General features: G+C 51.1%; 100 protein-coding genes and 3 tRNA genes (1 of these 103 running past the window's edge). 55 read left to right on the top strand and 48 right to left on the bottom strand.

Going from position 1 to position 115,343, the window contains the following annotated elements; all coding sequences use genetic code 11:
• Nucleotides 1-279: the 3' portion of a nucleoside triphosphate pyrophosphohydrolase family protein gene (locus C7T94_RS07810; RefSeq protein WP_107214823.1), read on the top strand. Its footprint begins 84 nt before the window's first position; only the last 279 of its 363 coding nucleotides appear in the window; its start codon lies beyond the left edge, outside the window; the stop codon is at nucleotides 277-279.
• A gap of 187 nt (nucleotides 280-466) precedes the next feature.
• Here the strand turns inward: C7T94_RS07810 and C7T94_RS07805 are convergent.
• The 3 genes from C7T94_RS07805 to C7T94_RS07795 all read right to left on the bottom strand — a co-directional run bounded on the left by C7T94_RS07805 (nucleotide 467) and on the right by C7T94_RS07795 (nucleotide 1,259).
• Nucleotides 467-552, bottom strand: a tRNA-Leu gene (locus C7T94_RS07805).
• 73 nt (nucleotides 553-625) lie between these two features.
• A tRNA-Gly gene (locus C7T94_RS07800) sits at nucleotides 626-698 on the bottom strand.
• A gap of 75 nt (nucleotides 699-773) precedes the next feature.
• A complete protein-coding gene (locus C7T94_RS07795; RefSeq protein ID WP_107214822.1) occupies nucleotides 774-1,259 on the bottom strand; it encodes a regulatory protein RecX in 486 nt (161 codons plus the stop codon).
• A gap of 170 nt (nucleotides 1,260-1,429) precedes the next feature.
• Between C7T94_RS07795 and C7T94_RS07790 the strand changes: the two genes are divergently transcribed.
• Together C7T94_RS07790 and C7T94_RS07785 are read left to right on the top strand one after the other, a co-directional pair.
• Nucleotides 1,430-4,333: a heavy metal-binding domain-containing protein gene (locus tag C7T94_RS07790; protein WP_239494957.1), complete on the top strand. Its 2,904-nt coding sequence runs from the start codon at nucleotides 1,430-1,432 to the stop codon at nucleotides 4,331-4,333.
• Nucleotides 4,334-4,662: 329 nt separating this feature from the next.
• The gene (locus C7T94_RS07785) at nucleotides 4,663-5,127 is read left to right on the top strand and encodes a GNAT family N-acetyltransferase (protein WP_107214821.1); all 465 of its coding nucleotides are present in this window, start codon (nucleotides 4,663-4,665) and stop codon (nucleotides 5,125-5,127) included.
• A gap of 10 nt (nucleotides 5,128-5,137) precedes the next feature.
• On the opposite strand, the gene C7T94_RS07780 is transcribed toward C7T94_RS07785, so the two are convergent.
• Nucleotides 5,138-6,298, bottom strand: a complete 1,161-nt coding sequence (locus tag C7T94_RS07780; protein WP_107214820.1) for an oxidoreductase — start codon at nucleotides 6,296-6,298, stop codon at nucleotides 5,138-5,140.
• A 417-nt stretch (nucleotides 6,299-6,715) separates the two neighbouring features.
• On the opposite strand from C7T94_RS07780, the gene C7T94_RS07775 reads away from it, so the two are divergent.
• Both C7T94_RS07775 and C7T94_RS07770 read left to right on the top strand, forming a co-directional pair.
• Nucleotides 6,716-7,108 carry a hypothetical protein gene (locus C7T94_RS07775; protein WP_162618598.1) on the top strand — a complete coding sequence of 131 codons (393 nt, stop codon included), beginning with the start codon at nucleotides 6,716-6,718 and terminating at the stop codon, nucleotides 7,106-7,108.
• 64 nt (nucleotides 7,109-7,172) lie between these two features.
• Entirely contained in the window at nucleotides 7,173-7,823 is a 651-nt protein-coding gene (locus C7T94_RS07770; protein ID WP_107214818.1) for a hypothetical protein, read from the top strand.
• 54 nt (nucleotides 7,824-7,877) lie between these two features.
• On the opposite strand, the gene C7T94_RS07765 is transcribed toward C7T94_RS07770, so the two are convergent.
• Nucleotides 7,878-8,090: a hypothetical protein gene (locus C7T94_RS07765; protein WP_107214817.1), complete on the bottom strand. Its 213-nt coding sequence runs from the start codon at nucleotides 8,088-8,090 to the stop codon at nucleotides 7,878-7,880.
• A gap of 591 nt (nucleotides 8,091-8,681) precedes the next feature.
• Between C7T94_RS07765 and C7T94_RS07760 the strand changes: the two genes are divergently transcribed.
• From C7T94_RS07760 to C7T94_RS07740, 5 genes are all read left to right on the top strand, one after another.
• Nucleotides 8,682-9,572 carry an NAD(P)-dependent oxidoreductase gene (locus C7T94_RS07760; protein ID WP_107214816.1) on the top strand — a complete coding sequence of 297 codons (891 nt, stop codon included), beginning with the start codon at nucleotides 8,682-8,684 and terminating at the stop codon, nucleotides 9,570-9,572.
• A gap of 256 nt (nucleotides 9,573-9,828) precedes the next feature.
• Entirely contained in the window at nucleotides 9,829-10,521 is a 693-nt protein-coding gene (locus C7T94_RS07755; protein ID WP_107214815.1) for a response regulator transcription factor, read from the top strand.
• Nucleotides 10,511-11,872 carry a HAMP domain-containing sensor histidine kinase gene (locus tag C7T94_RS07750; RefSeq protein WP_107214814.1) on the top strand — a complete coding sequence of 454 codons (1,362 nt, stop codon included), beginning with the start codon at nucleotides 10,511-10,513 and terminating at the stop codon, nucleotides 11,870-11,872. Before C7T94_RS07755 ends, C7T94_RS07750 begins: the two co-directional genes overlap by 11 nt.
• Nucleotides 11,873-12,087: 215 nt before the next feature.
• Nucleotides 12,088-12,570 (top strand): hypothetical protein, encoded by a 483-nt coding sequence (locus C7T94_RS07745; protein ID WP_107214813.1) that lies wholly within the window; start codon nucleotides 12,088-12,090, stop codon nucleotides 12,568-12,570.
• 11 nt (nucleotides 12,571-12,581) lie between these two features.
• Complete coding sequence (locus C7T94_RS07740) at nucleotides 12,582-13,511, top strand: bestrophin family protein (RefSeq protein ID WP_107214812.1); 930 nt, start codon at nucleotides 12,582-12,584, stop codon at nucleotides 13,509-13,511.
• Between the two features lie 79 nt (nucleotides 13,512-13,590).
• Here C7T94_RS07740 and C7T94_RS07735 read toward each other — a convergent pair whose 3' ends face one another.
• Entirely contained in the window at nucleotides 13,591-14,910 is a 1,320-nt protein-coding gene (locus tag C7T94_RS07735; protein WP_107216000.1) for an alpha/beta hydrolase, read from the bottom strand.
• Nucleotides 14,911-15,155: 245 nt separating this feature from the next.
• On the opposite strand from C7T94_RS07735, the gene C7T94_RS07730 reads away from it, so the two are divergent.
• The 6 genes from C7T94_RS07730 (at nucleotide 15,156) to C7T94_RS07705 (ending at nucleotide 20,875) form a co-directional block, all read left to right on the top strand.
• Complete coding sequence (locus C7T94_RS07730; RefSeq protein ID WP_107214811.1) at nucleotides 15,156-15,359, top strand: hypothetical protein; 204 nt, start codon at nucleotides 15,156-15,158, stop codon at nucleotides 15,357-15,359.
• 148 nt (nucleotides 15,360-15,507) lie between these two features.
• Entirely contained in the window at nucleotides 15,508-15,840 is a 333-nt protein-coding gene (locus C7T94_RS07725; RefSeq protein ID WP_107214810.1) for a hypothetical protein, read from the top strand.
• 70 nt (nucleotides 15,841-15,910) lie between these two features.
• A complete protein-coding gene (locus tag C7T94_RS07720; RefSeq protein ID WP_204353238.1) occupies nucleotides 15,911-18,298 on the top strand; it encodes a TonB-dependent receptor in 2,388 nt (795 codons plus the stop codon).
• A 1-nt stretch (nucleotide 18,299) separates the two neighbouring features.
• Nucleotides 18,300-19,142: a DUF4625 domain-containing protein gene (locus C7T94_RS07715; RefSeq protein WP_107214808.1), complete on the top strand. Its 843-nt coding sequence runs from the start codon at nucleotides 18,300-18,302 to the stop codon at nucleotides 19,140-19,142.
• Between the two features lie 10 nt (nucleotides 19,143-19,152).
• Nucleotides 19,153-19,623: a DUF4625 domain-containing protein gene (locus tag C7T94_RS07710; protein ID WP_107214807.1), complete on the top strand. Its 471-nt coding sequence runs from the start codon at nucleotides 19,153-19,155 to the stop codon at nucleotides 19,621-19,623.
• 10 nt (nucleotides 19,624-19,633) lie between these two features.
• A complete protein-coding gene (locus C7T94_RS07705) occupies nucleotides 19,634-20,875 on the top strand; it encodes a hypothetical protein (RefSeq protein ID WP_107214806.1) in 1,242 nt (413 codons plus the stop codon).
• Between the two features lie 276 nt (nucleotides 20,876-21,151).
• Here C7T94_RS07705 and C7T94_RS07700 read toward each other — a convergent pair whose 3' ends face one another.
• The 4 genes from C7T94_RS07700 to C7T94_RS07685 form a co-directional block, all read right to left on the bottom strand.
• A complete protein-coding gene (locus tag C7T94_RS07700; RefSeq protein ID WP_107214805.1) occupies nucleotides 21,152-21,880 on the bottom strand; it encodes a hypothetical protein in 729 nt (242 codons plus the stop codon).
• 141 nt (nucleotides 21,881-22,021) lie between these two features.
• Nucleotides 22,022-24,835 carry a PAS domain-containing protein gene (locus C7T94_RS07695; RefSeq protein ID WP_107214804.1) on the bottom strand — a complete coding sequence of 938 codons (2,814 nt, stop codon included), beginning with the start codon at nucleotides 24,833-24,835 and terminating at the stop codon, nucleotides 22,022-22,024.
• A gap of 386 nt (nucleotides 24,836-25,221) precedes the next feature.
• Nucleotides 25,222-26,094 carry a polysaccharide lyase gene (locus C7T94_RS07690; RefSeq protein ID WP_107214803.1) on the bottom strand — a complete coding sequence of 291 codons (873 nt, stop codon included), beginning with the start codon at nucleotides 26,092-26,094 and terminating at the stop codon, nucleotides 25,222-25,224.
• A gap of 461 nt (nucleotides 26,095-26,555) precedes the next feature.
• Nucleotides 26,556-27,734: a glycoside hydrolase family 172 protein gene (locus tag C7T94_RS07685; protein WP_107214802.1), complete on the bottom strand. Its 1,179-nt coding sequence runs from the start codon at nucleotides 27,732-27,734 to the stop codon at nucleotides 26,556-26,558.
• A gap of 156 nt (nucleotides 27,735-27,890) precedes the next feature.
• Here C7T94_RS07685 and map point away from each other — a divergent pair, with 156 nt between their 5' ends.
• The 13 genes from map to C7T94_RS07620 all read left to right on the top strand — a co-directional run bounded on the left by map (nucleotide 27,891) and on the right by C7T94_RS07620 (nucleotide 39,497).
• Nucleotides 27,891-28,658 carry a type I methionyl aminopeptidase gene (map, locus tag C7T94_RS07680; RefSeq protein WP_107215999.1) on the top strand — a complete coding sequence of 256 codons (768 nt, stop codon included), beginning with the start codon at nucleotides 27,891-27,893 and terminating at the stop codon, nucleotides 28,656-28,658.
• A gap of 511 nt (nucleotides 28,659-29,169) precedes the next feature.
• Nucleotides 29,170-29,697, top strand: coding sequence for a sigma-70 family RNA polymerase sigma factor (locus C7T94_RS07675; protein WP_107214801.1), 528 nt, complete (start codon nucleotides 29,170-29,172; stop codon nucleotides 29,695-29,697).
• A 116-nt stretch (nucleotides 29,698-29,813) separates the two neighbouring features.
• Complete coding sequence (locus C7T94_RS07670) at nucleotides 29,814-30,506, top strand: DUF6134 family protein (RefSeq protein ID WP_107214800.1); 693 nt, start codon at nucleotides 29,814-29,816, stop codon at nucleotides 30,504-30,506.
• Nucleotide 30,507: 1 nt separating this feature from the next.
• Nucleotides 30,508-31,509 (top strand): SDR family oxidoreductase, encoded by a 1,002-nt coding sequence (locus C7T94_RS07665; RefSeq protein WP_162618597.1) that lies wholly within the window; start codon nucleotides 30,508-30,510, stop codon nucleotides 31,507-31,509.
• Nucleotides 31,506-32,303, top strand: a complete 798-nt coding sequence (locus tag C7T94_RS07660; protein WP_107214798.1) for an SDR family NAD(P)-dependent oxidoreductase — start codon at nucleotides 31,506-31,508, stop codon at nucleotides 32,301-32,303. Before C7T94_RS07665 ends, C7T94_RS07660 begins: the two co-directional genes overlap by 4 nt.
• On the top strand, nucleotides 32,303-32,587 hold the full coding sequence (locus C7T94_RS07655) for a hypothetical protein (RefSeq protein WP_107214797.1): 285 nt from the start codon (nucleotides 32,303-32,305) through the stop codon (nucleotides 32,585-32,587). Before C7T94_RS07660 ends, C7T94_RS07655 begins: the two co-directional genes overlap by 1 nt.
• 10 nt (nucleotides 32,588-32,597) lie before the next feature.
• A complete protein-coding gene (locus tag C7T94_RS07650) occupies nucleotides 32,598-33,254 on the top strand; it encodes an RNA polymerase sigma-70 factor (protein WP_107214796.1) in 657 nt (218 codons plus the stop codon).
• Nucleotides 33,255-33,256: 2 nt separating this feature from the next.
• Nucleotides 33,257-34,219, top strand: a complete 963-nt coding sequence (locus C7T94_RS07645; protein ID WP_162618596.1) for a FecR domain-containing protein — start codon at nucleotides 33,257-33,259, stop codon at nucleotides 34,217-34,219.
• Entirely contained in the window at nucleotides 34,219-36,087 is a 1,869-nt protein-coding gene (locus tag C7T94_RS07640) for a carboxypeptidase-like regulatory domain-containing protein (protein ID WP_107214794.1), read from the top strand. Before C7T94_RS07645 ends, C7T94_RS07640 begins: the two co-directional genes overlap by 1 nt.
• Before the next feature lie 142 nt (nucleotides 36,088-36,229).
• Nucleotides 36,230-36,565, top strand: a complete 336-nt coding sequence (locus tag C7T94_RS07635; RefSeq protein WP_204353237.1) for an ArsR/SmtB family transcription factor — start codon at nucleotides 36,230-36,232, stop codon at nucleotides 36,563-36,565.
• 19 nt (nucleotides 36,566-36,584) lie between these two features.
• Entirely contained in the window at nucleotides 36,585-37,427 is an 843-nt protein-coding gene (locus C7T94_RS07630) for an SRPBCC family protein (protein WP_107214793.1), read from the top strand.
• Nucleotides 37,428-37,476: 49 nt separating this feature from the next.
• Nucleotides 37,477-37,887: a DUF6157 family protein gene (locus C7T94_RS07625; protein WP_107215997.1), complete on the top strand. Its 411-nt coding sequence runs from the start codon at nucleotides 37,477-37,479 to the stop codon at nucleotides 37,885-37,887.
• 155 nt (nucleotides 37,888-38,042) lie between these two features.
• Nucleotides 38,043-39,497 carry an RtcB family protein gene (locus C7T94_RS07620; protein WP_107214792.1) on the top strand — a complete coding sequence of 485 codons (1,455 nt, stop codon included), beginning with the start codon at nucleotides 38,043-38,045 and terminating at the stop codon, nucleotides 39,495-39,497.
• A gap of 355 nt (nucleotides 39,498-39,852) precedes the next feature.
• Here the strand turns inward: C7T94_RS07620 and C7T94_RS07615 are convergent, their stop codons facing one another.
• The 6 genes from C7T94_RS07615 to C7T94_RS07590 form a co-directional block, all read right to left on the bottom strand.
• Nucleotides 39,853-40,614, bottom strand: a complete 762-nt coding sequence (locus tag C7T94_RS07615; protein ID WP_107214791.1) for a DUF6515 family protein — start codon at nucleotides 40,612-40,614, stop codon at nucleotides 39,853-39,855.
• A gap of 179 nt (nucleotides 40,615-40,793) precedes the next feature.
• Entirely contained in the window at nucleotides 40,794-42,119 is a 1,326-nt protein-coding gene (locus C7T94_RS07610) for a sigma-54-dependent transcriptional regulator (RefSeq protein ID WP_107214790.1), read from the bottom strand.
• Nucleotides 42,120-42,218: 99 nt separating this feature from the next.
• On the bottom strand, nucleotides 42,219-43,109 hold the full coding sequence (locus C7T94_RS07605; RefSeq protein ID WP_107214789.1) for a glucose 1-dehydrogenase: 891 nt from the start codon (nucleotides 43,107-43,109) through the stop codon (nucleotides 42,219-42,221).
• A 54-nt stretch (nucleotides 43,110-43,163) separates the two neighbouring features.
• Nucleotides 43,164-43,364 carry a hypothetical protein gene (locus tag C7T94_RS07600; RefSeq protein WP_107214788.1) on the bottom strand — a complete coding sequence of 67 codons (201 nt, stop codon included), beginning with the start codon at nucleotides 43,362-43,364 and terminating at the stop codon, nucleotides 43,164-43,166.
• 9 nt (nucleotides 43,365-43,373) lie between these two features.
• Nucleotides 43,374-43,889, bottom strand: a complete 516-nt coding sequence (locus C7T94_RS07595) for a ferritin-like domain-containing protein (RefSeq protein ID WP_239494956.1) — start codon at nucleotides 43,887-43,889, stop codon at nucleotides 43,374-43,376.
• A gap of 115 nt (nucleotides 43,890-44,004) precedes the next feature.
• Nucleotides 44,005-44,649, bottom strand: coding sequence for a response regulator (locus C7T94_RS07590; protein ID WP_107215995.1), 645 nt, complete (start codon nucleotides 44,647-44,649; stop codon nucleotides 44,005-44,007).
• 451 nt (nucleotides 44,650-45,100) lie between these two features.
• Between C7T94_RS07590 and C7T94_RS07585 the strand changes: the two genes are divergently transcribed.
• On the top strand, nucleotides 45,101-45,646 hold the full coding sequence (locus C7T94_RS07585) for an RNA polymerase sigma factor (protein WP_107214787.1): 546 nt from the start codon (nucleotides 45,101-45,103) through the stop codon (nucleotides 45,644-45,646).
• Between the two features lie 188 nt (nucleotides 45,647-45,834).
• Here C7T94_RS07585 and C7T94_RS07580 read toward each other — a convergent pair whose 3' ends face one another.
• Together C7T94_RS07580 and C7T94_RS07570 are read right to left on the bottom strand one after the other, a co-directional pair.
• Nucleotides 45,835-46,896, bottom strand: a complete 1,062-nt coding sequence (locus C7T94_RS07580) for a PAS domain-containing sensor histidine kinase (RefSeq protein WP_162618595.1) — start codon at nucleotides 46,894-46,896, stop codon at nucleotides 45,835-45,837.
• A gap of 680 nt (nucleotides 46,897-47,576) precedes the next feature.
• A complete protein-coding gene (locus tag C7T94_RS07570; RefSeq protein ID WP_162618594.1) occupies nucleotides 47,577-48,008 on the bottom strand; it encodes an SRPBCC family protein in 432 nt (143 codons plus the stop codon).
• Nucleotides 48,009-48,173: 165 nt separating this feature from the next.
• Here C7T94_RS07570 and C7T94_RS07565 point away from each other — a divergent pair, with 165 nt between their 5' ends.
• Nucleotides 48,174-48,353, top strand: coding sequence for a DUF3606 domain-containing protein (locus C7T94_RS07565; RefSeq protein WP_107215994.1), 180 nt, complete (start codon nucleotides 48,174-48,176; stop codon nucleotides 48,351-48,353).
• A gap of 226 nt (nucleotides 48,354-48,579) precedes the next feature.
• Here C7T94_RS07565 and C7T94_RS07560 read toward each other — a convergent pair whose 3' ends face one another.
• Nucleotides 48,580-50,280, bottom strand: a complete 1,701-nt coding sequence (locus C7T94_RS07560) for a S41 family peptidase (RefSeq protein ID WP_162618593.1) — start codon at nucleotides 50,278-50,280, stop codon at nucleotides 48,580-48,582.
• Between the two features lie 257 nt (nucleotides 50,281-50,537).
• On the opposite strand from C7T94_RS07560, the gene C7T94_RS07555 reads away from it, so the two are divergent.
• The 7 genes from C7T94_RS07555 (at nucleotide 50,538) to C7T94_RS07525 (ending at nucleotide 60,105) form a co-directional block, all read left to right on the top strand.
• The gene (locus C7T94_RS07555; protein ID WP_107214782.1) at nucleotides 50,538-51,107 is read left to right on the top strand and encodes an RNA polymerase sigma factor; all 570 of its coding nucleotides are present in this window, start codon (nucleotides 50,538-50,540) and stop codon (nucleotides 51,105-51,107) included.
• A gap of 69 nt (nucleotides 51,108-51,176) precedes the next feature.
• Nucleotides 51,177-52,328 carry a FecR family protein gene (locus C7T94_RS07550; protein WP_107214781.1) on the top strand — a complete coding sequence of 384 codons (1,152 nt, stop codon included), beginning with the start codon at nucleotides 51,177-51,179 and terminating at the stop codon, nucleotides 52,326-52,328.
• A 153-nt stretch (nucleotides 52,329-52,481) separates the two neighbouring features.
• On the top strand, nucleotides 52,482-55,814 hold the full coding sequence (locus tag C7T94_RS07545; protein ID WP_107215993.1) for a TonB-dependent receptor: 3,333 nt from the start codon (nucleotides 52,482-52,484) through the stop codon (nucleotides 55,812-55,814).
• 18 nt (nucleotides 55,815-55,832) lie between these two features.
• Nucleotides 55,833-57,461, top strand: a complete 1,629-nt coding sequence (locus C7T94_RS07540; RefSeq protein ID WP_107214780.1) for a RagB/SusD family nutrient uptake outer membrane protein — start codon at nucleotides 55,833-55,835, stop codon at nucleotides 57,459-57,461.
• 17 nt (nucleotides 57,462-57,478) lie between these two features.
• Complete coding sequence (locus C7T94_RS07535; RefSeq protein ID WP_107214779.1) at nucleotides 57,479-58,600, top strand: SusE domain-containing protein; 1,122 nt, start codon at nucleotides 57,479-57,481, stop codon at nucleotides 58,598-58,600.
• 7 nt (nucleotides 58,601-58,607) lie between these two features.
• Nucleotides 58,608-59,765 (top strand): glycoside hydrolase family 76 protein, encoded by a 1,158-nt coding sequence (locus C7T94_RS07530; protein ID WP_107214778.1) that lies wholly within the window; start codon nucleotides 58,608-58,610, stop codon nucleotides 59,763-59,765.
• 160 nt (nucleotides 59,766-59,925) lie between these two features.
• Nucleotides 59,926-60,105, top strand: coding sequence for a hypothetical protein (locus C7T94_RS07525; protein ID WP_107214777.1), 180 nt, complete (start codon nucleotides 59,926-59,928; stop codon nucleotides 60,103-60,105).
• A gap of 118 nt (nucleotides 60,106-60,223) precedes the next feature.
• On the opposite strand, the gene C7T94_RS07520 is transcribed toward C7T94_RS07525, so the two are convergent.
• The 13 genes from C7T94_RS07520 to C7T94_RS07455 all read right to left on the bottom strand — a co-directional run bounded on the left by C7T94_RS07520 (nucleotide 60,224) and on the right by C7T94_RS07455 (nucleotide 79,568).
• Nucleotides 60,224-61,885, bottom strand: a complete 1,662-nt coding sequence (locus C7T94_RS07520) for an FAD-dependent oxidoreductase (RefSeq protein WP_107214776.1) — start codon at nucleotides 61,883-61,885, stop codon at nucleotides 60,224-60,226.
• 4 nt (nucleotides 61,886-61,889) lie between these two features.
• Nucleotides 61,890-62,636, bottom strand: coding sequence for an SGNH/GDSL hydrolase family protein (locus tag C7T94_RS07515; protein ID WP_107214775.1), 747 nt, complete (start codon nucleotides 62,634-62,636; stop codon nucleotides 61,890-61,892).
• 12 nt (nucleotides 62,637-62,648) lie between these two features.
• Nucleotides 62,649-63,134, bottom strand: a complete 486-nt coding sequence (locus tag C7T94_RS07510; RefSeq protein WP_107214774.1) for a hypothetical protein — start codon at nucleotides 63,132-63,134, stop codon at nucleotides 62,649-62,651.
• A 10-nt stretch (nucleotides 63,135-63,144) separates the two neighbouring features.
• Entirely contained in the window at nucleotides 63,145-64,548 is a 1,404-nt protein-coding gene (locus C7T94_RS07505; protein ID WP_162618592.1) for a RagB/SusD family nutrient uptake outer membrane protein, read from the bottom strand.
• Nucleotides 64,549-64,558: 10 nt separating this feature from the next.
• Nucleotides 64,559-67,894, bottom strand: a complete 3,336-nt coding sequence (locus C7T94_RS07500) for a TonB-dependent receptor (protein ID WP_162618591.1) — start codon at nucleotides 67,892-67,894, stop codon at nucleotides 64,559-64,561.
• Between the two features lie 183 nt (nucleotides 67,895-68,077).
• Entirely contained in the window at nucleotides 68,078-69,250 is a 1,173-nt protein-coding gene (locus tag C7T94_RS07495; RefSeq protein ID WP_107214771.1) for a FecR family protein, read from the bottom strand.
• A 63-nt stretch (nucleotides 69,251-69,313) separates the two neighbouring features.
• Entirely contained in the window at nucleotides 69,314-69,895 is a 582-nt protein-coding gene (locus C7T94_RS07490; protein WP_107214770.1) for an RNA polymerase sigma-70 factor, read from the bottom strand.
• Between the two features lie 212 nt (nucleotides 69,896-70,107).
• Entirely contained in the window at nucleotides 70,108-70,494 is a 387-nt protein-coding gene (locus tag C7T94_RS07485) for a GreA/GreB family elongation factor (protein ID WP_107214769.1), read from the bottom strand.
• A gap of 489 nt (nucleotides 70,495-70,983) precedes the next feature.
• Nucleotides 70,984-72,507, bottom strand: a complete 1,524-nt coding sequence (locus tag C7T94_RS07475) for a sulfatase family protein (protein WP_107214767.1) — start codon at nucleotides 72,505-72,507, stop codon at nucleotides 70,984-70,986.
• Nucleotides 72,508-72,559: 52 nt separating this feature from the next.
• The gene (locus C7T94_RS07470) at nucleotides 72,560-74,215 is read right to left on the bottom strand and encodes a RagB/SusD family nutrient uptake outer membrane protein (protein ID WP_204353236.1); all 1,656 of its coding nucleotides are present in this window, start codon (nucleotides 74,213-74,215) and stop codon (nucleotides 72,560-72,562) included.
• A 10-nt stretch (nucleotides 74,216-74,225) separates the two neighbouring features.
• Entirely contained in the window at nucleotides 74,226-77,543 is a 3,318-nt protein-coding gene (locus C7T94_RS07465) for a TonB-dependent receptor (protein ID WP_162618590.1), read from the bottom strand.
• A gap of 218 nt (nucleotides 77,544-77,761) precedes the next feature.
• On the bottom strand, nucleotides 77,762-78,931 hold the full coding sequence (locus C7T94_RS07460) for a FecR family protein (protein WP_107214765.1): 1,170 nt from the start codon (nucleotides 78,929-78,931) through the stop codon (nucleotides 77,762-77,764).
• 49 nt (nucleotides 78,932-78,980) lie between these two features.
• A complete protein-coding gene (locus C7T94_RS07455; RefSeq protein WP_107214764.1) occupies nucleotides 78,981-79,568 on the bottom strand; it encodes an RNA polymerase sigma-70 factor in 588 nt (195 codons plus the stop codon).
• A 281-nt stretch (nucleotides 79,569-79,849) separates the two neighbouring features.
• Here C7T94_RS07455 and C7T94_RS07450 point away from each other — a divergent pair, with 281 nt between their 5' ends.
• The 3 genes from C7T94_RS07450 (at nucleotide 79,850) to C7T94_RS07435 (ending at nucleotide 84,002) form a co-directional block, all read left to right on the top strand.
• Entirely contained in the window at nucleotides 79,850-80,533 is a 684-nt protein-coding gene (locus tag C7T94_RS07450) for a DUF421 domain-containing protein (protein WP_107214763.1), read from the top strand.
• Nucleotides 80,534-81,429: 896 nt separating this feature from the next.
• The gene (locus C7T94_RS07440; protein WP_107214762.1) at nucleotides 81,430-82,431 is read left to right on the top strand and encodes a Gfo/Idh/MocA family protein; all 1,002 of its coding nucleotides are present in this window, start codon (nucleotides 81,430-81,432) and stop codon (nucleotides 82,429-82,431) included.
• A gap of 5 nt (nucleotides 82,432-82,436) precedes the next feature.
• A complete protein-coding gene (locus C7T94_RS07435; RefSeq protein WP_107214761.1) occupies nucleotides 82,437-84,002 on the top strand; it encodes a TPM domain-containing protein in 1,566 nt (521 codons plus the stop codon).
• A gap of 36 nt (nucleotides 84,003-84,038) precedes the next feature.
• Here the strand turns inward: C7T94_RS07435 and C7T94_RS07430 are convergent, their stop codons facing one another.
• The 3 genes from C7T94_RS07430 to C7T94_RS07415 all read right to left on the bottom strand — a co-directional run bounded on the left by C7T94_RS07430 (nucleotide 84,039) and on the right by C7T94_RS07415 (nucleotide 87,232).
• On the bottom strand, nucleotides 84,039-84,968 hold the full coding sequence (locus C7T94_RS07430) for a sugar phosphate isomerase/epimerase family protein (RefSeq protein WP_107214760.1): 930 nt from the start codon (nucleotides 84,966-84,968) through the stop codon (nucleotides 84,039-84,041).
• Nucleotides 84,969-85,057: 89 nt separating this feature from the next.
• On the bottom strand, nucleotides 85,058-85,912 hold the full coding sequence (locus tag C7T94_RS07420) for an HD domain-containing protein (RefSeq protein ID WP_107214759.1): 855 nt from the start codon (nucleotides 85,910-85,912) through the stop codon (nucleotides 85,058-85,060).
• 75 nt (nucleotides 85,913-85,987) lie between these two features.
• Nucleotides 85,988-87,232, bottom strand: a complete 1,245-nt coding sequence (locus tag C7T94_RS07415) for a cation:proton antiporter (RefSeq protein WP_107214758.1) — start codon at nucleotides 87,230-87,232, stop codon at nucleotides 85,988-85,990.
• Between the two features lie 132 nt (nucleotides 87,233-87,364).
• On the opposite strand from C7T94_RS07415, the gene rnr reads away from it, so the two are divergent.
• Both rnr and C7T94_RS07405 read left to right on the top strand, forming a co-directional pair.
• Nucleotides 87,365-89,500: a ribonuclease R gene (gene rnr / locus C7T94_RS07410; protein WP_107214757.1), complete on the top strand. Its 2,136-nt coding sequence runs from the start codon at nucleotides 87,365-87,367 to the stop codon at nucleotides 89,498-89,500.
• 2 nt (nucleotides 89,501-89,502) lie between these two features.
• Nucleotides 89,503-90,462 (top strand): polyprenyl synthetase family protein, encoded by a 960-nt coding sequence (locus C7T94_RS07405; protein ID WP_107214756.1) that lies wholly within the window; start codon nucleotides 89,503-89,505, stop codon nucleotides 90,460-90,462.
• 197 nt (nucleotides 90,463-90,659) lie between these two features.
• On the opposite strand, the gene rpmA is transcribed toward C7T94_RS07405, so the two are convergent.
• Both rpmA and rplU read right to left on the bottom strand, forming a co-directional pair.
• On the bottom strand, nucleotides 90,660-91,046 hold the full coding sequence (gene rpmA / locus C7T94_RS07400; RefSeq protein ID WP_107214755.1) for a 50S ribosomal protein L27: 387 nt from the start codon (nucleotides 91,044-91,046) through the stop codon (nucleotides 90,660-90,662).
• Nucleotides 91,047-91,094: 48 nt separating this feature from the next.
• The gene (rplU, locus tag C7T94_RS07395; protein WP_107214754.1) at nucleotides 91,095-91,406 is read right to left on the bottom strand and encodes a 50S ribosomal protein L21; all 312 of its coding nucleotides are present in this window, start codon (nucleotides 91,404-91,406) and stop codon (nucleotides 91,095-91,097) included.
• Nucleotides 91,407-91,798: 392 nt separating this feature from the next.
• On the opposite strand from rplU, the gene C7T94_RS07385 reads away from it, so the two are divergent.
• On the top strand, nucleotides 91,799-92,725 hold the full coding sequence (locus C7T94_RS07385; protein ID WP_107214752.1) for a GLPGLI family protein: 927 nt from the start codon (nucleotides 91,799-91,801) through the stop codon (nucleotides 92,723-92,725).
• On the top strand, nucleotides 92,722-95,379 hold the full coding sequence (locus C7T94_RS07380; protein WP_107214751.1) for a TonB-dependent receptor: 2,658 nt from the start codon (nucleotides 92,722-92,724) through the stop codon (nucleotides 95,377-95,379). Before C7T94_RS07385 ends, C7T94_RS07380 begins: the two co-directional genes overlap by 4 nt.
• Nucleotides 95,380-95,411: 32 nt before the next feature.
• Here C7T94_RS07380 and C7T94_RS07375 read toward each other — a convergent pair whose 3' ends face one another.
• From C7T94_RS07375 to C7T94_RS07360, 4 genes are all read right to left on the bottom strand, one after another.
• Complete coding sequence (locus C7T94_RS07375) at nucleotides 95,412-96,872, bottom strand: M56 family metallopeptidase (protein ID WP_107214750.1); 1,461 nt, start codon at nucleotides 96,870-96,872, stop codon at nucleotides 95,412-95,414.
• Between the two features lie 18 nt (nucleotides 96,873-96,890).
• Nucleotides 96,891-97,256 (bottom strand): BlaI/MecI/CopY family transcriptional regulator, encoded by a 366-nt coding sequence (locus tag C7T94_RS07370; RefSeq protein ID WP_107214749.1) that lies wholly within the window; start codon nucleotides 97,254-97,256, stop codon nucleotides 96,891-96,893.
• 213 nt (nucleotides 97,257-97,469) lie between these two features.
• A complete protein-coding gene (locus C7T94_RS07365; protein WP_107214748.1) occupies nucleotides 97,470-97,976 on the bottom strand; it encodes a hypothetical protein in 507 nt (168 codons plus the stop codon).
• Nucleotides 97,977-97,978: 2 nt separating this feature from the next.
• The gene (locus C7T94_RS07360; RefSeq protein WP_107215990.1) at nucleotides 97,979-99,406 is read right to left on the bottom strand and encodes a dicarboxylate/amino acid:cation symporter; all 1,428 of its coding nucleotides are present in this window, start codon (nucleotides 99,404-99,406) and stop codon (nucleotides 97,979-97,981) included.
• Between the two features lie 269 nt (nucleotides 99,407-99,675).
• On the opposite strand from C7T94_RS07360, the gene C7T94_RS07355 reads away from it, so the two are divergent.
• The 3 genes from C7T94_RS07355 to C7T94_RS07345 are packed head-to-tail and all read left to right on the top strand — an operon-like array spanning nucleotide 99,676 to nucleotide 101,362.
• Complete coding sequence (locus C7T94_RS07355) at nucleotides 99,676-100,173, top strand: RNA polymerase sigma factor (protein WP_107214747.1); 498 nt, start codon at nucleotides 99,676-99,678, stop codon at nucleotides 100,171-100,173.
• Nucleotides 100,160-100,756 carry a hypothetical protein gene (locus C7T94_RS07350; protein ID WP_107214746.1) on the top strand — a complete coding sequence of 199 codons (597 nt, stop codon included), beginning with the start codon at nucleotides 100,160-100,162 and terminating at the stop codon, nucleotides 100,754-100,756. The genes C7T94_RS07355 and C7T94_RS07350 overlap by 14 nt, the downstream gene beginning before the upstream one ends.
• 57 nt (nucleotides 100,757-100,813) lie before the next feature.
• Nucleotides 100,814-101,362 (top strand): DUF922 domain-containing protein, encoded by a 549-nt coding sequence (locus tag C7T94_RS07345; protein ID WP_162618589.1) that lies wholly within the window; start codon nucleotides 100,814-100,816, stop codon nucleotides 101,360-101,362.
• On the opposite strand, the gene C7T94_RS07340 is transcribed toward C7T94_RS07345, so the two are convergent.
• The 6 genes from C7T94_RS07340 to rpsO form a co-directional block, all read right to left on the bottom strand.
• Nucleotides 101,349-101,732 carry a diacylglycerol kinase family protein gene (locus C7T94_RS07340; protein WP_107214744.1) on the bottom strand — a complete coding sequence of 128 codons (384 nt, stop codon included), beginning with the start codon at nucleotides 101,730-101,732 and terminating at the stop codon, nucleotides 101,349-101,351. The two genes, C7T94_RS07345 and C7T94_RS07340, sit on opposite strands and share 14 nt — an antisense overlap.
• 2 nt (nucleotides 101,733-101,734) lie before the next feature.
• Nucleotides 101,735-102,358: a hypothetical protein gene (locus C7T94_RS07335; protein WP_107214743.1), complete on the bottom strand. Its 624-nt coding sequence runs from the start codon at nucleotides 102,356-102,358 to the stop codon at nucleotides 101,735-101,737.
• A gap of 65 nt (nucleotides 102,359-102,423) precedes the next feature.
• Entirely contained in the window at nucleotides 102,424-104,325 is a 1,902-nt protein-coding gene (locus tag C7T94_RS07330; protein WP_107214742.1) for a beta-N-acetylhexosaminidase, read from the bottom strand.
• Between the two features lie 109 nt (nucleotides 104,326-104,434).
• Nucleotides 104,435-105,109 (bottom strand): ribulose-phosphate 3-epimerase, encoded by a 675-nt coding sequence (gene rpe, locus C7T94_RS07325; RefSeq protein ID WP_107214741.1) that lies wholly within the window; start codon nucleotides 105,107-105,109, stop codon nucleotides 104,435-104,437.
• Between the two features lie 147 nt (nucleotides 105,110-105,256).
• The gene (pnp, locus tag C7T94_RS07320) at nucleotides 105,257-107,398 is read right to left on the bottom strand and encodes a polyribonucleotide nucleotidyltransferase (protein WP_107214740.1); all 2,142 of its coding nucleotides are present in this window, start codon (nucleotides 107,396-107,398) and stop codon (nucleotides 105,257-105,259) included.
• A 116-nt stretch (nucleotides 107,399-107,514) separates the two neighbouring features.
• Nucleotides 107,515-107,793, bottom strand: a complete 279-nt coding sequence (gene rpsO, locus C7T94_RS07315; RefSeq protein ID WP_107214739.1) for a 30S ribosomal protein S15 — start codon at nucleotides 107,791-107,793, stop codon at nucleotides 107,515-107,517.
• A 398-nt stretch (nucleotides 107,794-108,191) separates the two neighbouring features.
• Between rpsO and C7T94_RS07305 the strand changes: the two genes are divergently transcribed.
• Both C7T94_RS07305 and C7T94_RS07300 read left to right on the top strand, forming a co-directional pair.
• Nucleotides 108,192-108,611 (top strand): acyl-CoA thioesterase, encoded by a 420-nt coding sequence (locus C7T94_RS07305; protein WP_107214737.1) that lies wholly within the window; start codon nucleotides 108,192-108,194, stop codon nucleotides 108,609-108,611.
• 242 nt (nucleotides 108,612-108,853) lie between these two features.
• Nucleotides 108,854-110,278, top strand: a complete 1,425-nt coding sequence (locus tag C7T94_RS07300) for an MATE family efflux transporter (protein ID WP_107214736.1) — start codon at nucleotides 108,854-108,856, stop codon at nucleotides 110,276-110,278.
• A gap of 95 nt (nucleotides 110,279-110,373) precedes the next feature.
• On the opposite strand, the gene C7T94_RS07295 is transcribed toward C7T94_RS07300, so the two are convergent.
• The gene (locus C7T94_RS07295; RefSeq protein ID WP_107214735.1) at nucleotides 110,374-111,360 is read right to left on the bottom strand and encodes a D-alanine--D-alanine ligase; all 987 of its coding nucleotides are present in this window, start codon (nucleotides 111,358-111,360) and stop codon (nucleotides 110,374-110,376) included.
• A gap of 203 nt (nucleotides 111,361-111,563) precedes the next feature.
• Here C7T94_RS07295 and C7T94_RS07290 point away from each other — a divergent pair, with 203 nt between their 5' ends.
• The 5 genes from C7T94_RS07290 (at nucleotide 111,564) to C7T94_RS07270 (ending at nucleotide 114,984) form a co-directional block, all read left to right on the top strand.
• Entirely contained in the window at nucleotides 111,564-112,328 is a 765-nt protein-coding gene (locus C7T94_RS07290; RefSeq protein ID WP_107214734.1) for a PASTA domain-containing protein, read from the top strand.
• An 8-nt stretch (nucleotides 112,329-112,336) separates the two neighbouring features.
• Nucleotides 112,337-113,395 (top strand): endolytic transglycosylase MltG, encoded by a 1,059-nt coding sequence (mltG, locus tag C7T94_RS07285; RefSeq protein WP_107214733.1) that lies wholly within the window; start codon nucleotides 112,337-112,339, stop codon nucleotides 113,393-113,395.
• 1 nt (nucleotide 113,396) lies between these two features.
• On the top strand, nucleotides 113,397-113,804 hold the full coding sequence (locus C7T94_RS07280) for an acyl-CoA thioesterase (RefSeq protein WP_107214732.1): 408 nt from the start codon (nucleotides 113,397-113,399) through the stop codon (nucleotides 113,802-113,804).
• 8 nt (nucleotides 113,805-113,812) lie between these two features.
• On the top strand, nucleotides 113,813-114,796 hold the full coding sequence (locus C7T94_RS07275; protein WP_107214731.1) for a YihY/virulence factor BrkB family protein: 984 nt from the start codon (nucleotides 113,813-113,815) through the stop codon (nucleotides 114,794-114,796).
• 100 nt (nucleotides 114,797-114,896) lie between these two features.
• A tRNA-Ser gene (locus C7T94_RS07270) sits at nucleotides 114,897-114,984 on the top strand.
• Nucleotides 114,985-115,343 lie beyond the last annotated feature (359 nt).

Raw genomic sequence — 115,343 nt, 5'->3', positions numbered from 1 at the left:
GCGGCTGCATCATTACATGACATCATGTTGAAATTCGATCAATGGCACTGGATCGAGCAGGCGCTTGATGAACTTAAAAGAGCAGAAGAAAAACACCCAAATTGGCCCGAAGACGCAATTTATGCGTTGGCTATCGTTGGCGAAGAATACGGCGAAGCACTGAGAGAGGCCGTTAAAATAGAAATGACCGAACCTGACAGAAGCGTTGACAATCTAAAAAAAGAATTAATACAGGTGATGGTGACTTGTCTTCGAACCCTGAAAAACCTGCAGTCATGATTTACCAGTCAGTCCCGTTTCGTAATTAATCACCCGTCAATCCGGGCTGCGAAGTTTTTTGTAAACGCTGTGCTGAACGATCTGCCTATTGAAGACGTTAAGAGGCGGCTTAGTTGTTAGGGATTCAGCGCAAAAAAATTAAAGCCTTGTAACCTACTAGTTTACAAGGCTTTACGATTTATTTATGTACTCGGAGCGGGAATCGAACCCGCACTCGCTTTAGGGCGAACAGGATTTTAAGTCCTGCGTGTCTACCAGTTCCACCATCCGAGCAGGTTTGGTAACCTGTTAAATTGGTAACCTGTTAAATTGTAAATCCCTTCCTTTTTGAGGGGAAGGGATTTCGAGCGAAAGACGAGATTCGAACTCGCGACCCCGACCTTGGCAAGGTCGTGCTCTACCAACTGAGCTACTTTCGCAATAGTGTTGTTGTTTTTGGTGATGCAAATATAGCGACTATCTCATTTCTGTCAAGCTTTTTGTCATAAAAAAAATCACTTTTCCAGTAAACCACTGTTTTTCAGTGCATCTAAAATTACATCACTTTCGAAGCCTCTTCCCTGTAGGTAAGTCAGCAGCTTATATTTTCGCTTAAAAGGGTCGGCAGTGCCCAACAGGGGCAGTTTCTTCTCCGCAAGCGCCACAATTGTTTCCAGATAAGCATCGCCGTCAATGGTCTTCAAGGCCCGCGCAATCATCTGGTCAGGCACCCGTTTCAACTTCAGTCCCTGCCTGATCTTTTGCCGGCCCCACTTCTTGATGCGGAATTTTCCGGAAACGTAAGCGGCAGCGAAACGGGCCTCGTTCAGGAAGTTCGTTTCGATCAGCGTGGCGATGGCCTGCTCCACTTCCCGGCTGTGCAATCCCCAGCTGTACAGTTTATCGCGCACCTCCTGCTGGGAACGCTCCTGGTAAGCACAATAGGCTTCGGCCTTGGCCAGCCCGGTCTTCAGGTCATAGATTACCCGTTTTTGCTCCATACTTACAAAGATAGAGCTTTTGCCTGCCAGCCCAACAAGCAGCAGGCCTGCCCGCTGATTTCATTTTGCGTGGGCACAACCTGCAGCATCATTTCGAAACATTTACAGGAAATTATATAACTGTGCCAGCCAACCGCCGTTTAACTTTGTCTAATGATGATCAGATGAATATGAAAAATTTTTGGTTCCTCCTGCTTCTTCCTTTCCTTTGGCATGTGCAAACTGCCCCTGCCCAGAAACCGGTCAGAAATGCGGTATACGCCTGCCCCATGCACCCCGAAGTGCGGTCAGGCAAACCAGGCAAGTGCCCTACATGCCGCATGAACCTGGAACGGGTGAAAACACCGCAAGCACGGGCCAAGGCGACCAGGAAGCCTCCACGACCAGCCAGTTATGCCTGCCCCATGCATGCCGAAGTACAGTCAGTCAAACCTGGAAAATGCCCCAAATGCGGCATGGACCTGGCAAAGGCAAAAATCTCGCAAGAGCCCGCCCAGCATGTCAAGAAATCTTCCGCAGCAGCCGGCTACACCTGCCCCATGCACCCCGAAGTGCAATCGGACAAAGCCGGTAAATGTCCCAAATGCGGCATGAACCTCGAAAGAACAACGACCCGACCAGCAGCGGCAATGCCCCTGCAGTGGGACCGCGGCCATAACGACAGTTACCGCACTTTTACCAACTTCGCCGGACCGGTGGCAAGACCTACGCCCGATATCCATGCCCCGGCCCTCTTTCCCATAGCCAACCGTGAGGAAAACGTGGCCCTCAAAAACATCGCTGCGGCCACTGCCCGGCAAAATTTTCCTGCCACCCGCAGCGAATCGCGCACAGTGCGTTATGACCTGTATGTAAATGACACCGCGGTAAACTTTACAGGAAAAAAACGCATGGCCATAGCTGTTAATGGCAGCATACCGGCGCCGACGCTCGTTTTCACCGTAGGCGACACCGCGCTGATTTATGTACATAACCAGGGGGCTGAGCCCACCGCCGTGCACTGGCACGGGGTATTCTTGCCCAACCGTATGGACGGCGTTCCCTACCTGACCCAAATGCCCATACCGCCAAAGACCACATATATCTACAAATTTCCCGTGGTCCAGGACGGCACCTACTGGTACCACAGCCATTTTTCGCTGCAGGAACAGGTGGGCCTTTATGGGGCGCTGATTTTTAACAAACGCAGCGAGCCTGACATCCCGACACTGCCCCTGGTGCTGAGCGACTGGACAGACATGCACCCCATGGAGGTTGACCGCAGCCTGCACACAGCCAACGATTGGTTCGCCATTAAAAAGAAAGCCACGCAAAGTTACAGCGAAGCCATATCGGCCGGCCGGCTGGGAACAAAACTGGCCAACGAGTGGAAGCGCATGGCGGCTATGGATGTGAGTGATGTATTTTATGAGCGCTTTCTCGTAAACGGAAAACCGGCCATCGACTACCGGCAGTTCAGGGCGGGCGACCGCGTCAGGCTGCGCGTGGTGAACGGCAGCGCATCTACCTATTTCTGGCTCACCTGGGCCGGCGGAAAGATCACCGTTGTGGCCAATGACGGAAACGATGTGGAACCAGTCGAAGTGGACCGCCTCATTGTAAGTGTGTCAGAAACCTACGACGTGCTGGTTACGCTTCCTGACGACAAACAATATGAATTCCTGGTCACCCCCGAAGACCGCACGAAATATGCTTCTGCCTGGCTGGGCAATGGGCAAAAAGTGCCGGCAGCGAAATTACCGCGCCTGGAATATTTCGAGGGCATGAAAATGATGAACAGCATGATGAAACTCAATGGCGATATGAAGCCAATGGGCATGCAGATGTCGCTTCAGAAAATGGATATGAACGCAGTCATGTATACCGAGCTGAAGAATAGAGAGACAGAGAGTCATCCGGCGGAAGCCGAAACCCATAACGGACACGTACAGACAGCGAATGACGGGCTGCGCTATACCTGTCCCATGCACCCGGAAGTAAAGGATAACAAACCAGGCGATTGCCCCAAATGCGGCATGAAGCTGGTGGCTGCTGCCGGCAAAACTGCCGCACATGGCGCGGGTACCGGCCCCGTTACGCTGAACTATGACATGCTGCGCTCACCCGAAGCAACCACACTGCCTGCGGGCCCATGGCGTACATTAAAATTTGAACTGACCGGCAACATGAACAGGTATGTCTGGACGCTCGACAACAAGACGGTATCTGAATCAGACAAGATCCTCATCCGCAGCGGCGAAAACCTGCGTATCGTGTTATACAACAACTCCATGATGCGGCACCCTATGCACCTGCACGGTCACGACTTCAGGGTGGTCAATAAGCACGGCGAACACGCGCCGCTGAAAAACGTTCTGGACATCATGCCCATGGAAACCGACACCCTTGAATTTCACGCCTCCGAAAGCGGCGACTGGTTTTTCCACTGCCACATCCTGTACCACATGATGAGTGGAATGGGCCGCATTTTCAGTTCCCAGGACAGTATTGCGAACCCCGAGCTGCCCGATAAAGACCACGCCTTGAAAATGTTGTATATGGACGACCGGATGTTCCATTTTACGGCGCAGAACGACTTCGCATCGAACGGCAATGACGGCGAGCTGCAGTATTCGAACACGCGCTGGTCTGTACAGGGCGAATGGCGAATCGGGTACAACGGGAAAAGCGGTTATGAGATCGAATCGCATTTTGGCCGTTACATCGGCAAAATGCAATGGCTGCTCCCTTATATCGGCTTCGACTGGCGCTACCGGAATCACATGGCAGAAGAACGCAGCTGGTTCGGTCAGCGCAGCACTAAAAACGACCGCAAGGTATTCCACGCCGGCTTCCGGTACACCCTGCCCTGGCTGGTCACCTTTGATGCAGCAGTTAACCACACCGGTTACGTGCGCCTGCAGCTGATGCGCGAAGACATCCCCCTCAGCCCCAGGCTTCGTGCAAGCTTCATGATCAACACCGACCGGGAATACATGGCCGGCGGGAAGTACATCCTGAACAAATACCTTGGGCTTTCTGCACACTTTGACAGCGATATGGGCTGGGGCGGCGGACTAACCCTTAGTTACTAGCGGCGGCAGGCCAGGCCGGTTGCGCAGCCGGACCGTCGGACTGCGTGCTGCTGCGCCTCCCCTTTGTCTGGTGAAGCCCTGCTGAGCGTGCCCCCGTCTCCCCGGGACTAACGCCGCGAGGCAGGCGTTCTGGCACATCTCCCCGGTCAGGGGTTTCGACTGTTCTTTTTGTTCGGCCGTTCGGGTTTGTTGCACAGCAAGGGCAAAGCGTGTGATTGTGCGTAATTCTCTTCCCAGCCTTCCCGCCGCAAATAAACCGGCCGGAAAGTTCACATTCTGCTTGCTTCAATGCCGCGGAATCTTATTTTTGAGAATCAAACCAAATACACATGACGAAGCTCATCAGAACGAATGCCGAAAATCCTGAATTCCGTTTTCTCATTGCCCTGCTCGATCAGTACCTGCACCAGCAGGATGGCGACGACCATGCATTTTACTCCCAGTTCAATTCCATTTCCGGAATCAGGCATGTGGTACTGGCTTATGCAGACGACAAGGCAGTAGGCTGCGGGGCGCTCAAGCCTTACGACGAGCAAAGTATCGAAATCAAACGCATGTATGTGCTGCCAGAATACAGGGGCAAAGGCATTGCTACGGCCATGCTGAAAGAGCTGGAAGCCTGGGGACTTGAAGAAGGACGCAGCAAGGCCGTACTGGAAACCGGCAAAAAGCAGCCCGAAGCCATTGCGCTTTACCACAAGGCGGGGTACACCGATATTCCGAATTTTGGCCAGTACGAAGGTGTGGAAAACAGCGTGTGTATGACCAAAGATCTGCAAGAACAGCCGCTTTAGCGGCTGTCTGTCAATGTTCTTTCGAGCTGGCGGCCTGTTCGCTAAGCCATCCGCCTGATTGTCCTGTTTTCCTGCGCGTCAGCACGGCGGCTGTGTGCGCCAGCGTAAGACTGGGCTGGATAAGCTCCTTAAAAAACGGCTTCAAGGTGCCACAGGTCATGAGCCTGTTCGGCAGGTCGGGATTGGCAATTGCGCCGCGCCCCACAGCAACGAGGTCTGCCTGTTCGCCGGCAATGAGCGCATGGGCCAGTTCAGGATCGTGCATGCCGCCATTGGCAATAACCGGCTTTCCGGTCAGCTGCCGGGCTATCCCGTTGGACGAGCGCCCGTCTGTATACAAGCATTCACGTGCCCATTTGCCTCCTTCTGCCGCCAGGTGAAAATAAGCAGCTGGCACATGGCTCAACGCTTTAAACAAAGCTGTAGCCGTTTCGGCACCGCCCGGCCAACGGTAAGTCAGGTCATTCACCTTGCTTTCAGACATGCGAATGCCGATCAGAAATTCTGCCGGTACCGCTGCTTTTATAGCCTCAAAAACTTCGACCAGGAAACGAAGCCGCGAAGCTTCATCGCCGCCGTACGCGTCCTGCCTGCGGTTTGTGTGCGGGGTAATGAACTGGTCAAAAAGGTAACCATTGGCCGCGTGCAGCTCCAAGCCGTCAAATCCGGCGGCAACCGCAAGCCGTGCCGCCGTTACGTAGCCTGCTTTTACTGTTTCGAAGTCTGCCGCATCCATCGCCCTTGGCATGGGGAAAGGGCCGGTTGGTCCGCCAGGCTCGGTAGCACGCAGCCCCACCGGCTGTACGGCAGATGGTGCAACAGTTTCTTCCCGGCATTGCGACAAAGCGCCGGCATGCATCAGCTGGGCAATAAACAAGGTACCGTGCTGCTTTACGGAGGTGGCGATGGCCTTCCAGCCTTCCATTTGTGCCTGGTTGATCAGGCCGGGCTGGTTCTCATCTGCCTGACTGTATGCATCATCAGTATAAATACCTTCGGTTATGATCATGGCGAATCCGCCGGCGGCGAAAGCACTGTAATAGGCCTGCATCTTGCGGCCCGGTACGCCATCTGCGCTGGCACTCCTCCGGGTCATCGGCGCCACCGTAAACCTGTTTTTTAGCGTGAGATTCCCAAGTGTAACGGGACTGAATAGAACTGAGTTTTTCATCCTGGTATAAATTGAAGGTGTTCGTGGGGAGAAGGCAAAATTACATGCAGGGCGGGCCGGGAAATTGTAAATTTCCGCCACCATTGTCACGGATTCTTCAGATATTCTGCAAGATTCAAGCGAATGTCGGATTTGTACTATTTGTTTTCAGCGGCTCCAAATAATTTTGCGGCATACCTATGAAAACCATGAAAAATAAGTGCTCACGAAAAACGCATAACCAGTCCGTTTTGCCGGACAACGGTAATTTCGAGGACAATCATCCCGGAATGAACAGCATAACCACTTTGTAAGCGGCCTTGCTCAATTCCCCCTATTCAACTGAAATTTTTTAGACCCCCGCACAAGAAAGGGCTATTGCATTGGCAATAGCCCGCTTGTGATAACCAGCAAGCGCCAGCTGCTATGGCATGACCTATGAAAACCATCTTTTTTTCCTTACTTCTCCTTGCCGCGGCCATGACCTCCTGCAAGAAAGAACCAACACAGTCTGATTTCGAAGGCCTTTGGACCGTAACCGAAGTCGAATTGTACAACCCGCCTTCAACAACGGCTTACCCATCTGCCGAGGGCGAATACGGCACACTTAACATCAGTTTTCAGAGCGATCGGCAGGCGACCTTGCGGCTGCAGATGTACGACAAAAGCCAGCGCCTTCGTATCGATGAATCTTACCCGGCAACATACACAACCGACCAAGACGGGGACCCGGTTTTCAAGGCAGACGACGGCACGCTGATCGCCGCCATTTTTGATCTGGAAATCGATTTTTACGGCATTCGCGGCGCCCGTATCGCGGCGAAAAAATAAGCATATGCCCGGCCGGCCGTGGAACCGGAAAACGTTGCACACCCGTACAATTTTACACAACCATATGAAAAACAAGTTTAAAACGACCCTTATCCTTTTTACTGCTTTATTGGCCCTGGGCGCCTGTAAAAAGAAAGATCCCGCACCAGACGAAGAAGGCCTGATGCTGAACGAAGAATTCAAGAATGCATCAGATCCTTTCATCCGGCCAAACAGCTACGCGAAGATTCAGGACGGGCAATTGGTCATGACTTACGAAGCTGCTGACGTGGCTATTGTAGACATCGTTGCAAACAAAGACGCATTCAGCGGAACAGACGCGCGGCAAACCGTAGAAGCGTCTTTTCAACATACCGAAGGCCATGCGTACGATCAGGCAAGCCTCTATTTCGCCATTGATGCGAGCCAAAACTTTTATGCGTTTTCAGTTGGCGATAAGGAATTCCGGATCCACGCCAGACGCAACGGGCAGGCACAGAACATCATTGGCTGGACGGCCAGCGCGGCAATTAAAGGCCAGATAAATGAGGTGAATAGACTGCGGATCAGCCTGGCAGAAGAGAAACTCCAGTTTTATATCAACGGAACGCTGGTGGCGAATGTCTCTGCCCCGGGCTGGAAAACGCTTGACAAACTGGGTATCGGCATGGGCAAACTGGGCTCAGCGCCACGCACCGTTTACAAGGTCGATTACATCAAATGCTGGAATAAGTAAAACAAAAGCGCCCTACCTGCCGGCAGGGCGCTTTACATTTTTCCTTCCGGGCATCTAGCCCGGATAATGCTCACAGGCATAGCCGAAAAGCTGCATTTCGCTGATGATGCTCTGACAACAGATGTCATCGCCCTGTACCCGGAGAATGCGGTCGCAGTCTTCCAGGTCGAAATTTACAGCCAGGCTGGGAAACTGCCGCTGCAACAGCAAAACGATCAGTTGTGCCTGTTTTCTTTTCTTTACGTTCGTTTTAAATATTTGGACCATTCGTTTTCATGTATTTTGCCTGACGGCGTACAACGAAGTTCCTGCATCATGCCAGTTACACCGATGAAATTCCCGCGCTTTGCCCGGGTCTTTCACCATCGTACCCTGCTTTACGGGCAGGTTGCCTGTTCGCTTGTAACGGATGACTGCTGTATGCCAGACTCAGCGGTGGCGGGTATTGTCATATCAGCAAGATCGACAGGCACCAGCTGCTTACCAAATTAGCTGGTCTGGCCGGCCAGAACTTCGAAGCAATTATCAAAGTTTAAAAAATTTACATGCCCTTTGGCGGTAACCAGGTACCGTTTGGGTCTGATTGCCTGCGGCTGCAGGCATTGTACAGTGGTCATCTTCGTGCTCATAGGTAATTTTAGGATTGGGAGTGCTTCGGGCAGAAATAAGCGCCCGAAAGCTGAGCGCAAAATTACAGGAGAATGACAAAGTAAAATTGTAAAAATCCGACATCAAAGAGGCCGGGCGCCCTGATATTTCCATGACGGCGCAAAATGTCCTCAAATGTGCGGAATTTGTCCCTAACTGAATCTTTTTTCCCTTATTGACCAGCGACGCAGAAGCTGCCAATTTCGCTTCATGACAATAAAGAAAATGAAAACACAAGCAAAAAGAATCACGGTCATCGGTCTGGGCAATATGGGTGCGGCGATAGCGAGGTTGTACCTGAACAAGGGATACCGGGTAACGGTGTGGAACCGCAGCGCGGAAAAAGCAGTTGCGATGCAGGCTGAAGGTGCCGAAATTGCAGGCAGCCCGGAGGCGGCTGTTGCGGCCAGCCCTGTTACCATCATCTGCGTACACAACTATTCCGCCAGCAATGACGCACTGAGGCACACCGCGGTAGAAGCGGTACTAAACGGGAAAACACTCATCCAGCTCAGCACCGGAAGTCCGCAGGATGCGCGCGATGCCGAAAACTGGCTGGCGCGTTTTGGCGCCGCTTACCTGGATGGCGCGATCCAGGTAGCGCCCGAGCAGATGGCACAGCCTGACACCACCATCCTGTTGTCGGGCCGGGAAGAAACGTTTCAGGCACAAGCAGAACTCCTGGCCGTTCTGGGCGGAGGAAACACATACCTTGGCAACAACATCGGCGCCGCAGCAGCCATGGACCTGGCTACTCTGTCTTATGTTTACGGGGCCTATCTGGGCTTTCTGCAGGGTGTTCTGTTCGTGGATTCGGAACAATTGGACCTCGATGTTTACGGAAAAACGGTTGCCCGGATGTCAGCCAGTTTCGGGCAGTTCCTGCAGCACCAGGGCAAGGCTATAGCCAGGCAGCAGTTTGAGGTCACGCAAAGCCCGATGTCTATTTCGCTGGAAGCGATAGACCGCATCGTAGATGCGGCAAAAACGGCCGGTTTGCATGCCGCCCTTCCCGAACTGATAGCAGGCCTGCTTCATAAGGCCACCGCTGCCGGTTATGGGAACGAGGAACTGGCCGCGCTGATCAAAGTGCTGCGCTAGCCGGGCAAAGCGGGCTGCAGCTGGGACCGGTTCCTTGCAGGTCAGAAGGCCACCTGAACAATAAAGCCGCATTCCAGGCCGGGATGCGGTTTTGTTGTTTATAGCCAGGTCTGGCAGACGCTTGTTTGACACTCAATACCTCTTATAGGTATAGCAGAATTCCTGCAACCGGCTATCTGGGCCCCGCGCTTTTCCGCAATTGCGATATTTCTTTTATCTTTCGATCCCGTTTAACTGTCAAACGCCAAGGAACTGCATGAAAATACTCCTTATCGAAGATGAGCCCGGTCTGGTTTCGGTCGTTGTACGCGGCCTGACAGAACTTGGTTTCGAGATCAGCGTTGCTGCCGACGGCCTTACGGGTCTGGATATGGCTTTGAAGCACCGGTTTGACCTCATCATACTCGACCTGATGCTTCCCGGCATGAACGGTATTGCCGTTTGTAAAGAGATTCGCAGTCAAAACACGCAGGTAGGCATCCTGATGTTGACGGCACTCGGAACAACCGAGAACATTGTAACCGGACTTGATGCCGGCGCCGATGATTACCTGGTAAAACCGTTTAAGTTTACAGAACTTGAAGCACGCATCCGCAGCCTGAGCAGGCGGCTTTCAGGCACGCAAAAGCCTGGCAGCAAACTGGCGCTTGCCGGACTTGAGATTGACCTGGAATCAAAGACCGCGCGCAGGAATGGCAAAGCGATCGCACTGACCGCCACCGAATATCGGCTGCTGGAGTATTTCATGACCAATCAAAACAAAGTTTTAAGCCGCATCGAGATCCTGGAAAATGTCTGGGACATCGATTTCAACATGGGTACGAATGTGGTTGATGTATACATTAATTACCTGCGCAAGAAGATAGACAATGGTTATCCCGTTAAACTGATCCATACGGTTTTTGGCATGGGTTACATTTTTAAGGAGGAGAAGCCCGATGACGTTTAAGACCAAGGTTACCCTGCTCTTTTTTTCGATGGCCGCCGCCGGACTAGTGGTACTTAACGCCGCCATTTTTTATTTTGTTTCGCAGTTTAACTTCGAAGATTTTTTCAAGCGCCTGGAAGCGCGTGTCAACATCTCGGCCGAACTGCGCGTGTCGCCAGATGAACGCTCTGCCGTTACCAAAGAAGTCAGGAACAAATACCTCGAAAAACTCGAAGATGAAAAAGACTACCTCATTAAACTGGAGCCCGACGGCAGCTTGCCTGAGACCAAACCCCTGCAGCTTCCCGATGTGTTTTTTAATGCCATTCTGAAGAACAACCGCGCCCGGCATGTCGAGGATAACCGTTTTTACTGTGGGGGCCTGTTCAAAAAGGGGAATGAAAAGTATATTGTTATTGTCGGCGCTTCAGATCCTTATGGGTATAAAGAGATCGAAGAGCTGCGCAAGATCCTGATCATTGGTTTCATCATCTCGCTTGCACTGGTCTACGTCATTGCCCAGCTCTTTTCCTATTACACGATCAATCCGCTCAGAAACATGATTAAGGGTGTGCGCAACATTACTGCAAATAATTTGCACATGCGCCTTGAAGAGAAAAAAGGAAAAGATGAGATTTCAGAGCTGACACAGACGTTCAACAACATGCTGATCCGGTTGGAAACCGCTTTCGAAACGCAGAACAACTTTGTCAGCAATGCCTCGCACGAGCTGCGTACGCCACTGACCATCATTACCAGCGAGACCGAACTGCTGCTGGCGCGTAAAGACCTGCCCGAGGCTGCGCGACTGTCGGCGACGAACATTTTAAATGAAGCAGAGAAACTCAAACACATCCTGACCAGCCTGCTCGGGCTGGCACAAACCGGGTTTGACGGCAAAAAACAGAACTGGCAGAAAATCCGGATCGATGAATTGCTCTGGCAGGTCATTGACCACGCCAAAAAAATCGCGCCCGAGAGCCAGATCCAGGTTAATGCTGAGCAAATGCCCGAAGATGAGAACCGCCTGTATACCGAGGGCAACGTGAACCTGCTGCAGCTTGCACTGAGCAATATCGTTCTGAACGCCTGCAAATATTCGAATTATGCCGAGGTCAGCATCAGCATTACAGAGCGCAACAACTGGATCAGCGTAACAGTTGCCGACAAGGGCATCGGTATACCTGCGGGCGAGCAGCAATTCATTTTTGATCCCTTTTTCCGTGCCTCGAACACCAACAAATTTGAGGGGTATGGCATCGGGCTGCCGCTTACACTGAACATCATCCGCCTGCACAAGGGCTCGATCGGCATCAGTTCGGAAGAAAATATGGGTACCGAAATACAAATCATGCTGCCCCGCGCCAGGTAACGGCTGTCTGGCCTGGCCATCTTTTTAATACTTTTCTTAGAACTCCCGGGGTGTGGAGGGCCACGATCCGTTGAAACCCGGAAAAACTGCATGGCAGCCTGTATTTCAGGTTTCGCAATTCTAATCGGATTCTAAACACCTCCTTAACCGCTTCTAATAAGTAGGGACTACTCTTGTATAAACAAATCAATGTTTCACTTAAAACAGTTTTGATTATGCAAACCGTACTCATTCCAACCGACTTCAACAAAGCAGCGCTCGACTGTATTCCGAATATATGCCATCAGTTTCCGGCGCAGCGCCTGCGTTTCGTATTCGTTCACCTTTTCAAATTGTCAGACTCGATCAGCGACCTGCTTATGTTGTCGCGACGCAGCCGCGAGTATGATTATGTGAGCGACAACTTTCACGAGGAACTGATTGCCCTGCAGCAGCAATTTCTGCAAATCGACAGCGTGCGGATCGAATTTTTTTATGGGAACACCATGAGCATGTTCCGCGATTTCCTCGAAACACAACAGATCACGCACGTCCTGGATCCCTCCTGCTGCCGCATGAGCCGCCTGAACCGCTCAAGCATTGACCCCGCGCCCTTGCTGGCCCGTTGCGGTTTGCCACTGGTTAGCCTGGTAGACATGCCGGCAGCCACTACCGGAACATTCGAGATCAATAAAGAACAATTAGCTGAAGCCATCTAAAATGAAAAGCCATGTTACTTAAAGAAAATATTCCCGTCAAATACATCTTTGGCAAGATCCGCACCGAGATCATCATGGTCACCATTTACGCGGTACTGATTGCCATTGTTTACAACAATTTTCACTTTACCCGCATTTCCATTCCGATAGCGGTACCTACGATCCTCGGTACGGTGATCTCGCTGCTGCTTGCGTTCAAATCAAACCAGGCCTACGACCGCTGGTGGGAAGCAAGAACGATCTGGGGCGCCATCGTGAACGATTCACGCAGCCTGACCCGTCAGCTGCTTACCTTCATTGACACGCGCGGCGATGAAGAGCAAAAACGACTTTTCTGCCAGCGAATGGCCAAAAGGCAGATTGCCTGGTGTTACGCGCTGAGCAGGCACCTGCGTGGCGAAGACCCGATGCAGGGATTGGGCAGGCACATTTGCCAGGAAGACATTGACCATGTAAAACAATACCGCAATGTACCCGTCGGCCTGCTCGAGCTGCATGGCGCCGACCTCAGGAATGCATACAAGCTCGGCTGGATCAATGAATACCAGCAGGTAGAACTTGACCGGACCTTAACACGCTTTTCAAATCAGATGGGCGGCTGCGAACGGATCAAAAACACGGTCTTCCCGGTCACCTACAGCATTTATATACATTTTTCACTGATCCTGTTTATTACCCTCCTGCCCTTTGGCCTGATCGAATTTTTCGGCCTGGCAGAGATCCCGGTGGTCATTGCCATCGGCTGCAGCTTTTTCCTGATCGAAAAAATGGCCATCCACCTGCAAGACCCGTTTGAGAACAAGCCTACAGATACGCCCACTACAACGATTTCGCAAACCATTGAGCGCGATATCTGCCAGATGCTGAAGGAGAACAACATGAACACTTCGCCTCAGGCCTCCGGTTTGCAAAAGCAGTCAAAGGTCTTTTACATCATGTAAGCCAAGACCGTCCTGATCTTGTCCCGGTACCAGTTGTGATTCTTCCTCGTTCCAGATTCGCAGCAGGACCGGGACTTTTTTATTTAGGCTGGCTGATCCAGTTGGCCAGGTCAATAACCAGTGCCGCATCTACGTTCGCTGCCGTCTGGTATTGCGCCATCGTTCCTTTGGCGGCCTGGCTGCTAAACAAATGGTTCAGCGTGGGATATAGTTTCAGGGTCGCGTTCTTCTTTTTACCAAGCGTATTTTCCCATATTTTGTAGTCTGTTTCAGTGACCTGGAAATCGTTTCCACCCTGGATAACCAGGATGCGCTGCTTCAGGTTCTTCGCAAGGGCCACCTGGTCATAACTGTTCAGGTCTGCCCAATATGCGGCGGGCAGTCCAAGAATAGCAGAATCTGCTTTCATGGTGCCGATCTTGCTGATGCGGCTGCGCTCAACCTCTGTAAGCGCCTTTTGCAAACCCGCTTTGGCCTCTGCCGTTGTATCCTTAACCAATGAAAAAGCGTAGCGGTTCTGATCAGCAATGACGTCGGTCAGCTTGCGCGCAGGAGCGGCAGCCAGCACCAGGCCTTTCAGGTCGGGCACGAGCGTTGCTATACGCGGGGCCAGCATGCCGCCAAGACTGTGTCCCAGCAGGTATAACTGTTTAGGGTCAGCGCCTGCCACACCCCTGGCCATGGTCAGTGCCGCAACTGCATCGTCGAGCACTTCTTCTTTTACGGTAAACGCACCGCCAAATTCGTTCTGGTAAATAAGCGTGCGTTTTACATACCTGACGCTGCCGATTCCCTTGCTTGCCAGGCCCGCTGCCAGGTCTTTAAAGGGCTTGTTCGCACCAACGGTCTCGTCCATATCGCCCGGCCCGCTGCCATGTACCATGACGACCATTGGGAAACGTGTGCGGTTTTTTGGTGTTGTAATGACTGCAGCAAGCTGGTGCCCCGGCGTCTGGATGTAAACCTGCTGCTCCTTATAACTCGCCGTATCGGCATACGCCGGAAGTTTATAAGCCGCCGAAGCTGATTTTGGCTGCAAAAACAGCCCGACAATTTTATTGGTCTTGTTAAAAACAACAAGGAAATTCTGTTCGCCCTTTTCAAATTTTCCGTTAACGGTAACCACGAAATACTCATCCTGCGCCCGGCTTTGCACCGCATCGAGCGATTCGGCCTTGCCCATCTCGGCCGCCATACGCGTCCACAACTCTTTCAGATTGGCCTCGGTAAGTTTCGTCTTGACACTTTCATCAAACGCGGCATGTGCCTCCTGGAATTTTTCTTCACGCATGCGATCGAAAAATTCATTGGCGCTGTTAAACAGGGTAATGACGCTTTGCGCGAAAGAGACGCTTGTCAGGCATAAACAGACAAACGTCAGCAGGAAATACTTCTTCATTAAAAACTTGTTGGTTGGAACGTTAAAGTTAACAGGTTTTGCCGGAAATTGAAACATAAACTAAACTGTTAGTAACACCCTGCTGGCTCTCATGCAAAAAATTAGCGCCTAGAAAAGCTCCAACGCTGCCCATCAGCCGGCAATTGCCATGATATTGTCAAACCCCCATATTTTTTATTTTTTTCCGGGCACTGAAAACAAACCTGTCATTTGCGGTGTATTTAGTGTATAACTTTCAGATATTTATGCAAAGCATCCTACTTACGAACATCGAAGAAAAAGAAATCGCCTCCATCCAGTTTCCTGGTCTTGACCTGCTGACCGACAGACGGGCAGATAGTCTTCCAGGTCTTTCAGAAGGAAATGACAGCCGGATGGGCGATAAACTTTCAAAAACCCGCCCCAACAGCACGCTTAGGGCCATTCTAAGGAAAACTAATTTATTATAAAAAGGAACCGCCGGAAACGGCGGTTTTTTTTTGTCGCGTTTTTTGCGTTGCCGCAGCTTCAGTTTCTTCACCTCAGCCAACCATCCAGGGAAAAAAATATCGCAACAAAATTGCATTTAAAGATTATTAAATGCAATTTTGTTGCGCAATGCTACGGAACCATTATCATAGACCACCTCTTCTCCGGCAGTCGGCAGCCATCTTCGTGCTGCTGCTGCTGGCAGCAACCTGGGGTGTCCGTGCATTTCACCACCATGCTGCGCAGCCGAAAAAAGATGCCACCGAAAGCTACGCCGCCTCTGAAGCCTGCCCCCTGTGCGATTACCTGGCCCACCAGGCAGCAGACGGTTTCGACGTGCCGCCGGCTTTGAAGGTCGCGTACTTCCAGGCTCCCGTTTCAACAACGCCTCAATTCATTTTTGCCGGTCCGCCTGCGGCCGAAGTGCAGGCTTTTACCAACAAGGGTCCACCCCTGTCTTAAGTCTTCCGCTTAACTCTTTTTTGCCCGCCGCCGTTGCCTGCGCCTGGCTAATCCTTTTATTTTTTTATTGATGAAGTATTTCTTAATGCTGCTCCTGTGGGCGCTGTCTCTGCATTGTTTTGCGCAGATCCAGGTTTCGGGACAGGTCTCTGATGAAGATGGCGCGCCGCTGGCCGGCGTCGATGTGACTGCCGGCAATGTAAAAACGCGCACTGACCAGGCAGGCCGGTTCAGTTTTATTGCTCCAGGTAAAGACCGCCGGGAAGTGGTCCTTTCCAAACGCGGTTTTCAAACCTACCGTCAGATCCTCGCTGCTGCCGATGCACCGCTTTACCTGCGGATTATCTTGCTGCCCGCAGAGCGACAGCTGCAGGAGGTACAGGTACTGGGCGACCGCGATGCGCGGCTTCGGGAACAGCCGCTGAGCGTGCGTGCCGTAGATGCGACCTTTATTCGCCGCAACCTGGGCGGCAGCATGATGAAAACGCTCGAGCGCCTGCCCGGCGTTAAAACGATCGGCATTGGCTCGGGCCAGTCTAAGCCGCTCATCCGCGGTTTGGGTTTTAACCGCGTTGTCGTTGTCGACAAGGGTGTAAAACACGAGGGGCAGCAGTGGGGCGCGGACCACGGACTCGAAATAGACCAGTTTGCTGCCGGCCGCATCGAAATTGTTAAGGGACCTGCATCATTTCTTTACGGCTCTGACGCCATCGGCGGGACTATACGTATCGAGCCGCCGGCAGCGCCGGCTGCAGACGGCCTGGCCGGTACGTTTACCGGCCTTGCAAAAAGCAATAACCAGCTTATCGGCGGTTCACTGCAAACAGCGCTCCGACACGACAAGTGGTTTGCAGACGGGCGCTTCAGTTACCAGGACTACGGCGATTACCGCGTACCGGCCACGCAGGTCAATGTATACAACTATCCCGTAGCGCTGCACCGGCATCAGCTCAGAAATACAGCCGGCAAGGAACGTGCTGTGCACCTGACTGCAGGCTACCTGGACAGCACCTTCCGCTCCGTTTTTTTCCTCAGCAATACCTGGAACAAGAGTGGCTTTTTTGCCAACGCACATGGACTGGAACCCCGCCGTGTCGACGCGGCTATGCATGACGCGAGGTCGCATGACATACTCCTGCCTGCCCAGCAGGTTAACCACTTTAAACTGCTAAACCGCAGCAGCTGGCAAACAGGCAACCAGCTGTTTGAGGCCGAGCTCGGCTTCCAGCGAAATTTCAGGCAGGAGCACAGTGATTATGTAAACCACGGCTACATGCCGGCAATTTATCCCCGGGAACTCGCTATTCCTTCCGATCTTGAACGGCAGTTTGATAAACAGGTTTACTCCCTGAACTTCCGGAATACCCTGGCTTTTGAGCGGCACCGGCTAACCATCGGGATCAATACCGAGCGTCAGCTAAACAGCATTGGTGGCTGGAGTTTCCTGGTGCCGGCGTTCCGCCAGTTCAGCGCCGGCGCCTTCGCCGTAGACAATTACCAGATCACAGGGCAGTTGCTGCTGCAAACGGCACTTCGTTATGACCACGTTAATTTCAGGAGTTTCGGGTACAGCGACTGGTTTGCCACACCGGTGGGCAGTGAATCGCTGAACTTGCAGCGGGCAGCCGCGCTGGGCCGGAAATTCAACAGCCTGACCTGGTCTGCAGGACTGAGTTACAGCCCCATGCCCTTCTTTGCGCGCCTCAATGTAGGCCGCAGTTTTCGCGTGCCCATTGCCAAAGAGCTCGCGGCAAATGGCGTAAATTACCACTATTTCAGTTACGAGCGCGGCAATTCGCAGCTGGATCCTGAACAGTCTTACCAGGCCGATGCCGGACTGGGCTGGAAAAACTCGGTATGGGACATTACGCTGAGCCCCTATCTCAACTACTTCTCCAATTACATCTACCTGAACCCTACCGCAGACCACGATTACAGCTATGGTGCCGGTAACCAGGTGTTCGCCTACACGCAAAGCCGGGTACTTCGTTACGGCCTGGAGCTTGAATTAAGCCGCAAGATTGGCGGGGGCCGCAGCATCGAAGTGCTGGGCGAATACCTCCATGCCCGCCAGCTTTCGGGAAGCAAAAAAGGATTTTCACTGCCTTTTTCGCCACCGCCTTCTGTCCTTTTTTCGCTGACGCAGGAATTTAACAATGGCAACTGGCTGCGCGATGCGTTCGTTTCGGCAGATTACCGGCTTACCGCTGCGCAAAACAACATCGTTCCGCCCGAGCGGAAAACGCCTGGCTCTGCGGTAGCTGATCTGCGTGCCGGGGCCACCATACTTGCCGGTAAACAGCCCATTGGCCTAAACCTTCAGTTCAGGAATGTTTTCGACACGAAATATTTCATGCACACCAGTTTTTACCGGTTGATCGACCTGCCGGAAATGGGCCGGGATGTCGTGCTGAGCATCAGTATTCCTTTTCATCATCAACATAAAAAGAACCCATAACATGAAAAACATGCGACTGATTGCCCTCTGCCTGCTGGCGGTTTGGATGGGCGCCTGCAAAAAAGAAAGAAACGGGGACCCCGCAAAACCTCTTGTTAACGGTATTGAAATTGGCAGCGGCAATGAAAAAAAGGCCTATATCGGCAAGGATTTTCATTTCGAGGCAGACGTGACCGCAGCAACCAGGATTGCCGCAACCGGCATCTCCATTACACAAAAGCCCGGCACGCCGTACACCGCTTCCTGGAAACTCGAACTCGAGTGGCCTGAATTTAAAGGTGCCAAAAACACAACCGTTCACAAGCATTTCAGTATACCCACCACGGCGCCTGCGGGTGTTTACAACTTTGCCTTCTTTGTGCGGGATGAAAATGGCAGCGAAACGCTGGTAACGGCAGACCTGAGCATCACCGATCCGGCAGACCTGGCGGTACAGCCTGAGATCAACCTGGTGCGGGGGCCCGCTGCCGACCAGCTGTTCAGAACAGGTGAGCCGATCGGGCTGGAATTACAGATTTCCGGCTTACAGGACGATGGCTCCTTTCTCGCCTTGCTGATCTCCGAAACAGCAAACCATTATCCCGAGACGGTTGGCCAGGCCGACCTGGCAAAATCCATCGTGCTGAGTGATGTATCGCATGCCCGTTTACCAAAGAACGCCGTTCTGCCGGTTTCGGCGACGCTGGTAACCGGTGCCGGGACAGACAACAAGCGGCCTGCCGGAAATCCACTGACCGGTGCGCGGGCCTGGCAAAACGGCCGTTACAGCCTCGTGCTGCTGTACCACAATACAACTCATGGCGTACACGCCTATAAAAGCGTACCTATTCGCATTGCATTATAACACCATACACATGAACACAGCAAGTAAAATCATGACTGCCCTCGCCTGCCTGGTGCTGGCCGGCTGCAGCAAAGACGAAACACCGGTCGATACGACCTATCCCGTCATTGACCTGGCCTTTCAGGGTGCATCTCCCCAACAGTGCGGCACATTCAGCCGTGGCCAGAAAATCAGCTTTAAAGCAAGGTTCTCAGACAATGTGGCCCTCGGCTCGTACAGTGTAGACGTGCACCACAATTTTGACCACCACAGCCACAGCACCGAGGTGAGCGATTGTGCACTTGCTCCGGTCAAAGTGCCTGTAAAACCCTATCTGCTCATCCGGAATTTTCCCATTGCCGGTAACCCGGCCGCTTACGAAGCAGTGACGGAGTTCGACATTCCGGCCGATGCGGACCCGGGAGACTACCACTTCCTGATTCGGCTGACCGACCGCGAAGGCTGGCAAACACTAAAAGGCATCAGTATAAAAATCAATTAAAATCCATACCATGTTCCAAAAACACAACCTGAAAAAAATCGCGCTGCTGGCACTGCTGTCGGCCAGCTTTGCTGCCTGTAAAAAAGACGCGCCAGACCCCGACGATCACGACCATGATGATCATGGGAAAGAGTTTAAATACGTGCGTGTGCTCGTCGCAGATGAAAACAGCACGAAAATCACCCAGATTGATCCGGCTGCCGGCGCCTTGAGCAGCTTTGACGGAAAATTCCCGCTTGCCAGCCTTTATGCCACGGCTTCGGGTCGCTATGCGGCTGTACTTTACGGCGCAAACAACCTCGTCGAGGTCTTCGATACCGGCCTGCAGTCGCATGAAGATCATGTTGATGTAGCCAACAATCCGAAATGGGCAGCCATTACCGCATCAGGCATCAGACCTACGCACTTTAAAAGTGATGGCGCAGAGTCGCTCATTTTTAACGATGGCGAAGGTACACTGAGCGTGGCCAGCGAAGCAGATTTTAATACGCCAGGCGCCAGGTTCAGCACCATCAACGCCGGACTTACACCCCACCATGGTGCCATGGCGCAATTTACCAACGGCACCTATGCCGTGACCAAATCGGCGGCGGCAGGTGCATCGCCCACACGGGTCATCGTGATCAGTAAAAGCGGGGCCCAGGTTCATGCATCGACCCTTGAGACCGGCGCGATTCACGGCAACGCAACAGACGGTTCAAACGCAGTTTTCGGCGCCTTCACCAATTCGTCTAACACCGCAGGCGGTGCGCTTGTGGTACGCCAGACAGGCGAACAACGGCTCATTCCTAACCCTGATGGTTTTGGCGCCTTTCGCCTGGGAACCATCCTCTATGCGAAGGCGGCAAAAAAATTCATTGGCTATGCAGCCAACAAGGGTGCTTATCTGATCGATCTGGTGAACAACAGGATGTCGGCCATTTATACCGGCACCGACGCGATACAGTGCAAAACCGACTATGCAGGAAGAAACCTGCTGGTCCTGACACTCGACGGAAAACTGCGCATTTATGACCTCGCAACCGGCACACTGAAGAAAGAAGGCCAGGCCATAACCGCAACCCCGGCCGCGGATACCTACAAACCAGTTCTCGAAGCAACCGGCCGGTTTGCCTACGTTGCTGTGCCTTCGACAGGCGAAGTACACCAGATCAACCTGGAAAATTTCGAAACGACAAAACATAAGGTGAGCGCGCGTCCTGTCAGGCTTGCTGTGCTCGGTTTCGAGAGCAGCGAATCGCATGATCACTAGGCCTGCAGGCCGCCTTAAGGTCATGCTTAATCCGCAAGCGCGAATGGCAGCAACTGCAACCTTCATCATCATTTAACACGCTGTTTACAGCTGCCACGTAGCTTTGCAGCGTAATATTTGGTTAGTATTATAGTTTGGTTAGTTACTAAAGCGCCCGGGTGGATGTCCGGGCGCTTTTCTTTTGCGTAAGCCGGGCTAAGCCGGGGAACGAGGGCTGAAACCTTTGTAAAACCTGGCCGTTCCTGTCAGAGGATGCAGGCAGGCAATGGCCGGAACTTAGCTGCGCTGTTGAAGTTCAGGCCGCCACCACAGTTCGCTACCATCGATGTAGCTGATGCAGATCTGCTGCACCCTGGCCACGTCTGTTCGCACGGCGATCCACAGTTTCCAGGGTACTTCTGCCGCTACCGAAACCACGAAACACACTTGTTCTCCCCAGCTGCCGCAATCAATTGTCTCGGTTCCCGCTACGCGCAATGTAACCCACCTGAAATCTCCGGGCAGGTATGAATACGACTCGTGTGCCAGGAATCTGCCGGAGAAACCCAGTTCCAGCGGACAGGCAGCAACGAGCAACCCCCAGAGGTGCCAGTCAAAAAAAGGTTCCTCCAGTTCAATGCTGAAATTCCCGGAAAGCCTTTCCAAAGGTGCGCCGCCGCCAATTACATACATTTTTTTGCCCCGTACCCAGTTGCTTTCGTAATGCAGATCGGTATGCAGGGCCTCGCCCCTGTTGCCGATCTGCAGGCTGAGGTGCTGCATGGTGTTGCGGTTCACGGTTTCGACCTGCAGGGTCTCCTGTCCGTTGCTGTAAAGAATCCGCTGTTCGCGTTTCAGAATTTCGATGTCGCCCTGACTGTTAATGGATACTTCATCGTACCACATTCCGCGGGGTGTAACCCTGCCGTCCGGCCAGGCGGCCGTCATGCTCCAGGTGTTTTGATAGGCGGGTATCCGCGTGCCGTCGAGGACACCGCTGCCAGGTTTGATTAAGAGTGGTTCCATTGTTTATAATTTGACGCAGGTTGGTCATGCTATATGCCGGATGGACGGCTGCGCAGTTTGTCACAGACCCGTATAGACCTGGATTAAATGCCCGGGATCGGTTGAAGCCCTGTTAACTAAATTTCTCCACAGCGCACAACATTATCCCGCCTGCCCCTTGTCAAGCGGAAGCAGGAAAGTAAATGTCGAACCTTTTCCCCATTCGCTGTCAACATGGATGGAGCCGTTATGGTGCTGAAGAATTTCGGCACAGAGGTAAAGCCCGATGCCAAAGCCTGAAATGGACCGCGTGTGTTCACCTTCGACCCGGTAAAACCGGTCAAAAATCCGTTTCTGGTCTTCAGGCTTAATGCCTGTACCCTCATCGCTTACACTGACCGCCGCATGCCCGTTAATTGCCTTGCAGCTCAGGGTAATCCTGGTGCCGCGGGGTGCATACTTCACGGCGTTGCTGATCAGGTTATTGATGACCTGCCCGATCTTGTTCTGATCGGCCAGGACAGGAAGCGCATCGCAGGGAATAATTTCCAGCTTATGCTCTCGGGCAATAAAGGTAGATTCGGCCGAGATGCGGTCGAACAGTTCATCGAGGTAGAACCGCTCCAGCTGCAGCTTGATTTTACCCGATTCCAGCCGTGACACATCGAGGAAACCATTGATCAGCGATGTCAGACGGATCATCTGGTGATGCACCTTGGCCAGCATCGTGCCTAGCTGGTCGTCGCCGCGTTCTGCTGCTTTTTTCTCCAGCATCTGCACGTAGGCCCGCGCCGATGTCAGCGGCGTCCGCATTTCATGGCTTACCATCGCGATGAAGTCGTTTTTGCGTAGTTCATCTGTTTTACGTTCAGTTACATCCATCATGGTGCCCGAAAAGTGCGCAGGCATATTCTCTTCTGCCGGAAAATACCGGCCCGATGCCTTAAGCCAACAGGTTTTGTTATCCGAAACCCGCCTGATGGGAAATTCCATATCCAATTCGCGGCCGCCCGAAAGCGCTTCTTCAATGGCTTGCATCATGGCGCTGCGGTAAGGTTCGTCAATTTGCCGCATGGCCATTTTGTAGTTCATGTAGGCGTTTTCGGTATAACCAAACAAGGTCTTCAGCCTGCGTGAGGGTACAAACTGCCGGCTGTCTGCATGCAGGTTCCAGGTTCCCAGGTTTGCAGATTCAATAGACATGTTAAACATGCGCTGCACCTGCAGGGAAGCATTCCGCTCGCTGATTGAAGCGGTTACATCCTGAAGAATCACCAGCAGGGAGCTGAACCGGCCCGTCCCGTCCTTGATCGGGTGATAAATGGAGTTGACCCAGGCCTCGCGCATGCCGCCAGGCTGGTAAAGCCGCACTTTAATTTCGTTGTTTACCCGCGTTTTACCGGTGTGCAGCGAATCGAGCAGCCATTCACCGATCTGCTGCCCATCCAGTTCAGGCCTTGCCTCAAGGTGCGGTTTGCCAATGATCTCGATCGCGCTACGTCCCCAGATTTTCAGTATTTCCTCGTTTGCCAGTTCGGTGACCAGGTTCTCCCCGGTCAGCAAAGCCATTCCGACCGGTGCTTTATCGAAAATGCTTTTGAAGCGTTCTTCACTGTCGGCCAGCAGCCTGTAATATTGTTCCAGTTCATCCCGCGCTTCGACGAGCTTTTCATTGGCTTTCAGCAGTTCGCTGTTGGCCTCGATCAGTTCTTCGTTCGTTGCAAGTTGCTCTTCGTTTGTTGCGGTCAGTTCTTCATTAACGGTCTGCAGTTGCTGTTCGCTGTTTTCCAGCTTAAGCCGTGTTTCAACCACTTCAGTAATGTCCATAACGGTCGCCATGATCGCTTCGACGCGGCCCTCCACATCAAACAGGGGATCGTAGGCAAAATTTACATAGATCTGCTCGAGCTCCCCGTTTCGCCTGATCCCAACTGCGATTTCATCCATGGCAACGCGCTGGCCGTTGTCGAAAATGGAGCTCAGTATGGCTGGAAACGGCTGACCAACCAACTCAGGGAAAACATCCATAATCCGGCTGCCGATCATTTCAGCTGCAGACCTTGACCAGATGCGCAGCATGGGTTCGTTGGCCAGTTCGACCACCAGGTCCCGCCCTTTCAGTACAGTCATACCAATAGGCGCAGCCATGACCATGTTTCGCAGCCGGTTTTCGCTATAGGCGATTTGGCGGCGGGCGCGAATCTGGTCGCTCACTTCATAAGCTACGACCATGATGGAAACACCGCCCGAGGTCTCTTTAATTGCCTGGTACACAAAATTGAAGAAATACTCGCCCAGAACGCCGTTCCTCATGATGAGCGCCTTCGTTTCGTTACCCCGGTAGCTTTCGCCGGTACGCATAACGGTATGCAGAATGTCCAGGAAAGGCTGGCCTTTCAGTTCAGGAAGCCCTTCTGCCAATGGTTTGCCAATCACCGAATCATCCTTGCCCCAGAGCTCCAGGATCAGCGGATTGGCCATCGTAATGGCCAGTTCCGGGCCTTCCAGCAAACCAATAGCCATGGGTGCCTGTGCGACCGCTTCGCGAAACTGCTCGCCGGTATGAACAGTGCGCTGGCTGTGCAATACCTGTTCAGTCACATCTGTAGCCGTGTGCACGATACAGCGCATGGAGCCGTCCGTGTATTTTACCGCCCGGTACTCCATGTCAAAATAACGCGCCTGCAAGTCGCCGTTTGCCAGTTGCCCAGCCTGTATTCTTGTCACCGTATAGGTTTGGCCGGTCTCCCAGACCTGTCGCAGGGTTTCCGTTACGCCCTGGTCTTCGAGTTCGGCAACTGCCAATGCGAGCGGCTTGCCGATCACACCTGCGTCCCGGCCCCACAGCCTGAGCATGGCATCGTTTGCCGTTTCAATGACCAGGTTGGCCGATGTGTAGACTGCCGTACCGGTTTTTGAATGCAGGAGAACGTCCAGAAGGTCATCGCGTGTAAGGGCTCGTTGAGAGGTGTTCATTCTTTGATATTAGCGGTCTAAAGTAGTAAATATTTGGCAGTTGAGCGGCGCTGTGCTTCGTTGCACCAGCCCCCAGGAGCCGTTCAGTGGCTTCAGCTCCCTGCCCCTGCTGCAACCGCCGCGAGCCTGGTTCCGCAGGTAATGGCGGTGCGAGCTGCATGGCCGGACGTGGGGGGGGGACAGAAAACCGACTTTGCACTAACAAGGTACACCGGGAATTGTTGGCTAGAAAATTCAAATAAACGCCCGGCTGCGGTAACCCATGAAAGATAGGAGCGCTGGAGCGCGCTGGCCGCCGTAAATGCACTGCGTAAACAGGCGCGCCGCCAGGAAATGGCATAAAAAAACGGGCGATATTTGTCGCCCGTTCCGCTGATGCCTTTCCGCTAGCTGCTGACCTTATTTACAACAAGATCATCGAAGTAAATGTAACTGGTTTGGCTGGACCCCCAAACGGCAACGTCTTTTCCGCCTCGGAAATTATGAAAGGAGAGGCGGTTAATGAGGCGCTGACTGTTATTGGTTGTCCACCGGATAGACTGATCAAGTACGGTTACGCCATTGATGCGTACCTGTACCCAGCCATCCTTATTTGAACCGGTATTGCTTTTCACATACAGGTGCACGTTGTAGGCGGTACCTTTTGCAAGGCTTCCGCTTGCAGGATACGATTTGTTGAAGGTATCGCCGCAGGGGCCAGCCATGTCACGATGGTATACATAGGGCTGAAAAAATACCCGGCTCCCGGTATTGTACCACATCAGGCGCAGGCTGCCGCCGTTGCCATCGGTCGGTACGTCGCAGCCTGTATTGCCTTCTCCGATCAGGAAACCAAATCCGACTTTGCCGCCTCTGCTCCAGTCAAAATCGCTGTGAAAGCGGATCTTGAAATCGGCTTCATAGGCAGACCCGTCAGATATATCGACTTGCGAGATCAACCCGTTGGAAACTGAATTGGGGGCCAGCGTGGCGCGGGCCCAATTGCCCGAGATCCAGGCACGGCCCTCGTTCCAGCCCTGAAGTGTTGCCCCGCCAAAGTCACTGCTTGCTTCGCTGTAGGTAAAGGTGCCGTCAGGATGCGTGAACCCGGTGTTGATGTAACTTGGCCAGACCTGCGCCGTGCTGCCTGTGTTCTTTTCGTTACCCGCAGGTGCCGCCGCCATTTGCTGGCTTTCCTGTTTGCGGCAGCCGGCCGAGATCAGCGCCAGGATCAAAACGGCGCCGAGGCACCAGCCCGATTGTTTGTTGCTTGTTTTCATTGGTTTATAGTTTAAGTTATAGAATTGGCTGAGGCAGATACAGGCGACCAGCTAACTGGCCGCCCTAAGACTGGATACTTCAGGGTCAGTACGACCAAGATACCTGCAAAACCAACAACTTACAAATAAATTTTAATATAAAATACTGTAAATCAATATGTTAACTACAAAAACAATACGTTTTAAACACAAACAGCAGAAAGTTTAACGTGTTGATTTCTTGCCTGATACAGACATATCGCCTGGCTGTTTCGATACGCTTGGGTGGCACTGAAATCCCGGTGGGTTGGTGCTCCTGTTAACACCTTTTTGTCAGGAACACGCGCATCAGGGCACACTCCCACCGCGTGTACGCTCAAGTAGCAGAAAGGCCGGCAGCCTGGCAGAAACCCGCAAGGGCAATTGCGACAGTTATGCGCCACGTGGCACAAGAAAAAACCCGGCCTGGACCGGGTTTGAGGTTATCTGTTGTTCCACAGGGTGGCATCATTGCCTTTATTCTTGCGCCATTCGTGCCGCCACTTGTGCATATCGATAAAATCGACAAACGGCATGGGTTTTCTGCCGGCTTTGTCCGGTATAGCCGGTACGCCTGCCGCCTGGCTCTGGTACCAATAGGCCACACTGGCCAGGTCCAGGGTGAGCACATTGTTGTGCCCATGTTCAATGCTGAATTTGAGCGCTTTTTCGAAATATACCGGATCGGTGATGTGAAAGCGATACAGGTGCGTACGCCCCAGCCAGCCCGCATCGTTATTCACCCGCGGATAACCAAAGTAAGGATGCGTATATACAGTTTTCGGGCACCATGCAGTATTAAAATAGTCTTCAGTTCCTGTTCCCAGCAGCGTGGGTTTTTCGGCCCCGTCAATATAGAACATGTCATCACCTTCTCCATACCACATCGGCGTAGGTGAATGAACGTAATAGTTAACCCCTACAAAATGACCTTTTCCTTTGATATCTGCAATCAGGTAATTGTCTTTACCTGTGGTGTTGGCGCCGGGCTTGCCCAGTGTGGACCATTCATTTTCGCCGGTTTGTGGTGCTTCGGTCAGTTTGCGGTTGTACCAGGCATGAAAGCGGCCGGTATTGGCGGGCATCTTATCCATTTCTACATAATCTACAAAGTAATAAAAGGCATTGATGTCCTTGCCGGCCTGGTTTTCGATTTCTATTCTCGCTCCGCGTGAAAAAGGCATACTGAAATAACTGACCATGCCCCTGCCCTGCACCGGGCTTGCTGACAAGGGCAATGCCGTATAATCGTAAGACTCTTCCCAGCCCTGGCCAAAAAACGGTCCGATCGGCGAAACTACCGAAGGCTCGTCGTTCCCGTCCCAGTACATGCGTATAATGACATCGTTTCTGCTGAGGTTGTTCGGTTCAGGCGCCATGGTGATCCAGATGTGGTTGATCATGCCGGCACCTTTAACCTCAAAAATGGTTTTGCGCTGCTGGTCGGGAATCTTTATAAAGTCATCATTGCCGCCGCTGCGATCGTGACTGCTCACCCTGCGTGAGCGCATGCCCTGCTGAATCTGCGCCAGGGCCGACAAGTCGTTGTTCAGCACCTGCGCCTCGGCCATCAACCCGGCAGAAAGGCAAAGTGTGAGAAAAAACAAAATTTTTTTTTTCATTGTTGGGGATTTTGGTTTGTGTTCTAAAAATACAAAAAAATGCGTTTCCAAGCTACTTAAATGTTTAAGCAGATTTTTTTTTCTGATCAGGGCACTGCCGATGTCGAAAACATCCAATACATTCAGACAGCCAGCAGACGATATTTGCACCTGATTATGTCAGTATCTAACGAAGACGAAATGAAGGGCATTGCCGCCGCGGCAGCGGCTGTGGCCGAGACGCTCCATGCCATGAAACAATTTGCCCGGGCGGGGATGAGTACCCTCGAACTGGACGCCCACGGCGAAGCGCTGCTCAAAGCACGCGGGGCCAGGTCTGCGCCCAAAGAAACATACGGGTTTCCGGGCGCAACCTGCATCAGCATGAATGAAGAAGTGGCACACGGCCTGCCCGCTGCAGACCGCATCCTGAAAGAAGGTGACCTGATCAACATTGACGTTTCGGCCGAGCTGAACGGGTTCTGGGCCGACAACGGCGGTTCCTTTGTTATTGGCCGCGACCGGAACGGGCATTTGCCGCTGTTGCAGGCCTCCCGTACGATTCTGCTGGCTGCGATTGATCGCATCAGAAGTGGGCAGCGCGTAAATGAGACGGGCCGGTTCATCCAGCAGCACGCCGCAAAACTCGGCTACACAGTTATTCGCAACCTGACCGGTCATGGCATTGGCCGCCGCCTTCACGAAAAGCCCAGCGTTGAAAACTACTACGAACGTCATAACCAGGACCGGTATGCGAAGAATATGGTTGTGGCGGTCGAAACCTTTATCTCCACCCGTTCAACCCTGGCAGAAACCGCTGCCGATGACTGGACCCTGTTGGGCAACCGCGGCGGCTATGTGGCGCAGTTCGAACATACCATTCTCGTTAACCGCGAGCAGCCGCCACTGATCCTCACCGCTGCAAACGGATTTTCTTCCTGGTAATCATATCAATGTAGCAAACCGCAGCGTTATTATAGTAAAAAACCGGCCGGCAAAAGCAAAAAAAAATTCAAACATTCACTGCACGTGTTTGTTCAGCCTATATCCCCGGGGATCGCTACAGGGTGCAATTTGCCCGCTTTACCGGGTTCAGCTCCGTTCTGAAGTTCCTGAAACAGTAAACGATTTATACCGCACGGCCGGTGGCCCTCAATATGCCCGGCTGATCAGACGTCGAAAGCGCATCAACAGATTCTCTGCGCGGTTAACGCTCTCGACGCACTCAACGCTCTTCACGCTCTTCACGCTCTCAACGCTCTTCACGCTCTCAAGGCACTCGTGTTCTTACACACACTCAACGCTCTAAGTTCTTATACGCTGTGTTAACCTGTGGAAAACAGAGACCCTTTTGATGAACTGGCCGGCCAAATTGGTCAGGTTCTTCCAAGCCGGAGTACACGCGTAATGAAACCTTGCATTGAATTATTGATTTAAAAACCTAAAGCACATTACCATGAATTCAATCTCCCTCGAAACATCGATCTGCAGTTACCGAACTGCCCTCAGAAATTATGCGCTCCGGTTTACCCACAATCTCGATGACGCCGAAGATCTCTTGCAGGAGACCATGCTGAAAGCGCTTCGTTATGCCAATTTGTATAAAGAGGGCACCAACCTGAAGGCCTGGCTATATACGATCCTGCGCAATACCTTTATTAATGACTACCGCAGCAAAAGCAAGTGGACGTCAGTAATCGAGGTGAATGAAGACCTCTCTTCCCAGCAGCTGCGAACCAGTGCCAGCAACAACCTGGCTGAGAATAAGTTTATGTCTGGCGACATTCAGACAGCCCTTGGTTCACTTCCTGAAGAATACCGGGTTCCTTTTCTCCGGTATTTTGAGGGTTACAAATACCATGAAATTGCCGAAGAACTGCGTATTCCGATCGGAACCGTAAAAACCCGCATTTTTATGGCCAGGCAGCAGTTAAAAAGCAAATTGCGCATGTACAGCGACACCTACCGGAAAAGAAGCGCCTGAGCAGCCGTCTGCGTCTAGTTTTTAATTTTCATTTTTTTATTTTTTGCGCATGGGGGTATAGCCCCCATGTGTTGTATTAGGATCATAACAGCTTTTAACACACATACCAAAGCCTTATGATTCCAGCACTTTTAATCTGGCTGTACAAAAAATTTATTTGTCCGGCCCTGCTCAGGCGAAACATGACACCGCCAGCGCTTCCCGAATTACCGTTTCTCAAAAAGAGCGTCATGCCGCTCATCTTTTTGATGTTGCTGTGCCCGGTCGTTTCTGCCCAGGACAACATGGCGGTATACCGCGTCATGTACAATGGGTCGCAGATCGGAACCATGCAGGTCGCAAAGACGGTCAGCGGCGACGATCTGCACCTTAAAATGGTGTCTAAGATCAGCACCCGGCTATTATTTAAGATCAATGTCAACACAACTGACCTTTCCCATTTCAGCAAAGGCAGGTTGCTCAGTTCAAGCGTGGTACGCACCGTTAACGGCAAGGAAAAAGCAAATAAAAAGACCTGGTTATGCGGTGGCGGCTACAGAACCATTGCTGACGAAAAGGCCGGTGTACTGCGGTCGCCCATTTCGTATAACATGATGCTGCTCTATTGTAAAGAGCCGGTCAATATTAAACAGGTGTATTCAGACAACCACCAGCAATTTTTAGATATCACCAGGACCGGCCTGCACAGTTACCGCATTAAACTTCCTGACGGCAACTACAATGACTATTATTTTGAAAACGGCGTTTGCAGCCGCGTAGATGTTCACCACAGCATGTACAGCATCCGCATGGAACTTGCCGCTGCCTAATATGGAAAATCAAACGCACGTATTTGTGAGCGGCGCCAGCGGATTCATCGGGCGCAGCCTTTGTCTGGAATTGGCCAAACGCGGTTTTATTGTTCACGCCCTCTGCCGCGACGTTCAGCATCCCTACCTCACCAGGCACGGCAACATCAGGTATTTTAAAGGCGACATGTTAGATAAAGACAGCCTCCTCGTCGCCATGCAGGGATGCGAACAGGCCTATCATACAGCCGCCCTGGCCAAAATGTGGTGCAAAAATCCGGATGACTTTTACCAGGCGAACGTGATCGGCACCAGGAATGTGCTGGAAACAGCCCGGACCGCCGGGATCAGGCGCCTGGTTTACACATCGACCTGCGGCGTGTGGGGCCCGACAGTGAAATACCCGATGAGCGAAAACGACCCGCGGATAGGCGGCTTTCCGATACACTACGAGCGGACAAAACACCTGGCAGAACTGGAAATCAGGAGATTTGCCGGCCAGGGCCTGCCGGAGGTCATTACCGTGAACCCCTCGAGGGTCTTTGGCGAAGGGCCTGTTACAGACAGCAACACAGTCGGAAAAATGATCAGCGGTTACCTGCGTGGCAAATGGCGCCTTATACCCGGGAGCGGCGAACAGGTTGCCAATTACGCTTACCTGGACGATGTGGTTCAGGGTCACCTGGCCGCCATGCGATCAGGGAAAAATGGTGAAAGGTATATCCTGGGTGGTGAGGACATCAGTTTCAACGATTTTTTCGCCAGGCTCAGCGCACTCTCCGGCCATACGCACCGGCTGTTCCGGGTACCGTTGCCGGTTATCAAGGCCTACAGCTGGTTTGAATGGTTCAAAACGAAAATGACCGGACTGCCCCCGGTTTTCCTTCCTGAATTCGCAGACCGGCTAAGCAAAGACCAAAAGTACAGCAGCAGGAAAGCCATCAGGGAGCTGGGCTACCACATCACTCCCTTCTCTGAGGGATTAAAAAATACAATAGAAGACCTTAAAAAACACCAGAAATGATCAGACAAACAGCCATGGTTACCGGGGCAAGCGAAGGCCTGGGTAAATCTTTCGCCTTCGAGCTCGCAGGCCGGGGAATGAACCTCGTGCTCGTAGCCCTTCCGGATACCGGACTGCCTGACCTGTCCCGGTTTATCCGCATCAATTTTAATGTACAGGTTTACGTTTATGAAACCGATCTGACCGTTGCTAAGAACTGCGAAGCCATTTTTGAAGGGCTGTCGGCACTGGGCGTCAGCGTCGACATGCTGATTAACAACGCGGGGCTGGGCAACTGGTCCTGGTTTGCCGACAAGCCGCTCAGTTTTTACAAAACGCAGATCGACCTGAACATTACAGGGACGGTCCTGCTTACCCGGCTGTTCCTGGAGCAGCGGCAGCGCCCGGCTAAAGCCTATCTGCTCAATGTGGGCAGCCTCGGCGGTCAGTTTGTTGTACCAAAAAAACAGGTATATGGCGCAACCAAATCGTTCATCAGTTACTTTACACGGTCGCTGCAGCTCGAGCTTTCGGGCTCCGGTGTGCAGGTAACCCTGCTTAGTCCCGGCGGCATCAATACCAAACCCGAGCTGCTGGTGCTTAACCACAGCCTGAAGGGACTTTCGGCAGCCAGCATCCTCGAACCCGAGACCGTGGCGCGCGAAGCCATTCGGGGCTTGCTGAAAGGCAGGAAAGAGGTGGTGCCCGGCATGCTCAACCGCGTCATGCTGCTGCTGGACCACCTGTTGCCCGGAGGTATAAAGAAACTGATCATCAGGCAAAAACTTAAGGTCATTTTAAAACAACACAACTGATGCAATTTTCATTTTCTACCTACCGGCTATTGACAAGCCTGAGACAGCTTTTCGGCGGGCATTGCAGGATCAGTCATGTTCATGATACGATCGTGGTTTCGCTTCCCGGGAGGAAGCTTAGTTTCAAGGTCGGTGCCGACAGCAGCTGCCTGGTCAGCTGTGGACGCCTGCGCTTCGACATGGAGCTGGAAACCGGGCTGGAGCCTGCGCATACCTGCATGAAACTGTTGGTCAGGCACAAACTGATCGACCCTGAACCACCGGCACTCATTTTCGCTTACTGAACTGAACTGTATGACTACTGCCTGCACACACAGCAGCGGGGCCGGTAAAATCGGCGAAAGCCTGTATCTTTGCGAACCAAGAGCCATCAATACGGTGCAGGACGACGAACAAACCCGCATAGAACAAATCAGGAACGGTCAGAAAAACGTTTTCGACCAGGTGTTCCTGGATTTTTATAAACACCTGCATGCCTACGCCATGAAAATGCTCCGCGATCATGACGCGGCCGAAGAGGCCGTACAAAATGTTTTTTGCCGCATCTGGGAACGCCGCAGCCAGCTGAAAACCGGAGGCTACCTGAAGTCATTCCTGTACCGTTCCGTGCACAACGAATGCCTGAACAGCCTGAAACACCAAAAGGTACGGGAAGCGTTTCAACTGCACCGGGCAGGTGCCGAAGCGGAATCGGCCAGTCTTGACCAGGACCTGCATGCGGCCGAGCTGCAGCGCCACCTGCAAATGGCCATCGAGGCCCTGCCCGAAAAATGCCGTGAGGTCTTTAAACTAAGCCGCCTGGAACAGCTGCGTTACCATGAAATTGCCGCCAGCCTGAACATCTCGGTAAAGACCGTCGAAAACCAGATGGGAAAGGCCCTGCGCGTGCTTCGCGTTAAACTGGCCGACTTTTTACCCCTGATCTTCGCTTTGTTATTTGACCGCTTATGACCATGAAAAATCAACCCATTAATGATGACCTGCTTGTCAAGTACCTGCTCAATGAGGCAGACAGCGAAGAACGCAGCCTGGTAAATGCCTGGTTGCACGAAAATCATGAGCATGCCAAGCAGCTGGAACATGTCAGGATCATCCTGGAAAACAGCCGTCTCCAGACCGACGATACGCTCGATGCCCATGCAGCACTTGCCAGGCTGAACCAGCGTCTGGAACAAAGGGCCGGACAGCGGACAGTTAACCGGCAGCATACCTTTCGCCGTACCCTTCGCATTGCCGCAGCCCTTCTCCTGCTCTGCGGCGGCGCCTGGCTTGCCTATAGCCTGTTCAGCACGGCAGAGGTGCGCATCAGCACGACCGCACAAATTCAAAGGGACACGCTGCCCGACGGTTCATTCGCGACGCTCAATAAATACTCTGCATTGTCTTACCCCAAGCGCTTTACCGGCGGCACCAGGAAAGTGGAATTGCAGGGCGAAGCATTTTTTAATGTCAGCCCCGACAAAAGCAAGCCTTTTATCATCACAGTCAATGATGTACGCATACGGGTCGTCGGCACTGCCTTTAACGTAAGAAGCCGCCAGGGCGAAACAACGGTCACGGTGGCCAGCGGAGAAGTGGAAGTGAGCCGCAGCAAACATGCTGTTTCGCTCCGGGCGGGTGAGAAAACAAGTGTTACGGCCAGCAAACCAGCGTTTAACAAGGTTAAAACGGTCAGCACATTGTACGACTACTATGTAAACGGCAGAATTGTCTGTGACCAGACACCGCTGGGCGAACTCGTGCCGGTGCTGAACGAAAAGTTCGGTTCAGAAATCATACTCGGCCGGCCCGGGCTCGAAAAGCTGCGCATCAGCACAACTTTTCATGATGAAAGCCTTACAGAAGTGTTGAGCATCATTTCTGAGACCTTCAACCTCCTGATCGAGCACCGCGGCGAACAAATTATTCTCAGATAATGGGCAGACGGTACTTTTTTATTCTGTTTTTCTCCACCTTATCTGCCGGTGCCTTTGCGCAGACCCTGCTCGGCAGGAAGATCAGCCTGCAGTCAGAGCGGCAGCCACTTGCATCGGTGCTCCGGCAAATCGAACTGCAGGGCGGTTTCAGGTTTTCCTACAACAGCAGCATCCTGCCGGCAGACAGTCTGGTAAACCTTCATGCCAGGCAAATAACGGTCGAAGAGGCGCTTGACCGGTTGCTAGATAACAGGTACGAGTACAGAACGGCACATGAATTTGTGGTCATCCGGTATGCACCGCTGCGTCTTTCACTAAACGTGCGCGAGTCATCGGGCAACGCCGAAAGTTACCTGGTTATCGGGCAAGTGGTCGACAAGGTGAGCGGCAAGCCCCTGCTCAATGCCAGCGTTTATGAAAAAACACTCCTTCAATCTACATTGACAGACGCAAACGGCTTTTTCAGCCTGCGGCTGAAGAATAATCCAGGGTCGATCGAACTCACGATCAGCAAAGAGAATTACCGCGACCTGAGCACCCATTTTTTGTCTGAAGTTACTGTAAATGGCAGCAATCCCAACCGTTCTGCAGACCTGGCGTTTGCTTACCGGCAGGGCGATGAACAAAACGGGATCGAAAATACCATCATCGGGCGCTGGTTCATTACTTCCCGGCAGCGCATTCAGGGCATTAACATCGGCAGCATCATTGCCCGGGCGCCCTTTCAGGCCTCGCTCAGTCCGGGCCTGAGCTCGCACGGTGCCCTGAGCGGCCAGGTGGTCAACAAGTTTTCGATCAACGCAACGGGCGGGTATACCGCGGGCGTTGACGGCCTGGAAGTGGGGCTTGGGTTCAACATCAGCAAAGGCAACGTGCGCTGGTTGCAGGTAGCCGGAGGTTTCAACATTGTTGGCGGACAGGTTCAGGGTATGCAGGTTGGCGGCTTTTACAACCAGGTCCGGGGCGATGTGTCTGGAGTACAGATCGCACTCGGCGCCAACCGCGTTCGCGGCGCCGTACAGGGTTTCCAACTTGGTGGTCTTTACAGCCAGGCTGGCAATGGTCTAAAAGGCATGCAGGTCGGCATCGGTTACAACACCGCCCCAGAGGTGAAGGGCATACAAATTGGCCTGGCCAATCACGTTTCAGAACATGTGAACGGCATGCAGATCGGCGTAGCGGGAAATTTGGCCTATGATGCCGAAGGCGCCCAACTGGCAGGTATAGCCAACCTGAGCCGAAATTTTAAGGGAACAAGATTCGCGCTCCTGGCTAACCTCAGCACACACACAGGCCGGGGCCTACAGGTAGCCGGGCTGCTCAACTATGCCAGGCACCTGCGCGGGTTCCAGCTGGCACTGATCAATGTGGCAGACACCTCCTCGGGGTATAGCTTCGGGTTGTTAAATGTAGTTCCGAAAGGTGTGCACCAGCTGGAACTCAGCAGCAACGAGAGCATTGCCTTCAATGCGGCCTTGAAGACCGGCAACCAAAAGTTCTATACCATCCTGGCGGCAGGGAGGCAGGCAGCAGGGCAGCCGACGCTTGCTGCGCTCGGATTTGGATTTGGAAAGGCCGCTGGGCTCGGGCGGCGGCTGGCCCTTCACCCCGAATTGACATCGCGTTACCTTTACCAGGGCGAATGGCAATACACCAATCTTCTGAACCGTTTTGATCTGAAACTCCATTTCAAACCGGCGAGCTGGCTGGCAGTCAGTGCCGGACCGGCATTTAATGCCTATTATTCAAACCAGCGCAGCCAGCTGCCGGGTTACGCCTACGTGCAGGAACGCGGCAGAGCCATTACGCTCGGATTGAAAGATACAAAGGCCTGGATCGGCTGGAGTGCAGGAATATCGATTTTTTGATGCCGCGATGATGCTGAATGTCCGAACTTAGTGGCTGTATCCTTCCCGGGTCTTCTGCTCTACCCCAAAAACTGCCCCATAAAAATTCAAACTTTTTCGTAACCGTTTGGTTTCATATATTCAGGAACCAAACGATTTCATTATGCAACAGATCAGAAGGGATGTTTTCCAGGCCATTTCCGACCCAACGCGGCGTAACATCATCAGCATGCTTGCGGAGCAAGCCATGAACCTTAATGCGGTAGCGGCCCGGTTCGAGATCAGCCGGCCTGCTATTTCCAAGCACATCAGGATATTAACAGAGTGCGGCCTGGTTAAAATAAGCAGGCAGGGACGCGAGCGGTTGTGCCGCGCCGAGTTGCGGCAACTGGCCGAGGTAGCTGACTGGGTAAGTCATTACCAGTCTTTCTGGAACAGCAAACTAGATGCCCTTGGTAGTTTCCTGGATAGTCAATTGCCCGAAAGCAATAAATATTAACTCTATAGAAAACCGGAAAATGAATCATCAAGTACTGGTCTTTGAACGGACCTATGAAGCGCCGATAGACAAGGTCTGGTCTGCGCTGACCAACGCGAAACACATGCGCCAATGGTATTTTGACATTTCTGAATTCAGACCGGAGATTGGTTTCACGTTCGAATTTACGGCCGGCCCGGAAGGCGGCACCCGTTACCGGCACATTTGCGAGGTTACAGCCTGCATACCGCCTGAAAAATTAAGTTACACGTGGCGGTACGAGGGTTTTCCCGGGAACTCGGAGGTAACCTTTGAGTTGTTCGCTGAGTCGGAGCGAGAAACCCGCCTCAAGCTGACGCACACGGGCATAGAGAGCTTTCCCAACGATGATCCGGCATTTGCTGCGAGCAGCTTTACCGAGGGCTGGAACCACATTACCGGAGCGTCGCTGCGAAATTTTGTTGAAACTGATGTCATTTCAAAACAGATCAACATTGAGGCGGCAGCGGCCCGTGTCTGGGAAATCCTGGTCAATCCGAATGAACACTGGGGTCCTGTATTTGGCAGCGAAACGCTCGTAAGATCTGACTGGAGACCTGGCAGCAACATTACCTGGACAGATGCGAATGGTGATATCGGTGCTTTGGGTATCATCAATAAATTCGATCCTCCGGCAAACCTTGAGCTGCGCTATTATGATGAGGTGGAACCAAAACCGGGCGATAGCCTCGGGGCATACACGGAGCGGTTTGAACTGGAGGCCGGTTCTGACGGAACAACCGTACTGACCATCGCCGCCGGACCGATCGAAAAGATGCATGCCGGCGCGCATGCAAAAATGTGGGACGATGCTCTCCGGGTCATCAAAAAAGCTGCAGAATAGCATGTTTGTTGGCAAGAAAGTTGGTGACTTTTACCCGTTACCAACTTTTATGCACACCACGAACTACTACAATACTTTCATCACGGTAGCAGACGATTGCCCTGCTGCGACAGGCATGGTTCCTTCGCCCCGGGGCGATGAGAAAACCATTGCCGGCATGCAATTCGAAAAAATCCAGCAGTCGCCCTACCGCCTCACTTCAGACGATCTGCTTTTTGACATCTATGCAGAACGGAACGAGCTGCTGCCAGAAGAACGGGAAGCGGCCCGTATCGCTTTTTTTTCAAAAGGACAGGCCTGTCTCCGCGCTTCTCCCCTGTGCAAGCGCTACGGCTGGGGAATTCATCATGACCACGAAGGCCGTATCGCCATTTATGCGCGTGGCTGTGAACGTTATGAACAACTCCTGACCGACCCCACCATACAGCAGGTAAAAGGCATCAGAAGCAAACGGGCTTAAAGCGCCCCCAGCAGGTTGGCCGCTGCGTTTTTGATCCTATAAGAACGGCATGCTATTCATGCGGGCATGCTTAATACCGGTCCTAATTTTGCAGGCATCTTTACAGGCAATTTCACAACGCTGGATGCGTTTGCCTGTAAGCACCCTGAAACACAATGGAAAGAGAAAAGATCAGCAACAGTGAACTGACTGCCCTGGGCTTTGCCCCGCTTAAACTGCTGGTCAGTTCCAGCCGGGTAGCAAATGGCCTCCTGAAAGAACAAATCATGGGAAAGCGCGAAATCATTTCGCACCTTGGCAATCTGCTGTCCAACCCTGAGCCCTACCTGCATGACAGGGCGGGTAAGTTCAGAAACCTGGCCCGGGAGGTGGTGAAATTGCGCAAGAATGGAAAATTACCGGCCGCTGCCAACCAACAACATACTTTAAAAAATGATCCGTTGCCCTACCGCATCTTTGGGGCTGAAGGGATTGAGGCGGGTGCTCTGGCGCAGATGAACACGGCCATGCAGTTGCCCGTTTCAGTTGCCGGGGCGCTCATGCCCGATGCACACCAGGGTTATGGCCTGCCGATCGGCGGTGTGCTTGCTACCCGCGCAGATGCGATCATTCCCTATGCAGTCGGTGTCGACATTGCCTGCAGAATGTGTATGAGCATTTTTGAACTCCCGGGAGAAGCATCGGATACGCGTGCAGAGGAGTTGCGCAAACTGCTGCTGCAGCATACAAACTTCGGTATGGGCGGCGAGACCGCTGCGTATTTCGACACCTCGCTGTTTGACCGGCCTGAATGGCAGGAGACCAAACAGATCCGCGCGCTTAAAGATAAGGCGTACCGGCAACTCGGCACCTCGGGTACCGGCAACCATTTTGTTGAATGGGGCGAGCTTGAACTGAAACCGGGTGCTTTTCCTGATCTTCCCGGTGGAAATTACCTGGCGTTGCTTTCCCACTCGGGCTCGCGCGGCTTTGGCGGCAGCCTGGCGGCGTACTATTCGGACCTGGCGATGAAAAAGACAGATCTTCCAAAAGAGGCGAGGCACCTGGCCTGGCTTGACCTGCAAACCGAAGAAGGCCAGGAATACTGGATCGCCATGAACCTGGCCGGCGATTATGCATCTGCAAACCACCACGAAATTCACAACAAAATTGCCAGGGCGCTGCATGCAGCTCCGCTCCTGCGCATCGAGAACCACCACAATTTCGCCTGGAAAGAATCGCTTGCCGACGGGACCAAAGCCATGGTACACCGGAAGGGTGCCACACCAGCGGGAGCAGGCGTGCTGGGCATCATTCCTGGATCGATGACCGCGCCCGGGTTCCTGGTACGCGGCAAAGGGGAAGTTTCTTCCCTCCAATCGGCAGCGCACGGCGCAGGCAGAACCATGAGCAGAAGTGCCGCATTCAAAACCTTGGACCGGCAGGCCGTCAAAGCAGAACTGGCCAGGCACAAGGTAACTTTGATTGGTTCAGACCTTGATGAAGCGCCCATGGCGTATAAAGACATATACCGCATCATGGAAGCACAAACCGAACTTGTCGATGTGCTGGCTATTTTCAGACCCAGAATTGTTCGGATGGCGAATCCGAAAGAGCGACCGGAGGATTAAGAGATACCGGCTGTTTTTTTTATTTTTTTTTGCTAAAAAATTTGCAGGACCGGCCGAAATTTCTACCTTTGTGTCAGGGATGATAAAAAACTCCTTCGGGAGAAAATTTTTGGGCCGCTAGCAATAGCGGCCTTTTTATTTTTGAAGATCCCGCCCTATCCAGAGCGACGGCTGTGTTTTTGCGGCTTCGGACTTCATCGATGGCTCTGGCAGTGCGGGCTGAAACCGGCCGCTGCGTGTCACACTCAATACCCGATCACGGCACCATCAGAACCAGGTTCCCGACTGCCGCTGCGGCGCAAGGCCATAAAAAAAAGAGGGCGATGCCGCCCCCTTTCCTTGTTGTTCCATTGTGTTATTTTATGCCTTCAGGAACTCCGACAACTTTGTATTTGCCGGATCCGGCTGCTTCCAGGTAAAGCTGGTCTGGCGTTACCCAATAAGTCTTGCCGCTTACGGTTACTTTGCGTACATCATCCGGCAGGTAGTCGAGAATCTCGCCAAGGCGCGGAAAGTTCAGATTTCCCGGCGTATCAACCGGCTTAGCCTGACTGTCTTCAGCAGGGGCCGCCTGGTTTGTTTTCTCTGTACCCTGATCGCCGAACTTACCGTTCTTGCCTACCACCCGGTAAACTTTTTTTCCGTCTGCATTTTTTGTTCTTTCGTAGTAAACGCCGTTGTATTCATAGTATTTAGCGCCTTCATATGTAAAACTCTGCGCACCGAAAGGAAGTGAAGGCACTTCTGCACCAACCGGCGGGTTTACTGCACGGTATCCCCCATCTCCATAAGGCTGGTAAAAAAATCCGTTCGAATAAAAGAACTGGTTAGCTCCCCATGAAAAAGGGAAATACCCATACGGAAGTGTGTTGATGTAAAATCCGATCCTCGGACCAAACGGCCGGTAATAGCCGCCATAATATGGCCTGAACACCGGCGGACCAAAGCGCATGCCGATGCTGCCCCGATACCCTCCATATCCGCCCGGCCTGACGATGCCTCCCGGGCCTGCTCCTCCCCCGCGAACCGGGCGCTGGGCTTCTGCCTGCAGGCCGGCTCCTGTAACCAACAGCAGAGCTACTGCACCCGCTGTGAAACTTTTCGTTAACCTTTTCATATATCCCTTGCTATGTTTCTATAACAAAAGACGGGAATTTCCACCATGCTTCCAAGCAACGGCCTGGCTCAAAATGTTAAAAAAAGTGTTAAATTTTATTTTTATGACAATACGGAAAGCACCACGGTTCAGGCAGTTGCATGCAAAAATGAATAAGCCATGTGCATTCCGGCACGAAGTTAAAGTCCGTATTCCTCAATCTTCCGGTAAAGGGTTGTCAGGCCAATGCCAAGCAGCCGGGCAGCTTCCGTTTTGTTGCCACTGGTGTAATCCAGGACCTTCCTGATGTGCTGCTTTTCTACAGCCTGCATATTCAGGGCGTGATCGGCCGGCTGGGCGTTCTGCAGTGCAGGCGGCAGCAGTTCCGGCCCCAATTCATCGCTGTCTGTCAGGATTACCGCACGTTCAATTACATTCTTGAGTTCACGGATGTTTCCCTTCCATTCATGTTCGGCCAAAAATGCAGCGAATGAGGCGCTGAACCGCAGACCGGGCCTTCCAGCCTCCCGGCTAAAGACAGCGAGGTAATGTGCCGCCAGCACGGGGACATCAGATTTACGCTGTCTGAGCGGCGGCAGCGGGATGGTAAACACCGAGAGCCGGTAAAAAAGATCAGACCGAAACTTTCCAGCATCTGCCTCCTGCTGCAGATCGCGGTTGGTGGCGCCGATGATACGCAGGTCTGCCGCCGTAGTTTTGGTGTCGCCGATCTTTATAAAACTTCTGCTTTCCAATACCCGCAGCAGCCTGGCCTGCAGTTCAAGATCCATTTCGCCGATCTCATCTAAAAAGATGGTTCCGCCCTCGGCTTCTTCAAGCAGGCCTTTCTTATCCTTGTCTGCACCTGTAAACGCACCCGCACGGTAGCCAAACAGTTCGCTTTCCAACAAGGTGGAACTGAAAGAACTGCAGTTGACTGCCACAAAGGGTTTTTTACTGCGGTTGCTCTCCTGGTGGATGGCTTTTGCAAAGACTTCTTTACCGGTGCCGGTTTCGCCAAGCAGCAAGACGGTGGTGTCGGTTCGTGCTACTTTTCGGGCCAGGTTAACGGCCTCGCGTATGGCGGCCGAATCGCCGATTATTGCTGGAAACCCCTCAGCGATGACTGTGTCATTTGTTTGCAGCGCGGCAAAGGCGGCTTTTGACTTGTCAATGGCTGCACTGACAAGTGGTATGATGCGGTCATTGTCATCGCCTTTTGTCAGGTAATTGAACGCACCCCGTTTAACCGCCTCCACCCCATCGCGAATGGTACCAAAAGCCGTCAGGTTAATCACTTCAGTGGCCGGACTGATCTTTTTGATTTCAGATACCAGGGCCACGCCGTCAAAATCCGGAAGTTTGACATCACTCAGCACCACCGAAACCCGGTTTTTTTTCAGCAACTGTAAACCTTCCTTTGCGGTGTAAGCGCACAGGGTCTGGTAACCTTCCAGACCAATGATCCGGGCAAGGAGGTCACAGAGTCTTCTTTCGTCGTCGATGATGAGTATGGTTTCGGGCATTGCAGTATGATTTCGCTGCAAAGATACACCTGTTGCCGCGACAAATTAGCCGGATATGAAAAATGAAGGGGCGGCAAAATCGGCCGCCCCTTTCAAAATCTATATCGTAACGCGCCCGCCCGTAACCGGGATGGTGGCGCCGGAAATATAACTTGCCCTGTCAGAAGCCAGGAATACATACGCCCAGGCTACTTCCACCGGTTGACCGGGGCGCCCCATGGGTGTGTCCTTACCAAACTCGTTTGCATTTGGCATGGTAGAGGGAATCAGCGGTGTCCAGATGGGGCCCGGAGCAACAGCATTAACGCGGATACCGGTTTGCTGCTGCAGCAGCTGTTGGGCCAGGTTAGCGGTGAAATTCTGGATTGCACCTTTTGTTGCCGCATAAGGCAACAGGATCGGTGTCGGATCATATGCATTGACCGAAGTGGTATTGATGATGCTGCTGCCGGGAGGCATGTGCTGAACGGCTGCCTTTGCCAGGTAAAACATGGCATGGATGTTTGTGCGAAAAGTCCGGTCCCATTCCTCCTCGGTAATTTCAGCCATGTTGTCGTGACTCATCTGGTAGGCAGCATTGTTAACTAGGATGTCGATCTGACCGAAACGGCTTGCGGCTGTGTTCACGATCGAACGGCAGTGATCCGGGTCGGTAATGTCGCCTCTGACCAGAATGGCTTCCCTCCCGGCTTCTTCGACCAGGCGGGCGGTTTCTTTTGCATCGGAATCTTCAACGCTGTCCAGGTAACTGATCAGGATGTCGGCACCTTCCCGGGCAAAGGCGATCGCAACGGCCCGGCCTATACCCGAGTCGCCTCCTGTAATGATAACTTTTTTGTTCTGCAGCAAACCGTTTCCCTGGTAAGATTCTTCGCCATGGTCAGCCTTTGGCGACATGGCCTGCTCAATACCCGGCGGGCGCTGGGTGTCGGTGTTGAACGGCGGGACAGGATATTTGGTATGCGGGTTGTTATTTTCGTTGGTATTCATGGTTTCGCATTTAGGCTAAAAAAAAAAGACCTGCCGGGTGGCAGGTCTGGCATTTTATTGCTTGTTCATGGTAACGGTATCAATTGGCGGTGCATTCGTTGTATCGACCGGCTTGGTGGTGTCGATCGTACTTGAATCTGCATACCCCGACGACTGTGTTACCGTGTCATTGGCATTGTCTTTTTGTTCTGAGGAACAAGATACCCATGCAATTGAAAGGAATCCTGCCAGAACGATCCATGCAAAATTTTTCATGTCAAAAAATTAGGCAGGTTGATTGGCTTCAGACAAAGCGATGTCAGTCAGTTTAAGATCGGTTTCTTTCTCCTCGTTCAGGGTTTCTGCCAGTAAAGCTTCTGCTTCGCTGTGCTCCATCAATTTGGCGAAAGTAACCAGGCAGCCGTAGCTGGCAATCTCATAGTGTTCAACTTTCTGTGCAGCAGAGATCAGTGCGGCATCAAGAACCGGGCTTTTTTCAAAGCTTTCAATGATCTCTTCTGCTTCTTCAAGCAAGCCCTCCATGGCTTTACATTTTTTTCCGCGGGCAGACATACCCAAGGACTGGAATACTTGTTTCAAGCGGTCAATCTGACCTTCAGTTTGTGTATAGTGTTCCTGGAAAGCCATTTTCAGGGTTTCGCTCTGGGCATTGTCTGCAAGTTTTTTCAAACCTTTCAGCAATTGCTTTTCAGCGCCAAGAATATCTCTTAATTCGTCTACGAACAGTTCATGCAGGTGACCGTTCGGCATGTCTGTGTTTTTTTGATTTGAAGTTGCCATTGTCTTTGATTTTACGTTGTTAGCAGTGTAACAGCGCCAGCCCAAAGAGGTTTAGCTTTTTTTCAGATTGTGGATTTGCCTGGTGCCTCCATATGATCGCAGGACGGTTGCAGCATCAGGTGATGTAACCGTTGGTCACGGCAAAGCGGATAAGCGCCGCTGTATTTTTTGACCCGGTTTTGTCCAGAAGGCTTTGGCGGTGCCCCTCGATGGTCCGTTTGCTGATAAACAGCGCATCGGCCATTTCTACGTTGGTGTGCCCATCGGCAATGAGGTTGAGAATTTCGATCTCACGCGAAGAAAATTCAATAGCCGGTTCTGCAGAGACCGGGAAGTCACGGCTGAGCAGGCGGTCAATCAGAACCGACGAAAGTTCAGAACACAGGTAGCGGGTGCCTTTCTGAATGATGCGCAGGCTGAATACGAGTTCGTCTGAATCTATATTCTTTAAAAGGTAACCGTCTGCACCTTCGCGAAAAGCCTGGGCAACCGATTCCCGGCTTTCAACCATGGTCAGAAACACGAAACGACAGGAGGCGTTCAGTTTTTTCAGTTCACGCAGCAGCTCAATTCCGTCCATGCCAGGCATGTTCACATCGGCCAGAACCAGATCAGGACTCAGGCCCGAGCGCACCATTTCCAATGCTTCCAAACCATCTTTCGCCTCGGCCTGTACTCGAAAGTCCGATTGGGTTTCCAAAAGGACTTTTATACCGTTGCGAACAATACTGTGGTCCTCGGCTAAGAGAATGTTGATCATGGTCGGTTCCTGTCTTTTAAGTGTTAGTTTTTTGTCTAAAAAAAAATTGACCGCAAATTGTTTCAATTGGCAGCCAAAATTTCGCCTCAAAAACCCCTGAATACGAGATCAAGAAGTGTGATCAGCTTTGCAGGATTGCTGCGAGGCGCGGATGCAGGTAGCTTAAGGGCATTTGACATTGCAAATCTAGAACCTAAAACATTCTCAAAAAGGATGAAAGTACGCGTTTGCCAAGTTCAAAATACCTGATTTCCGGGCGCATGGAGGGCCGTTCTGCCTGCTCCCCCGGGTGATTGAATCGAAATAAACGCGTTACGGAGGTGTCAGCGCATTTAGCAGGATACCGCCGCAGTACGGGTACTTTGCATCGACAAAACGGGTAGTTAACCAGCCAACCATTTTCGAGAAGCGTTTGTTTTTCAATTAACTAAAACCATTCTAACCCCCACCTATGAAAACATTAATTTTTGAACAGGCCGTTTGCGGCCATCGACCCATCCTCAGAAACTATGCGCTCCGCCTGACACGTAACCTCGACGATGCTGAAGATCTTTTGCAGGATACCCTGATCAAAGCACTGTCTTATGAGCACCTGTACAAATCGGGAACAAATTTGAAAGCCTGGTTATTTACTATCCTCAAAAACACGTTTATCAATGCCTACCGCAGCAAGGCGAAATGGCACGGCGTGATGGAAGTAAGCGAAGACCTGAGCTCGCCACAGCTGAAGATGAGCGCATCACGGAATTCTGCAGAAAGCCGCTTTGCACTCGGCGATGTGCAGGCCGCACTCGACAGCCTTCCCGATGCTTACCGCATTCCGTTTCAACGGTATTTTGAGGGTTATAAATACCATGAGATCGCAGACGAACTCAACATACCCTTAGGCACCGTTAAAACGCATATTTTCCTGGCCAGGCAACAACTGAAACGCCAGCTAAAAATGTACGAGGAACAATTCGGCAAAAAAACACCAAAGAAAAGCCAGGCGGCATAAGTCGGGAGGCAGAACGCGAAGCCGGCCGTAAAGACTTTCAGGTCTCAATGCAGGCGCAGGTTTACCAGGCGCAGCTTAAATGATCGCCCGCCGACCACTACAAGTAACAGATAGCCGGCTTAGGCCGGGATTAGAAATGTAAATTAGTAAAGGCCATGGACTAGCTCCCTGGCTTTTTTTATGTATTGTCAGGTTTGACGGAAACCGGGCAGTCTGATGATGAAAGTTGTTCCCTTGCCTTCCTTGCTCTTGCAGGAAATTTCGGCGCCGTGCCAGGCCAGAATGGCATGTACAATCGAAAGTCCCACGCCTTCGGTCGGTTCGCCCTGGATCCCTTCCCTGCGGGCACGGCTATACCGTTCAAATACGAAAGGCTGCAGGTCTTCGGGAATACCAATGCCGTCATCGCTTACCGTTACGATCACCCAATCCCCATCCTGGCCCAGTGTGATCCGGATGTTGCCTCCCGGATGCGTAAATTTCAGGGCATTTGAAACCAGGTTGTTCATGACCTGCATAAACTTAGGTTCGTCAATAGCAACCATCAGGTGATCGGTTTCGGAATGAAAATGAAAGTGTCTTTCGGCCAGCGTAGCAGACAACCGGCATTCTGCAATGTACTGGGCCAGGGCTTCTGCAAGGTTTGTGGGTTTGATGACCAGGGCCACTTCGGTTGTGTCTAAAAACTCGCGCTTGGTCAGGTCGACAATGAGATCGATCGCCTGGCTGATCATGCCTGAAATGGCCTCGATCTTCTGCTGTGCAGCTTCGTCTGCGAAATCTTTCCGAAGCGATTTTGCCAATGATCCTGCAACGCTCAGCGGCCCCCGCAAATCGTGCGATAACATGTGCAGAATTGAGTTCTTCTTGTTCGCATATTTCGCGAGCTCAGCTTCGTGCTCCATATCGGCCGTAATGTCGTATACCGTGCCGATCAGGCAATTGGTCCCAGAAAGTTCCAGTTGAATGGCCGAAAGTTCAATCCAATGGTAACCATCACGGCCCTTGACCCGCAAACGCAGCGGGGAAAGCAGTTTGTTTTCCTGCAACTGCTTGTATGCCATATGTACCATAACCTGGTCGTCCGGTTCAATCATTTTTAAAAGTTGCGGGGCCTCTGCGGGCAGCACACCGGTTATCTCGGTTAGGCGGCCATCTGTATAGGCCCAGGTGCGGGTATCAAGATTGTATACAAAATGTACATTGAGCAACTTCCCGATTGAAGGTGAACTTGTCAGTTCTTTTTCCATGTGATCTGTTTTGACGTGCATAAACGAGGCTACCGGTAGTGCCGCCGGATGATGCAGCAACCGGAACAGACAGGTTCGGCGTAACTACCTAGTCAAACAACCGCAACCCCAAATGGTTCGCAGGAATGGAATTTTGGTTCGAGGAATGGACATCTTAGCTTCGTTAACCGTTTTTCGGGCCTTATCTATGATCCATCCCCCTCCTGCTCAGGGCCGCCCGCGTTGAAGGTGCCAGTGCGCTAATGAACTGATTTGAGAGGCTGTGGCGGTTACCCTGCGGGCCTATTGCTACCGCAGCGAGGGCAGGTATTTTTAGGTGTTTCGAGCCAGAAACGATGCAGAAACAGCTCAGCGCTCAAACGGCGTTCTGGGCAGAAAGGTAAGTACGGTGGCCTTATGGGCGATTTGGTATTGTTTCTATACTCGGCCTGAAAATTTGAAAGAAGGCATTGGCCGGCAGCTAACGGGCCGCATTGAAGCGCATGCCTTCGGTCTTGCACTGAAAGAGGCCGGGCTGGCCGCATCGCTCGTCGGGCTTGATCTTTAAGACAAACACGTCCGGGAAAAAATTTGCGATTATATGCCGGTGCACTCCCGCGTAAGTTGTGATGAACACTGGTGCTTAAAAAACCCGGCGATACAGGTTTCGCTACTGAACTTTACGCAGCAGCCTGTTACTGTCAGGCGTTTTCTGCCAGGCGTTTGATCTCCTCAAGCGTCTCCTTCCAGTTGGCCAGGGAGTGCTGATACATCTGTTCGGTGGCAATATTGCTGTGCTCCAGGCTAAGCATGGTTGCTCTGCCTGCTGGCTTAAGTGAAAAAGAAACGAATGAATAATTTTCTGGTGCATCTTCCAGCCCCGAGAAGCTGCTCCAATACGTATAAGAAAACAACTTCTCGGTTTGCAGGGTCAGCAGCACACCTTTATCTTCGAAGTCTTTGCCGTTAAAATGGAAGTTGAAAGACATGGGCGCACCCGGCTGCCAGGTGCTTGCTATGGTAACGCCCAGCCACTGTTTGATGTATGCGGCAGTGGTCAGGACCGTCCACAGGCGGGCGGGATCTGCAGCTACAGGCATTTGAAGCGACAGTGCAAGTTTTGATGGTGTCATGGATGATAAATATGAGGTATTAACCGCCAATTTAAACGATTTCCCGCAAATATGGTAACGGTTTGTTTTCTGGCCGGTTGCTCTGCAGACAACAGGATGAACCGGTGGCAGCAGCGCAAAACATTCCATAATCTTCTCTTGTTAGATAAAAAAAACACGATTCATATGGCAGACGATAAAAGCAAAGCCGACCAACGCGACCGCAGTCGTGTGGCGGGAGACGAAGATTACGAGGTCGATTACCTGGCCGAAAAACTGGGCGTAAGCCGGGCACAGGTTAAAGATGCGATCGCAGCGGTCGGCAACAACCGCGAAGCGGTAGAAAAACACCTTCGCGGAAATTAGCCCGTATCAAAAGTTTATAGACTTCGTTCAAAAGAATGTTGTGACCTGAAAAATCAGCAAAGCCCCTTCATGGGGCTTTGTTTGTTAATACGATTGCGCCAGCAGGTTGACACTTTGCAGCAGCGAAAGAAGATTAAGAGCATTTGAAGCTGACAGTAATTTATCTTTTGAAAATCCAGATACAAACCGGTTGCGTCTTGCCGCAAAGAATGACGCTTGCACTGATTTACCGAAGCATTCGCCGGAGCGCTTCTTCGAGCAAAGTATCTTCACCTTTTAAGAGGTCTTTTGATTTGGGAACTGCGCGTACATTAATCCTGACGCCCCTGCGCTGGGTCGGGGTGCCGTCCGGATAAAAAATGGAATTGCCTGAGAAGGGCAGATGATAGCCACCGGGTAAGGTGAGGATTTTTTCGTCGCCGTCGGCCCCGGCTGTTTGGCTGCCAATAGTTATACTTTGCGGAAACAGGTGCTGCAGGAACATGGTGTAGTACTCGCCGGCACTCACTGTCCCGCCGTTGACCAGTATAACGACTTTACCGTTGTAGGTCCGGTAACCGGGTGTGGCTGTCGGAGGATAATATTCGACTGTATCAGTCAGAAGCCTGAACTTACCGAGGTGTTGTTTGTCTACTGCGTAATAGTGGGCGAAAGGCTGCCTGTTCTGACCATACCGATTATACAGCAAATAAAAAAAACCCGCCCAATCCGGGTAACTGCGCATGTCAAAAATGAGGCCTTTTTGCTGTCCTGCAATGGTAAATAACGAGTCCATGCCTGTTAACAGCTGACTTTCGGGAAGGGCATTCAAAAAACGGGTCGTTTCTCCCGCCCTGAAGATGATGACGCCTTCAGCAGCATGTTCCAGTGCAGTGCCTTTTGCCTTTGAAGCGGCTTGTTCGTTGACATAATTACTGAGGAGTTTGAAATCATCAGGTTTGCTCGCCCAAGTTACCACTGTTTCTTTCAACTGGCCATCCCGTTCATAATGAAGCCGGGTTTGCAGGCTGTCGGTTGTGAACATCAGGTTGTCTGAATAGCGGTTCAGCCGCTGCTCCAAAGCCCGCGTATTGGAAACTGAGAGATACTGCCGCAATTGCGCCACCCGCTCAGCTATGGTCATATGATTCATTTTTGTAATGATATCACCTTTTTGTATCCCTGCTGCCCGGCAATGTTCCGGAATGATCAGATGAGTGACCAATAACTGTTTTCCGCCATTGATCAATTGATAATCAAATGGTGGGTAATACCTCACCTGTAAAATTTTGTTCCAGTTTTTAAGCGATTTATAGAAGCGGAGCGTATGCGAATCGTTCAGATGTGCTGTTAATAAGAGCAGTTCTTTTTCAAAGGCCTGGCGGCTGTTTGCCACCTTGAACCGGGAAAGCGCATGGCTGACAACCTGATCAAACTGCTGATCCATGATGTACTTATGAGGAAAAATATAGTCAACCGCAGCCTGTATCTTGGCCAGAGATAACATTCGGTAGGCATATGGGATGGTGTCAGCGAAAATATAGGGCTTTTCATGCGGCAGTTGGCTGCCGTAATGTTTGGGCGTATAATAATAATGTTCAGCGGCCGCGAAACGATGCAGGTAGATATCGTGTAGCTGCTTCTTGATTTTACGGGGAAGTTGTCTCAGCGAGCGGTTCAGATGGCTGACTAGCTTCCCGGCGGGATAAGCGGATGGTGCCATCAGCTTAAATTGCTGTCTGGCCTCCAGGCTTTGAAGCATCTCGGCAGTTCCATTCTTAGCGAGATGGGCCAGGAATAGGCTATCGGCATCTATCTGGCCGGAGGCCAGTGCAGGATGGTGATATTTTAGAAAACCCCAAACCTTGAAAAAATCTAACTGGTCTTTTTGCGCGGATGCGCTAAAGACAACTAACCATAGCACGAAAGTGCAGCGGATACATTTCATAGGCATGCAACTTAGTCATTTTCAAACTAAGTCATTTCACCTAAATCTAAACATTCCTGATTGTAATGGGAAGCAAGCTGGTATACAGGTCTGTTCTCCCATTTCTAAATCACCAATTCATCCCCTACGTCAAAACCACCCCCGCTTTAAACAATCCGCACTTGTTTTGTATGAAAACTTTCTGCTATCTTGCAGTTGCTGTACCGTTTTACTAGCGGCCCAGTACAACCGAACCGCCAATCAACCAAAAGCGTCTCATGCGCACCGACCTGATCGATTCAGAGCTTGCTGTTCTGCTTGCACAAAGCAGTGAAAGGGCTTTTCGCGAAATTTATGAGCGGAACTGGAAGTTGTGTTTTCTAAGCGCGAGAAAACGCCTGAACAATGAAGCAGAGGCAGAAGAAATCGTACAGGACATTTTTTGCAAACTCTGGCGCCGCCGCACCTCATTTACATTGACCAGGTCTTTCGAAAATTATTTTGCCGTGGCCGTAAAGTTCGAGGTTATTAACCAGCTGGCCAGGCGCAGCCGGCGCGAGAGTTATGAACGACAGGCGGCTTCAGCATATGTCGATGCAGACAGCTCCATGCAGGAAACGATCGATCTGCAGGACCTCAAAACCCAGCTGCAAGCGTCGATTAACCGGCTGCCCGACAAATGCAGGGCGGTGTTCAGGCTGCGTTATGAAAAAAACTACAGCCAGCTGCAGATTGCTGAAACACTTCACATCTCTGAAAAGACCGTAGAGGCGCACCTGTCAAAGGCCCGAAAAACGCTGAAAGCCAATTTTGGCGCTGCCCTGGGCATGCTGATCTGTTTTTTTTGATTTTTTTTTTTAATCCGACTAAGGGATTCATCCGGATCGACTGGCTATATCAGTAAACCAGCAAACCAAATGTCTTCAAACAAACCGGATCGCCAGATCGCATTGCTTGCCCGCAAATGGCAGGAGGGCACCATAACTGACCAGGAAAAACAGCAACTGGATGATTGGTATGCCTCGTTTGACCACACTGAAGAAACCGGTCTGCTGGCCAAAAGCGAAGCGCAAGTCAAAGAGCGGCTGTATCGCAACATTCTTAACCGCGAACATATCCGCCCGTCGCTGCTCAGGATCTGGTTGCCGCGCGTCGCCGCCGTACTGTTGCTGGGCTCCTCCCTGTTTTTCCTTGCAAGAATTCGCCCCGAAAACCGCGTCCTGACCACGCAGCGGACACCAAAAAGCCCCGCCCCCATTTTACCTGGCAGCAATAAAGCATTGCTTACCCTGGCCGACGGTTCTACGATCAGCCTGGACCAGCATAAAGACGGCTTGCTTGCCGAAGACCGGAACCTGGCCGTTTCGAAAAAACAGGGCCAGTTGATTTACAGCTCTGCAGACCCCTCGGCAGCAGCCGCCACAGATTACCATACCATATCAACCCCGCGCGGAGGCCAGTACCAGGTCGACCTTCCCGACGGCTCCAGGGTCTGGCTCAATGCTGCTTCGAGCATCAGGTTCCCCCTTCGTTTTGGCAGGGAGGCCAGACAGGTACAAATTAAAGGCGAGGTGTACTTCGAAGTGGCCAAACAACAGCATGCCGGCAAAAAAACACCATTCATTGTCGAAAGTGCTGGCCAGCAGATCGAAGTACTGGGTACACATTTTAATGTAAACGCTTACGAGAATGAGCCGGGTACGCGCACAACGCTGCTTGAAGGCTCGGTTCGCGTGAAAAAAACTGAAACCGGCGAAACCGCCCTGCTGCGCCCGGGGCAGCAGGCTGTCCTGGCCGGCTCGGTTCAGGTACATACGGCCGACACCGAAAATGCGGTGGCCTGGCAGAAAGGATACTTCGCTTTCAACAACGAAACGGTAGAAAGCATTATGCGGACCGTTGCCCGCTGGTATGATGTCGATGTAGAGATCAGCCGGCAGATCCGCGGCCGGAGATTTGGTGGCACCATTTCCCGGTTCGACCAGTTGTCTACACTGCTGGGCATGATGGAAAAAACAGGAGTCATTCACTTCAGGATCGAAGGAAGGAGGGTCATCGTCATGCCGTAATTTTTACCTCACTCCCGAGCTAACCAACCGCAGCACAAACCACTATATGTGCTGCAAATAACCAAATATATTCTAAACGAACATCAAATGTATAAGACTTGCATTGACACAATGTACAGTTGGAAGAACTGTATTCCCAAAATGATGCTGTCCATGAAACTCACCCTTATTTTCCTGCTTACTGCTTTGCTGCAGGTAAACGCGGGCAGCTTTGCACAACAGGTCAGCCTGACAGAAAAGCGCGTTGGCCTGGAGCAGGTGTTTCGGGAAATAAAACGGCAGACAGACTACGACATTTTTTACAACCTCGATATGCTGCAGCAAACGCAGCCCATCTCCATTTCGGTGCGCAACGCGCCCGTGCGCCAGGTGCTGGACATCTGCTTTCGCAACCAGCCCCTCAGTTATTACATTGAGGGCAAGACAATTATCATCAGGCAAAAACCCGCCGCAACAACGCTTACTGGCGCTGCTTCAAGGCAGACATCTGTATCGGGACGGGTTACCGACCAGGCCGGCTCAGCTTTACCCGGAATCAGTATCCGTGTAAAAGGCAGTACAAATGGGTCTGTTACCGATGCAGAAGGACGCTTCCGGATCACGGCAGCTACGGGTTCAGTACTCGTTTTTACGTCGATCGGTTACCAGTCGAAAGAAGTTACGTTCAGCGGTCAGCCTGAATTGAATGTTCAGCTAGAGGAAGATCGTCAGGCACTTAACGACGTCGTGGTTGTCGGTTACGGAACCCAACGCAAAGCAAGTGTAGTCGGTGCAGTAGACCAGGTACGCGCCGCACAGATTGAAGACCGTCCCGTTGGCAATGTGATGCAGGCCCTGCAGGGCACCGCGCCCAGCCTGGTTATCCAGCAGCGCAGCATGAATCCGAACGATAATACGATGAACATCAACCTTCGCGGTATCAGCACGTTCGGCAACAATTCTCCGCTTCTTGTAATCGATGGGATCATCAACGAAGATGTCGGTGCAATGAATAACCTGAATCCAAATGATATTGAAAGCGTATCGATTCTGAAAGACGCAGGCAGTGCGGCCATTTATGGCTCGAGATCGGCCAACGGCGTGATTTTGATCACTACCAAAAAGGGCAAAAAAGGCATGAAACCTACCGTAAGGCTCAGTGCGCTGGCGGGTTCACAGAATCCCGAAATCCTGGTGAAACCGCTTAAAGGATATCAGAATGCATTACTTCGGAACGATTCGTATGTAAATAGTGGTGCCAATCCGATCTATTCATCAGAACAGATCCGTCAGTTCGCAACGGGCGACAGCGAATATTTCCTGAAAGGAATCTTAAAAAACGGCTTTCAGCAAAATCACAATATAAGTGTACAAGGCGGATCCGATAATTCAACCTATCTTGTTTCCCTTGGCTATTACGATCAGCGCAGCAACTTTAAGGGTCCCGACTTTGGCCTGCGCCGTTACAACCTGCGCACCAACCTGACTACAGATATCGGAAAGCTGAAACTCTCAGCGATTATGTGGTACGACCGCAACGATGGAAAGTCGTTTCAGGGAGACAATGGCTTTTTGATCGCCAACTCATCCCGCTTACCGGTCTACAACAATTACGTTTTGAAAGGCGAAAACGGCCGGTACTACAATAACGACGTGCTGACCAACGGTAATCCCTTGATGGACCTCGAGCAAGGCGGCTTTATACAGCAAAATAATGACCATTTCCAGGGAAGTTTAAATGCAGAAATTGAAATTTTTAAAGGTCTAAAAGCCAGAGGAATTGCATCCCTTGATCTTCGTCCGGAGAACCGGTTGATCAGGAGATTCTATCATCCGCTTTACAACCTGTCAGGGGATGAAACTCCGGTCAACATTCAAAACTCTGCACAATATTCTATAGAAGATTATAATGGGAAATCAACATTACTCAATCTTCAGGCACTTCTTGATTACAACAGGAGTTTCGGCAAACACAATGTGTATGGCCTTGCTGCCTTCTCAAATGAGTCCTATCGTCAGCGCCGGTTTGAGTTGAGACAACAACTGGTGGATCCTGTCTTGGGTATACCTACTACAGGTACTATATTCGATAAAACCAGTTATAATACGGTAGGGGGAACAACCGAACGGAGTATCTATTCTTGGTTTGGCCGCGCGGGCTACAATTTGGCCGACCGATACCTATTTGAGGCCAATTTCAGATATGACGGATCATCGAAATTTGCACGCAGCAACCGCTGGGGATTTTTCCCGTCCGTATCGCTGGGCTGGAGGCTATCAGAAGAAACGTTTTTCCGGTTTTGGAAAGACAAGTTGGGCGACCTCAAAATCCGTGGTTCTTATGGCCAGTTAGGAAATCAGGCAGTAGACGACTATCAGACTTTCACGACATATGATATCTATCAGGATCAATACGGGTTCAATAACGTTTCGTTGCCAGGTACAGGCTACACATTTGGCAATCCCGACTTAAAATGGGAGACAAACACCACATTTAACATCGGTGCAGATGCAACCTTCCTGTCAGGAAAACTAACTGCAAGCTTTGATTACTTCCGGAAAAATACGAAAGACATCCTGCTTACCCCACAAACGCCATTGGTGCTTGGTGGTGCAGTACCAAGAGCAAATCTCGGCGCAATGGTGAACAATGGTTGGGAATTAACTTTAAATTACCAGCTTCGGCATAGCGACTTCGTACACAATTTCGGCGTTAACCTGGCAGACTCATGGAACAAGGTGACCCGTTTTGAGGGTGATGAGCAGATTAGCAAATCGGACGAGATTGAACGGATTATTCGGGTAGGCCTTCCGCTTTACAGCTATTTCGGCTACAAACGCGCCGGGCTTTTCCGCAATGCAGACGAGATTAAGGAATCTGCTTTGCCTATCGGTGTATCGCCAAGCCCCGGCGATGTTAAGTATGTAGACAGGAACGGCGACGGGATCATTGATGACAATGACCGCTTTGTACTTGGCCATGCGTTCCCGCGGCTTACCTTCGGCTTCAATTATGACATTCAATGGAAGGGATTTGACTTAAATATGCTTTGGCAGGGTGTTGGCAAACGTGACATGGCATTACGCGGCGAAACCATTGAACCTTTCCATGGCGGTTACTCGTTTGTGATGTTCGAGCATCAGCTTGATTACTGGACGCCGGGCAATCCAGACGCCTACTGGCCAAGACTAACCTCACCAGGCACAGCATCTACCAGCAACAACTACGGTAAGGGTTCTGATTTTAATATCTTCGACGCATCTTATATCCGTTTGAAGAACATCCAGGTAGGATATACCCTTCCAACCGCCATGTCGAGCAAAGCAGGAATGCGAAAAGTCAGGTTATTCGTTAGCGGACAGAACCTGCTGACCATTTCGAAAAACACCTTTATTGACCCTGAATCAACCGAGTTTGGCTCGAGTATGAATGCCGGCGGCGCCAACAGCGCCCGCAATTATCCATTGCTGAAATACATCGGCGCCGGTCTTGATATTGAATTTTAACAGCAACAGAAGAGAATCATGAAAAAGAATCTGATCACATACGGCAAAGTCACCCTTCTGGGGATCGGCCTCTTCTTTACGGGCTGCGTGAAGATGGATGTTGTGCCAACCAATAAATTTACTGACGAAACGTACTGGACCTCTGAAGATAAGGCCAACAGCGTCCTGAACATGGCCTACAGGCAGATGTTCAGCAGTGACTACATCTTCGCCAATGAGATACTGAGTGATAATGTTTACAATGGCTATGGCTCAACAAACGAGAAGCTGATTGCCACGGGAGTAGCGGATGCCTCAAACGGGCGGTTTCAGGCCGATTGGAAAGCATGTTACGAGGGTATAAAAACCTGCCATACGTTCCTGGCAAACGTAGACCGCGTAACGGCCATGTCTGCAGAAAAACGGGAACAACGTAAGGCGGAGATCCGGTTTATCCGGGCATCCCTCTATCTCCAGTTGGCAACCTGGTATGGTGATGTACCGCATTTCACCGAAGATATTACGCTTGAACAGTCAAAAACAATTACACGTAAACCGCAGGCAGAAGTTTTAGCCTGGGTTCACCAGGAATTGGAAGCTGTTTCGTCGATTCTGCCCTCAAAAGAGCAATATGCCGCTGCAGATAATGGCCGCATAACGAGTGGGGCAACGATTGCATTAAACGCCCGGGCATATCTGTGGGAAAATAACTGGCAGAAGGTGATTGAAAACTGCGAGAAACTTATGGGTAACACTTTTGGTTCCTATGACCTGTTTGGCAACTATGAACAGCTGTTCTGGGCGCAAAATGAATACAACAGTGAGATCATTCTAAGTTCACAATACGTTTTACCGCTTCGTGTCTGGGGTAACCTTGTAGATTATGCACCCATTTCCGCCGGTGCGAGGCTCTGCCTAGCAGGCCCTACGCAGGGGTTGGTTGACAGCTACCTGATGAAGGATGGCCGCAGGTGGACGGCTGCAGATGCTCCATACGCAAACCGTGACCCAAGGCTGAATGCAACCATTGTTTATGACGGATCGCAGTGGAAAGACCGCAGCGGGGTAGAATACACAATTATTACCCATCCTGACGGCACTACTGCACCCGGAAAACCATCAGACAAATATACGGGAGCGGGTACCGCACAGACGCCAACCGGTTATTATTACCGCAAATATGCTGATCCCGCACCGGGCACATATGTTTCCGGCGGCTGGAACTCCAGCCTTAATTTGCCGATCATCCGGTTTGCCGACGTTCTGCTGATGTATGCAGAAGCAAAAAATGAACTGAATCAAATGAATAGCGGGGTCTGGGACCAAACCATCAAAAAGCTGCGTCAGCGCGCCGGCTTTGACAATGTGCCGGCTGCCATGAATCTGCCGACAGGATCTCAGGCTGAACTCCGTGAGGTGATCAGGAACGAGCGCCGTGTTGAACTCGCACTGGAAGGTCTGCGGGTATACGACATCCGCCGCTGGCGTACTGCTGAAACGGTACTTACACAAGGTTTCAGGGGTGCAAAATTTGACAAAAGCAGCGGAACCTACGATTACATCAAGCTGCCCGGCGGGAACTTTAGCCGAAGCAGAGACTATCTCTGGGCAATCCCACGTTCAGAGCGTATTCAGAATCCAAATCTGACGCAAAATCCAGGCTATTAACCAAAATTTAAAAAAAAATGAAAACCAATATATCTTCAATATTTCTTCCGCTGCTGCTATTGATCGGTCTTGGCGGATGCAAAAAAAACGATTCGTTCAAAGAAGTTCAGGTAACTGAAGTAAAAACCCTCTATGCTCCCGACGATGCCCGCAACGTGGTATTACAATCGGGCGCTACCTCAAGCCTGTATTTTGAATGGGAAAAAGCAACAGCCGAAGACAATGGCCTGGTGTATTATGATGTGGTCTTTGACAAGGAAAACGGCGATTTTTCAAAACCGCTTTACGTTGCGCCCGCCGATAACAACGGTACAAGCACTGGCGCCACCATTACCCACAAGGTACTTAACCGCATCGGTGGTTTAGCAGGAATTCCGGCTGCTGAGCGCGGAACCCTCAAATGGACCGTTATCAGCTCGCGTGGCATGACCAAAGTATCGTCACCACAGGCCAGAAAAATCAGCATTACCCGCCTTGCCGGGATTGAGGCTCCTACATCGCTTTACCTGACTGGTGAAGGAACCGAGGGCGGCGCCACACTTGCATCAGCCTTAACCGTTAAAGGTCTCGCAGGCGGAAATGAGTTTGAAATCTATACCAAGCTGCTTGCCGGTAAAAAGTATGTATTCGTAGACTCGAAAACAAACGTTTCGCGCAGCTTTACACTTGGTGCCGATGGTCGGGCTTTCCGCGAAAACGCAGATGGCGCTACGGTAGCGAAAGACGGTATCTATAAGGTAACACTTGATTTTGCAACCTCTTCGGCAAGCATTCAGGAAGTAACGAAGCTGGATTTCTTCATGTGTACGCCGCAAAAACGCGAGACCCTCGCCTACCAGGGAAGAGGCGTATGGCGCGTAAACAACATTGTGCCAGACTTTACCACCAATTGGGGAGACGACCGTTACTTTTTCTGGATGAACATTGGGGGAACTGAGCAAAAACTAGGCAGTGCCAATAAGGACAACCAGCCGCCAACAGCCACTACAGGCACCTACTTCAACCTGAACTTCTACCCGACCGACCGCAACCAGTGGGACTATTCGTTTAAATTCCCGAACCGGAATGTACCGCGTTGCAGCATCGTTGTCGACCTGAACAGTGCAAATCCTGCATATACCCATCAGATTATTTATTAACCTGCAAATGAAAACAAGACTGTATATTTCCCTCCTGGCGCTCGGTTTGAGCGCCTGCGGGAAAATAGAAGATGAATATGTAGACCGAAGCGTGAAATACAACATCAACTGGAATACCGCTGCCGACAGCAGCAGCCGGAGTTTTACCAGTGTGTACTTCAACTCGACGAAAAACCATTTCAACAACGACAATTTCGGCGCCATCGGGCAATTCGATTACTGGCCCGAAGCCCATGGGCTTGACGTACTGGTCGATGCTTATGTGCGGACCAAAGACGATTTTTACAAACAGAAAATCGCCGCTTTTTACGAAGGCGTTAAAAAGAAGAATGGAAACCGCTTCTGGAACAACTACTATGATGATATGGGCTGGCATGGCATGGCGCACATGCGCGCGCTCGAAGCAACCGGCGATACCCGGTACGAACAGTCGGCTAAAGAACTCTGGACAGCCATCATTGATGGCTGGAATGAGGAAGACGGCGGTGGCATTCCCTGGAACCATGAAAACACCAAGGAAGGCCGAAGCAAAGGTGTGCCCTCAAATGGGCCGGCTGCCATCATTGCTGCGCGCCGCTGGCAAAAATACGGACAGAGTGAAATTGTACGGGGCGAAACCAACCTGGTCTGGTTGTCACGCATCTACAACTGGATCAAGGAACACCGCGTGGTGCAGCAATCGGGCCGCGTTTTTGAAGACATCAACAATAACCAGGGAGACTGGACCTATAATGCCGGCACCTATATGGGCGCGGCGCTTGAGTATTACAAGATCACGGGCAACAAAGTGTACCTGAACGATGCGATGAAAACGGCCGACTGGACCACCAGTACGCTGGTCAATTCGACAAATAAGGTGCTGAGCGACTGGGCAGAGCAGCAGGATCATGACGTGAACCTCTTTAAAGGGATTTTTGTCAGGTACCTGACCGAACTCATTTTGCACAAGGACCTGCCCGAAAGCGCCCGCCGGCGATATGTTAACTTCCTGAAAAACAGCGCCCAGATTCTCTGGACAAAAGGCACGACCAAAACACCGGTTGTTCTTTTTGGATTCAGGTGGTGGGAAGCGCCCGCTTCTGTGGGCGGTTTGCGGGCCCAGTTGAGCGGCGCCATGCTGATGGAGGCGATGGCCAAAATCAAGGCAGCAGGTTACCTGGAATAGGTTTTTTGAAGACAATTTGGATACGGCCCGGCATTTGCCCGGGCCGTTTTTGTTATAGAGATACCCATGTCAAACCGGCCTGCGTCAATTACGCAATCTGGCCTTTTCTGAAACCAATTGCATTCGGTGAAGCTTAAACCTGTAATCTTAAACTTTGAACATGAACAAGGAACAGCAGCCAATCGATCCTGCAGGCAAGGACAACGCAGAAGAAAACCACATCAATGAACCGGCGCAAACCGGCAATGATGCAAGCGGTACAGGTGTCGAAGAAGCGCCAAACGATCAACAGCAGCGCGAGGACGACGAGGAAAAAACGATCAGGGAATCCGTTCGTTAAACCACCCGGACCTTTGTAAGCACAAAATGCTTCAGATTTAAAAAAGAGGCCGCCCTTAGGGGGCGGCCTCTTTTCAACTAAACACTTCATGCAAGTGCTCAGGCTGCATGTCTGCTGGTTACTTATAGGTGAGGCATTGTTTATCTGCCTGCAGTGCCGCAGCCAGTTGTTTATAGTCAACGTCCTGAACGCTCACCTTGTTGTTGATGGCCAGAACCGCTGCCGTAGCTGCAGACTGCCCGAGGATCATGAAAACCGGTTCCATCCTGATCGAACCGTAGGCAATGTGAGAGGATGACAAGCACACAGGAACGAGCAGGTTCTTGCATTCGGCCGCTTTCGGCACCAGCGCATCGTACGATATGGCATAAGGTTTTGGTGCTTTTACACCAATGTCGCCTTCATTCTGCACATGACCTTCTGGCGTTACGTACCGTTGCACGTTGTGCGAATCGAGTGAATAGGAGCCCATGCCTACCGGCCGGGGCACTTCTTTCGTTCCCAGTACATCATGCTCTGTAACCACGTATGGACCAATCATCCGCCGGGCTTCGCGAACGTATAACTGGTATGGCCAGTGGCCATTGTCAGCGAACTCATCTTTGGCCAGTCCCCAGGTTTTCATGCGGGCCTGCAGGTCTGCGGGTACCCTTGGATCATTCGACAGGAAATACATCAGGCCTTTCTGGTAGTCTTCATGGGCCTTGATGATGCTTTTCCGTTCGGCATAGGAGGCCTCGGGATACCGGTAGTTCATGCCAATATAATCTGTGCTGAACGGCCCATGGTTATTGGTGTCGGTCTTGCGGTTGGGCACGGGGTCATACTTATCAAACAGTTCGCGCCACCCGCTTTCAAATACGCGAACCAGCAGTTCGTAGTCTGTCGGGTTGTAGTTATCGGGTTTGGGAAACTCCACCCGGTTCTCCGGTTTATCGCTCAGGCACATGCGGTAACAATAGGCTTGCAGGCGCTTGTCTGCGCTGCCGTTCGGGCCAGGCACTTCTTTGCTGATGCCGGGTAACAGGCCGCTTGCGGGATTTCCCTTAACAACAAACGGGTCGACCGGTTTTGCAAAGTGATGGCGGTGCTGGAAAACCAGCGCCTGCACTCCATTCCATTTTTCCCCGTATACAGCATTTGCCTCGCGGCCAATGTGGTAATTCACTTTCGCTGCAGCCATGAGGTCGCCCTCATAGGTGGCATCAATAAACATGCTGCCCGTATAATATTCTCCATTGGTGGTCTTGATGCCGACAATCGAGCCCTTCTTTTTAACGGGTTCATACGTCCTGTCCAGCCACCTGTCGCGGTAAACGGTGATCTTGTTTTCTTTGACCAGTGTTTCAAAGATCGACTCAGCTACGTGCGGTTCAAAGATCCACATCGTGCGTTCGCGGCCGTCGATAGCCGGTGTTCCCTGGCCCTTGTTGCCGTATGATTCCCTGCTTTGCCACTTCCAGGCCGAATCCTGCTGGTAATGCAGATAAACACGGTGGTAGAAATCGCGCGCCAGGCCACCGATCACCTCCTTATTGCCGGTATCGGTAAAGCCCAGTCCCGAAGATGAAAGGCCGCCAAGGTGTACATCCGGGGAAACGACGATGACCTTTTTGCCCATTTTGGCCACCTGGACCGCAGCGATGATTCCTGCCGAGGTTCCGCCGTAAACGATCACATCGGCATGCCGGGTCTTGTTTGCCTGACGGGCCACCGCGGGCCGGGCCAGCGAAACCAGAAACAGAAAAGACAGGAGCCGGGTTAATTTCAAAATATACATGTGTTCAGGATAAAAGTTGTTTAAGATAGGCAGGATAACTGTTTTTGTCTGTAGAACCGTCGCCCTTTGTAATGCTGTCGCCAAAACAGACGATCCGCGAGGCGGCGATCCGGTGAAAGGTCAGGAAGTCGTATACGCTGAGCGCAATGAGCCGGTAACCGTTGTTTGTCGGGTGTATGCCATCGGTTTTTCCGGAATTTTTTTCGTTCTGCAGCAATGAATCTGCTTCGGTACCGATCCGGCCAATCTTTTCAAACCGGCTGCACACGTCCAGGTGCCAGGCACGGTGCTTCTTTGCGCACTTTTCAATGCTCCGGTTAACGGCCTGCCGCCTGCCAGCCACACCTTCAGGCAAGTAAAACGCAGCCGGATGCCGTGTTAAAAGATGCGGCTCATAAGCAGGTAAAATACTCAGCATGAGCAGCTTGCTACCGGAACGCTGGATGCGTGCAACAAGCATGCTCAGGTTTTTTTCAAACTGCGGCAGCGGCACATGTTTAACGCTGTTCATGTCATTTGTACCCACCATCAGGATGGTCAGGTCAGGTTTGCGTGCCAGGCAGTCCCTTTCCAGTCTTTCGAGCAGTTCTGTGCTGTTGTTTCCGCCTACGCCGGCGTTAAAAACCACAGGGGCGCTTGCTGCGTCTTGCTGTGGTGCCGGTAAGGGCATGGCAAAGGCAGGCATGGCAAAAGCCACACCTGCCGAGCTGAACCCGGCGATACCCAGTTTAAGAATCTCGCGTCTGTTCATCTATCCCCCTCCCTAATTCGTTAATGTGTAGGTAAATACTTTATAGTTCCTGTCGGTACCCAGCCCCAGCTGGGTGTTGTTACCAGCGGCAGTGAGGCTGATTACAATGGTGCGGTTGCCCGGAAGCGGCGTATTGATCACGGGGATCAGGATATCGGCATACCACTTTCCTGCCGGGATGGTAACCAGCATGGGGTTAGGTGCGGTATAGTTCGTGCCTGCCACCGCCGTGCCTGAAAGGTTGTAGCTAACCTGTACATCGAAACTTTTCGGCGTATTTACATACACCCTTGCAGAAGCAGGAGATGCTGAGACGCGGCCTGAAGCCGAATTGGTGATCGTCGTGGCGGCATTCGCTCCTGTACCCGTTACGGCGGTCGATGTAATGTAAACCGCATCGACAACCTGGCCGGTTATTGCGTCTTCTTTTTTGCAGGCCATGCCAAATAGCAAGAGTGTGAGCGCCAGGAATAGGGTATTTAAATTCTTTCTGTTCATGTGTTCTTGATTAATAACCCGGATTTTGCACCAGGTTGGGGTTGCGGATCAGTTCAGAAGCAGGCAACGGCCAGCGCAGGTAATTGGGATCTGTGAACCCGGTAACCGCTGCATAACGCCCGGTGCGTACCAGGTCGTAATACCGCTTGCCTTCAAATGCGAGCTCGGCAAAGCGCTCGCGCTCAATGGCCAGCCGCACCTCGGCCTGGCTAACCGCAGCTGTCGGGCCTATGCCCGCACGTGCCCTGATCTGGTTCAACAGCGGAATGGCCTGCTCAGGCCGCCCGAGTTCATTCAGCGCTTCGGCGCGGAACAAGATCACTTCGGCCAGGCGGTACACCATGCGGTTGGCATCCTGGTAGAGAATGTTGCCAACCAGGGTTCCGGGATATTTGGCAATGTAAAGTTTGTTGGCATCGCGGTATGGCGCCGGCGAGGAACCGGTATTCCTGTAGGTGATCCCGGCCCGGTTATCGGTTGCCGGCAGTGCCGCCAGAACGGCGTCTGAAGGCTGGTACCGGAGGTTACCCGCCGTGATGCTGCCCCCAAGCGGCAGAAACTGTTCTGACAGGTTATTGGTGTTCCCTTCCTGGTAGGTATAGTTATACTGCACCTCGAAGATGGATTCGGTGGTATTCTTGTCCCTGAAAATTGCCGCGAAATTGGCACCCTGAACCAGGCTGTAGTTTGCCGGGCTGCTGATCACCAGCGCCGCCATGTCTGCTGCCTGCTGGTATTTCTTTTGCCAGAGGTACAGGTCGGCCAGGGTGCTCCTGACGGCCGCCTTCGTAGCCTTGCCCTTGTTTTCAAGCGTTGTCGAGAAAGGCAGATCGGGCACCAGGGTCTCTGCCAGCTTCAGGTCCTTCTCAACCTGCTCAAAGATGAGCTGCCGGGAACTGACTTTGGGAAAAAAGTCACCGCCGAGGCTTTCATAAGGCTCCAGGATGAGCGGGGCATTTTCGAACGTCCGTGTCAGGTAAAAATAGAAAAGGGCCCTGAGAAAATATGCCTCGCCGAGTATGCGGTCTCGACGGCCGGCCAGGGCCGGGTCTGTAATGCCCGGAACATTTTTAAGCACACTGTTGCAGCGGTTAATGCCCGCATATAGGCTTCCCCAGCCCACATAACCATTCGTAGCAGCAACATTTCCGCTGTTTACCTGCAGGTCTGCACTGCTTGACCGGTCTGTATTGGCAAGCATATCGGTTCTGCCATCGCCCCAGATCACGTAATTACTCGGGCTCTGCTGTAACGCATCGTAACAGGCATTGATGGCATTGTCTGCATCAGATGCTGTCTTGTAAAAATTTGCCGGTGTAATGTTGCTCAGGGGAATTTGTTCTGTTACTTTTTTACACGAAAACACGAGCAGCGGAATGGCTAACAAGAGTATATTTTTGATTGATTTCATCATCTTCATAAGTTTAAAATCCAACATTCAGTCCGAAAATAAGGGCGCGGTATTGCGGATAGGTTCCCTGGTCTATGCCAATTTCAGTAACCCTCGAATTGAACGCGCTTGCCTCCGGGTCGTAACCGGAATAAGAAGTAATCGTAAAGAGGTTTTGCCCTGAAAGATAAAGCCTGCAGCTATTGGCGCCTATTTTCTTCAAAGCCCCGTTCCTGACAGTGTAGCCCAGTGTCACGTTCTTGGCCCTTACATATGAACCGTCTTCAAGCCACCGGTCAGAAAACCGCCTGTTACCTGCCGGATCTGCATAATTTGCACGGGGTATATCGGTCATGTCGCCTTCGTTGCGCCAGCGGTTCAGGAGTTTCAGCGAGCCGTTAAAACCGGTTGCCGATTCGGCTGAGTACCGTGTACCGTTCAGGATATCGTTCCCGTAACTGAAGGTAACCAGGATTGAAAAGTCGAAGTTTTGATAGTTAAGCGTGTTTGAAAAGCCTCCTGTAAACTTGGGCAGTGCGTTCCCAATGATCTGCCGGTCATCATTGTCGATAACATTGTTGCCGTTCAGGTCCTGGAAGATGAGGTCGCCGCCCCTGAATGTATAGCCGTTGGTACCCACACTGGCGTTTTTGAGGTTGGTACTGTTGTCTGCCGAGTACCGGTAAACGCCCGACTGCCGCCAACCGTAAAAACTGCCAATTGACTGCCCCACCTCGAGGATGCTGTAAGAAGTAAGCGATCCGGTTAATCCCTGGCCTATGGTATTGATGATGTTGTTTGCCCCGCTGTACAGGTTGGTAACCTTGTTGCGGTTAAAAGAGATGTTGAAATTACTGGTCCAGTTTAAGGTCTCGCTCTGGATATTCACCGTATTGAGCGTCAGCTCCAGACCTTTGTTCTGCGTGGAACCAATATTCTGCAAAACCGATCCGAAGCCTGAGGTAATGGGCAGCGGTACATCGAGCAGCAGGTTGGATGTGTTTTTTACGTAGGCGTCAATGTTCAGGCTTACCCGCGACTTAAATAATGAAATGTCGATCCCTGCATTGTACTGCAAAGTGGTTTCCCAGGTCAGGTCGGGGTTAGGCATGGTGCTGAGAAAAATACCGCTTTGGCCTGCATAACCGGCGCCGGTTGCGTATTGGCCCTGTGCTACATAATCGCCAATGGTCTGGTTCCCTGTCTTACCGATGCTGCCGCGCAGCTTAAGGTCATTTACCAGCGCAGATTTGTCCCAGAAGCCCTCATTTGAAATGCGCCAGGCCGCAGAAGCAGCCGGAAAAACCGCATATCTTTTGTTTTCTCCAAACCGTGATGATCCGTCGCGCCGGGCGGTAAGCTCGAGAAGATAACGGTCAGCATAGGCATAACCCAGACGTGCAAAAGCGGAAGAAAGGCCGTAACCCGAGCCCATGGAAGAAGCTTCTGTCGGCAAAACAGCGGCATTCAGCGTTGGGATGTTGTCTGTAGCATACTGTGTACCGCGCGCATTGATGGCCAGTGAGGTACGTTCCTGCTGGCTGTACCCGGCAACCGCGCTAAAGCGGTGCACGCCGAATTCTTTTGTGTAATTGAGCGTATTCTCATTGATCCAGCCATCTACAGACGAAGAGAATGCCTGGCCGGCAGCAACGCCATTGCGAACTGCACCTGCCGGCTGAAAGAACTGGTCCAGCACCGAAGCATAGTTGAAGCCGAAGGTGGTCCTGAAGTTCAGATCTGGCGTAAACCGGTATTCGCCGAACAGGTTGCCGACTACAGAAGAAACCTGGTTCTCGTATTTGTTTTTATTGGCGTAGGCAACCGGGTTAATGAAACCCGAAACATCGTTCAGGAAATAAGTGCCGTCGGGGTTATAAATCGGGTGAGAGGGTGTTTTCTTCAGGGCCACCTGGATAATCGACGTTGCCCCGTCTTCGGTCGAAACGCGTTTATTCTGATACCTGGAAAGCGAAATGTTGGCGCCCAGTTTCAGTTTCTCTGACGCATCATAGTCGAGATTAAGCCGGGCTGTTCCCCGTTTATAGCCCGATGCGATGATGATCCCATCCTGGTCCATGTAACCGGCGCTAAGTGCAAATCTGAGCTTTTTTTCGCCTCCGCGAATGGCAAGTTCATAATTAGAGATTGGCGCGGTGCGGAAGAGCGCATCCTGCCAGTTGGTATCGTACACCACTCCCGCCGGGTCTGGCAGGAGAAAGCCATACAGCGATGTAACGCCATCTGCCAGGGCATTGGCCCTTCCTTCCTGAATCAGATCAATGGCCTGGGTGCTGTTCATCAGTTTAACCCGTGTATGCGCATTGTCGCGCTGCAGCCCGTAATAGGCATTCAGGTTATAGGTTGTTCCGCCCGATTTGCCGCGTTTGGTGGTAATCAGCACCACCCCGTTTGCAGCCCGCGAGCCGTAGATGGCCAGTGCACCCGCATCTTTCAGCACCTCCATCGACTCAATGTCGTCGGCATTAATGGCCGATAAGGCTGAAGTCTGGCTTCCTGACTGGCTGATGCCTGCAAGCGTACCTGACTCGACCGGAACCCCGTCTACAATATAAAGCGGGTCGTTCCCTGCATTGATCGAAGTGGTGCCGCGAATCCTGACCGTGACACCGCTGCCTGGCGCACCGGAATTCTGTACCACCTGCACCCCTGAAGCGCGGCCCTGGATCAGCGACTGCGCGGTAGCGACCGGCAGGTTTTCAATATCTTTACCTTTTACCGACGATACGGCAGATACCAGGTCCTTGCGTTTCTGGGTGCCATAGCCAACAACCACCACATCTGTGAGCGATTGCTGGTCCTGGACCAGCTGAACGTTGATTATTCGCCTGGCGCCTACGGTGATTTCCTGGCTTTTATAGCCCACATAAGAAAAAACCAGCACAGCGCGGTCAGAGGCCCGTACCGTATAGTTTCCCTCCGTATCAGAGCTCGCAACCGCTGTTCCTCCTTTTACCCGGATCGTGATGCCAGGCATGCCCGCCCCCCGTTCGTCGGTAACCTTTCCGCTTACGGTTTTTAGGGTATCGGCCACTGCCACCGGCACGGCCGGCAGCGGCGCCGGCTTGATCACGATGGTTTTGCTTCTGATGGTATAACTTGCCCCCGCACCTTTCAGTACCGAGTTAAGCACCTGGGCGATCGGGGTGGCCTTAAACGATAAGCTCAGCGTTTGCTGGTCATCGAATTGCTCGGGCGACCAGAGCACGTGGTAACCGGTTTGCTTTTGTATCTCCCTGAAAAGCTGGGCATACGTGGCGTCCTTTTTTTGGAGCGTAATGTTTTGTGCACGCAATGCCGCGCTGGCATCCAGCAGAAAAACAGTCATTAAGATCAATGAGAGTTTCATAACACGTAGTAGTTGATCGGGCATAATCAGCGGACGCAGCTTATGCCTGACTAGATCATAAAAAGTCATATATTTGGTTGTTGATGGTTTGAAAGATTGTTCTAACGGTATTTCGGACATCATTTTTGCCGGGAGTGTTTCGCCTCACTTCCGGTTTTTTGATGCATGACAGGGGTAGTTGTTTTACATCACCATGATTCTCCTTCCTTCTACTTTAAAGTGAACGATTCCGGTTAATTCGAGCAGGTCAAGTACCTGTGAGGCATTTTCAAACCTGGATACCGTACCGCTGAACAGCCGCTTGCGCAGGCTATTGTTCTTAAATTCCACATCCACGTCATACCACCGCGAAACCTGCCGCATAATGCTTTCGAGGTCATTGTTGCTGAACACGAAATAGCCTTTCTTCCAGCCAAGCACCATATCGGTATCTACCGTCCTGACCTCCGGTTTTTGGTGCCGCAAGACAGCCTGCTGCCCCGGCCGCAGCACGACGGCCAGCGCCGCATCAGCCGGGATGACCTTTACAGACCCCTCAACCAGCGTAGTCCGCACTGTCTGCTCGTCCTGATAAGAATTGATATTGAAATGTGTACCGAGCACCTCGATATCCTGGCGATCGGTATTTACCCGGAAAGGCAGGTGTTTGTTCCTGGCAACTTCGAAATACGCTTCGCCACGAAGTGTAACCTCCCGTTCGCGGCCCGAAAAATGGGTCGGAAAGGTCAGCGCCGACAGGGCGTTCAGCCAGACATGCGTGCCATCGGGGAGCACGACTTCGTATTGCCCGCCCCTGGGCGTTTCAATCGTATTAAACTGTGGCGCTGAACCGGGTTTGCTGCCTGCTATGCGGTATTGCAGCTTGCCGTCTGCGGTCTTGGTAACCTGAACACCCGACTGGGTGGCGATCAGCCCGTTTTCTTTAGCGGTCAGTGCGATTTTAATACCGTTTGACAAGGTTAGCACCGCCTGATTACCCCCCGGTGTCAACTCAATTGCCGGCGGTATTTTAGAGCCTGCACCCGGGTTATTCAGTCTTGCCGGGGTACGGAAAAGGAACAATGCAGCCATGCCAATGATCAGTATTGTCGCAGCTATGCCTGTAAGGCGAAAGAAAGTCATGCGGCGCTGCCGGGACTGCACAGCGCTGAAACGCTGCTCATACAAAGTGTTCCAGTCTTTGTCGGTATGAGAAGATTCCTCAGGCGCCTGTGCATAGATTGACAGCAAAGGCTCGAGCAGGTCCTCGTTCGGGGAGCGGTCAATTAACAGGAACAGTTCCTCGAATTCTTCTTTCGTACAGTTGTTATCGGCATATAGACGCAGGAGCTGCGCAAGCCTGTCCTTCACGGCCATGTTACATTTGGTTATTATCCTGATTGACGAAAAAAATTGACGAAAGGCCTAATGTGTCTGAAATTATTTTCCGGTCAGTATGGCAACCAACAGGAAAAGCCGCGCATTTCGGCTTAAATGCAGCCGCAGGATCTTCAGGGCGTCAAGCATGTGATTTTTTATGGTCGCCTTTGACAGGTTCAGGTGGGCGGCGATCTGGTCGTATGTCATATGCTCATCCCGGCTCAGCCTGAAAATGGTTCGCCGCTGCGGCGAAAGCTGATCGACCGCCTCATCGATTTCCTTTTGCAGCTCGGCTGTTAAAAGCGGCTCGTCAGCCCTTTGAGTGGCGGCTAACTCAATTTCTTCCCACACCAGGTCGCGCAGCACTCTGTCTTTCGCCGCCAGGCGCAGAAAATCAAGCGCCTTGTTGCGGGCAATGGTCGATACAAAAGCAGGAAAATTGTCAAGTTCATGCAGCAGTGCGCGGCCTTGCCAGAGTTTTAAGAAAACATCCATGACAATTTCTTCAGAGGCCTCTCTTGACTTGGTCAGTTTCAGCACATAGTTGAAAATCTTATCACGGTACCTGCCAAACAAGACCCTGAAAGCCTCCTCGTCTCCCGAGCTTATATGCAGAATCAGCGTTTCCTCATGTACAGTCATCTATTCCAAAGTCAGGTTTGCGATCTTCTTTTACCGGATGAACGATAAATGTAATAAAAATTCATAAAGCGGGAAGCGGCGCCCCGACAGCAGACCAGCCCGTATGGAGGGTTTGAACAGATCCTGCCACCGCAGCCAGTTGCCTGACCCAGCAATAAAAAAAGCGAAAGATGTGCTCCTTCGCTCGGTCGGTATGTCTGTCATGCATGCGGCTACTCAGGTGCCTCTACCTCGATAATCTTAAACTTGCGGATTCCGGCCGGCACTTTCCACCTGACGGTCTCCCCTTTTCTGAAACCGATCAGTGCTGCGGCAATGGGCGTCAGCACCGAGACCTTTTTTGCTTTCATATCGGCATGCTTTGGCAGAACAATGGTCAGCTCCATGACCTCGCCCGTGTGCTCTTCCTGTATCCGCACTTTAGAATTCAGGCGTATGGCATGCTTTGGAAAAGCATCGCTCTTTACAATGACAGCCCTTTTTAGTTCAGCCGAGAGCGACATCTCGTTCGGGTCAACTTTGTCCCGGTTCACATACGGCCTTAAAAGGTTCAGATCTTCCTGTGTAATGATTACCGGATTTCTTTCATTCGTTTCCATAATAAAAATTGATTGTCTGCTGCCGCCCGTTCAAGGGGCAACAGTCGTCTAGCCGGCCGGAAGCCGGAAAACAAGTGTAAAAAAAATAGAAATTTAAAACCAGGGGAATAGTATGGTCAAGGGCATACATTGGTCTCGGTCAGAAAGCTTGACGCCCCAAACCTTGAAAAATTAAACTAACGGTTTGAGGCAGACGTGTTGAAGTCTTTAGCAGATGATTTATCGGTTCGGTTTACCGGCAAAAAAGTGCGTAAACACGAAAACGTCAGCACAGTCCCCGTTACTGCGGGAAAATACCGGTACAAAAAGACCTGGGCCATATGCTGCATCTGTGTTTTCAAGAACCAGCAAGATAGCCAAAATTTTCTTAAGAATAAAACCCGCAGCAACAGGCTGCGGGCGTACGGTTCGGACTATAGGTAGAACAAAGTTGCCTGGAGATTCTTCATCGCTTCGTGCGTAATCATATTCCGGCAGCTGTACCGGCAGCTATTTCCTGCCGGATGCCGTTATGGACTCTAGCAGGTCTGACAGCTCCTTTACACGCTCCGGCGATGAGCCGGCCAGGTTATTTTTTTCGCCGAGGTCGTTTTTCAGGTTATACAGCTGCGGCCTTGCCGAGTTGCCGGTTTCTATACCTACGCTTTTGCTGACGGTAGGCCCTTCAGCCGGCCTGATGTATTTCCAGTCGCCGGCTATGATCGCCGTAGGCTGCTTTGTCCCCTGCTTTACCAGAACTTTGCGTCCGGTGGTTGCTTTCCCCAGGAAGGCATCTGCGTGGTTTTCACTATCTGTTGCCTGGCCGGCAGGAACTTTTTGATTCAGCAGGGCCGAGAAAGATGCAAGCAGGTCCATCTGGCAAACCAGCGCCTCAGATACTGCAGGTTTTACCCTGGCCGGCCAGTTCAGAATAAAGGGCACCCGCGTACCTCCTTCAAGGGCACTGTACTTCCCACCTCTGAGCGGCCCAAGAGGTTTGTGGTCACCCAACTTTGTTACCGCCTCATCTTCATACCCGTCGTCGAGAACGGGACCGTTGTCGCTGCTGAAAATGATGATGGTATTGCGGGCAATGCCCAATGCTTCCAGTTGTTTCATCACCTGGCCAACGGTCCAGTCGAGCTGAAGAATGGCATCGCCCCGGTAGCCCAGGCCGCTTTTGCCTTTGAACTGTGTGGCCGGCATTCGCGGCACATGCGGTTCAGTTAAAGGAAAATAGAGGAAAAACGGTTTGTTTGCATGTTGCTCCATGAATTCGTTTGCTTTGACCAGAAAAGTGGCAGAGACCTCTTCGTCTACCCAGCGTGCACGATGCCCGCCGGTCATCCAGCCAATCCGGCCGATGCCGTTTACGATGGTGTTATTGTGACCATGATTGGGCGATGCTTTCATCTTAAGCAATTCCGGATTTTCCAGCCCGGTGGGGTCATTGCCAATTTTTTCCGTGTAATTGACAGCGATAGGGTCGGCCGCATCGCGGGCCAGCACGTCGCCGTTTTCCATAAAAACGGTAGGTACCCGGTCTGCTGTAGCCGGAAAAATGAAGGAATAGTCAAAACCCACTTCATTAGGACCGGGTTTTACAGTGGCATTCCAGTTTTTGTCTACATTGTTTCCCAGGCCAAGGTGCCATTTGCCCACGATAGCAGTGGCATATCCTGCATTTTTAAAAACTTTTGGCAGGGAAATCCGGTCGGTCGGTATGATCAGCGACGCATCGCCCGGTAAAATGCCGGTACCTTGCTGACGCCAGGGGTATTGCCCGGTCATGAGCGCAAAACGCGAGGGCGTGCAGGTGCCCGATGTGGCATGGGCGTTCGTAAACCGAATGCCGCCGGCGGCTAATTTGTCCAGGTTTGGCGTAGCCAGTTTACTGGTGCCGTAACAGCCCAGGTCGCCGAAACCCAGGTCATCTGCATAGATATAGATGACGTTTGGCCGGTCGTTTTGCTGCGCACGACCGGGAAAAGCGGCTGCCAGGAAGCTCAGCAGGAAGAAAAATGATGTTCTCATGGGTATCGGGTTAAAAATTCCGGCGGCAGAGCCGCCGGAAAAGCTAAGGTAATTATTTGAGATTCGGATTAATATTGACTTCAGCCTGGGGTACAGGCCACAGCTCATCCTGACCGGTGCGGAAAGCTTTACTGGTTACATACCAGCGACCCGCCGGATCGGTAAGGGGTCCCTTTTTGCGCAGGTTTACAGCACCGGGAAACGGGGCCCCATAAAAATCGCCCTGCAGTACCGTACCAATGGTTTTCCAGCGCAACAGATCCCAGTAACGCAGGCCTTCAAGTGCGAGTTCATTCCTGCGTTCACGACGCAGGATGGTGCGCAGGGCTGTACTGCCTGTGGCGGTTATACGAGGCATATTCACCGAATTGCGGCCCCGCACCTTATTGATCGTAGCGTCAAGCAACGCCTGGTCTAACGGGTCGCCGTTTTCAAGCCTGGCTTCGAGGTAACTCAGCAGCACTTCGGCATAACGCACAACCGGGAGGTCGATGCCTGAATTCTGCAGGTCACCGCCACTAAACGCTTCACTATTGAATTTTTTTGGCGCAAACCCTGTACGCGTAGACTGTTTGGTGGTACTGGTCTGATCGGCAGAGGCAGTGTTATCGGGGTGGCTGTTGTACACAATGTTCTTGAACGGACGTCCGTTGTACAAAATGGTAAAGCGCAAACGTGGATCGCGGTTTTTGCCGATGTCGGCGGCATCGTACCGCGGGTCGCTGAAAGAAAAAGGCGTACCGTCGGTAAATTCATACGACTCAGCCAGGCTTCCCAAGGGGCAGAACAACATGAACCCGCCGAACTGGGCGGGATAGTTGTGCTGCATCATGGCATTCGGCGCCAGGTCCTGAAGGTACTGCGTTGCAAAAATGATCTCCCTGCTGCTTTCATTGGTACCGTTAAAGAGGCTTTCGAAATCAGGATCAATGCTGTTTTCGTTCAGGTCAATGATTTGTTTGAAAGCTGCTGCCGCGTCGGCCCAGCGTTCCCTGCCCAGGTTCAGGCGGCCCAGAAACGCAAGTGCTGCCTGGGCCGTAGCCCGGCCGCGTTCACTTCCCGGCAAGGCCGCTGCCCTTGGTAAACTGGAAACAATCGCGGCAAACTCGGCCGCAGCAAAATCCTGAACCTGCTGTTTTGTTGCCTTGGTCACCGTATTGGCCTCTTTCAGGGTCAATGAACGTTGTACCAGGGGTACTGCTCCAAAATATTGCGAAAGGTAAAAATACTGACAAGCCCTGATAAACCGTGCCTCGCTGATCATTCGGGCTTGTTTTACCGCATCGACCGGGGCCTTGGCCAGGTTCTCCATAAAATAATTACAACGTGCAATGCGGGCGTAACTGGCAGTCCAGTAATTGGCCAGGTAACTGTTATTATTGGTCAGTGTGCCGTTGGTCAGGGTGTTGAAGCCCGAATTCTCGCCACGGCGGTCGTAGGCATTGTCGGTGGCCATTTCCAGATAAAGTAAGCCGTGGTAAGACCACCAGTCTGTGGCCGAATATTCAGGCCCCGGCGGGTTGAAGGCCATCTGGATGCCTCCCCTGTATACACCAGCCAGCGCTAGCATAACATTTGACTCTGAGGTCCAGAAAGTTTCATTTGAGAATTGGTCGAGCGGCGCTTTGTCGAGCGATTTGCGGCAGGAAGCCATCAGCGTAACAATGGCCATGAACGCAATAAGAAGTTTGTTGATATGTATTTTCATGATCTTACAGCTAGAAATTGACGTTTAAACCTAAAGTGTAATTGGCCAGGATGGGGTAATAGCCGCCGCTGGTATTGATCTCCGGATCCCAGCCGGTCGGGTATTGGCTAAATGCGAAAGGATTCTGCGCCGTACCGTATAGACGCAGGCTGCGCAGGCCAAGTTTTTTTGTCCATGCCCCGTCAAAAGCGTAACCAAGCTGGATGTTGCGAACTTTGAGGTAACTGCCGCTCAGCAGCCAGAAAGAAGAACTAAGCGTGTTTGGGGTGCCCTGGTTCGAAATCACCTCGAGCCGCGGATATTTGGCGTTGGGATTCGGGTTGGCTTCGCTCCAGTGACTGTCCAGCTGCCAGCGCTGTATATTCCCATTCACATTAAAGGCGTAGCCCGCATATCCCGATAACATTCCTTTTACCCCGGCAACACCCTGCAACAAAACTGAAAGTTCGAAGTTCTTGTAACCGGTGCGCAGACTGAGCCCATAAGTGTAGCGCGGAATCTGGCTGCCCAGCACAGTACGGTCATAGGTGGCATCGACTTTCCCATCTGGCACACCGGCAGGCCCGCTGATGTCTTTGTAGCGAATGTCGCCAGGCCGTACGCCCGGGTTGATGCTTTTTTGATTGGCGTAGGCAGCCACGTCACTGGCGTCGCGGAAAAGACCGTCAGCAACATAACCATAATAGACATTCATCGGGCTGCCAATAAACAGGTTGCTGCCGTTGCCCACAAGCCCGTTTGGCTGAAGTACGTTGCCAACACCCAGGTCAAGGACCTTGTTGCTGATGATGCTGAAATTTGTATTGATGCCATAACTGAATGCCCCCGCCTGACCGTTGTAATCTGCCGTGAACTCCCAGCCGCGGTTGCTTAGTTTACCTGAATTCTGGACGCCAACAGCCGTGCCCAGCACTTTTGAGACGCTGTTACCCGGGCTAACAAGAATGTCGTAGGTATAACGGTCAAAATAAGTAACGCTTAGGTTCAGTCTGCTTTTAAACAGTGTGGCATCCAGGCCGATATCTTTGGTTCTTGTTGACTCCCACCTGATGTTCGGATCGACCAGCGTCAGGTTGGCTACGCCGGTTGCGAGCGTATTGCCGAAAACGTAATTCTGCCCCGACGAGAGGACGTTCTGGTAGGCATAATTACCAATGTTCTGATTTCCGAGGGTGCCATAAGAGCCCTTTAGTTTCAGATCGTTCAGCCAGCTGAATGCATTTTTCAGAAACTTCTCCTCTGAGATTCTCCAGCCAAGCGCAACCGCAGGGAAGAAGGCGTATTTGTTGTTCTGCGGGAAACGGGAGGAGCCGTCGTACCGCAGGGTGCCTTCGACCAGGTAGCGGTTTGCGAAGCTGTAGTTCAGGCGGCCAAAGTAAGAATCGAGGGTAAACTCGGCGGCCGTGCCATTATTTTTCTGCGTTCCCGCATCGCCGGCATTCAGTTCAGTCAGGTTATTGCTGAAATACCCGGACCTGCTCGCAAAAGCCGAACTGTTCTGTGTGTATTCGTAAGAATGTCCCAGCAGTACTCCAAAATCACTTTTGCCTAAAGAACGTTTGTATTCTGCCAACTGCTGCAAGGTCTTGTAAACACTGCCGTCTGTCTGCTGGTTCAATGTGCCCGGGCCCAGTACCACGTTGGCGGTAAGCCGCTGGTTGGCCAAAAACCGCTGAGAATTGGCGCTCAGTTGCGTGTAAGCTCCGATGGCCGAAATTTTTAACCCGGGAATGATGTCCCAGTCCAGCCGCGCGTTACCCAGCAGGTCTGTCTTTTTTTCCTGGAAGAAGGATTCGTTTTTTGAATAGGTATAAGGTGTACCCTTTGCTACGACACCGAGGCCGAAATCCCCGTTGCTGAGTTGGTAGGGATAAACTGCCGGTACGCGGATCACCTGCCCGATGGTGGTGATCATATCAGTCCAGTCGAGCGAAACGGGTGGCGCCGGCTGGTTGTCCAGGTACTGCGCGGCAGAAAACCGTGTGGTCAGTTTCAAATTTTTTGCCAGCGTATTGGTCAGGTTAAGACGCAGGTTGTAACGGCTGTAGTCATTTTTTTCGACAATACCGTTCTGATAAAGGTAACCAAAGGCCAGCAGGTACTGCGTATTTTTTGTCTCGTTAGATAAACTGAGGTTGTGGCCGGTTTGCAGGGTCGACTTTTTTAACACCAGGTCTACGTAATCGATGTTTGGATAGTTATCGGGATCTGTACCGTCTCTGAATTTCTGGATCTCTGCCTCGGTATAGGAACCGGGCTGGGCCTCGTTCAAGGCTGCCGCATATTCCCAGGAATTGGCAAATTCCGGGTAAGCGGTGGCGCGCTGGCTGCCGGCGTAGCCATTGTAACTGATCCGTACCTTTCCATCGCTGCTCTTTCCTGATTTTGTTGTTACCAGGATTACGCCATTTGCGGCACGCGAACCGTAAATAGCTGCGGTTGAGGCATCTTTCAATACTGAAATGTTCTCCACATCGTTCGGATCAATGTCATTGAACGAGTTGACAGGAACACCATCCACCAGGATAAATGCCCCCGACGCAGCACCAAACGAACCCACTCCCCTGATCTGGATATTGCCGCCGCTGCTGCCGGGCTGCCCGCTTCGCTGGATGATGGTCACGCCAGGGAGCTGCCCTGTCAGTGCATTGGAAAGGGATGGCACCGGCCGGTCGTTAATCTGCCTGGCAGACAACTGGGCAACCGAACCGATCAGGTTGGCTTTTTTCTGGCTTCCGTAACCAACCACAACCACATCGTTCAGGTTAGATGATTGCTGCACCAGTTTAATGGTCAGCGGTACGCCGGCCTTTGCAGGTATTTCCTGGGTGATATAACCGATGTAACTCACTTCCAGCACCGCCTGGTCAGGAACGTTTTTAAGTGTGAAGTTACCGCCGGTATCAGACATGGCATTTTGGCTGCCGCCCTTTACCCTTACCGTGGCGCCAGGCAGCCCTTCGCCGTTTTCGTCAAGTATACGGCCGGTTACATCCATTCTTAGCAGCACAGCAGAAAGCGTTGAAGATTTGCGCTTTTCCTGGACAATGATCGTTTTTGAATCGATAACAAACTCGAGGGGCTGGCCGGCAAACAGGTCTGCCAGCGCCTCGCCGAGCGGCGCTTTGCTGAAAGAAACGGTAACCGGGCGGGCCAGCCGCATGTCTTTCTGAATATAGAAAATATCGTAGCCGGTTTGTTTTTTTATATCCCGGAGTACCTCTTCAAGACGCACATTTTTCTTGAAAAGCGTTATGGGTGCCTGGGCAAGACCGGCTGCGCTGATTTGCAGGCTAGCCAAAAGCATCAAGAGAACCGATAATTTCATGGTGCGGAATAGTTGTTTGTAAGCAGTGCGTGAGGGTACGACTGCCAAAATTAATTTTTCATACATTTGGTGGTTTGGATTGCGGTTTTTTGGGACAAAAGATCCCTTGTAACCTGGTTAACAGATCAGTTTGTAGTTGATGACCGGATGTGTTTTGATCCTGACAAGGCCGGGGGACGCTCCAACGCCTCCGGCTTTTTTGGATCTGCGAGGGGTAGTTATGGCGTCACAGTAATCCTCCTTCCTGCTACTTTAAATTTTATTTTTTTGCTCAGCTCGAGCACCCGCAAGACCTCGTCGAGCCGTTTAGATCTTGAAATGGAGCCGCCAAAAGCAAGCTGCGACAGATCGCCTTCGATCCTGATTTCCACGTTGTACCAGCGGGCTATCTTGCGCAGCGATGTGCGGATGTCTTCATCTGTGAAATTGAATTCGCCATTCTTCCAGTCTATGATCTTTTCGGTGTGTACCGCTTTGATGCCAAAGCCGTCGCCGGAAAAGACCGCCTGCTGCCCAGGTTTTAGCATGGCTTCGGTAGCATGTATCGCGCCCCTTGCCGGTTTGTTTGCCGGGGGCTGTTTCAGACGCACGCTTCCTTCAAGCAGCGTTGTCATGACCGCTTGCTCATCAGGATATGCGTTAACATTGAACTCGGTGCCCAAAACCTCCACAACCTGCTTGCCGGCGGTGACCCTGAAGGGTCGGGCGGCGTTTTTCGCCACCTTAAAATACGCCTCGCCATGCAGCTCTACGCGTCGTTCGTTGCCCGCAAATGCAGCCGGGAAACGAAGCGACGAAGCTGCATTGAGCCAAACCTGGCTGCCGTCTGGCAGGACAACCTGGTACTGCCCCCCCGCCGGCGTTTCTATTTGGTTATAGCCGCCGGCCGCAGGTGCCCCGGTTCCGGAAACTTCAGGTTCATACACCAGCTGCCCGGACATGGTGTTTCTGATTCCCAATCCCGTTTTTGCGGCAAGCGCGCTGTCGGGCTGATCGGATAGCCTGATCTGCCGGCCGTCGGCGAGCGTGAGTACGGCCCGGTAGCCACCCGGGGCAATGGACCTGGCGGCCATTGCACTGCTGCGGTCCGGAGCAGCGGCGAATTGATGTTCTTGTTTTCTTGTCAGGTAAATGCAGGCTGCCAACAACACAACGGCGGCAGCAGACAGCCATCCCCAGCGCGCACCCGCAGCGCGTTTGCGGATACCGGCAGATTCCAGGATACGGCCCCGCAGCTCCGTTTCCAGCTGCACCGGTTCTGCTTCGGGAATTTCAATCCGGGAATCATCAAAAGAAGTATACCACCGCTGAATGCGCTCTTTTTCTTCTTTTGTAGCTTTTCCCGCAAGGTAACGCCCGATCAGATTTTTTAAGTCCTCTTCCTGCATACAGCACTCTTTTCATATATGTAGCCTGAACAGGGGCTGGCACCTATGTCTAGGTAAAGAAAAAGAGAAAAAAAAGGTGGAAATTTCTGACGACCAGCCGCAGCCTGCCCAGGGCCTTATGAAGTTGGTTTTCAACCGTGCTGACCGAAAGCTGGAGGCGTTCGGCGATCTCGCGGTTGCTGAGGTGTTCCTCACGGCTGTATTTGAAAATAATGCGGCACTTTTCAGGCAGCAATTCGACTTCTTCGCGAACCATTTTTAGCACCGCCCTGTAATGTAAAACATCTTCCGTATCTGCGCAGCAGCCATGATCTGGCTGCAGCTGATCCTGATAACTGGCGCGTACGCTGCCTTTTCTAAGTTCTTCGAGCACCCGGTATTTAACTGCAGTAGCCAGGTAGGGTCCGATTTGATCAATTCGCTGCGCTGCACGATGTTTCCAGAGCCATACCATGACGTCATGCACAACATCTTTCGCCTGTTCCAGACTCTTGAGGCGATTGTATGCGATACCCAGCATGGTCTTCCAGTAGCGCCTGTAAATCTCGGAGAATGCATCACTGTCGCCAGTGTAGAGGCAATCAGTAAGCTGCCCATCTGAGAAAGCAGCGTATTTAGTCTTGAGTTGCGCGTCCATGCAATTAGTTTCTCAAGATAGAGACAAATTACCGGACATTCAAAACAGCCTCCAAAATCCCATTGTATTTGGCTCATTGTGAAGATTTTTTAACCGTGAATTATTGCGCAGTGGACGTGCTGACCGCAAATCCCTCCGTATAGCTTTAAAAAATTTTCAGACACGGAGGCCTGAAAATCTGAAGAGGTAAACGCATAGGCCTGCGGGCGCCACAAACGGACAAGTCGGTTTTAGTCTCTAAGGGCACTCAAACTGTTTTGGTATTGGATTGTTAAAAAAACATGCAAATTGACTGGCTGAAGATTTTTTTACATGATCTAGATTTCTCCGCCGCGGCGACAATCGTGATCAAAACCATTATCATGTTTGGCCTTGTGCTGGTTTTTTTGCGATCGTCGGGAAAAAAGGGTGTAAGACAACTGAGTATCTTCGAGGTAGCCATCATCATTGCTTTGGGATCGGCTGCCGGCGACCCGATGCTGAACGATACGGCGGCCATTATTCCATCGATCATTGCATTTGCAGCCATTCTTGCAACCTACAGGTTATTGACTTACCTGGCAGCTAAAAGCCAGGCCGTAGAGAATGTCCTGGAAGGCGTCCCCATGTCTATCATAGAAGATGGCCGGTTCACCATGGAAGAAAGGAGCTCCAATACATTTGCTAAAGATGAGTTTTTTGCAGAAATGAGGCTGCAAAACATTGAGCATGTTGGCCAGGTGCGCAGGGCCATACTCGAAACAAACGGTCAGGTAAGTTTTCTTTTTTTTGAAGATAACGATGTCCGCTACGGATTGCCGGTACTGCCCGAGTTATATGACAAGAAAGACCAGGGTGTTTCAAAAAGCGGCCGCTATGCCTGCACACGCTGCGCCAATGTAGAGGAACTGCAGGCCGATCAAGCATGCCCGCGGTGTCAGAACAAGGAATGGGTGCCAGCCATTAACGCCCGGCGCATCACTTGATCTGAAGATGTTCTGCCCAGGAAAATAATTAGTTTATCAGATAGCCCAGGGCGTACATGAAGTGATAATTTTCATATAGCCTTCAGTTGCCGGGGCTTTTACTCCTTGTCGTTAAACAGGTTGGCTTCAAATTTCGATTCAACGATATAGCGGTTGGGAGCAATTTGCTTCACATCTATAATTTCAAATATCGAATTGTCCTCAATGGTATTGTCAAGACCCGAGCGCACCACAATTCATGGCGCCAGATAACAATTGCGGTGAACATAACCGAACCACGCGTAGCGTATTTAAGTCTGGAACAGCCCGGTGAGGTATCAATCGTCCTCTCGAGGAATTGGCAACATATTCTGACCGTGAAATTTCAGATATTTTAAAGTTTAACCTTCTTCAAACCTAACAAACAGGCTTTTAAACATACTTGGTTTGTCTTCGAATAGACCAAAGCTGTGGTATCATTTAATGTTTCGGGATTCATAAACAAAAAATCCTGTAACCAGCCGGTCACAGGATCTTTCATGTCTTGTTTTCCTACATGGATTCGAACCACGATCTTCAGAGCCAGAATCTGACGTGTTACCCTTGCACCATAGGAAAGTCTGTGTTTATCGCCTCCTTCCGGCGGCGTTTCAGGTTGCAAAAATAAATATTCCCTTAATTTTCACAAAACTCACTTCTGGCAGAAATAACGAAAAAAATAAGAACGCACTGAAAATTAGTTAGATAATTTTTCATTTCTCCGCGTAGAATACGTGGCTTTTATTCGCGTTCACAGCTTGCATGCAGATTGGCCCTGCGAGTTTCCTGCATTCAAGCAAGCCTGCCTGCAGCTGAAATGCGATGAGGTTCATGGATAAACGCAGCGAAATTTGTTTCTTCGTACAGATACAAAGCAAATGACACAAATAAACTGGGGAATGATCGGTGCCGGCGATGTGACGGAAGTAAAAAGCGGCCCGGCATTCAGCAAGGTTTCCGGCTCGAACCTGGTTGCTGTAATGCGGCGCAACGCCGAAAAAGCGGCAGATTATGCCAAAAGACATGGCATAAACCGCTGGTACGATGATGCGCATGCCCTGATTAATGACGCCGGCGTAAACGCAATTTACATTGCTACGCCACCGGATACCCACGAGTTGTATACCCTCGCGGCCCTGGCGGCAGGCAAGCCGGTGTACGTGGAAAAACCGATGGCCCTGGATGCAGCAAGCTGCCACCGCATGCAAATGGCGGCAGAACAGGCTGGCGTTAAACTGACCATAGCCCATTACCGCCGCGAACAGCCTTACTTCAGCAAAATTAAAGAGCTGCTTGATGCAGGCGCCATCGGCCGGCCCCTGCTTGCTGAACTGAAATTTCACCAGCGGCCCCTGTCTGCGGAAACCATTCGCGAACCAAAAATGCAATGGCGGTTAAACCCGGCTTTATCCGGGGGCGGCCTGTTTCATGATTTGGCTCCACACCAGCTTGATCTCATGCTGCATTTCTTTGGCAAGGCGGTACAAAGCCAGGGTTTTGCCCGCAACCAGCTGCACCAATACAACGCAGACGATGCCGTATCAGGCCAGGCCTGTTTTGAAAACGGCCTGCTTTTTTCAGGCAGCTGGATGTTTAACGCCCCTGCAGATACTGACCGCTGCCTCATTACCGGGACGGATGGCGTGCTTGCCTTTTCGGTGTTTAGCGGCGAAGCCATTGTTCTTGACCGCGAACAGGAGCGCCTCAGCTTCTCGTTTGACCCGCTTCCACATGTTCAACAGCCCATGATTGCTGCTGTAGTGGACTATTTCCGTGGCGAGCGGGACAATCCCTGTTCTCCTGCAGACGGCGTCGAAGTTCTGGCCATGATGGATGCATTTACACGTAATAAACAAGCCTGGCCGGCGTTTCAGCCCTGACACCTATGAAAATAACCGAAGCCCTGCGGCGATATCCTGTCCTGTACCTGTTCTGCGCCTGCCTGTTCCTGTTTTCCTGTTCGGAGAAAAAACCCAGTTCCGTTCTGGACAACATTCCTGATCCGAAAACGCTCGGCGAAAGTTATGTCAGCAATCCGGACCAGGTGCTTTCCGAAGCAACCGTCTCTGACCTGAACAGCAGGCTCAGCCTGCTCGACCAGGCTGGCGTTATCCACATTGATGTGGCCGTGGTGAAATCGATCGGTGAGCTGGTTCCAAAAGAAACAGCCCATGAGCTTTTCAGGAAATGGAAAATAGGTGATGCAGAGAAAGACAACGGCCTGCTCATCTTACTGGTACTCGACCAGCGCCGCGTGGAATTTGAAACGGGATATGGTATTGAAGGCGTACTGCCTGACGTTATCTGCAAACGCATTCAGCAGCGTGTTATGCTGCCTTTTCTTAAACAATCGAACTATGACGAAGCGGTAAGCCGGGGCGTTGAAGCAGTCATCGGCCAGGTTGAAAAAGACAACCGGCAGGCTGCTGCTGCCGACTCGTCTGCAGCTGATACCAATGCATTGGCCCCTGTCCCACCAGCCGGTTATATGATGCCTGAACAACCCGCAACAGAGGCGATCCAGGCCGATCCGGTGCAAATTACCGAAGAAAGTTCCCGTACGTCATTTCTTGAACAGGAAACAGGATTCGGTACACTTGTCGTTTGCAGCATCTGCTACCTTGTGCTGGCTGCGACAACGTTATATCACATCGGCAGAAATAACCCGAAGATCGCCGGATTGGTTAAGGCGCTTATTTTTGTTCCACTTTTGCTGTTACCTGTGCTGGTCAGCTTCGGTTTTGTCAGCTGGAGTATCTGGCAAACTGTTCTCTCTTATTACCTTGTGCTGGTTATCTATATCCATGTCTATTGCCTGGTGGTCCTGGCCGGTCTGAGGCGATGGCCCGAACGGCATGCCCGCTACCTGTATTTGGACCGCAAACTGCACGGGCTCGAGTGGACGGCCTACGTGTTTCCGTTCCCACTTCTTTTTATCTTCTGGGTTTTCTTTCGCCGCAAGCTTCATCACTACCGGTACGACGCGTACACTTGCGGTACCTGCGGCAAGGCCATGCAACGGCTTGAAGAGACGGCAGATGACCAATTCTTAACGGCAGCACAGCAAAAAGAAGAGTCGCTCCGGTCGGTTGATTACGATGTTTGGCAGTGCGTGCCTTGCCAGCAGCAACTCATCCTGTCTTATGAGAACCTGGAAAGCGCCCTTAAAACCTGCCCTTCCTGCAGCACAAAAGCCCTGCAGTTTAAGTCCAGGAAAACGGTTAAACGAGCCACCAAAAAGGCCGAAGGCTGGGGCCTGGCCACGTACGCCTGCAGCCACTGCCAGGCCACGCAGGAGGAAAAGTTTACAATTGCGCGCATCCCCGAGTCTTCAGGCAATTCGTCTTCATCCTTCTCATCTTCCTCATCATCTTCATCGGGTTCATCAAGTTCATCGTCTTCAAGCAGCGGCGGCTCTTCGGGGGGCGGGGGTGCGGGAAGCAGCTGGTAAAAAAGAGCCGGTCAGTTGTGAACTGCCGGCCAGATTTTATTTGAAATGCCCGCGGACTTTCTCCAGTAAGACTTTGGTTTTACGGATACCTTCATCGGGCGGAAGCTTTGAGCCCTCATACTCAATTCCCACAATCCCGGACCAGCGGGCAGCCTTGATGATCTCGAACATTTTGATGTAATCGATCGTCGTTTCATTTCCGGAAGCATCAAAATCAAAGCTCTTGGCGCTGACACCCTTGGCATAAGGCATAAGTTCTTTTACACCCTGGTAACGGTCGTACTCTTCTGTGCTGCTGATGCGAAAGTTACCGAAATCAGGAAGCGTCCCGCAATAAGGGCTGTTTACCCCTTTCATAACCGAAGCAAGCCACTGCCCGTTCGATGAAATGCCGCCATGATTTTCAACGATCACATTGATCTTATTTTGACGGCCGTAATCTGACAGCATGGAAAGGCCCTCTATTGCAGCACTTTTCACCTCATCGGGTGTTCCGCGTCCGGCAGCATTTACCCGGATGGTCCGGCAGCCCAGCGCCTTCGCCACATCAATCCATTTATAATGGTTTTCAACCGCTTTTTTGCGCGCCGCCGCATCGGTGTTGCCCAGGTCTCCCTCACCATCTACCATGATCAGGTGATTGCTTATGCCCAGGTCATCTGTACGTTGCTTCAGTTCTTTTACATAAGCCGGGTTGCTTTCCTGCTTTTGAAAAAACGGGCTGACATACTCGACAATGTCGATACCGAAGTCTTTTTTGGCTTTCTCGGGAAAGTCCATGTTTTTCAGCTTGCCTGAAAAAAGTACCGGATTGAGCGACCACTGTGCCAGTGAGATCTGGAAAAATTCTTTCTTTTCGCTGCCTGCAAAAAGATCAAACGGCAGGGCTGCGCCAAGCGCAAGCCCTCCTCCAGCGAGGGCTGCCTTGCGAAGAAAATCTCTTCGGGATTCGGAAGATGGGTTCATACTTTTGGTTTGGGTTAGTTCTTGCTAAAGTAACCATTTCCTCACAATTACCTCAATGATGCAAGGCTTCAAGAAAAAAAACGTGCCGATTAAATAAACAGTGCCCGCAAAAAACGTTTTTTAATCTGAAGGGGCTGTTCCTTTTTAAGGAAAGCCTGATATCCCTCCTGCCGCCTGATTGCCTGTATGGCTTCCCTACCCTCTGCCGTGCTCCTGATCTTGTTGAGCAGTGCCGTATCATCTTTGAGCAGGTCGCTTTCAGACAGCTGCCCGCGTTCCAACAGCTGGCCGATCAGGACAGCCATGCGTTTGTTCGCATACAGGTAAAGTGGATTCATAAAGAATTCTGCATTCAAACGCGCAAAAACCGAATCGATCCAGCCTGCCTTTTCTTCGTTGGTCACAACAATACAGCCCTCATGCGTTGTACAGCTTTTCAAAAATGCGCCGGCCTCGCCGCGTCCGATCATCCCGGTATGCAGCGCATCGCGCAGTGTATAATCCAACCGGTCGGCGCAAAGATAGGGCAACGGCTGCTCGAGAATCGAAAACTCAGCCTGAAACAGCCTGTCTACACAATAACCATACTTGTCTAAAATGGCAGGGATTTCAGAACGCTGAACCACTTCTTTGAAGATCTGCTCATGGTAATCTTCTGCTTCATTGGCAAAAACGTAGTCGGCTACATGGGAGAATGCAGTATGAGACACATCGTGCAGCAGGCCGGCGATCTGTTCTTCTTCGGTACCGCCCAGCATTCTGACGAGCAGGCAAACCCCGATAGAATGCTCCAGCCGCGTATGCTGAATGTCGGGATTGACCAGGAATATGGCGCCGCTCTGGTGAATACCAGCAAGCCGCTTCATGGCCGGTGTTTCCAGAAGTTTTTTAAATACGGCAGGAAGCATAACGCTTCCATAGAGCATGTCGTTTACTTTAATCATGGGCAGAGGTTCACTGCAATTATACTAAAATAATTAGCAAATCGTAGATTTTTGTTTTCAACAGTCTGGCTCACGTTAGTCAGCTTTTGGCAGTACCCTGCTGGCCAACCTGCCAATGGTCAGACCCTGTACCACGATCGAGAATACCACGACAAAATAGGTGATAGAAATGAGCAGCCCTTTATAGGGTCCTTCGTCCATTGACAGGGCAAGCGCAATGGATACCCCGCCCCTCAGGCCACCCCAAACCAGGATTTTTATCGTTCCTGAATCGAATTTAGACTTAAAGGGAACCAGCTTTGCAGGGATCCAGATCGACAAAAACCTGGAAAACAAGACCACGGCGATACCGGCCAGCCCCACAAGCCAGTATGACCAGATGTTGGGGATAATGAGCAATTCAAAACCAATAAAAAGGAACAGGATGGCATTCAGAATCTCATCAATCAGTTCCCAGAATTTGTTCAGGTAATCTTTCGTTACCTCAGACATGGCTGTGTTCTTGCCATAATTGCCAATGACAAGCCCCGCGGCAACCATGGTCAGCGGCCCGCTGATGTGGATAGCCTGGGCAATCAGGTAACCGCCCATGACGACTGAAAGGGTAATGAGTACGGAAACCTTGTAGTCATCGATCTTGCGCATGGCATTCGAGGCACCTATACCGAGCAGGGAGCCGAGCAAAAAGCCGCCAAGTGCCTCCTTGACAAGCAACCAGGACACGTTTGCAACCGACAGCTCAATCTCGCTGCCCTGGGCCAGTTGCAGGATCACCGCAAAGACCACTACGGCAACCCCATCGTTAAAAAGGGACTCGCCGGCTACCTTCGTTTCAAGCGCTTTCGGCACTTTAGCCTGCTTCAGGATACCTAGCACCGCAATCGGATCTGTCGGTGAGATCAGCGCGCCAAAGAGCAGGCAATAGATAAAAGGGACCTGCAAACCCAGGACAGGAAACACCCGGTAAAAAATTGCACCTACAGCAAGCGTCGAGATAACCACGCTGACGGTCGAGAACACGACAACCGGCAAACGCTGTTCGCGAAGGTCGGCCAGGTGTATATGAATGGCGCCCGCAAAAAGCAGAAAATTCAGCATGGCGCCCATCAGCACTTCGGTAAAATCCACATCGTTCAGCAAGCCAGAAAGGTGGCCCAGCGTTTTGGGAAATATGTTGCCGGTAATGACCAGCATGACGGAAACGGCCATGGCAATAAGCATGACGCCAATGGTAGAGGGGAGTTTCAGGTACCTGATATTCAGGTAGGCAAAGAAAGAAGCAAGGACGATCAGTACGGAAAAGGAGTAGTAAAGTTCCATTAAAAATAGTAAAGGATCAGCAATTAAACACCATCCCCCGGCAGGGGAAATAGGCAATATAACACATTGGAAGCAGAAACCGGCCTGATTTTAGCACCAAAAGTGTATCTTCGAAACATTCAGCAAGTATCTATGGCCAAGAAAAAAATGTCACATCTTAAATTGATCCTGTCAAAGCTGATCAGTGATGTGTTTGAAAAAAATAACAACCAGCCCCTGAACTACAAGCAGGTTTCTGCGAAGCTGAACCTGAACGACCAGGAATCGCGCGATACCATTTTTGAGATCCTGCGCGAGGAAACAGAAAAAGGCACATTTGCCGAGCCTGAAAAAGGCAAGTTCAGGCTTAAAGAACTCAAGAACTTTATAACCGGAACTGTCGATATGACGGCAGACGGCTCTGCTTTTATTGTACCTGACGACGAATTTGAGAAAGACGTGTTCGTTGCGCCGAAAAAGCTCAAAAACGCCTTGCATGGCGACCAGGTTAAGGTATATGTCTTTGCCAAAAAAACCAGCGGCCGCCGCAATGAAGGTGAGGTGATCGAGATCGTGAAACGTGCCAAAATGGATTTTACAGGCGTCATCAAAATATCCCAGCGTTTTGCTTTCGTCATTGCAGACGACAAAAAGATGATGCAGGATATTTTTGTGCCCTTAGAAGAACTTAACGGTGCTAAAAACGGGCAAAGGGTGCTGATCGGTCTGACAGACTGGCCCGAAGGGGCTAAAAACCCGGTCGGCACGGTCAAACACATCCTTGGCGACCCGGGCGAAAATGACACAGAAATGAACGCCATCCTGGCGCAGTACGGTTTTCCGCTTTCATTTCCCGACCAGGTAGAAAAAGAAGCCCAGGCCATTGAAGATGTTATTCCCGAAGAGGAGGTAAAAAAACGGCGTGATTTCAGAAATGTCCTGACCTTCACCATCGACCCTGCCGATGCAAAAGACTTTGACGATGCCATTTCTTACCGCAAGTTAGAAAATGGCAATTATGAGATCGGTGTACACATTGCCGATGTATCACATTATGTGTTACCGGGAAGCGAGCTTGATAAAGAAGCTTACAGCCGGGGCACATCTGTTTACCTGGTAGACCGCGTGATCCCGATGCTGCCCGAAAGGCTGAGCAACGGCGTGTGTTCGCTCAGGCCAAATGAAGACAAACTTTGTTTTGCAGCCGTTTTTGAACTGGATGATGATGCAAACGTAGTCCAGGAATGGTTTGGCCGTACGTTAATCCATTCGGCGCACCGTTTCAGTTATGAAGATGCCCAGGAGGTGATCGAGAGTAAACAAGGGCCCTGTGCTGAGGAACTGGCCACGCTAAACCGCCTGGCCTACAAACTCAGGGACCGTAAATTCCGCAGCGGCGCGATCAGTTTTGAAACGACAGAGGTCAAATTCAAGCTGGACGATGACGGCAAGCCCATCGGCGTCTATGTGAAGGAACGTAAAGATGCGCATAAGCTCATCGAAGACTACATGTTGCTTGCCAACAGGCGGGTAGCCGAATTTATAGGCAAGAAACAAAAAGGAAAGAACAAACTGACCTTTGTATACCGCGTTCACGATTCACCAAACATGGAGAACCTTACTGCCTTTGCACAGTTCGCAGCAAGGTTTGGCTATAAGATCAGTACCAAGTCTGACAAAGACATTGCCCGCTCGCTCAACCACCTGATGGAAGACGTGGAAGGCAAAAAGGAGCAAAATGTATTGACTTCCCTGGCCATCCGCTCGATGGCCAAAGCCATCTATACCACTAAAAAGACCAGCCACTACGGCCTGGCATTCGATTTTTATACCCACTTCACCTCCCCCATCAGGCGGTACCCGGATGTCATGGCACACCGGCTGCTGCAGCATTACCTTGATGGCGGAAAATCTGTCGATGCCGAAACTTACGAAGTAGCATGTACACATGCCTCGGCAACGGAAAAACGTGCGGCCGATGCCGAACGTGCTTCGGTCAAATACAAACAGGCCGAATACCTGGAAAACAACATCGGGCAGGAGTTCAAAGGGATCATTTCCGGCGTTACGGAATGGGGCATGTATGTAGAGATCGAAGAGAACAAATGCGAGGGCATGGTGCGGCTGCGCGAAATCAGCGACGATTTTTATGTACTCGACGAAAAAAATTACTGCATTGTCGGGCAAAGGAAAAAGAAGAAATACCAGCTCGGAGACGAGGTGACCATTAAGGTAAAGAAAGTTGACCTGGGCAAACGCCAGATTGATTTCTCATTGGTACAGGATTAAATATGTTACAAAGTTATCAGGACATCCTGAATAAAGGGCTTCAGGACTATCAATTGCCCAATCATCCCAGAAATTTATATGAGCCCGTACGTTACCTGCTTAACCTGGGCGGGAAACGCATCAGGCCCGTTTTAGTGCTCATGGCTGCCGATCTGTTTGGGGGCGAACCAGAAAAAGCACTTCATGCCGCGCTGGCCATCGAGGTATTTCACAATTTCACGCTCATCCATGACGACATCATGGATCAGGCGCCGATTCGTCGCGGGCAACCCACGGTGCACGAAAAATGGGATACCAACACAGCGATACTGAGCGGCGATGTAATGATGGTCGAGGCGAACAAACACCTGACAAAAACCGAAGTTACGTACCTGAAAAAGGTGCTGGATGTTTTCAACGAAACCGCCCAGGGCGTCTGCGAAGGGCAGCTGCTCGACATGGAATTCGAAAAACGTCATGATGTCTCGATCGCCGAATATATCGGAATGATCAGGCTCAAAACGGCAATCCTGCTTGGGGGCGCGCTTCAGATCGGCGCCATCATTGGCGGTGCCGCAGATGCTGATGCCCGGCTTATTTATGACTTTGGTGTAAACCTTGGCCTTGCTTTCCAGCTTCAGGACGATATCCTGGACGTTTACGGGGACCCTGAAAAGTTTGGGAAACAAATTGGCGGCGACATCCTGTCTGATAAAAAAACCTTCCTGCTCCTGACTGCGTTTCAACAGGCCAATGAGGCTCAGAGAAAGCAGCTGGCCGACCTGGTCGGTTCACAGCACCCTGGCAAGGTGGCCGCGGTAACAGCACTGTACGATGAACTGAACGTACGTGCATTTGCCGAAGCTGAAATGGATACCTTCAGCGAGCAGGCTTTCGATGCACTGAAATCCATTTCAGTGAATGATTTCCGGAAAGCCGCCCTGCTCGACCTGGCAGAAAACATCCTGGCACGGGAAAAATAGGGTCTTTAGCCCGGAAGGTGTCTTGCCGGGCAATCACATCTCGGCTGCTGCACTGATGGTATAGCAAGAGCTTAAATTTTTGCAGCAAAGTTGCTGAACGGGATGCCCCCCTGCGCATTGCAGCATTGCTGCGCTGAAATATCTGAAACAAAAAAAAACCGGGACAAGCCCGGTTTTATATTTTTCTGCTGATTAAATTATTCGGCAGCGTCTTCAGCTGGTGCGGCAGGTGCTTCTGCAACTGCAGGGGCAGCTTCTTCTTTTACTTCAGCTTTTTTTGCAGGTGCTGCTGCAACGGTTTCAGTTTTAGCTGGAACAGCTTCTTTAACAGTTGAAGGAAGAACAGAAACATATGATTTGTTATCTGCTTTCTTTTTGAAAACAACGGTACCGTCTACCAGGGCGAACAGCGTGTGGTCTTTACCAATTCCCACACCTTTATCAGGGTGGTGTTTGGTTCCGCGCTGACGAACCAGGATATTACCAGCAATGGCTTCCTGACCACCAAAAATTTTGATACCTAAACGTTTGCTATGCGATTCGCGTCCGTTCTTCGAACTACCGGCTCCTTTTTTATGTGCCATTTCTTAATATGTATATTGCCGGTTTGAGCGGCAAAAGTTAAACAATAATTATAAAGTAATTCCTTCGATCTGGATTTTGGTGAAAAACTGGCGGTGGCCATTTTTCTTCTTGTAACCTTTTCTGCGTTTTTTGTGGAAAACGATTACTTTGTCACCTTTCAAATGAGACACGATCTTAGCTGATACCTTTGCGCCTTTAACTGCAGGAGCGCCTACAGAAATTTCACCACCGTTATCAACCAACAATACATTGTCAAATTCAATACTAGCGCCTTCATCTCCTTGTAGTCTGTGTACAAAAAGGTGTTGGTCTTTTGCAACTTTAAATTGCTGTCCGGCTATATCTACTATTGCGTACATTGTTAGAATATTTTTTTAACTAATTTTTGTGAGGTGCAAATATAGAACTATTCCGGGCAACAACCAAACACCTTTATAAATTTCTTTCCAGGTTTCTTCCTGCCCCACTGAACAGGCTTTCAGCAAGTTAATCATGTGTTGGTCTGCTGCGCCCCCTTTGCTGTCATTACGCAGACGGACCGCGAAGCGGCTGCTGAACGTCAACTGAGCATTGGTGACTGAACAGTTACGCGCCTGGCTCTTATATCTTGTTTCGTACTCCCCTGTCAATTGATAGACTCCTGCGCGGGCTGCGCCCATCGGGATTCATCAGGCTTAAAAAGTTAAAAAATGTTAACACATTTTCCAGTCTACGAATTATTCGTAGATTTACGAAAAACAAATAGATTATCATGAAGACAAAACTACTTCTGCTTCTGACCATTCTCAGCTATTCGGCCAGGGCACAGCAAACAGACAAGGCCATTGCGCGCGTACGGTACACCTTTACACATATTCAGGATACTACCCAGCGCGACAAACCTTATACCGAGAACATGTTGCTTATTACCGGAAAAAATGCTTCGCTCTATACAAGTTATGACAAAATGAAGCGCAGCAAAGCCATGAAACTCCAAATTCAGGAGCAGATACGCAACCAGGCTGGCGGGCCAACAAACATCAGGATCGAAAACCGCGAAACAGGGCCTGTAAGTAATATCGATTATTTCTCATTTGCAAGCGATGGAAAACTGATCGTGAAAGAGCGGGTTGTAAACGACTACCTGATCGAAGAAGAACTGCCAAAAATAGACTGGAAGATCAGCAAGGATACGGCCAGCTTTTCGGGCTTGCTTTGCCAGAAAGCGACCGCCAGCTTTAAAGGCCGCAGCTGGATTGCCTGGTTTGCTCCCGATCTTCCGCTGAGCAGCGGTCCGTGGAAATTAAACGGCCTTCCTGGACTTATCGTCGAAGCGCATGACAGCAATAAAGAAGTGTATTTCCAGTTTGCGGGGCTTGAGAAGGTAACCGCTGCACCCCAAACTGATGCAGTGAATGGTGAAGTGACGGCTTCAGGCACAACGGTACGCATCCTAGGGATCGATACAGAAGACTATTCAGGAAACGAGATCAAAGTTCCCTCTAAGGCAATCCGTACCACGCGCAAGGAACTTGACAAACTAAAATCCGCTTTCGAAAAGGACCCCGAGGGTTTTATGACCGCGCAAATGGCCGCACAGGGTATCAAGGGAAGCTTCAAAATGAACAGGACTCCCGGCAGCGGTATCGAGCGCAGACAGCGGGTGGTCAACAATCCGATCGAACGCGCAGCAAAATGACCAGGGCCGTACTGATCCTTGCCTTCCTCCTGTTTCATGCAGGTCTGGCTGGCGCCCGGCAGGCGGTTAGCGGCCGCGTTACAGACGAGCAGGGCAAAGCAGTCCAGGCCGCCAGCCTGAGCCTGAAAGATGCTGCCGGAGATGTTCGCGGTTTCACACGCACTGACGCAAAAGGCCAGTTCAGGCTTGATGCCCCGGCCAGGCTTCAAGGCCTCACACTCGAGGCCAGCAGCATCGGTTTTCGCAAAACCGCTATTCCATTGCAGAACGGCAAACTTGTTTATGAGATCAGGATGCAGGAAAGCGAGATCGACCTGAAGACTGTTGAAGTGAAAAACAGGCCTTCCCTGGCGGTGAGCGGCGATACACTCAGCTACCGGACGAGCGATTTTGCCGGAGCGCAGGACCGCAGCATTGGCGAAGTGCTGAAAAAGATGCCGGGCATCGAGGTGGCAGAAAACGGGAAGGTGAGTTACAATGGAAAATCGATCTCCAATTTATACATCGACGGCGACAATGTACTTGATGATAAATACAACATCGCAACAAAGAGCATTCCGCAGGGGGCGGTAGAAAAAGTTCAGGTAATTGGCAACGACCAGCCCATTAAAATGATGCGTAAAAACAACATGAGCGATGACGTCGCGCTGAACCTGGTGCTCAAAGACGAAGCCAGGCTTAGGCTGATGGGCGATGCTAACCTTGGGGCCGGGACACCCGGGCGATTCGATGAAAGCCTGACGGCTATGCTATTCAGAAAGAACCTGAAGTTCATCAATAACCTTAAAGGCAACAACGTAGGCTCAGACCCCGGCATTGACCTGACCGCGCACAACGCAACTGACTACCAGAAGCGGCTGGAAAACAACAAACCATCGCCGCTCCTCTCGGCAGGTGCGGCCGGCGTTCCCACCTTGCCTCAAAGCCGTTATTTGTACAACAAGGCCGGCTTGCTGAATTTCAACAACCTTTATAAACTGAACAGTGAACTGCAGCTTAAAGCCCATGTCGCCTACCTGTATGATGAGCGCTGGCAGGACTACAGCAAATTTTCTGAAACTTATCTGCCCGGCCAGACCATCGCCTACCGGGAACAGCAGGGCAACAGAATGAACCCGCAACGCCTGAACGGGCGGTTTAACCTGAACAGCAATGCAGACAACCATTACCTGGATAATACACTGCTTGCCGAATACGTACCCTACAGGAACCGTTCCGCGCTGCTCCTGAACCAGCAGGCTGCAGGTCAGGAACTGCGACAGCAGCCCTATGAGGTGTCGAACGAATTTAACTTCCGCAGGAAATTTGCTTCGGGCAGGGTCATCAATTTCTATTCTTACCTCTCTGCCGCAGACCAGGCCGAACAGTTAAACGTACAGCCCGGGCTGAACGCAGACATTCTGAACAAGGGTGAACCTTATGCCGGACTGGTGCAAAACCTCCGCATCCCCACCATTTTCACCAACAATTATGCATCCTTTGCCCATGTTAAAGGTGTGTTTACCCAAACCTACCGCGCAGGGTTTCAACTGCAGTTTCAGCGCCTGCTTTCTGATCTGAAGCTGCTGCAAGATGAGCAGCGCAGCGCGCAGGCGGCCGGTATGCAGAACGACCTGGATTGGAAAAAACGCAAGGTGTACGGAGCCGCCCAGTATGAATACGCCGGCGAAAAACTTAAACTGGGCCTGAATGTACCGGTCAGTTACAACCAGATTCATTACCAAGACCTGCTGCATGGGCTTGACGCAACCTACAACAGGTTCTTTGTTAACCCCTCATTCAACATGAAATACAATACCGGCATAGAAAATTACGTGAACCTTAATTATAGCCTGAGTAACAGTGTTGGCAGCATCGATGATGTTTACCGCGGAGCCGTGCTGCGAAACTACCGCTCGCTGTTCGCAAACAATGCAGGCATCCCGGAAACAAAAACGCACAGCATTGGCGCCGGGTTCAGTTACCGCAAGGCCATGCAGATGTTTTTCATGAACCTGCAGGCGGGCTATACCGATAGCAAGCTGAATACCATCTCCTCGTGGGTGCTGAGCAACAGCATCCAGCAGCGCATCGTACTCCCCCTTTCAAACCATATTAGGAGCTTTATGCTAAATGCAAACGCCAGCAAATACCTTTTCAGCCTGAAAACAACCGTAAACGCTGGACTGGGGCTAAACAGCAATGACTATAACCAGCTGCAAAACAACCAGCTGCTTCCTTATACCGGACAAAACCTGACCGGAAATGCCGGTTTCGAAAGCAGGATCGGCAGTTTCATCAACTGGTCTTACAACGTAAATTATGCGGCCAGCCACAACAAGGCCCGTGCTGTCAACGCAGCAGATACACGCGTCAGCCAGCTTCGCCAATTGTCTGCGCTTTCATTGACCTTACGCAAAAACCTGTTTCTGAATTTGTCTGGAGAACACATTATGACCAGGCAGACAGCCCAACCCGACCTCCGGTATCTTTTTGCCGACGCATCGATTAAATACCGGTTGCCGAAATTAAAAACAGACCTGGAGTGTTTAGTGACCAATCTTGCAAACATCAGAACCTTTGAAGCCGTTTATTTATCGGCGAATGCTTACACGAGCGGTGTATATGCGATTCCGGGCCGCGTTGCCATGCTCAAAGCGGCATTTAACTTTTAAGAGCAGTCCAGCGGCGCTGCCCGCTGGCATGTCTATTTTTCCTTGAGTTGTATTTGAACTTTCCGCTGTCCGTTGCCGGCCTGCTGCACCTGTATGGATTTGATCTGGTCCGGACTGATGCCACCTGTCAACTTAAGGCCGGCATCGGGATTGCTGCTCAACATATGCCCTGAATTCAGATTGGCAGCGCTGTCGGTATAGTGATACACCATGGTGGTGACGAGCCTCTTCTTACCGGCTCCCTTTGCGCCTGTTTCCTGCTCAGGCAGTTCTTTTCTGAGGTAAGTAATTCGTACATCGCTGATTTTTTCTTTTCGCTGTTTCAGCGAATCTGTTAAGACAAGTACCCGGGAGCTGTTATCGAACGAAATGGAGCTGATCAGTGCTGCTGCATTTGCTGCCGCTGCCTGCTGTAAATCTGTGTTGCCGAGGCTGTCGCGCGTTATGATGAAGATACTTTTGCTGAAAAAACTTTTTCGAACGGTGTCCTTGCGCTGCAAGTGCTTTACCGCTGCAGACGCCGCCGCACGCCGGAAAGCCTGCCTGCGTTTCTCCGGTAGGGCGGCCGGCACGGACAATGCCCGGGGTTGTTGTACGGCTACCGTAACCGGATCAGAGGCAACTTGTTTTTGTTTTTTTGCATGGATGGTAAAGGCAAGGCTCAGTAACAGCAGCATGGGTAATGCGACAATGTAAACAGACAATTTGAACGGCGATGAGCGCCTGGCGTTCATCATCCTGATGCGCTTTTTTAAATCTGAAAGATTGAAGTGATTAACCAGGGGCACCACCGCCTGGAGGTTGCCGGCTTCGAGCAGGCTGTATTGATAAGTTTTCCGGTCCAGACCCCGCCGCAGCAGTTTGGCGTCAGTCAGAAATTCAATATTCTCTTTCACCGCCTTTTTCATGAGCCATATGCCGGGGTTAAACCAGTAGCAGACCAGGCTCAGTTCGGCGAGCAGGATATCGGCTGTATGCCACTCCCTTACGTGCACTTTTTCATGGTCGATAATGGTTTCAAGCTCGCGGCTTTTGTGCAGCTGCGGGTTAATGTAAATCGTTTGCCAGAAAGAAAAGGGGCTCAGCTCGTCGCGCAGCAGGCGAACCGGCTGGTTGTACAGGTTACCCGGCAAAGAACGCCTGTGAATACGGTATAGCGAAAACAATTGCAGGGAAAGCCTGATAGCCATGACAGCAGCCCCGGCATAAAATACGACCAGTACCCACTGCCAGGCATTGAGTTCAAAAGCTGCCGGCACCATGTCGCCAACCTGTGGAACGAGTTCGGCAACATGATGTGGAATGGTTTGCTGCCGCTGAAAAAGGCTGCTCAGGTTTACAAAGGGATATACAGACGAAAATGCGATTCCAAAAACAAGGAAAAACCGGTTTAGCCGGTAAAAAGTAAGTTTTCGGAGCAGCAGGTAATAGACTCCTGCGAACAGAAGAAGGACCAGGTTGATCTTGAGCAGGGCGAGAACGAGTTGTGGCATGGCGCTGAAAATTAATGGCTATTCCTTCTCAGGGTGTTCAATCAGGTTAATAATTTCCTTCAGCTCTTCGGCACTGATCTTTTTGTCGCGGGCAAAAAAAGCGACCAATTCTTTATATGAATTCTGGAAGTAGTCGCTTACAAAACCCTTCATAAACCGTTTTTTATATTCGGCTTCTTTAACCTTCGCACTGTACCGGTTGGCATTGGCAAAACGCTCGCTTTTCAGAAAGCCTTTTTTCTCCAGGTTTTTAATGGTCGAGGCCAGCGTGGTGTAAGGGGGCTTCGGCTCGGGCAATAAGGCCATGAAGTCCTTGATGAACCCCGGACCATGTTGCCAGACGGCCTGCATGGCTTCTTCTTCCTGAATGGTTAGTTTTTCCATTTTTACGATCGTTTCGTAAATATACGGAAATAGCGTTGAACAATACAAGTACAGATTCTTTGGCTGGCGACTACCAGCGAAAGCAGCCCAGCAGCATTTGGCAATGACGGCGGCGGACAATGGGATGGCCCCCGGTCTGGGTTTCTGGCTCCTTATCTTGGTTCAGCCAGGCAATTTGATGTCCGTGCGGCCCGGGCCTGATTTCAGTTGCCCCTATTTGCCGTAACGCTCTTCCGCATCGTTCAGTGTCTGGTCGATCAGGCTGAACATCTGTTTGGCGGCATTGCGCAATTTGTCATTGCCGCGGTAATCATCAAAATAGGTTACCTTTTTGGTTTTGGTCTTATACTGAAAAACCACGTGGTAACGCAAAGCCTTCGATGCGGCTGTATCTGTTCCGGCGTTGGCAATCAAATCAGGAAAATTCCAGAAGCCCAGTTCATTTGCCTTGTTATGCAGGAAAATGATTTCATTCTTGCGAAGCCGAACGTTCGCCTTGATCACCGAATCCTTACTGTTCAGGTAAATATAGTCGCCGGTTTTGCTGTCATAACTGTTCTCCGGCACGCGGCTTAATCCGTAACTGTACTGGAAAGACACAAAATCTTTTGAGCGGAACGGGGCATTGCGAATAATGGGCGCATAATAAATAATGCAATACGCCAGGAATGGAATGACAATGGTAAGCGCCAGAAATATTTTTTTGGTTTTAGTTGACATGGCTATACAGTTTGTGTTTCGTCTGCATGTTCATTGAATTCACCCTCCCACTTGGCGATGACCACAGTGGCCAGGCAGTTTCCGATTACGTTAACCGAAGTACGGGCCATATCCATCAGCTCATCTACTCCAAGTATCGCCGCAATGATGAAGGTCGGCAGACCAAATTGATCTGCGGTTGCGATCAGGATAATGAGCGAGGCGCGCGGAATGGCAGCCACCCCTTTGCTGCTGATCATGAGCGTGAACACGATCAGCAATTGCTGTCCGAAACTCAGGTGCATGCCTGCCGCCTGGGCAACAAATATCGAGGCCAGGCTGAGGTACAGTGTTGTACCATCGAGGTTAAAACTGTAACCGGTAGGAATTACAAACGAAACGATTTTCCTCGGAACGCCGAATTTCTCCATGGCGCTCATGGCTTTAGGCAATGCCGCATCAGAGCTGGTCGTTGCAAAAGCTATGGAAACAGGCTCTTTGATGGCATTAACGAATTTCATGATCGGAATGCGCAGGTAAAGCGCAATAGGCAGCAGCACCAGCAGGAGGAAGGCAATCAGGGCTACATAAAGTGTAGCCACCAGCATAAACAGGTTCTTGAGGATGTCTACACCCATGTGCCCCACCGTATAGGCCATTGCTGCACCTACGCCAATGGGCGCAAAATACATGATCAGATTGGTAAACTTGAACATGGTTTCTGCGAGGCTTTCGCAAAAATCGAGCAGGGGTTTCTTTTTCTTTTCGTCCAGCATGGCCAGACCGATGCCGAACAGAACTGAGAAAATAACGATCTGCAGCACCTGAGCGTCATAAATTGCTTTAGCTATATTTTCCGGAAAAATATTCCGGAAAAAAGAAAGCGTTTTATACAGCCAGTGAATACCTTCCGGGAGCTGCTCGAGCATCGTAGCGTCTGCAGCATCGACCGGCGGCTTCGGCAATTCGTGCTGCGGAATATGCGAAATGTCTACACCCACACCTGCCCGCGAAATGTTGATGGCGGCAAGGCCAATGAATAAGGCGATCGTTGTGGCCGAATAAAAATAAACCAGCGATTTCCAGCCCATGCGCCCAACTTGCTTGAGATCATTGTGACCCGCAATACCATAAACCAGGGTAGCGAAAAGGATCGGGCCAACAATGACCTTGACCAATTTGATAAAACCCTTGCTAAGTGGCTGAAGCGCGATGGCCACATGCGGATAATCGATCCCTACGAAGATACCCAGCGCCATACAGACCAGGATCCAGGTGGTCAGGTTTTTACGCGTATAGGCGTAAAACACGAGCACAAGTGCCAGTGCCCAGCGCACCATCATCATGACCTGGTCAGGCACGTCGACCAAACTGAAATCTTTCAGAACAGCGACCACAATGGCCAGGGTAACGGCAACCAGGGTAAAGAGTCCGACGCGCTTTTTTTTCATTTGTTGTTCTTTTTTTGACCGTCTACCGGTACCATCGGGAAGGATGTGCACCAAAGGCCTGTTCTTTAATCGGGCGGCAACCGGGAAAGAAACCGTGTACTTTCACTCTACACAGCAGAACCCTGCAGCTTTTTTATGTCAATAAGTTTGGTAAGGTTGCAAAAGTAATTATTTGCTGCATCGCAACAAACTATAAATACCGGGAGCCACGGAGATAATTGTAACAATTCTCGCTTATATTTGTCGAAACTGCGTACCACGACCCCTGAATGGAGCAAAAAGACAAATTATTTAAACAAATATTTGATTCGAATTCGAAGAAGATCTTCCATCTGTGTTACGGCTATACCGGCGACCAGGATGCGGCTAACGACCTGCTTCAGGAAACTTTCCTGAAGGTCTGGCAAAACCTGGATAAGTTCAGGAATAAATCGCTCATTTCTACCTGGATCTACCGCATTGCCGTAAACACCTGCCTGACGTACCTGCGTTCGGAAAAGCGACAGGCAAAAGATGAACTGACGCCGAATATTATCGAGGAGAAAGCTGAAGAATTTTCTGAGAAAAACGAACAGGTTGCTTTGCTCTATAAATGCATTTCGCAACTTGAAGAAAATGACCGCCTGATCATTACCATGGTGCTCGATGAGCTCCCTTATAATGAGATTGCCGAAATATCGGGCATCAGTGAAGGCAACCTGCGTGTAAAGATTCACCGCATTAAACAGAAACTGACAGAACTATACAACAGATATGCAAGAGTTTGATCAATTAAAGGCATTGTGGCAGGGACATGAAGTGGAGGTGAAACTTACTGCCGATGAAATGCTCAGGCAAGCAAAGAAGGAAGTAAATTCGCTCAAGACGCGGTCAGTCATGAACATAGCCGGCATGCTGGCCTCTGTTGTCATTATCGCTCTGATCCCAGCGTTCTACGATTTCCAGTCCTGGACCAGTTATGCAGGCGTCGGCATCACGATCTTCACGATCCTGATCTTTACGGTTATCCTGTTTAATGACTACCGGCTTATTTCCCGCAGCAATTATACCCAACACCCCAACCGTTTTCTTGATACATTAAAAGTTTACCAGCTTAACCGCTTCAGGCTTTACAACTCGCTTTACTGGTTTTATACCGTTGCGCTCTCGGTTGGCATCGTCTTTTACCTGTACGAGATCCTGGATTATTTTCCACTTGTCATGCAAGCGGCGCTGATCCTGGTAACCCTTGGCTGGATGGTATTTTGTTCAACCATTCTGCGAAAAGCGGTGATCAGGCGGGAAAGAGAACGGATCGGGCTGCTCATCGAAAAGTTCGAACGCATCAGCGAACAATTCAACGAAAAATAACGTTAGCAGTACTGAACGACTCCTTATTTTCGTTTTCAGAACATGTACCACCGGTTAATGAACCGCCTGACCGGCCTGGCCGGACTGGCCCTGCTTTGTTTATCTTTTCAGGCCGACCAACAGGTCTATCCCGAGAAACTGGGCTGGAAAACGCATTTTCGCGGCGCGCCCGATTACAATTCGCCCTTTGCAGCGCTTACCGTACTGCGCTGGCACTATGAATACAAGGCCAGGATCACCAACGGCCGGCTCGACATTCGCTTCAACCAGTTTTTTGGCATTGACAAGAATAAATCATGGGTTAAATCCGAGCGAATCCGAAACGAAACGATCAGCAACCAGCTGCTGCACCATGAACAGGGCCATGCAGACATTCACTACCTGATGTCTAAAGAAGCCCGGCGGGTCATGGAAAGCCGCAGTTACCGGATAGAGACCTATAAAAAAGAAATAGCGGCCCTTGCCGACGAAGTGGGGAAATACTTTGACGAAATGCAGAAACGTTACGATGCGGAAACAGCCCACGGCAACAACCTGAAAAAACAGGCCCAGTGGGACGAGATCATTGCCGACTGGCGGTACGAGGATTACATCAGCGAAAAATAGCACCCATATGTGGGGCAAATACCAGGATTCCAGCCACAAGGGCCCCGGTTGCTGTAACAAGCACAGCAGCGGCACACAGGTCCTTAACCCGGCCTATGCGCGGGTCTGGATCCGGGTGCAACGCATCACATAATTTTTCAACGGCTGTATTTAAGGCCTCGGCGGCAAAAACCCCGGCAATACAGCCCGCCACCACAATCCATTCCATTCGGCTCAGGGCAAAGAGGAATCCCATGAACACAGCCGCGAAGGCCGCCGCAAGGTGGATGCGCATGTTGTGCTCTGTCCTGAAGAGCGTCAGCAGGCCAGACCAGGCAAAACGAAGACTTCTGAGCCTGCCGGCAATCGAAAACCCTTGCCCGCGTTCCATGCTTATTTCTTTTTGTTCACTTCACCCACAGAGAAACTGTTGCCGCGCAGCATGTACAGGAACTCACGGGTACTGCCTGCTTTCAGGCTTGTATCGGCCGGATCGGGCTGCACCGGGTACGACCGGTAAAGGTCGCCGTCGCGGATCGTAAATTTGTCATGGCCTGCATATCCCTTTTTACTGGGCAGTCCCGGAAAGGTGATCTTGTTGAAGTTGTTTCCCGAAAATTCGTAGACATTCAGGTCTGACACGTTGCCGCTGCCCTGCAGCTGGACATAAATTTCCGGGTTTCCGTCTGTATCAAGGTCCATGTTCCAGGCATCTGTGATCACGCCCTCACGTTCGGCAGCAAGCGAACGAAAATTGTTCTTTGCCGAGTCTGACATGAGCACCAGGTAACCGCCAACGCTGTCTACCCCTTTTCCCCACTGCAGGATTTCAAAGGTAAGCCCGGGTTTAACCTCGATGCTTTTATAAAATTCGAAAGGGTTGGGCGCCTGTTTTTTTTCAGCGCTCTGGCTTTCCTGTACAGGGGCCTGCTGCTGCTCAGTACAGGCAAAACAAAAAAGCACTCCTGCAAAAAGCAGAAAGTGCTTGTAAAAATATACGGGTTTGAAAACTTTCATGAGTCTGTTCTTTGCGGTGCCAAATTAGAAAAATTTGGACGCCGGTCAAAACGGTCTCAGTCGAATTATTTGGCTTTTACATCGGGCGCGCCATTGTTCAGAACCGTCTCGGTCACGACACTTCTGCGGCCGTTCGAAGCAATAACGATCGTCTTGAGCATTCTCTTCTCGCCTTTGGGCACGGTTACTTTAATGGCTCCCGTATAGGGCGTGGATGTTTCTGACGGACGGAATCCATCTATCGTATAAAAGATCTTTGAACCTTTTACAGGCGCTTTCAGTTCGATGCTGAAGTTCTCACCAGCCATTACGCCTTCAGTGAGGCCGACCGGTGCAGGCACCCAGTAAGTAATTCCTTTTCTGTCCAGACGCGCCAGGTGTACGGGCAGCCTTTCTTCAGAAAAGTTTTTCAGGTCTTTGCGGGCTACGGGGCTCCAGGCAATTTCAGACAGGGCCAGCAGCCGCGGGAAGGCATGATACTCAACTTTGGCACCTGGCTCGATGTATTCGGTCCACAAGTTAGCCTGAACACCTTTTACGTATTTTTTCTGGCTATCGTTCAGTTCTTTTGGCACCGGGTCGTAGCTGTAAGCTTTGGTGTAGGGCGCAAAACCGCCAATGTTTACAGGCTCATCGGGAGAATTGGATTGTTTATGGTCAATATACAGGCCCTGCGATCCCGGCGTCATGATCACATCGTGATTTTGTTTTGCAGCTTCGATCCCGCCTGCTTCGCCTCTCCAGCTCATTACAGTCGCGTTTGGCGCCAGTCCGCCTTCGAGGATTTCGTCCCAGCCAATGATCGAGCGGCCTTTTCCATTCAGGTATTTTTCAATGCGCTGAATAAAATAGCTTTGCAGGCCATGTTCATCTTTCAGGCCTTTTTCTTTAATCAGCTGCTGACAGAACTCAGATTCCTTCCAGTAAGTTTTAGGGCATTCATCGCCACCGATGTGGATGTACTTTGACGGGAAGATAGCAACGACCTCGTCCAGAACATCCTGCAGGAAACTAAAGGTATTCTCGCTGGGTACAAATACGTCGTCGAAGACGCCGAAGGTCTGTTGAACTAATTTACCTTTACGCGTACCTGCCCAGGCTGTTTTTGCACCGATCGGCGTATCGCGGTCCGGGAAGCAGCTCAGTTCAGGATAAGCGGCAATCGCTGCCGAAGCGTGGCCTGGCATTTCGATCTCCGGTACGACCGTGACGAAACGGGCTGCAGCATAGCGCACCACTTCTTTTGCTTCTTCCTGGGTGTAATAACCGCTATGCGGGGTCAGGTCGTTTCCGGTACCGGGGTAACGGCCAATAATGGTACCTGCACGCATGCCGCCAACACTGGTTAGTTTCGGATATTTTTTGATCTGCAGCCTCCAGCCCTGGTCATCTGTCAGGTGCCAGTGGAAAGTATTGATCTTGTATTGGGCAAGCAGGTCAATATATTTTTTAATGAAAGATACGGGCTGGAAATGGCGGCTCACATCGAGCATGGTGCCCCGGTAAGCAAAACGGGGATAGTCATTGATCTCTGCAACGGGGATATTGACGACATTACCTGATTTTTCAGGAAGGAGCTGCATCATAGACTGCACCGCGTAAAACAAGCCTGCACCTTTGCCCCGCAGGGTAATTTTATTCGGTGTGATCTGGATCTGGTAACCTTCGGCAGGAAGCTCATTGGCACCCTGGCTGGTCAATATAATGGCTTTCTGGCTGCCGGGAACAGATTTTACTTCACGAAGTGCAAAACCGGCATGGTTTACAATATAGGCATTCAGCAGATCGACCATTTTTGCGTCCTCAGCGCTCGCGGCGGCAATGACCGTGGTCTTGTCAAGTATAAACTGGCCGCTGCCCTTTTTAACGGATACGGGCACAGGAATGATCCCCATATTGGGATCAGACTGGCCAAACGCTGCAACATACAGCAGTGCAAAGGCCAGTAAAAAACTGAATTTTTTCATTCGGGTTGTGGTTTAGTTGATTTGCGACCGGCTGCGTTTACTGCCGGGTCATGGATTTATTGATGGCGCTAAGATAGAAAATTTGTATGCGAAAACGAATGCGGCAGCATCAGACCTGCACATCAAACGCTATCGAGGCGATCTGGTTCAGTTCGGCAATCATGGCTGCAGGATCAGGTGCCGAGAACACAGCGCTGCCCGCTACAAACGCATGGGCGCCCGCTTTTCGGAGTGCCGCAATGTTGCCAGAGTCGACACCGCCGTCTACCTCGATGATCAGGCTGTCTTTGGCGCCCGGCAGGCGGCACAGCTCTGCTATTTTTTTGTAGGTATTGGGTATAAATTTCTGCCCGCCAAAACCAGGGTTTACAGACATGATCAGCACCAGGTCCAGCATAGGCAGGATGTCCTGAAGCAGCTGTACGGGTGTATGCGGATTAAGCGCAACACCAGCCCGGCAGCCCGCGCCCTGTATGGCTTCAATGGTGCGGTGTAAATGGGTACAGGCTTCGTAGTGCACGGTGATAACCGAGGCGCCCGCTTGCGCGAAACGCTCCACATAGCGGTCGGGATCGGTAATCATCAGGTGCACATCGAGGGGCTTGCCGGCATGTTTCCTCAGGGTCTCCATGACCGGAAAACCAAAAGAAATATTAGGAACAAACAAACCATCCATCACATCAACGTGGATCCATTCGGCCGCACTTTGGTTCAGCATCTCGATATCGCGCTGAAGGTTACCAAAGTCGGCTGCTAAAACCGAGGGTGCTATAAGGTGTTTCATCGGCTAAATATAGCAATTTCAGACGGCAATCGACTGAACCAGGCGGTTCTGGCTGAGGCTCGTGCACAGCCCTCTTCCCGGTCCGGAAACTCACCAGGACAAAACGAAGGGCATAAAAAAAGCCGCCTGTTAACAGGCGGCTTTATCTTATTCAGCTTTTGGTGCAGCTTCTGGCTTTGGCGGCCTTGGCAGTAACACTTTGCGTGAAAGCTTCATTTTTCCTTGTTTGTCAATATCGAGCAGTTTGACCTTCAGGATATCGCCTTCTTTGAAGACGCCATCCATGGTCTCAAGGCGTTTCCAGTCGATCTCTGAAATGTGCAGCAGCCCGTCTTTACCAGGCATGATCTCAACAAATGCACCAAATGGCATAATTGATTTCACTTTACCTTCGTAAACCTCGCCAATTTCAGGTTTTGCAGCAATGGCACGGATGCGGCCTACGGCAGCGTCGATCGATGCTTTGTTGTCTGCAAATACTTCCACGATGCCTTTGTTGTCTACCTCTTCGATCGAGATGGTTGCGCCGGTTTCGCGTTGCATTTCCTGGATGATCTTACCGCCTGGCCCGATCACGGCACCGATATATTCCTTATCGATGGTGAGAGACACAATGCGTGGTGCATGCGGTTTAAAGTCTTCGCGCGGTGCGGTCATGGTTTTCGCCATTTCGCCAAGAATGTGCAGGCGGCCTTCTTTTGCCTGGTGCAATGCCTTGGTCAGCACTTCGTAAGAAAGACCATTGATTTTCAGGTCCATCTGGCAGGCTACAATACCATTTTTGGTACCTGTAACTTTAAAGTCCATATCACCGAGGTGATCTTCGTCGCCAAGAATATCTGAAAGAATGGCATACTTTCCGGTTTTTTCATCGGTGATCAGTCCCATGGCAATACCTGAAACCGGCTCTTTGATCTTAATACCAGCATCCATCAGGGCAAGTGTACCGGCACAAACCGTAGCCATAGATGAAGAACCGTTCGACTCGAGGATATCTGAAACAATACGGATGGTGTAAGGATTCTCAGATGCATCGGGCAATACCTTTTTCAGTGAGCGCATGGCCAGGTTACCGTGACCGATCTCGCGACGGCCGGCGCCCCTGTTCGGGCGTACCTCGCCGGTTGAGAAACCAGGGAAATTGTAATGGAGCAGAAACTTATTATAACCATTGATGAAAGCACCGTCAATCATCTGCTCATCGTCTTTTGAACCAAGTGTTACAGAAGTAAGCGACTGTGTTTCGCCACGGGTAAACACCGCCGAGCCGTGTGCAGCCGGCAGATAACCCACCTCGCTCCAGATCGGACGGATCTGCGTGGTGGTACGGCCGTCAAGACGCATGCCTTCGTCAAGCAGCAGGTTACGCACCGCATCGTATTGAACGTCGTGGTAATAGTGTTTGGCCAAGGCTTTGGTCAGGTCTTCAGTGCCCTCAGGCATGTTTTCAAAGAAGTCGTTGATGATGGCTGTAAAAGCCTCTGAACGCGCCTCTTTGCTCGATGCGGTTTTGGCTACTTCATAAACCTGGTTGTATGTCTTTTCGTAAACTTCTTTTTTCAGTTCCTCGTCATGGCTTTCATGGCTGTAGAGGCGTTTCATTGTCTTGCCGGTTTCTTCCTGCAGTTCAAGCTGCAGTTTACACTGCTGGCGAATGGCATCATGTGCATATTTCAGCGCTTCTACCATTTCCTCTTCAGAAATTTCGTCGGCTTCGCCTTCTACCATGACGATATCGTTGGCAGAACCGGCAACCATAAACTCGAGGCTGGCGCGCTCCAGGTCTTTCAGGAAAGGATTGATAACCAGCTGTCCGTCGATTTTTGCTACGCGAACTTCTGAGATCGGCCCGTTAAAAGGAATGTCCGATACGGCAAGCGCAGCGGAAGCGGCAAGACCGGCAAGGCAGTCAGGCATGATATTTTTATCTGCCGAAATCAGGGAGATCATCACCTGCGTGTCAGCATGATAATCGTCCGGGAACATCGGGCGCAATGCACGGTCTACCAGGCGTGAGATCAGAACCTCATAATCTGACAAACGGGCTTCCCTGCGCAGAAAGCCACCCGGAATACGTCCGGTCGCAGCATATTTCTCCTGGTAATCCACAGAAAGCGGCAGGAAATCTGTACCTGGTTTTGCTTCTTTTGCAGAAACCACGGTAGCGAGCAACATGGTGTCGCCCATTTTTACAACAACCGATCCGTCAGCCTGCTTGGCCAGCTTCCCGGTTTCAATTTCGATCGTTCTTCCATCGCCCAGGTCGAGCGATTTTGTTATTACATTCATTTAAAAATAATTATGGCGTGTTTCCTCTTTTCTGCACACCGGTTATGTGGTAATTTTTGTTTGCAAAAATAAAAAGCCATTCCCGAAAGAATGGCTTTTGTTTGATAATATTGCGATTACTTTATGATATCCCTCAGCGACAAAGCTTTGATGATAGCACGGTAGCGCTCAATATCTTTTTTAAACAGATAGGCAAGAATCGCGCGGCGTTTACCAACGAGCTTCTGTAGCGATAACTGTGTAGAGAAATCCTTGCGGTTTTTCTTCAGGTGCTCGGTTAAGTGAGCAATCCGGTAGGTAAACAATGCAACCTGGCCTTCAGCTGAACCCGTGTTGGTCTCTAAGCCGCCGTGAGTTTTAAAAATCTCGGCTTTCTTTTCTGAACTCAAATACATTCTTGAATAATATTAAAGCGATAAAAATTAATTAATTAGGGTGCAAAGATAAAGCATTGCCCCATCACTTGCAACTGCTTTTTGTTTTTAAGTACCGCTGCCTGCATACAACTTTAAATACCTGCCTAAAGATCCTCCTTTTCCTGGAAATGAGCGAACACTGCCTGTGGCGGCCGGCAGCCCCGTGCTTTGCTTTACTCCGCTGCGCTTCGTGCCCGCGCCGCCCGGGTTTAGCAACAGCAGGCCCTGCGGGAAACCACCATTCCCCCATCCGGGAAAGCTTCTGGCGACCATGCCGCCCGTTGTTGAGTATGTTATGCCGGCTTTCCTGCCGCATGGCATGCCAATGCAGGCGCTCACGCTACAAGCATGAAAAAATCGGCCTATCTTTGTGCACCATGGAAAAAAACCAATACAGCATTTTTGAAAGTGAGCTGCGCGTGCGCCCCGACGATATCGACATGTTTAACCATGTGCACAACAGCAGGTACTTTGATTATGTACTGGCCGCCCGCTATGAACAGATGGAAAAGGACTACCACATGCCTATGGAGCACTTCCTTGAAAATGGCTACGGCTGGGTAGTCAAAACGGCAATGGTCAATTTCAAACGCCCGCTGATGCTGGGCGATGCCCTGATTATACGCACGGGTATCGTAACCATGAATGAAAAAGGCTGCCGGGTACAATTTGAAATTGTTAATAAAAAAACAGGCAAAGTAGCCTCAGATGGCTGGTTCGATTATGTCATGATCGACATCAAAACCGGCCGCGGCTGCGCCGTAAGCCCAGAAATGATTGCTGCCTACGCCATCTGAAGTCGCCTGCAAAGCGCCTCAAATCCTGACTTTGGTTGCATCAAAAGTCAGAAAGTTGAACTTTTTTTTCCTGTTTTAGGATTTTTGTCCTAAGTTCGCATCGCTAAAACCGCAATACCCATGAAAGTATTTGCAGTCCGTTTCAGGTTCTGACCAGCCGAGGACTACTCCCCACTACCACCGTTCCCGGATACAGCACTGTATCTGGTATTCATTTTTTATTTATTTAACATCCCCCCGTTATGACAATTAATTCAAAGTCGCAAGGCAAAGTGTCCTCATTTTTTGCGTTGCTCAAACAATCGCTCAAAGGCGAAGAAACCGACCTGACTGCAATCGGTATTCGCCGCGCCATTGTATTGCTGGCCATTCCCATGATGCTGGAAATGATCATGGAATCTGTTTTCGCGCTGGTAGACCTTTATTTTGTAGGTCACCTGGAGCACAGCAGCCTGGCCATTCAGACCGTCGGGCTTACCGAATCGGTTCTGACCGTTATCTACTCAATCGCCATGGGCATCAGTATGGCTGCAACCGCAGTTGTTGCACGTCGTGTTGGCGAAAAAAATCCCGAACAGGCCGGGAAATCAGGCATGCAGGCCATTCTGATCGCCATTGTGATCAACCTGCCGATCAGCATTCTCGGAATGATCTTCGCAAAAGACATCCTGCTGCTGATGGGCGCAAGCGAGAGTGCCGCCGACCATGGACAGACCTTCACCCGAATCATGATGGGCAGTACCATGTTCATTGTACTGCTGTTCCTGATTAACGGAATTTTTCGCGGTGCAGGCAATGCAGCTATCGCCATGAAGAGCCTGTGGATCGCCAACATTGCGAACATCATCCTCTGCCCCCTGCTCATTAACGGGCTGGGTCCGGTTCCCGCCATGGGGCTGGAGGGTGCGGCCTGGGCAACAACATTCGGTCGCGGGCTGGGTGTTGTCTACCAATTGTTCTGTTTGTTCGGTTCGAATGGAAGATTAAAGGTTAAACTGCGCCAGATACTGCCCGACTTCAGCCTGGTTGGCCAGATCCTGAAAATTGCCGCGCCAGGCGTGTTTCAATTCGTTATTGCCTCCTGCAGCTGGATCTTCCTCGCGCAGCTGGTTGCCACCACCGGCGGCGACCACGGCTCGGCAGGTTACCAGACCGCATTGCGGCTCATGATGTTCTGTATGCTCCCTGCCTGGGGCCTCAGCAACGCGGCAGCTACGCTGGTTGGCCAGAACCTGGGTGCAAAACGGGTGGATCGTGCAGAAGAGTCTGTCATGAAAACCATGGGTTATACCGTTGTATTTATGGCGGTTGTCTCTGCATTGTTCCTGACCTGCGGCCATCTGTTCGTAGGTTTCTTTACCGAAGATGAGCAGGTAAGGGCGATCGCCGCCGAGGCCCTGCGCATCATGAGTATCGGCTTCATTATTTACGGGATCGGTATGGTACTCATCAGTACTTTTAATGGTGCCGGCGACACCTGGACGCCAACCTGGGTAAACGTTGTTGCATTCTGGGCATTCCAGATTCCATTTGCTTATTTCCTGGCCAAATACCTGGACATGGGCCCGAGGGGCGTGTTCATTGCTATCCCCGTGGCCGAGGCAGGTATTGCCATCGCCGCTTACATCCTGTTTAAGCGTGGCAGGTGGAAGACCACCCAGGTCTGATAAAAAAGGGGCTGCCACAGGCAGCCCCTTTTTTATGATTTTACCGCGCATCGGGCGTTAGCCGAAACTTAAGCTTCACAGCGCGTCGCTTTTGCCTACCGGCCTATTGTTTCATCGAGCAGTTCGGTGTAGAAGGCCGTAAGCGGCACACCCATGGCCGCGACTTGCTGAGGAATAAAACTGGTTATGGTCTGGCCTGGTATGGTATTGATCTCGATAAAATAAAAATTACCCGTCGTTTCTTCCAGGAAATAGTCAATGCGAACAATTCCACGGCAGTTCAGGCGCTCGTAGACCCCTGTCACGATCCGTTCTACACGCGCGCGCTCTTCCTCGCTCATACGCCCGGGTGTAATTTCTTCAGTTGCGCCGGGCGTGTATTTGGCCTCAAAATCAAAAAATTCGTTTGCAGGGATGACCTCTGTAGCCGGCAGCACGCGGATGGTTCCCTGGCTGCGAAACACACCGACCGAGAATTCCCTGCCGGAAACAAATTCCTCGACCAGTACCTGGCTGTCTTCTTTAAACGCTTTTTCAAGTGCAGGTTGCAACTCACGATCGGTTTTCACCTTACTCATGCCAATACTGCTGCCGCCATTGTTTGGTTTAACGAAATACGGCAGTTTAAGCCGCTCCTGCACACGTGCCGCGGCGCCTTCGGGCTGCAGCAATTGAACCGATTCGGCTACGAACAGTTCTTCCAGGTCGCGGACAATTGCTTTCGTATAACCTTTGTTCATGGTAATGGCCGACGTAAGCGCATCGCAGGTGGTATAGGGAATATCAAGCATGTCGAAGTAGCCCTGCAATTTGCCGTCTTCGCCCGGCGATCCATGTATGGCGATGAAAACACCGTCGAACCGGATCTTTCTTCCTTCCAGGGTCAGCGAAAAATCGTTGCGGTCAACTTCGATCTTCAGCGAGTCGGCAGGTTCGTAAAACCAGCCTTGCTGACTGAGCATGATCTTATATACTTCGAAACGCGCCGGATCGAGGTTCTGGGCAATGGTGGCGGCGCTTTTTACAGACACCACCCATTCTCCGGTGGTGCCGCCGGTAAGCAGGGCTATGACTTTCTTCATAATTGGCTGTTGTGCCGGGCGTGTAATGCACCTTTGCTGCGGCCGGGCGGCAAAGCTTGCAGCACCCCGTTAAATTGGGCTAAAAATTGCTGGTTACTTATTTGGTTTCAAAAATATAAATTACTTGGAGCAGTTCGGTTTTTAGACGGGATAAATAATTTTAGCCTAAATTTGGACTTCAGAAAAGGAAAAAAAGCAGTTTAATGTCAAAATTCGTAGAGTATTTAAAAACAAAATCTTTCAGAAACAACATCCTGGCTGCCCTGGCTACCGTTCTGGTTTTACTGTTCATCGCTTTTTACAGCCTGCGTTTTTATACCAAACATGGCGAAGGGCTGAATGTCCCGGCGCTCAAAGGCCTTAATTTTTCGCAGGCAGTGGCCAAACTGGAAGAACTGGGACTGCGGTATGAAGTAGACTCTGTTTTTATTATGGATAAGCCGCCGGGTATTGTGATAGACCAGGATCCTGACGCGAGCACATTCGTCAAGGACAACCGGACCATTTACCTGACGATCAATACCGGGCAGGCGCCTAACGTCAAATTCCCGGAGGTCGAATTTAAGTCGCTGCGCGAAGTGCAGGCCATTATTGCCGGGTATGGCCTTAAAATGGGCGATACTTCTTACCGCGCAGACGTAAGCCGCGATGTGGTACTTGAAGCCCGTTTCGGCGGTCAGCCGATCCGCGCCGGCGAGATCCTGCCCAAAGGCTCGCGAATTGACTTTGTTCTGGGCGATGGCCGCGGAAACGAAGAGATCGACATCCCGTCACTGGTGGGCCTGACCAAAGACGAAGCGTTATTTTCTTTAAAGGGCTCCATGCTGACACTGGGAACCATTACCTACGAAGGCGAAGTTACCGACAGCGCTACGGCAGTCATCGTTAAACAGGATCCTGAACTGACCGATTCCCTGAGCAAGGTGCCGATCGGAACCCGGATCAATATTACCCTCAAACAACAATAGCAGCATTTATGACCCATACGGAACAACCGAAAAAACCAAACACCAAAATCAAAATCCTCTTCGCGGCTGTACTGCTTGTACTGGTTGTGGGAGGCTACTTCGGACTTAAGCTCTACAAAACTTATTTTGCCGGCAATGTGACCGACAGTCAGAAATTCCTTTATGTGCGCACAGGATATGATTATGATGATGTACTGAAAGACATCCGCATGCAGCAGATTCTCAAAGACGAGGAAAGCTTTGAAGCCGCAGCAGCGAAGATGAACCTGAAACCAAATATCAAACCAGGGCGTTACCGGCTGAAAAAAGGAATGACAAACCGGGCACTCATCAACATGATCAAGGCAGGCAACCAGGAGCCGGTTAAACTCAAATTCCAGAACATCCGCAAAAAAGAAAATTTTGCTGCTTACCTTGCTAACAACCTCGAGCCCGATTCGCTTACCTTCATCAGCATGCTTGACTCGACCGAACTGATCGGCAAATACGGTTTTGACCAGGAGAATATTTATACCCTGTTCATCCCCAATACATACGAAATGTACTGGAATATTTCTGCTCCTGAATTTTTTGACCGCATGCAGAAAGAGTACGACAAGTTCTGGACTGCCGAACGCAAACAAAAGGCAAAAGCACTGAATCTGAGCCAGGTACAGGTCAGCATTCTGGCATCAATCGTAGACGCAGAAGCCCTGTTCGACAAAGAAATGCCCATTATTGCAGGGTTGTACCTGAACCGGCTAAACAAGGGCATGCTGCTGCAGGCAGACCCGACGGTGATATTTGCCAACGATGATTTTACGGTTAAGCGGGTAACCAACGCGCTTCTGAAAGTCTCTTCACCTTACAACACGTACCGGTATGCAGGCCTGCCACCGGGGCCGATCATGATGCCAAGCATCAACGCGATCGATGCGGTACTGAACCGGGATGACAATGACTACCTGTATATGTGTGCAAAAGAAGATTTTTCAGGCTACCATGCCTTTGCCACAAACAAGGAAGATCATGAAAAGAATGCGCGCAGATACCGCGAGGCACTAAACCAGCGCAATATTTTCCGTTAAAATGTACAGCCACTCCACAAAAATCCGCGTACGTTACGCTGAGACCGACCAGATGGGTTACATGTACTATGGCAATTATGCCCAGTACTACGAAGTGGGCCGTGTAGAAATGCTGCGCAGCCTGGGTATGACTTACAAATCGATGGAAGAAAGCGGCATCATGCTGCCTGTGCTGGAGCTGAGCAGCAAATTCATCAAGCCTGCCAGATACGATGAAGAACTGACTGTAACCACGACATTAAAAAAGTTCCCCGGTGTTCGCATCTTTTTCGAATATGAATTGTTTAATGAGGAATCTGAGCTAATCAATGCGGGGAGTACGACGCTTGTTTTTGTAGATATGGAAAAGAACAAGCCTACACAGCCCCCTGAGGATTTTCTGGAGCGACTTAAAAAACACTTCGAATAAGACAAGAAATGGAATGGGTTCACAGGCAATTGTTAAAAATCAGGTTGTACACTGTGTTCATCGACTGGACGAAACACTGTGTCCTGCCGGGGTTCAGCCCGCTGCCGCTTTATACAGTTGCTACGTTTTTCTTCAAGGAGATTGGCAAGGACTCGCTGGTTAATAAGGCATCTTCCCTGGCTTACAATTTTATGCTGGCCATTTTTCCGGGCATTATCTTTTTATTTACCCTGATCCCGTTTATTCCGAAAGAGATCGGCTTCCAGAAGCAGCTGATGTCGCTCATTGTCCTGATCCTGCCCCATACGGCTTTCGAGGCCTTCAGCGACACGCTGGATGAAATTATCAATAAGCAGAACGGAAGGTTGCTGTCGGTAGGTTTTGTTCTATCCTTGTTTTTTGCTACGAACGGGGTTCAGAACCTGATGTCGGCATTTAACAAGTCTTCATTAATTATTGAAACGCGTACCTGGCTTCACCAGCGGTTTATAGCGTTGGTGTTAACGCTGGTCATTGCGTTTTCGCTGATCGTCTGTATTGCCGCCATGACCTTCGGCGAATTTCTGCTTACTTTTTTAAAGGAAGAACTCGACATACAGGAGAGCCTGACCACCTACGCGATTGATTTTACACGCTGGGCAATTCTGGGCATACTGTACTTCACGACCATTTCGATCCTTTACCGCTACGGCCCGGCGCATGCCAAGAAATGGCGCTTTTTTAGTGCAGGCTCCTGGCTGGCTACGATCCTGGCGTTTCTGACCATGTGGGGTTTTTCATTTTACATCAACCACTTTGGTTCCTATAACAAGCTTTACGGCTCAATCGGTACGCTGATTGTGATCATGATCTGGTTGTACCTGAACTCGCTGATTTTGCTGGTTGGTTTTGAATTGAATGCCAGCGTTGACCTGTCAAAACGCAGCGTAAAAATCATCAAGCCAAATTTTAACGTCTTCAAAAAGCCGGCTCCCGCTGGCGATAAGCGGTAAAAGAGATTTTTTTGGGCTCTGTCTGAAGCATTTACCAAAAAACAGATAAAAAATAAGCACAGCAGTTTGCAGATTTACCCGGTATTTGTACTTTTGCGGCGGAGAGTTGGCAGAGTGGTCGATTGCGGCAGTCTTGAAAACTGTTGACTGTAACAGGTCCGGGGGTTCGAATCCCTCACTCTCCGCCACAAAAAACGAAGCCCGACGACAGTCGGGTTTTTTGTTTTACGGCGATTTCGCCAAGCCGGCGCGGCTTGAAGCGGAAGGGCAGGAAAACAAAAAATGGCGCGATAGCGACAGCTTCGTTTTTTGATGAAGCCTCTCCCCTTGGGATCACCGCAGCGACGGCCGCAGCAGAGCGGAAGACGGCGCGGAGGTAATCCGGAAATTTACTATATCCGTGACAGCGCGACAGCTTTGTTTTTTGGTGAAGCCTCTCCCCTTGGGATCACCGCAGCGACGGCCGCAGCAGAGCGGAAGACGGCGCGGAGGTAATCCGGAAATTTACTATATGCGTGACAGAGCGACAGTTTCGTTTTTGATGAAG

The organism is Pedobacter yulinensis (assembly GCF_003029735.1).
GTDB lineage: Bacteria > Bacteroidota > Bacteroidia > Sphingobacteriales > Sphingobacteriaceae > Pedobacter > Pedobacter yulinensis.
The sequence above is the reverse complement of the archived record's forward strand: the minus strand, read 5'-3'. Positions and strand labels throughout refer to the sequence as shown.

Bases quoted from the DNA above. Each gene is read 5' to 3' on its own strand.
- C7T94_RS07630 (WP_107214793.1), top strand. From the start codon at position 36,585: ATGAATCATCAAGTACTGGTCTTTGAACGGACCTATGAAGCGCCGATA.
- C7T94_RS07365 (WP_107214748.1), bottom strand. From the start codon at position 97,976: ATGTCAACTAAAACCAAAAAAATATTTCTGGCGCTTACCATTGTCATT.
- C7T94_RS07525 (WP_107214777.1), top strand. From the start codon at position 59,926: ATGAACAAGGAACAGCAGCCAATCGATCCTGCAGGCAAGGACAACGCA.
- C7T94_RS07375 (WP_107214750.1), bottom strand. From the start codon at position 96,872: ATGCCACAACTCGTTCTCGCCCTGCTCAAGATCAACCTGGTCCTTCTT.
- C7T94_RS07470 (WP_204353236.1), bottom strand. From the start codon at position 74,215: ATGAAAATACATATCAACAAACTTCTTATTGCGTTCATGGCCATTGTT.
- C7T94_RS07635 (WP_204353237.1), top strand. From the start codon at position 36,230: ATGCAACAGATCAGAAGGGATGTTTTCCAGGCCATTTCCGACCCAACG.
- C7T94_RS07405 (WP_107214756.1), top strand. From the start codon at position 89,503: ATGTTACAAAGTTATCAGGACATCCTGAATAAAGGGCTTCAGGACTAT.
- C7T94_RS07350 (WP_107214746.1), top strand. From the start codon at position 100,160: ATGCAAGAGTTTGATCAATTAAAGGCATTGTGGCAGGGACATGAAGTG.
- C7T94_RS07485 (WP_107214769.1), bottom strand. From the start codon at position 70,494: ATGGAAACGAATGAAAGAAATCCGGTAATCATTACACAGGAAGATCTG.
- rnr (WP_107214757.1), top strand. From the start codon at position 87,365: ATGGCCAAGAAAAAAATGTCACATCTTAAATTGATCCTGTCAAAGCTG.
- C7T94_RS07535 (WP_107214779.1), top strand. From the start codon at position 57,479: ATGAAAACCAATATATCTTCAATATTTCTTCCGCTGCTGCTATTGATC.
- C7T94_RS07475 (WP_107214767.1), bottom strand. From the start codon at position 72,507: ATGAGAACATCATTTTTCTTCCTGCTGAGCTTCCTGGCAGCCGCTTTT.
- C7T94_RS07555 (WP_107214782.1), top strand. From the start codon at position 50,538: ATGCGCACCGACCTGATCGATTCAGAGCTTGCTGTTCTGCTTGCACAA.
- C7T94_RS07545 (WP_107215993.1), top strand. From the start codon at position 52,482: ATGAAACTCACCCTTATTTTCCTGCTTACTGCTTTGCTGCAGGTAAAC.
- rpmA (WP_107214755.1), bottom strand. From the start codon at position 91,046: ATGGCACATAAAAAAGGAGCCGGTAGTTCGAAGAACGGACGCGAATCG.
- C7T94_RS07295 (WP_107214735.1), bottom strand. From the start codon at position 111,360: ATGAAGAAAGTCATAGCCCTGCTTACCGGCGGCACCACCGGAGAATGG.
- C7T94_RS07570 (WP_162618594.1), bottom strand. From the start codon at position 48,008: ATGACACCATCAAAACTTGCACTGTCGCTTCAAATGCCTGTAGCTGCA.
- C7T94_RS07625 (WP_107215997.1), top strand. From the start codon at position 37,477: ATGCACACCACGAACTACTACAATACTTTCATCACGGTAGCAGACGAT.
- C7T94_RS07450 (WP_107214763.1), top strand. From the start codon at position 79,850: ATGCAAATTGACTGGCTGAAGATTTTTTTACATGATCTAGATTTCTCC.
- C7T94_RS07500 (WP_162618591.1), bottom strand. From the start codon at position 67,894: ATGAAACTCTCATTGATCTTAATGACTGTTTTTCTGCTGGATGCCAGC.
- C7T94_RS07695 (WP_107214804.1), bottom strand. From the start codon at position 24,835: ATGAACACCTCTCAACGAGCCCTTACACGCGATGACCTTCTGGACGTT.
- C7T94_RS07685 (WP_107214802.1), bottom strand. From the start codon at position 27,734: ATGAAAAAAAAAATTTTGTTTTTTCTCACACTTTGCCTTTCTGCCGGG.
- C7T94_RS07455 (WP_107214764.1), bottom strand. From the start codon at position 79,568: ATGGACGCGCAACTCAAGACTAAATACGCTGCTTTCTCAGATGGGCAG.
- C7T94_RS07430 (WP_107214760.1), bottom strand. From the start codon at position 84,968: ATGAACCCATCTTCCGAATCCCGAAGAGATTTTCTTCGCAAGGCAGCC.
- C7T94_RS07750 (WP_107214814.1), top strand. From the start codon at position 10,511: ATGACGTTTAAGACCAAGGTTACCCTGCTCTTTTTTTCGATGGCCGCC.
- C7T94_RS07550 (WP_107214781.1), top strand. From the start codon at position 51,177: ATGTCTTCAAACAAACCGGATCGCCAGATCGCATTGCTTGCCCGCAAA.
- C7T94_RS07620 (WP_107214792.1), top strand. From the start codon at position 38,043: ATGGAAAGAGAAAAGATCAGCAACAGTGAACTGACTGCCCTGGGCTTT.
- C7T94_RS07420 (WP_107214759.1), bottom strand. From the start codon at position 85,912: ATGATTAAAGTAAACGACATGCTCTATGGAAGCGTTATGCTTCCTGCC.
- C7T94_RS07795 (WP_107214822.1), bottom strand. From the start codon at position 1,259: ATGGAGCAAAAACGGGTAATCTATGACCTGAAGACCGGGCTGGCCAAG.
- C7T94_RS07490 (WP_107214770.1), bottom strand. From the start codon at position 69,895: ATGACTGTACATGAGGAAACGCTGATTCTGCATATAAGCTCGGGAGAC.
- C7T94_RS07515 (WP_107214775.1), bottom strand. From the start codon at position 62,636: ATGAACAGACGCGAGATTCTTAAACTGGGTATCGCCGGGTTCAGCTCG.
- C7T94_RS07530 (WP_107214778.1), top strand. From the start codon at position 58,608: ATGAAAACAAGACTGTATATTTCCCTCCTGGCGCTCGGTTTGAGCGCC.
- C7T94_RS07725 (WP_107214810.1), top strand. From the start codon at position 15,508: ATGCTACGGAACCATTATCATAGACCACCTCTTCTCCGGCAGTCGGCA.
- C7T94_RS07665 (WP_162618597.1), top strand. From the start codon at position 30,508: ATGGAAAATCAAACGCACGTATTTGTGAGCGGCGCCAGCGGATTCATC.
- C7T94_RS07745 (WP_107214813.1), top strand. From the start codon at position 12,088: ATGCAAACCGTACTCATTCCAACCGACTTCAACAAAGCAGCGCTCGAC.
- C7T94_RS07560 (WP_162618593.1), bottom strand. From the start codon at position 50,280: ATGAAATGTATCCGCTGCACTTTCGTGCTATGGTTAGTTGTCTTTAGC.
- C7T94_RS07735 (WP_107216000.1), bottom strand. From the start codon at position 14,910: ATGAAGAAGTATTTCCTGCTGACGTTTGTCTGTTTATGCCTGACAAGC.
- C7T94_RS07710 (WP_107214807.1), top strand. From the start codon at position 19,153: ATGAACACAGCAAGTAAAATCATGACTGCCCTCGCCTGCCTGGTGCTG.
- C7T94_RS07690 (WP_107214803.1), bottom strand. From the start codon at position 26,094: ATGAAAACAAGCAACAAACAATCGGGCTGGTGCCTCGGCGCCGTTTTG.
- C7T94_RS07775 (WP_162618598.1), top strand. From the start codon at position 6,716: ATGAAAACCATCTTTTTTTCCTTACTTCTCCTTGCCGCGGCCATGACC.
- C7T94_RS07275 (WP_107214731.1), top strand. From the start codon at position 113,813: ATGGAATGGGTTCACAGGCAATTGTTAAAAATCAGGTTGTACACTGTG.
- C7T94_RS07495 (WP_107214771.1), bottom strand. From the start codon at position 69,250: ATGGCCGTGAAGGACAGGCTTGCGCAGCTCCTGCGTCTATATGCCGAT.
- C7T94_RS07650 (WP_107214796.1), top strand. From the start codon at position 32,598: ATGACTACTGCCTGCACACACAGCAGCGGGGCCGGTAAAATCGGCGAA.
- C7T94_RS07790 (WP_239494957.1), top strand. From the start codon at position 1,430: ATGAAAAATTTTTGGTTCCTCCTGCTTCTTCCTTTCCTTTGGCATGTG.
- C7T94_RS07460 (WP_107214765.1), bottom strand. From the start codon at position 78,931: ATGCAGGAAGAGGACTTAAAAAATCTGATCGGGCGTTACCTTGCGGGA.
- C7T94_RS07360 (WP_107215990.1), bottom strand. From the start codon at position 99,406: ATGAAAAAAAAGCGCGTCGGACTCTTTACCCTGGTTGCCGTTACCCTG.
- C7T94_RS07585 (WP_107214787.1), top strand. From the start codon at position 45,101: ATGAAAACATTAATTTTTGAACAGGCCGTTTGCGGCCATCGACCCATC.
- C7T94_RS07640 (WP_107214794.1), top strand. From the start codon at position 34,219: ATGGGCAGACGGTACTTTTTTATTCTGTTTTTCTCCACCTTATCTGCC.
- pnp (WP_107214740.1), bottom strand. From the start codon at position 107,398: ATGAATGTAATAACAAAATCGCTCGACCTGGGCGATGGAAGAACGATC.
- C7T94_RS07565 (WP_107215994.1), top strand. From the start codon at position 48,174: ATGGCAGACGATAAAAGCAAAGCCGACCAACGCGACCGCAGTCGTGTG.
- C7T94_RS07505 (WP_162618592.1), bottom strand. From the start codon at position 64,548: ATGATGAAATCAATCAAAAATATACTCTTGTTAGCCATTCCGCTGCTC.
- C7T94_RS07520 (WP_107214776.1), bottom strand. From the start codon at position 61,885: ATGTATATTTTGAAATTAACCCGGCTCCTGTCTTTTCTGTTTCTGGTT.
- C7T94_RS07675 (WP_107214801.1), top strand. From the start codon at position 29,170: ATGAATTCAATCTCCCTCGAAACATCGATCTGCAGTTACCGAACTGCC.
- C7T94_RS07540 (WP_107214780.1), top strand. From the start codon at position 55,833: ATGAAAAAGAATCTGATCACATACGGCAAAGTCACCCTTCTGGGGATC.
- C7T94_RS07305 (WP_107214737.1), top strand. From the start codon at position 108,192: ATGGAAAAAAACCAATACAGCATTTTTGAAAGTGAGCTGCGCGTGCGC.
- C7T94_RS07705 (WP_107214806.1), top strand. From the start codon at position 19,634: ATGTTCCAAAAACACAACCTGAAAAAAATCGCGCTGCTGGCACTGCTG.
- C7T94_RS07670 (WP_107214800.1), top strand. From the start codon at position 29,814: ATGATTCCAGCACTTTTAATCTGGCTGTACAAAAAATTTATTTGTCCG.
- C7T94_RS07590 (WP_107215995.1), bottom strand. From the start codon at position 44,649: ATGATCAACATTCTCTTAGCCGAGGACCACAGTATTGTTCGCAACGGT.
- C7T94_RS07280 (WP_107214732.1), top strand. From the start codon at position 113,397: ATGTACAGCCACTCCACAAAAATCCGCGTACGTTACGCTGAGACCGAC.
- C7T94_RS07765 (WP_107214817.1), bottom strand. From the start codon at position 8,090: ATGGTCCAAATATTTAAAACGAACGTAAAGAAAAGAAAACAGGCACAA.
- C7T94_RS07415 (WP_107214758.1), bottom strand. From the start codon at position 87,232: ATGGAACTTTACTACTCCTTTTCCGTACTGATCGTCCTTGCTTCTTTC.
- C7T94_RS07715 (WP_107214808.1), top strand. From the start codon at position 18,300: ATGAAAAACATGCGACTGATTGCCCTCTGCCTGCTGGCGGTTTGGATG.
- C7T94_RS07785 (WP_107214821.1), top strand. From the start codon at position 4,663: ATGACGAAGCTCATCAGAACGAATGCCGAAAATCCTGAATTCCGTTTT.
- mltG (WP_107214733.1), top strand. From the start codon at position 112,337: ATGACCCATACGGAACAACCGAAAAAACCAAACACCAAAATCAAAATC.
- C7T94_RS07760 (WP_107214816.1), top strand. From the start codon at position 8,682: ATGACAATAAAGAAAATGAAAACACAAGCAAAAAGAATCACGGTCATC.
- C7T94_RS07730 (WP_107214811.1), top strand. From the start codon at position 15,156: ATGCAAAGCATCCTACTTACGAACATCGAAGAAAAAGAAATCGCCTCC.
- C7T94_RS07380 (WP_107214751.1), top strand. From the start codon at position 92,722: ATGACCAGGGCCGTACTGATCCTTGCCTTCCTCCTGTTTCATGCAGGT.
- C7T94_RS07335 (WP_107214743.1), bottom strand. From the start codon at position 102,358: ATGAAAGTTTTCAAACCCGTATATTTTTACAAGCACTTTCTGCTTTTT.
- C7T94_RS07510 (WP_107214774.1), bottom strand. From the start codon at position 63,134: ATGAACAGAAAGAATTTAAATACCCTATTCCTGGCGCTCACACTCTTG.
- C7T94_RS07770 (WP_107214818.1), top strand. From the start codon at position 7,173: ATGAAAAACAAGTTTAAAACGACCCTTATCCTTTTTACTGCTTTATTG.
- C7T94_RS07610 (WP_107214790.1), bottom strand. From the start codon at position 42,119: ATGCCCGAAACCATACTCATCATCGACGACGAAAGAAGACTCTGTGAC.
- C7T94_RS07740 (WP_107214812.1), top strand. From the start codon at position 12,582: ATGTTACTTAAAGAAAATATTCCCGTCAAATACATCTTTGGCAAGATC.
- rpsO (WP_107214739.1), bottom strand. From the start codon at position 107,793: ATGTATTTGAGTTCAGAAAAGAAAGCCGAGATTTTTAAAACTCACGGC.
- C7T94_RS07330 (WP_107214742.1), bottom strand. From the start codon at position 104,325: ATGAAAAAATTCAGTTTTTTACTGGCCTTTGCACTGCTGTATGTTGCA.
- C7T94_RS07645 (WP_162618596.1), top strand. From the start codon at position 33,257: ATGAAAAATCAACCCATTAATGATGACCTGCTTGTCAAGTACCTGCTC.
- C7T94_RS07385 (WP_107214752.1), top strand. From the start codon at position 91,799: ATGAAGACAAAACTACTTCTGCTTCTGACCATTCTCAGCTATTCGGCC.
- C7T94_RS07370 (WP_107214749.1), bottom strand. From the start codon at position 97,256: ATGGAAAAACTAACCATTCAGGAAGAAGAAGCCATGCAGGCCGTCTGG.
- C7T94_RS07600 (WP_107214788.1), bottom strand. From the start codon at position 43,364: ATGAAAAATTTTGCATGGATCGTTCTGGCAGGATTCCTTTCAATTGCA.
- C7T94_RS07605 (WP_107214789.1), bottom strand. From the start codon at position 43,109: ATGAATACCAACGAAAATAACAACCCGCATACCAAATATCCTGTCCCG.
- C7T94_RS07290 (WP_107214734.1), top strand. From the start codon at position 111,564: ATGTCAAAATTCGTAGAGTATTTAAAAACAAAATCTTTCAGAAACAAC.
- C7T94_RS07720 (WP_204353238.1), top strand. From the start codon at position 15,911: ATGAAGTATTTCTTAATGCTGCTCCTGTGGGCGCTGTCTCTGCATTGT.
- rplU (WP_107214754.1), bottom strand. From the start codon at position 91,406: ATGTACGCAATAGTAGATATAGCCGGACAGCAATTTAAAGTTGCAAAA.
- C7T94_RS07355 (WP_107214747.1), top strand. From the start codon at position 99,676: ATGGAGCAAAAAGACAAATTATTTAAACAAATATTTGATTCGAATTCG.
- C7T94_RS07595 (WP_239494956.1), bottom strand. From the start codon at position 43,889: ATGGCAACTTCAAATCAAAAAAACACAGACATGCCGAACGGTCACCTG.
- C7T94_RS07580 (WP_162618595.1), bottom strand. From the start codon at position 46,896: ATGGAAAAAGAACTGACAAGTTCACCTTCAATCGGGAAGTTGCTCAAT.
- C7T94_RS07755 (WP_107214815.1), top strand. From the start codon at position 9,829: ATGAAAATACTCCTTATCGAAGATGAGCCCGGTCTGGTTTCGGTCGTT.
- rpe (WP_107214741.1), bottom strand. From the start codon at position 105,109: ATGAAACACCTTATAGCACCCTCGGTTTTAGCAGCCGACTTTGGTAAC.
- C7T94_RS07440 (WP_107214762.1), top strand. From the start codon at position 81,430: ATGACACAAATAAACTGGGGAATGATCGGTGCCGGCGATGTGACGGAA.
- C7T94_RS07340 (WP_107214744.1), bottom strand. From the start codon at position 101,732: ATGGAACGCGGGCAAGGGTTTTCGATTGCCGGCAGGCTCAGAAGTCTT.
- C7T94_RS07465 (WP_162618590.1), bottom strand. From the start codon at position 77,543: ATGAAATTATCGGTTCTCTTGATGCTTTTGGCTAGCCTGCAAATCAGC.
- C7T94_RS07435 (WP_107214761.1), top strand. From the start codon at position 82,437: ATGAAAATAACCGAAGCCCTGCGGCGATATCCTGTCCTGTACCTGTTC.
- C7T94_RS07300 (WP_107214736.1), top strand. From the start codon at position 108,854: ATGACAATTAATTCAAAGTCGCAAGGCAAAGTGTCCTCATTTTTTGCG.
- C7T94_RS07660 (WP_107214798.1), top strand. From the start codon at position 31,506: ATGATCAGACAAACAGCCATGGTTACCGGGGCAAGCGAAGGCCTGGGT.
- map (WP_107215999.1), top strand. From the start codon at position 27,891: ATGTCAGTATCTAACGAAGACGAAATGAAGGGCATTGCCGCCGCGGCA.
- C7T94_RS07780 (WP_107214820.1), bottom strand. From the start codon at position 6,298: ATGAAAAACTCAGTTCTATTCAGTCCCGTTACACTTGGGAATCTCACG.
- C7T94_RS07345 (WP_162618589.1), top strand. From the start codon at position 100,814: ATGAACCGCCTGACCGGCCTGGCCGGACTGGCCCTGCTTTGTTTATCT.
- C7T94_RS07700 (WP_107214805.1), bottom strand. From the start codon at position 21,880: ATGGAACCACTCTTAATCAAACCTGGCAGCGGTGTCCTCGACGGCACG.
- C7T94_RS07655 (WP_107214797.1), top strand. From the start codon at position 32,303: ATGCAATTTTCATTTTCTACCTACCGGCTATTGACAAGCCTGAGACAG.
- C7T94_RS07615 (WP_107214791.1), bottom strand. From the start codon at position 40,614: ATGAAAAGGTTAACGAAAAGTTTCACAGCGGGTGCAGTAGCTCTGCTG.